This is a genomic window from Flavobacterium laiguense (assembly GCF_003097655.1).
Classification (GTDB): domain Bacteria; phylum Bacteroidota; class Bacteroidia; order Flavobacteriales; family Flavobacteriaceae; genus Flavobacterium; species Flavobacterium laiguense.
The window spans coordinates 57,672-173,014 of sequence record NZ_QCZH01000006.1; the positions used below are offsets into that span (position 1 = coordinate 57,672).

Here is a 115,343-nt window from a genome sequence, read left to right on the forward strand (position 1 = left end):
TGCGCCAGTAGTGATTTGGTTGTTGGTTCGAAAAAGGAGTTTTAAGTGATGTTGCAGGATTCAATTTTAACCACATAGAAACATAGAATTTATAATTGTTCGTTATAGTTAGATAGTCGTTTCACTTTTCACATAGATACATCCAAAAAAAGACTATCCTTTTTTATGATTTAGAATTTCATGGTCTAAGAGTTAGTAAAAATAATTTTGAATACAATCAATATGTATTATTAATAAAAACAGAATCAAATGATTACTCAAAAATATTTAGATGAATTGACATATGAAATCATTGGTTCAGCTATAGAAGTGCACAAAACAATGGGTATAGGATTATTAGAGAATATTTATCATCATTGTTTAATTGAAGAATTAACTGTTAGAAAAATAAATTTCTCAACAGAAATGAAAATTCCAGTGTTTTACAAAGAAAAAGAGCTTAAAATTGATTTTAAATGTGATTTATTTATCGAAAACTGTCTAGTCGTTGAATTAAAATCTGTGTCCGAAATCAATCCTGTTCACAAAGCACAGCTTTTGACTTATATGAAACTTTTAAAATCACCTAAAGGTATTTTAATTAATTTTAATTGTTATAATCTTTTTAAGGAAGGACAGTTAACTATTGTGAATGAATATTTTAATCAGCTACCTAAATTTTAAATAACATAGAAACATAGTTTTTTGATAAAAAAGAATAAATAGATATTTCACTTTTTTACATAGTATTTTCTATGTGTAAAAAAGGTCTTTTTCTTAGACTATCTTTGATTAAAAAAAAATCTATGTTTCTATTTGGTTAAAAAAAATAAAACTATAAATAAAAAAATTATGCCACATTTTGTAATTGATTGTTCTCAAAACATACTGAATCTAAAATCTCCCGAAGAAATTATGCAAGCCGTTTATGATACCGCAGAAGCCACCGCTCTTTTTGACGTTGGCGATATCAAAGTTCGCATCAATCCTTTTCAATATTATAACATTGGGAATACTAAGGATGATTTCATTCATATTTTTGCTAATATAATGGAAGGCCGAACAACGGCTCAAAAAAGTAATCTCTCCCACAAAATAATAGGTCAATTAAAAATACTATTTCCTGAGGTTCCAATTTTATCCATCAACATTAGGGATTTTGAAAAAGCAACGTATTGCAATAAATCCATGGTGTAATATTTCAACCTTACAGTCTTTAAATAAGAATTTTATACCCCCTCAAAATGAGTACTATCCTTACCACTTCTAATTTGAGTATTGGTTACACTTCCAAAAAAGAAACTATAACCATTGCCGAAAACCTCAACCTGAACTTACAGACAGGAAAACTGATTGCTTTGATTGGAGCAAATGGTATTGGAAAATCTACTTTATTACGCACCATTACCGGAATTCAAAAGCCTTTGCGGGGAACTGTTTTGTTGAACGACAAGAAAATAACCAGCTATGAACCTTTGGCACTGGCCCAAAATTTAAGTATGGTTTTGACCGAAAAATTGCCTCCCAGTAATTTAACCGTTTTTGAATTGGTGGCACTGGGTCGTCAGCCGTACACCAATTGGATTGGCTCTTTATCGGATGCGGACATTCAAATCGTTCAAGAGGCAATAGAACTTACACAAATTGGCCATTTGTCTCAAAAAAAACATTACGAAATAAGCGATGGACAGTTGCAAAAGGTTTTGATTGCAAGAGCATTGGCACAAGACACTCCTTTAATTATTCTAGACGAACCCACTACTCATTTGGATTTATTGCATAAAGTTTCTTTGCTCAAACTCTTAAAAAAACTGACACACAAAACTGGAAAATGCATTTTATTTTCGACTCACGACATCGATATGGCCATACAATTGAGTGACGAAATGATTATTATGACTCCAGAAAGTGTCGTGCAAGACGAACCTTGCCATTTGATTGCCAAAGGAAGTTTTAATACCTTATTCAAAGACGAACATATTGTTTTTGACAGTGAAAAAGGGAAGTTTGTGATTGTTTAATTGCTACATTTTTTGAGATCAAAGTTCTTTTATTTTACATTAATTCTAAAATTTTCAAAAACTAAATACCAAAAATTACAATCTTTATATAAAAAAATAATGTTGAATATCAATTTATTACGATTAATTATTGTGAATTCGCTCTCTATTTTTTTACTCCCCTGAATCTTTACTGATCTACATTATTAAAAACAATTTTAAACTTTTTAATTATGGAAAATTTGTTTAGAGTACCCCAAAAAATTATTGTTTTAGGTTTATTGTTTTTCTTTTTTTCTTGTAGTCAAGACGAAATGATTGATAATGATTCACTGAAAACCTCATCCGAATCTCTTTCCAATTCAGAGATAACGAGTAGAAAAGATCATATTGTATTTAAAGGCCCTGAAGTTGAAATTGGCAACGGTATTGTACGTTCCTGGTTTAAAGTGGGTAAAGACGAAATGCCGCTGGAAATTGGTATCGTAATGACTCCCGGGGCATTAACTGGACTTCCTGATACAGGAGGCTCTGGAGCAACAATCGTGCTTCCATTACACCTTAAAGCAACACAATTAACCCCTTTTAAGCACATAGGGCTTAACTGGAACCCTCATGGACACCCACCTCCAGGTATTTTTGACGCACAACATTTCGACATTCACTTTTACATGATTTCTAATGAAGAGCGACTAGCAATTCCAAATTATTCCCCAACCACTCATCCCCTATTTAACAATCTTCCTTCTACCGATTATAGGCCATTAGGCTATATATCTCCAAATGGACCTGGTGAAGGTCAAATGGGAAAACATTGGGTTCCGGTTTCTATTTTCCAACCTGGTTTTTTCTTTACAAAAATTATGATCTACGGTTCCTTCAATGGGAAATTTATTTTTGTTGAACCAATGGTAACGCTAGATTACTTATTATCAAATCCAGATTCTAGAGGCAATCCTTATTCCCAACCGCAATATTTCGAAAAAGCAGGGTATTATCCAACAGAATATAATGTTTATTATGACTCTAAGACTGGAAATACCAATATCACTTTAAGCAAATTTGCGCCTGGAGGACCACCAACTCAAGCATCCTTATAAATAGTAACTGTTAGAAATTAATATAAAATGAGGAGGTGGGTACTTCCTCATTTTAATTTCCTTACTTAATTATTATTGAACAGCATTCTCAATTCCCTTTCAACAAATTTATACTTACTGTAGCAATCTCTGAATCTGGAAATTTTTTAAAATAATTAAGGTCTAAAAATAATCCCGCTTCAGCGGCTATTTTATGTAGTACTTCAATCTCTACAATATATTGATCTGAAAAACCATGTGTAGCATCATAGGCCGTAGCGGCTGTTTTGCCCAAATTTGCTGCTGTTAAATGCGGTGCTATTGTGTGCAATTCAATAATAAGCAATCCAAATTTATGAACATAAGGCGACCATTTCTTAAAGTGTTCCAATAAATTATCTTCGACTAAATTATTGCTTATCCGGACACCTCTGTGCGCAAATGCAGCTGTTGAACTGCTTTTTCTGCCCTTGGTAATTTGTTTTGGCATTTCCCAAATGCGGTTGTGATCCAGAAAAGTTCTCACGTTCAGCAAATCTTTTAAATCGATATTATAATTTTCCAATAAATCTTCGGCCAGTAAATCGGGACGCCCAATATCTCCCCAAATCACTTTGGCCCAAATATCGGCTTTAATCAAATTGGCTCTTGTAACTTTAAGTGCTGCTTGATTATAATCAGCACCCACGAGAAATAAAGGTTGTTTGTCCAACATTTTTCCTCTCAAAGTTTGTCGTTCAATAACATCAAAAATGTGTTCTAGGAAAGCGCCGTTTCCGCAACCCATATCAAGTATACCTTTGGGCTGCTCTTCAATTGGCAAATTGAATAATTTGATGATAATTTCGTCTATTACTTTAAAATAAGTGTCGTGTGCGCCTCCACTTCCCCAAACATTCATTTCGCGATCGACATGAATTTCATCTTCACCATCACCAACTATCCTTAAAACAGAAGGATTCCCAAAAATCAAATCCTCCATTTTACTAAAAGTAGGCAAATACGAAACCGTAACGCCATAAGCAGAAGCTCTTTTGGCGAAAAACAAACCCATTTCAGTAAACTGATAATTACCTTTCTTTTGGGTAAACCAACCTAGATAAACCAAAAAATCAAGAATAATTTTGAAATGTTCGGGTGATTTATGAAACTCCTCCGGGCGAAAAGAGATCTCCATAAAATATTTATGAAACATCCCGCTCATACCGAGGCGCACTATTGTTGGACCAACCAAAAAACCTTCAATGTGCTTTAAGATTTGATGTTGAATGGTATTGGTCAAAGAATCCGCAGAGAATGCAATTCCGTAATTATCTTTGTACTTTTCAAAAATAAATTTTAAACGTTCAAAAGGCGCTTCTTCAAATAATCGGGGATGAAAATCCATCGAAAATTGCAATAAATCCACCACATCTTTATACAATGGAAACAGTGAAAAAGCAATTTCACTTTTCTCATTTATACTAATGGTAATTTCGTCAGTAACTGTATTAATGTGATAATCCAGAAAACCTTGGGAAGCCAATACCCGCAAACCTACATTGAGGTAGCCTTCATTTGCATTGAAGTGAGTAGTAAGTTCGGAAAGACTGATCTCTTTTTGATCTAAAATATAGGCTAGCACTCCCTTTTTATAAAGAGAAAAAGCTACAGGAGCAGTTACTAAACCGTCGAGATGTTTAAAAATGCTACTTCGTAAGGAAACGTTATCTATCATAAAATGAAATTTAAGACAAGATCATAATGTCTATCTCAAATATATGAAATTTCCTTTAAAAAACATATTGATTTAATAGCAAACAGACTTCAACAACCTCATTCTAAATCCCTAACCCAATTTGTCTCTTCGCCTCTCCAATAACAAAAGCAACCGAATTGGCAATATTAAAACTCCTGATTAATGGAGACATAGGAATGGTCAGGTGATTTTCGAATAATGCTAAAACTTCAGCACTCAACCCTACACTTTCTTTACCAAAAACCAACCAATCCTCATCTTGAAATTGATTCTCCAAATAGGACTTTTCGGCATGGGAACTCATCAGGAAAACTCTGGATTGATCTGGAATTTGAGACATCCATTCGGCAATATTTTGGTATTCGGTTACGTCAAGGTGTACCCAATAATCAAGTCCGGAGCGCTTTAGATTTTTATCGTTAATTACAAATCCAAAAGGATGAATTAAGTGCAAACGGCTTTCCGTGCCTACGCACAAACGGCCAATATTTCCGGTATTATTAGGTATTTCGGGTTCTACGAGAACAATGTTTAACATTTCTTAATAGTTAATCGGTTATTTGTTTATTCGTTTATTTGAAAATCTTCCACTTCCAAGACTTCTCCGGCTTGTAAATCCTTCAAATATACGTTTCCTATTCGGACTCTTACTAATCTCAGGGTAGGAAAACCAACAGCCGCAGTCATTTTACGAACTTGTCTAAACTTACCTTCATTGACCGTAATAGAAGCCCAAGAAGTAGGACCGTGACGCTCGTCCCGAATCTTTTTCCCTCTTGCTCCAAAATTAGGAATTTCATTTACGATAAAGGCTTCACAACGTTTGGTAACGTATTTTGTACCATTAAATCCAATTTCAACGCCGTTTTTCAATTCCTCTATAGCTTCTGGTGTTATAACCCCATCGACTTGTACGTAGTATTCTTTATCTACTTTTTTACTCCGAATGATTTCACTCATTTTACCATCGGTTGTCAATAAAAGCAAACCTTCAGAATCTTCATCAAGCCGACCAATGGCCATTGTCCCAGCAGGAAAATCATACAATTCTCCCAAGAGTTTTTTCTTGCGTTTCAATTCATATATAAATTGACTTAAGTAGCCGTAAGGTTTGTGAAGGATGAAGTGTTGGTGCATAAATATAAAAAAAACAATTATCGGGCTAAACTACAATTTTGAATTATCAATCATCGAACTCCAATAAAAAAACACAAAGAAAGTGAGATAAAACAATTTATAACAAATGATTTCCTCTTAAATATTATTTTTTTTATACTTAAAACAGCAGAAAACATTCCTTTAGAACTTAACTCTTTTATTTTTAAAAAACCAGAACCTATATACATAACACACTAAAAGAAATGATTAACCGCGAATACCACAAAAAACACACACTTTGTAACCACTTTATTGTCATATTTTCATAAAAACAACACAATAACTTTTTGATTTCATAATATTCACTTAATCTAAAAGCTAGTAGATTTGATTTCTAAAAACTCAATTATTTTTAACAAATGAAAAACGTTTACCCATCATGTCATTTAATGGCTTTTTTAACTCTGTTCTTTTGCTTTTCTTTTTCCCTTTTGGCACAAACACAGCCAACACCTCAAACTTTACCCTATACACAAGACTTTAGCGCACTAGCATCTACATATCCCGCAGGTATGCAAGGAGGAGTAATAGGCACAGCCCCGAGTAGCTCATATCCCACTACTGACAGTACTGCTGATAAGAGTTTCATTACTGGAACTTCTAACTCTGGCACCAGTGCTATTTATAATTATACCGAAAAAATCGGTTTTTTAAATGGAGGATCTTTTAATTTAGATATTTGCCTAGCTATCAATACTCAAGGGAAATATGGGATTGAAGTGAAATATGATGCTATGACTATTCGTAATCCCGGAACAAGATCAAATGAGATGGTTCTTCAATATAGGATTGGTACAACTACCGCGTTTACAACATTGCCAGAAACTGCTTATTTAAATAATCTCGTTGTTCAGACAACACCTGCAGTAATTACCCCGCAAAATTCAAAAAATATAAAAATAATATTACCTTCTGGTTGTAACGATCAAGCAGTTGTACAAATCAGATGGATTTCAAAAGATGTTTCAAGTAGTGGTTCCCGTCCTTCCTTTGCCATTGATAACATTAGTGTCCTAAATGACATTATCGCTCCTCTAAATGTATCGGGCTTTCCAAAAATAGATAATGTACTTTCTAATGGATTTGATTTTTCGACTCAAATAAACGAAATAGGAAAAACATATTATGTTCTTTTGGCAGGAGGAAGTGCCAAACCAAGTGTTGCGCAAATTAAAGCTGGTTTGGATGCTAACGGAAACTCCGCACTGCAAGCTGATGTGATTGCTATTACAGATGCATCTTTGGTTTATACAAAAAGCATTATTGGTCTTAACCTAAATACAAGTTATACTCTTTACTCCATTGCTGAAGACACTTATGGAAATAGTCAAGCAGATAGTAATCAACTTGATGTTACGACTGCCAATGTCCTTGTTCCATCAATAAACACAACAATCAGCTCGCTGGATTTAGGATTTTCTGAGCAAAATTTTGATTCAAACACCTTAAGTTATCAAGTTCAGGCATCCAATCTTACTGATGCTGTAACGCTAACTGCAACAGGAAATTTTACCATTTCGAAAGAAGCAAATGCTAATTTTCAAACTTCATTAACTTTTGCTTCAACAGATTTTGATGCTAATAATACTCCAACTGTTTATGTGCGATTTACACCTAATACTACTGGTGATTTTTCAGGTCAAATAACACATCAGACATCGGGAGCTTCAGACAAAACGGTTACGGTTACGGGCATTGGAATTAATCCTTACATTCAAAATTTTAATGATACAAATGTTCTGTCCAACAGTGGATGGACAGCTTATAGTGTAACTGGAAGCAATATAAAATGGGTAAGTACTACAAGCCGTTTTAATAGTTCACCAGCCGCCGTTCAAATAAATGGATATACAGAAGCAGGCGCTAGTAATGACTGGTTAATTTCTCCAAAATTACGTTTGGACAACTTTGCCAATTTCCCTATTGTGTCCTTTTATTCCCGTAATTTTTTTGCTGGTTCTACTTTAAAATTAATGGTTTCTGTAGATTACGATGGTGTAAGCAGCCCCGAAACCGCTACTTGGACAGCACTAGAAGGCGATTTTCCAACTACAACGGGTGTTTTCAAACAATCCAATTACATTAATCTGGAAGGGTATAAAACAAACCATACCTATTTGGCTTGGGTTTATCAAACGACTACAAATACAGGTAACAATGCAGCGGAATGGACCATTGACGACATAAGTATTGCCAATGAAACGACTTTTCTAGCTTCAAACCCAAATTTAAGTTTTGAAGATACTGATGTTAACACTGCATCTGTTAGTCAATCTTTTATATTTAAAGCTGGAGGATATGGCGATGTTACAATTACAGCTCCCACTGATTTTGAATTATCTGCAGACAATATTACTTTTCAATCTAATGTATTAGTTTCTGAAGCAGCCGCATTACTTGGCAAAACCATTTATGCTCGATTTGCTCCTTCGACAAAAGCCTTAAGCCTATCGGGTACTTTGACAGTTACTGCTACAGGGTTGAACCAACAAATAGGATCTTTTTCTGGTTCTTCTTGGCCAAAAGCAGAAACTTTTGACATAGTTAGTTATAATTTAGAGTTTTTTGGAAGTGATGTGAAAAACAAAAGTAATGTTGAATTTGGTCCAACAGACGATGTTTTACAAATTGAAAATGTTGCCAAAGTAATGAACAAATTAAATGCAGATGTTTACGTTGTTCAAGAAGTATCCGATGACCCTTCGATAGATCGATTAATCGAAAAATTGAATATCAATGGCAAGACTTTTGATAAAACCATTTCGCCTTCTTGGTCGTATTCATTCAATACACCAGACCCAAATTTTCCTCCACAAAAACTAGTGGTACTTTATAATACCCAAACAACTACGGTAAAAAAATCAAGAGTGATGTTTAAGGACTTATACGACAACATTCAATCTGGAAGTACAACTTTGGCCAATTACCCAGGTGGTAATAGTGCTAGTTTTTTCGCATCGGGTCGTTTGCCTTTTATGGTTGAAATTGAAACCAATATTGCGGGAGTTAAGAAAGACATTAAAATCATCGACATTCACGCCCGTGCCAACAGCGGAACCGACATCTCTAAATACAATATGCGAAAATATGATGCTGAATTCCTAAAAGACAGTTTGGATGCTCAGTATCCAAATGCCGATTTTATGATTTTGGGTGATTATAATGATGATGTTGACGTATCTGTTATTGCTGGCAATCCATCATCTTATCAAAAATTAGTCGAAGATACGGCTCGTTACAATGCATTAACATTAGATATTAGCAAAGCGGGGTCTTATAGTTTCTTAGGTTCTGGAGGTTTTCTAGATCATATTATTACTTCAAATGAACTAACGGATGAATACGTTCCCAATTCTATTGCCGTTTACGACCCTAGAACTGACATTTCAAATTATGTGAATACCACTTCGGATCACGGTCCCGTTATTGCCCGTTTTGAATTAAAGAAAACAGAACAAACTATTACATTTAATCCCATAGCTTCTAAAACTTATGGTAATGTTCCGTTTGATTTGACTTCAAATTCATCTTCCAATCTAGCTATTAGCTATAGCAGTTCAGACGAAAATATTGTTAAAATAATAGATGGAAAAATCAAAATCATTGGAGTAGGAACCGCTACAATAACAGCTTCCCAAGCTGGAAATGACTTTTATCTGGCGGCACAAAATGTAGCGCAGTCCATTACCGTAAACAAAGCCGAACTGACTATTAAGGCCGATGATAAAACAAAAAAATACAAAGAGGCAAATCCAGAATTGACAGCTGCGTATAGTGGTTTTGTATATGACGATACAGTTCAATCATTAACTACTTTACCAATAATAAGTACTTTGGCTGATGTAAATTCTATAGCAGGTGAATATGCAATAAGCGTTGCGAATGCAGTTGCAAAAAACTACACTATCAACTATGTTGATGGAAAAATGACTGTAGAAAAACTGGAACAAACTATTACGTTTAATCCCATAGCTTCTAAAACTTATGGAGATGTTCCGTTTGATTTGACTTCAAATTCATCTTCCAATCTAGCTATCAGCTATAGCAGTTCAGATGAAAATATTGCTAAAATAGTAGATGGGAAAATCAAAATCATAGGAGCTGGAACCGCTACAATAACAGCTTCCCAATCTGGAAATGACTTTTATCTGGCGGCACAAAATGTAGCGCAGTCCATTACCGTAAATAAAGCCGAACTGACTATTAAGGCCGATGATAAAACAAAAAAATATAAAGATGTAAATCCAGAGTTGACAGCTTCGTATAGTGGTTTTGTCTATGACGATACAGTTCAATCATTAACTACTTTACCAACAATAAGTACTTTGGCTGATGTAAATTCTATAGCAGGTGAATATGCAATAAGCGTTGCGAATGCAGTTGCAAAAAACTACACTATCAACTATGTTGATGGAAAAATGACTGTAGAGAAACTGGAACAAACTATTACATTTAATCCCATAGCTTCTAAAACTTATGGAGATGTTCCGTTTGATTTGACTTCAAATTCATCTTCCAATCTAGCTATCAGCTATAGCAGTTCAGATGAAAATATTGCTAAAATAGTAGATGGGAAAATTAAAATCATAGGAGCTGGAACCGCTACAATAACAACTTCCCAATCTGGAAATGACTTTTATCTGGCGGCACAAAATGTAGTGCAGTCCATTACCGTAAATAAAGCCGAACTGACTATTAAAGCCGATAATAAAACAAAAAAATATAAAGATGTAAATCCAGAGTTGACAGCTTTGTATAGTGGTTTTGTCTATGACGATACAGTTCAATCATTAACTACTTTACCAACAATAAGTACTTTGGCTGATGTAAATTCTATAGCAGGTGAATATGCAATAAGCGTTGCGAATGCAGTTGCAAAAAACTACACTATCAACTATGTTGATGGAAAAATGACTGTAGAGAAACTGGAACAAACTATTACGTTTAATCCCATAGCTTCTAAAACTTATGGTAATGTTCCGTTTGATTTGACTTCAAATTCATCTTCCAATCTAGCTATCAGCTATAGCAGTTCAGACGAAAACATCGTTAAAGTAATAGATGGCAAAATCAAAATCATCGGGGCAGGAACCGCTACAATAACAGCTTCCCAATCTGGAAATGACTTTTATCTGGCGGCACAAAATGTAGCGCAGTCCATTACCGTAAATAAAGCCGAACTGACTATTAAGGCCGATGATAAAACAAAAAAATATAAAGATGTAAATCCAGAGTTGACAGCTTCGTATAGTGGTTTTGTCTATGACGATACAGTTCAATCATTAACTACTTTACCAACAATAAGTACTTTGGCTGATGTAAATTCTATAGCAGGTGAATATGCAATAAGCGTTGCGAATGCAGTTGCAAAAAACTACACTATCAACTATGTTGATGGAAAAATGACTGTAGAAAAACTGGAACAAACAATTACATTTAGCCCTATAGCTTCTAAAACTTATGGTAATATTCCGTTTGATTTGACTTCAAATTCATCTTCCAATCTAGCTATCAGCTATAGCAGTTCAGACGAAAATATCGTTAAAGTAATAGATGGCAAAATCAAAATCATTGGAGTAGGAATCGCTACAATAACGGCTTCCCAATCTGGAAACGACTTTTATTTGGCAGCACAAAATGTAGCGCAGTCCATTACCGTAAACAAAGCCGAACTGACTATTAAAGCCGATAATAAAACAAAAAAATATAAAGATGTAAATCCAGAGTTGACAGCTTTGTATAGTGGTTTTGTCTATGACGATACAGTTCAATCATTAACTACTTTACCAATAATAAGTACTTTGGCTGATGTAAATTCTATAGCAGGTGAATATGCAATAAGCGTTGCGAATGCTTCTGCCAAAAATTACACCTTAACTTACGTTAATGGAAAAATGATCGTAGAAAAATTGAATAATTCCCCAATAGTTAAAAAAGAAGTTACAACACAATCGATTACCATTACTAATCAAAAAGACATTAATCTTCTGGATGTGTTTTCAGATGCTGATCTTAATGTATTGACCTATACGGCAGAAGTAGCAGATGGTACAATTGTAGAAGTCACCATTTCAGGATCAACCCTTACTCTTTTATCCAAAAAAGCAGGTACAACATTAATAACTATCACTGCCAATGATGGCTTAGGCGGAAAAATAAGCACTTCATTTACGGTAACTATTAGCTCCAATTTATCCACTATCGATTTTGGTTTATCGAAAAATTTATCGGCTAGGGCGTATCCAAATCCAGCCAAAGATGATGTTGTTACTATAGCTGTTCAATCAAACAATGAAAAGAACATTTTATTGAAACTTTATGACATAAATGGCCGATTAATTGGTTCTCCTATTGAAATAAAAGAAACTTCTGAGGAAAATACCGCTAAAATAGCGGTGGGGCATTTACAGTCTGGTTTTTATTTTTACACATTAAGTATTGATAATAATGTAGTCTTCAAAGACAAAATAATCATACAATAAATCTACCCTTTTTAAATACAAAATGCTAGATTCTCTCAGGAAAATCTAGCATTTTTTTTATGATTAAAGTTTTTAAAAAAATTAGAAAGAAACATTCAAACCAACATTAAACATCCACTGAAATTGATTGAAAGTTTGATTTTCTAATGGATTGATATAATAATTCATTCCTGGTTCTATGAAAAATTTGGTTTTTTTATAGAATTCATATTGCAACGTACTACTCAGTAAAGTTCCGTAAACATATTGATTTACATTCTTGTTTTCTCCTATCGAATTACCATTCAATAAAAGGTCATTCGAGATTAACATCCCTACAAAACCGCCCGTATTCATACTAATATTGGTTTTCTTTTTGTTCAATAGTGCATACGAAACCTCCAAAGGCATTTCGAAATATTTTAAATTTTGAGTTACATCACCTTTTTCAAAACCATTGTCAGCATTAGAATTTGATGCAAATAAATACCCTTCATTATTTGAAATAGACACTAAATCATAGTTTCCGCTTAACGTAATTAACTGATAATCATTACCAACAACTGGTAATTTATCCATTACAATTCCTGAATAACTTTGTTGTTCATAATAGGAAACCCCAGCTATTTCCTGTCCAAGTTCATTAATTTTCAAACCCGAACTAACACTCCATTTTTTGTTCAGTTTATAATTGGTCTTCACACCATAACCACTAGATTGCTTTGAAGCTACATCGTTTCCTAACGCTTTTTGATTATTATAATTTTGGGAACTCATAACCCCTGCAAACACCTGAATCGACCATTTGTCAATGTTTTCAGAATCTTTTTTCTTAACAGTCTTGTCTTTATCCAATTCTATCAAAACATTCTCCAATTGGGCAACCTCCATTTTTATTTTGTTTAGAGAATCTTTCGAACTTGTATTTGCGGCAATTCCTTTATTTTCATTCGATCCGAGAATTGCATTTTTATCCTTACTCCCAACTGATTTGCTGTTGGTATCAAAATTATTGACTTGAGTCTCTTTGACATTTATCAACTCCGATACGGAAATGTCAGAAGATGAATTTTGATTCGAAACTATCGCATTTGATTTGGATTCATCCTTAACCGTTTGATTTATCACATTATTTCTGTTTGATTTCAAATTCTTAAACCCTTTATAATCTTTGGTTTTAGAAGAAAGAGTTGGAAGAGCTCCTGTAGCTATTTGATTGCTGTTATTTAAATTAATACGATTGTCATTTAATTTGCCAGTATCATTGTTATCCCCTTTAGTATTGATATCGTTATAATCATTGCTATTGACATTGTTATTGACATTGCTATTGTTATTGTTTTCTAAATTCCTTTCAAAACCATTCTCCTGATTAGTGTTAAAATATAAAATAGTTGGAACAGATAGTCCAACTACTAAACTCGCAGCTATAGCCCACCAAATAATGGCGCGTTTCTTCTTTTTAGGTTGATCTAGTTGCGCTTCTATTTTATCCCATAACTCGGGAGGCGGAATACTGGAGAAGTTTTCCAATGAAGAAAAAATAGATTTTGCTTCTTTATTTTTCATGCGTTGTTATTATTTTCTTTTATGCTATTTTACAATTTAATACAACCAAAATTCTTTTTTTCAGAATACTCTTGGCTCTATTCAAATTAGATTTCGATGTGCCTTCTGTTATCTGAAGTAATTTTGCAATCTCTTTATGCTTCATTTTTTCGAAAATAAACAAATTAAAAACCATTCGATATTGATCAGGTAATTCCTGAATGTATTCTAATAATTTTTCATGTTCAATTGGAACCAATTCTAATTCTTCTTCCTCTATTACATCTGTATCAAAAACATCCAAAAACAAAACATCTTTTTTCTTTTTCTTTATCGTTTCCAATAACTTATTGATAAAAATTCGTTTGATCCAGCCTTCAAAACTTCCTTCAAATTTGTATTGCCCTATTTTTTGAAAAGCAATTACAAAAGCCTCCTGAAAAACATCTTTGGCATCATCTTCATTTCGCATGTATTTAAGACATAGCCCATATAAAACAGGAGAAAACAACTGATAAATTTTCAGTTGTGCTTCCCGGTCGTTTTCGACACACTCTTTAATATATAGTTCTATATTTTCTTTCAAGAAATAGGTTTAAACTCGTTATTTTTTTCTTTTAGTTAAATTAAAATTGGCATAAACAATTGGATTATTGAATACTTCTTTTTGATAATTTAAAAAGGAATCATCATTCCTATAAATTTCCAAAAAATCTTCAACAAAAATAGGATTTACTTTTGTAGTACTATCAAATTTATTTTTAGCTTTCTCAACTGGCGTGAATTCTCCTTCATCGGTAAAAATAAAAATTTTCCACGCCCAACTTTCCATTACTACTTTTTTCGAAATTTGCTTAAAACCTACCTCATCAGAAGCACATGAGTAAAATGTAAAAATTACAAAAAGAATAAAAATTAAATTTTTCATATGCTACTATTTATTTTTTTACAGGAATTAACGTTTTGGTTCCTGTTTATTATTTTAAAATTATGATAATAAAAAAAACTTACTAACTTCAACACTTTATGCTTTGGTTTTTAATTCCGCTATTTTATCTTGAATTACTTTCTTAAAGAGAATGATGTTTTGGGTTTGATCTGCTGAATTATCAATATCTAAATATACTTTAGTCATAACACCACCTTGACTCCATTCAAAATAAATACCACCCTGATCATGAGAATCAGGCGAACCAAATGTTTTTGTTTGCCCTTTTAAAGCTGCAATTTCAGTTGGAATTTTCGAGAGGAAAGCTGTAAAATCATCTTTAAAACCTAATGCTTTATAATTGTATTGATTAAAATCATAAGAACCGTAATTCACTTTTAGATAACGAAGTACTTTCTCTTTTTCTATTCTAAAAAATTGTTGACAGTCACTCCCTGAACACTCACCAACATAAGTCCCTATAGTTGCATAATTATTAATTTTATTAACTTTCTTAAAGAAAACAGGTTTGCTCGATTTTGGGAGTACCACATAATCTGTAGGGTAAGTAATCACCTGACTCAACGCACCATCACCACCAGTTGTTTCAAAATACTCCACTATGATTTGACAATCATCTTCAACCACCGATTGAATTTTTATAGAATATCCGCCTGTTGGTTTTGGTCCTGCCAAAAGTCCCAATATTCTTTTCTGAGTAAAATCAGGTAAGGCAACATCAAAAGTTGCGCATGCCGTAAACAACTTTTGCATTTCTTCATTTGAATTTACAATTATAAAAGAAGGCTGTTTTGGGTTTTCTTTCAAAACACCACAATAACTAAAACTCTCATAAACTACATTGGTAATACTACCGCAATTTTGCCCGTTATCATCAGTTATATCATTACACGAATAAAAGCTTAAAGCAACAAACAAGATTGAAATTAAATTCTTCATATCATATTTAAATTAGGTTATATAGTAAAGATGACTTTCTAATAAAAAGGTTGCGTTGAGATGTTAAAAAAAATAAAATTGTTCGTTTAGTATTAGATTTAGAATAATTCGCAAAATTTTATTTTTTAAAATTAAGCACTACGTATTAATCAGTACTTTTACTTTTAAAAAAAAGCAAAATTTATGTTAACTATTCTTCCTTTATTATTGGTCTTCATTATTGCTCTCACAATAGGTGTTTTTATTGGAAAACTCATATTTTCTGCCCGATTTCAGTCAGAAAAAGTAAGTCTCGAAGAAAAATTAATAGCATTGAATTCTCAATTCAATCAACAAAAAGAACAATTTTTACTGGATAAAAACACTTTCGAAAAGCAACTGGAAGTATCCAATTCTGAAAAAGAAAGCATCCGAAACGAAAAAGACAGTCTAGCCATTCAACTTTCTAAAAAAGAAGTCGATTTTGAAAATCTTTGGGAGCGCAACAAGGAACAAAAAGAGGAAGTCGAAAAACTTCAAGAAAAATTCACCAAAGAATTTGAGAACCTTGCCAATAAAATATTGGAAGAAAAATCGAATAAATTTACCGAGCAAAACAAGGAAAACATGAAAAACATCTTGTCTCCGCTGCAAGATAAAATTCAATTGTTCGAAAAGAAAGTCGAAGACACACACAAAGAAAGTATCGATTACCATGCTGCTTTACGTCAACAAATACTTGGTTTGAAAGAAATGAATATTCAAATGAGTAAGGAAACGATCAATCTCACCAAAGCATTAAAAGGCGATAGTAAAATGCAAGGAAACTGGGGCGAACTGGTTCTGGAACGCGTACTTGAAAAGTCGGGATTAGAGAAAGGTCGTGAATACGATGTGCAACAAAGCCATACTACCGAAGATGGTAATCGTGTTTTTCCTGACGTTGTCATCAACTTACCCGATGGCAAAAAGATGGTTGTCGATTCTAAAGTTTCTTTAACTGCTTATGAGAAATACATTAACGAAGACGATGATGTAATAAAAACAGGTTATTTAAAAGAACACGTCAATTCTATAAAACGCCACGTAGAACAATTGGGAGATAAAAACTATCAGGATTTATATCAAATAGAAAGTCCCGATTTTGTTTTACTTTTTATCCCAATGGAACCTGCATTTGCCATAGCGCTCAATGAAGACACTTCGTTATACAACAAAGCATTCGAAAAGAACATCGTTATTGTGACACCTTCTACTTTATTGGCAACTTTACGAACCATTGATAGTATGTGGGCTAATCAAAAACAACAGGAAAATGCATTTGAAATAGCACGTCAAGCGGGTGCATTGTATGATAAATTTGAAGGCTTTGTGGCCGATTTAATAAAAATTGGAAAAAAAATAGATGAGAGTAAAGTAGAGTACCAAGGTGCCATGAATAAACTGGTAGACGGAAAAGGAAATTTAATCATCAGCGTTGAAAAACTAAAAAAAATGGGAGCCAAAGCCAAAAAAGCACTTCCCGACAGCATTTTAAAAAGAGCCGAAACAGATGAAAATTTACTTTTAAAATAAAATTACCATTTTAACCCAAATTAAAACCAATGGATAAAACCTTCAAGACAGTTGCCTCATCACATATTAGCATATCCGAGTTAATGTTGCCTTCGCACACTAATTTTAGCGGAAAAATACATGGTGGCTATATCTTGTCACTTCTCGATCAAGTTGCTTTTGCCTGTGGTTCTAAATTTTCTGGCAATTATTGTGTAACGGCTTCGGTAGATACGGTCAATTTCTTAAAACCTATTGAAGTGGGCGAATTAGTAACGATGAAAGCCTCTGTAAACTATGTTGGAAAAAGTTCTATGATTATTGGTATTCGTGTAGAAGCCGAAAACATTCAAACTGGTACTATAAAACATTGTAATTCCTCCTATTTCACAATGGTTGCCAAGGATAATCAAGGCAAAAGCATGCCTGTTCCCGGTTTAATTCTTTCTAACCTTGATGACGTGCGACGATTTTGCAATTGCCTGAAACAAATAGCTTTAAAAAAAGAACGAGACCTACATGAAGAAATCTTTGATTACAGTTCTGAAGAAACGCTTTCGGCCCTCACAAAATACAATGTTCAACTTGAATTGGATTCCAATTAAATACTATTGACAAACCGGGAAAAGTTTTTCAATCCTTTCAACATTAAAAAAACAGCCTTTAATCAAGAATTATTTAACCCTTGATTAAAGGCAGTTTTTTGGCAGTTTTTTAAGATTAATGTTGCTAAAATTGTGTAACTTTAAGAGTGATTCTGATATATACCGAATATATAGCTCAATGCGTTGTGGAATTGTTTTGTTATATCAGGATTCTAACGGTCTCGAAACTTCGGGATTGTTAGACACAATAATAAATACAATTGGTATAACCCTTTAATAGAAAAATTATGAAAAAAATTACTCTATTATTTCTGCTATTGAACATCTATTTCATTGACGCCCAAGAAAAATTGACCTCTTCAAAATGTGTGATCCATTTTGAGGCTTCCGTTCCATTTTTTGAAGCAGTCGAGGCAAGAAATGATGCAGTTAGTTGTGTTCTAATCCCAGAAAAAAGTCAAATTACCTTTGTGGCCATTATCAAAAAATTTCAATTCAAAAGAGATTTAATGAGAGAGCATTTTAATGCCAACTATATGGAAAGTGATCGCTATTCTAAAGCTATTTTTAAAGGAATTATCGAGAAATTTGACATGAAAGATATTAATGAAATCGAAAAAGACTATCAAATAAAAGGCAGAATAGAAATTCATGGTGAATCAAAAGCAATTATGGTTTTGGCAAAAATAAAAAGGGTAAAAGATGGAATCCAAATCAATTCCCATTTTACACTGAATTCTGACGATTTTAAAATTGAAATCCCTTCTATTGTGATTGCTAAAGTTTCAAAATTGGTTAACACAGAAGTGGAATGTATATTACAATGAAGCATTTGATAAAAGTGATTAACTATACGTTCTAGCATGGCTAATCACTTTTCAATTATTTATTAAAAATCAATCACTTGACACAATCTACAAGTGCTCTTTTCAAGTTTTTAAACTTAAATCTAAAACCCAGACTTTTTATTTTATCCGATGAAACCCTCCTACCGGCCAATGCAATAGTGGCCATTTCTCCCATTAACAATCGCAATGCAAAAGCAGGCACATTGGGCAGCCAAATAAAATAGCCATACTCTTTTGCCAATAGTTTCGAAAAAGAAGAACTCGTAGTACTATCATTTACGGTTGCATTATACGCACCAGTCATGTTTTCGTTTTCAATTGCTTCCAGATAAATCGCACACAAATCAGATATGTGAATCCAGGGCATATATTGTTTACCAGATCCCAATGCCGATCCAAAACCAGCTTTAAAAATAGGTGCTAATTTTTTTAGAAACCCCTCGTTTTTCCCTAAAACCAAACCTGTTCGAATTTTAACCGTTCGAATGCCTAAATCGGCGAATAAATCGGCTGCTTTTTCCCATTTCTGGCAAGTAATTCCAACAAAATCATTCCCCGGAATCGTGTTTTCGGTACAAATTCCCTCTCCATTTAAAGCGCCATAAATCCCTATTCCTGAAGCAGACACAAAAGCCTCAATACTTTTATTATGCTTTTTCAAAACCGTATAAATCAGTTCAGCCGATTGTGTCCTGCTATCGATTATTTCAGCCTTCCTTTTGGCAGTCCATCTTTTTTCGGCAATATTCTCCCCTGCCAAATGAATAATATAATCCGCATGGAGTACCGCCGCTTCATCTATTTTTTGACTGGATACATCCCAAATATAATAGGAAATCGCGTCAGTATTTGGTTTGCTATTTCTAGATAAAATTGAAACTGAATAACCCCTTCCCAACAACATTTCGGTCAATTGCTTCCCAATAAAACCAGTCCCTCCCGTTATTAAAACATTCTTTTTCATCTTCAAATAAATTTGGGTGCTTCATTATAACATTACAAATATAAGTTACTATTAACCGTAGTTTTATTAATAATAAGTTAAACAACAATAATTTAAGACTCAAATCAAGAGATAATTATCAATAAAAATTATTTACTTCATCAGTTTCTCAAAGCTTATTTGGGCGCGTACACACTAACTTTAAGGAAAATGACATAATTCAGTTTTCATTAAAATGGTTTGCTATTAGTATTGAGTTTGTTTCTTCCCATGCAATATAATTGTATGTATAAATGATTGTGCCATAAATTGAAATCAACATTCGTTGCAAACAAAAACAACTGACATCAATTATAACTATACAAATATAAGTTAATATTTTGTTCAACATTATTAGTAATAAGTTAAACGTCATTATCTTTATACTCAACTTAATTTCACAAATAAATGGCAACTAAAAAACCCCCTTTATCCAAAGATCAAATTGTGTCTATGTATATGAACTATACTTTAGAACATAATGAAAAGCCTAAGTCTGTATTTCATTTTGCAAAAGTGAATGATTTTACAGAAGCCGAATTCTATACTTTTTTTGGTACTCTTGAAAGTATTGAAAAAGAAATATTCAATATCTTTTTTGACAAAACAATAGCGCTTTTGCAGAAAGACGTTAATTATGAAAGCTATGACATGAAAACTAAACTGTTAAGTTTCTATTTTACTTTCTTTGAATTAATTACTGCCAATAGAAGTTATGTAGTCATGACTTTGAAACAACATCAAAATCAACTGAAAAACCTAATGCTTTTAACTGAATTTAGAAATAAATTCAAAGATTACATATCTGAAATAATCACAGATGATTTCCGGATTAAAATTGAAAAATTACAACAATACCAAGAAAAGGTTTTAACGGAATCATTTTGGATTCAATTTTTATTAACGCTAAAATTTTGGATGGAAGATGCGTCCCCTTCGTTTGAGAAAACGGATATCTACATCGAAAAATCGGTAAAAGTTTCTTTCGAATTAATAGATATTACACCTCTTGAAAGCTTAATTGATTTTGGAAAATTCATTTTCAAAGAAAAAATAAACAACAAATAATGAAAACGATAGACTACATTCCAACTTCAAAAATCGAAAGAGCCTCAAAACTAGTGCAAACAGGTGCCAAAGTAGGTGTGAACTATTTGAAATATTATGGCGAAAAAATAGTCAATTCAGATTTAACGCGAGATAAACTCAACGAGGATAATGCAGAAGACATTTACGATGGTCTGAAAAAGTTAAAAGGAAGTGCTCTCAAAGTGGCTCAAATGTTGAGTATGGACAAGAGTTTCTTACCACAGGCCTATGTGGAGAAATTTTCGTTGTCACAGTTTTCCGTACCACCTCTTTCGGCTCCGTTAGTTTTAAAAACTTTTAAAACTAATTTAGGTAAAACACCTTATGAAATTTTTGACGAATTCAACGCCAATTCTGTAAATGCAGCGAGTATTGGCCAAGTACATATTGCTGTGAAAAACGGCAAAAAACTAGCTGTAAAAATTCAATATCCTGGCGTTGCCAATAGTATTTCATCAGATTTAGCTCTAGTAAAACCTATTGCTATACGAATGTTTAATCTGCAAGGAAAAGACTCCGATAAGTATTTTAAAGAAGTGGAGGACAAATTAATTGAAGAAACCAATTATATCCTGGAACTTCAACAAAGCCAGGAAGTCGTTGCTGCTTGCAAAAAAATAGAACATTTACTTTTCCCTGAATATTATCCCGAGTTCTCCTCCGAGAAAATCATCACTATGGACTGGATGACTGGAATCCATCTTTCTGAATTTACTGCCAAAAACGAAAACCATAAATTGGGAAACCAATTGGGGCAAGCGTTATGGAATTTTTATATGTATCAAATTCATATTTTAAGAAAAGTCCATGCCGATCCACATCCTGGTAATTTTTTGGTTAACGATAACCATCAATTGGTGGCTTTGGATTTTGGTTGTATGAAGAAAATCCCGAATAATTTTTATATTCCATATTTTGAATTGGTTGACCAAAAAATACTCAACAACCCACATTTGTTCAACGAAAAACTTTTTGAACTGGAAATCCTAAGAACAGACGATTCTGAAGAAGAGATTGTCTATTTCACCCAAATGTTTTATGATTTACTGTCCCTTTTTACCCAACCTTTTCAAGAAGAAACCTTTGATTTTTCGAATCCGGAATTTTTTGGAAATATTGCGCAACTCGGAGAACGCTTTTCTAAAGACACCAACTTAAAAAAAATGAATGGTAACAGAGGATCCAAACATTTTATCTACATGAACCGAACCTTTTTTGGACTGTACAATCTATTATTTGATTTGAAAGCCAAAATTGTGGTGAATCAGTATAAAAAATACGAATAATTGATTTGAGAGAAAACATGCGAAATATAGTAATCATTGGCGGAAGTAAAGGAATTGGGAATGCTATTCTATTGCAACAATTGAGAAACAATAACGTGTACAACATCAGTAGATCCACACCAGACATCACTCATCCTAACTTAATTCATTATCCCATTTCAATTCTTGAAGATGATTTACCCGAGATTGAAGCGGTAGATGTTCTTATCTATTGTCCTGGTTCGATTACACTAAAACCTATTCTGAGTTTGAATCTGGACGATTTTAGAAATGATTTTGAAATTAACGTAATTGGAGCTGTAAAAGCGATTCAGAAATATTTACCTGCCTTAAAAAAAGGAAGCAATCCGTCAATTGTATTGTTTAGCACCGTTGCAGCCAAACTGGGAATGCCTTTTCACGCCAGTATCGCTACCGCAAAAGCAGGAATCGAAGGATTGGTAAAATCACTCGGTGCCGAATTGGCTTCCGTGGTTCGCATAAATGCAATTGCTCCTACCATTACCGAGACTTCGCTTTCGGCTAATATCCTTCGAAACGACCGAATGAAAGAAAATATGGTAGAACGCCACCCTATGAAAAGTTATCTTAAACCCAATGAAGTGGCCGAAATGGCCAATTATTTAATTTCAGAAAATGCCAAATCCATTTCGGGACAAGTTTTTGAAATGGATTATGGCATCGTAAGTTTTAAAATGTAACGATATGAAAATTCTTTTAACAGGTGCAACAGGATATATCGGCAAACGGCTTTTACCAATTTTGGTAAACCAAGGTCATGAAGTTATTTGCTGTGTGAGAGACAAACAGCGTTTTTCTTGTCCTAAAGAATTTGAAAAAAACATAAAAGTCATTGAAGTTGATTTCTTAAAAAAAGAAACTTTAGAAAACATCCCTCAAGACATAGATGCCGCTTATTATTTAATGCACTCCATGTCGGGTTCGGCCAGTAATTATGATGAATTGGAAAGTATTTCGGCCCATAATTTTGTGGAACGAATCAATCAAACAAACGCAAAACAGGTTCTATATTTAAGTGGCATTGTAAACGACAAATCCCTTTCCAAACATTTATCTTCCCGAAAAGCAGTTGAAGAGGTTTTAAAAACCGGAACTTTTGCCACAACCACTTTAAGAGCCGGTATCATAGTAGGCTCCGGAAGTGCGTCCTTTGAAATTATTCGGGATTTAGTTCAAAAGTTGCCAATAATGATCACCCCAAAATGGCTCAATACTAAATGCCAACCTATAGCTATTGCTGATGTTTTGGCTTTCTTGACAAAATCACTTTTAAACCCATTAACTTATAATCAAAGTTTTGACATCGGTGGTCCAGATATTCTCACCTACAAAGAAATGCTTTTGGGCTTTGCCAAAGCGATTCACCTCAAAAGGTATATTTACACCATACCCGTAATGACACCCAAATTATCCTCCTATTGGTTGTATTTTGTAACCTCAACTTCCTATAAATTGGCATCGGCATTGGTGAGCAGTATGAAAGTCGAAGTCATTTGCCGGGACAACAGCATAAATTCGATTTTGAATATCAATCCTATGTCTTATGAAATGGCATTATCCAAAGCCTTGGTAAAAATCGATAATGATGATATCACTTCGAGTTGGAAAGATTCCATTATAAGCGGACAATTTAAAGGCAATGTGAAAGACTTCATCAAAGTACCCAAAAAAGACTGTTTTATCGACCGAAGAAAAATGGAAATCAAAGACCGAGCTTTTACCATCAACCAAATTTGGTCAATTGGCGGTGAAACAGGTTGGTATTATGGGGATTGGCTGTGGGGGCTACGCGGATTTATCGATAAACTCTTTGGTGGTGTGGGGACCAGAAGAGGCCGCACCAAAAAGCGCGAAATCCACGCCGGTGATGCATTAGACTTTTGGCGGGTTTTGTATGCCAATAAAAAAGAAGGTAAACTGGTTCTCTATGCCGAAATGAAACTACCCGGTCAAGCCTGGCTCGAATTCAAAATCATCAAGAACACATTATATCAATCTGCCACTTTTAGACCCAAAGGCATTTGGGGTAAATTATATTGGTATTCTGTCTTGCCTTTTCACGGATTTATTTTCAATGGAATGCTCAATAGGTTGATTCAGTAATTATCTTAAAATCCCTGCTTTATAAGTAGCAATCGCTCGGTCTCTGGCAAAGGCATGTTCTACCATAGGCTTGGCGTAACCCAAATCAAATTCAGGTATCCATTTGCGGATGTAGATTCCGTTTTTGTCAAACTTTTTGAGTTGGATATCAGGATTAAAAACCCTAAAATAAGGTGCTGCATCGCAACCTGTTCCTGCTGCCCATTGCCAGTTACCTACATTAGCAGACAAATCATAATCCAATAGTTTCTCGGCAAAATAGGCTTCGCCCCACTGCCAATTAATGAGTAAATGTTTGCATAAAAAACTCGCAACCACCATACGCACTCTATTGTGCATATAACCCGTCGCATTAAGCTGACGCATCCCCGCATCGACCATAGGATAGCCAGTAGTTCCTGCACACCATCGCTTAAAGTCTTCCTCATTGTTGCGCCACTGAATCCCATCATAGGCCGATTTGAAATTATGGCTGACAACTTTGGGGAAGCTAAACAGGATTTGCATAAAGAATTCTCTCCAGATCAATTCACTCAAAAAAACGTCATTTTTATGAACCGCCCAATTCACTAACTTTCGGATGCTTTCCGTTCCAAAACGCAAATGAGGTGACAAATAGGATGTGCTGTCTATTGCGGGAAAATCTCTAGTTTCATCGTAATTGGAAATCTGTGTGAGGTTATAAAGCTGTACTTTTATATTACTTTCCTCGAAACCTATTTGCTGTAAAGTGGGAAAATCAAAATTGCTTTTGTGAAAATTGGAGAAATAGCTTTCGGCATCGTATTCCAGAAGCGGCGCCATTGATTTGTATTTTTCCAACCATTTATTCTTGTAAGGCGTGTAAATAGTATAAGGCAATCCATCGGCTTTACTGATTTCTAACTCTTCAAAAATCACTTGGTCTTTGAAAGAAAAACATAGAGCGTTATTTTCTTTTGCCAATGCTGTAATGGCTAAATCTCTCTTAATAGCATAGGGTTCATAATCTTTATTGAAGAAAACTTCCGAAACGGCAAACTCTTCAAAAAGAGATTTCCAAACTTCAGTTGTTGTTCCTTTTTTAATTAAAATTGAACTCTCAATGGCATTCAATTTTGTGTTTAATTTACGGAGCGATTCATGTATAAAACCAACGCGTGCATCATTTTTTGGCAAACTATTCAAAATATCCGTGTCGAAAATAAACAAAGGAATCACAGGATATTTGGAATGCAAAGCATGATACAACGCTACATTATCGTCTAGACGCAAATCGCGTCGGAACCAAAAAATAGATACTTCCTGTTTTGTCATTTTTTTTAAAGTTTCTAAGAATCTAAGTAACTGAGATGCTAAGCTTCTGTAATCTTGTGATTAATTCTTGTTTCAAAATTATTATTTTCCTTTTCTAAAATCTTAGCAGCTCAGAATCTTAGTAACTTAGAACCTTCTTTATTAAAAATTTGATCGACTTTTACACAACGGTAATCAAAAATTTCTTTCAGTTGTTTTTTAACGATTAAAGCATTCACAATTCGCCCCAAAATCCCTAAAGGCAAAGCATAATGCACTATGTCAGTCATTTTCACACCGGTTGGAGTTGCTTCAAAAAAATGTTTGTGGTGCCAAAAACTATAAGGCCCAAAACGTTGTTCGTCTATAAAATAGGCTTTGTCTTTGACTTTGGTAATTTCGGTGACCCAATTCAATTTTAATCCCAAAAAAGGCGAAATTTTGTATTGAATGATTTGCCCCGCATACATCGATTGGTTGTCAAAATCGGTGATTTCGAAACCCATGGTTTTGGGTGTTATTTTCTGCAAATTTCCTGGACTGGAGAAAAAAGCCCAACATTCATCTAAAGTCGCATTGATGTGTTGAACTGTTTCTTTTTTATATACTTTCATTTTTTCTTTCCATTATTTTCATCAAAACTAAACTCATCAACAGCATTGTAAAAGCATAACCAACATCTTCGACAGGTATTGTTCCCAATCGAATGCCTAAATTCTCGTTATTATTATAAAAAACAACTGGCTCTTCTATAAAACTACCGGTGAGAATTCCATTTACGAGTAAAAACGGAATCAAAATGATTAAAAAAGTGAGGAAATAAGTTTTTAAAATCACAGGAAACTTAAAAACGGCTATCGTTAAAACTAAAATAAACATACTGAAATTGACAAAAGTGTACCATTTATCAAAATTCAATATAGTTACTGGAACAACGAGAATCATCAAAAACCAATAAATCCTTTTTACGACAGTACCACTCAAAGCCACATTCGGCAAGAAATACTGAAAAGAAAAATGAATAAATATACTGGCATAAGGGATGCAAATAAAGAAAAGCCACTCTTCTATTGGCAAACCAAAAAAATTTATTCCAGAATGATACCTTGGGTTAAAACTCCACACACCTATTTTTGTAAAAATAATATCCCAAACGATAAAAAATAGTGCCGTAATAATCAAAGAAGGAAAAACGATTTTCCAACGGTTACTAAATTTCATTCTTTTTTCGAAACTATACAAAAAAGGAATAATGAAAGAAGCAATGTTTAAAATAAGATATAGTGACATACTAAATTTTATAATATTTAAAAGGCACAAACAACATTCCGAAACACTCACCATGCTCTTTTCTCAAATGTTTATGATGCACTTTGTGGGCCTTACGCAAGCCAACTAAATATTTGTTTTTGGTGTTTTTGAACCATTTAAAACGTTGGTGAATCAATACGTCGTGAATCATAAAATAGCAAAAACCATAGGTTGTGATTCCTAGGGCGATGAAAAACAAATAATTCATTCCGTCTTGCACGCCAAAATAAAAAAGCACAATACTGGGTGTGGCAAAAATCAGAAAGAATATATCATTTCGTTCGAATGTATGCTCATATTTTGGCTGATGATGATCCGCATGAAAATACCACATGAGTCCATGCATAATGTATTTATGCGTAAGCCATGTGACACATTCCATGAATAAAAAAACACCTAAAAAAATCAAAAAGGAAACCATATTCTTTTTATTGAATTAAATTATTTGAGTGATTGGGAAGTAGCTTTTAGCCATTAGCCTTGAATCTCATTTATGTAGTAACTATTACAAAGTAAATTAAAGCGCATACCTAAAAAATAACATTGCACTAAACCAAGGTTTAGTTGTATTACTGAGTGCCTCTTTTACACCCAAACCGGGTATTGTATATGCCAGGTGTCCGTGCCAGTACCAATGTCTGGAGCGAAAATACTTTACGGTTATATTGAACTCACTACCATATTCCTTTTTAGGCAAATACCCCAAAGCAGGATTTCCTCCTATATTATTATTGGCAACTGCATACATATACATTGCCTGAGGAACTAATTCTATTCTTTGCCAAGGACGAATATTAGCTTGTAACTGATGAACATTCATATTACTATTTTGTACCACTTTGAAATGGTTGGCACCAATTACCCATTCTTCGCCATTGCCTCCCGTGAGTAATGGATCCCATCGTTCGTAGGTTTCAGTATCTGGGTCATCACCCGAGAAAAACGCATACCGATAGCGAAGAGCAGGAGCACCTTTGCTTTTGGCAAAACTCCAGCCTATTTCTGAGTAACCTGCAAAGGACTTCATATCAAAATTACTATTCCGTTCATAGGCAATTTCTCCTTTGTAGAATAGCCCTGGAACATCCGGGGGTTTATTGGTATAATATCGTAAATTAAAAAGTTGCAGCCCTTCTCGTCCCAATACCTCACCTGATGGAGTGTAATACTTGAAGGAGGATTGCGGAACGCCTAGCATCATAAAACCAATTTGATTGGAATAGCCATCACCCAATTCAGCGTTAAATCCGCGGATAACAGTTTTTGAATCTACAATGTCTAGCTCATCAGGATCAAGTTGAAAGACCTGCAACAGAAAGTTGTTATAACGTATTGATGCCAGTCCGAGATAATCCGCTGCCCATCGTGGATTGAGTTGTAAAGCTCCACGGTTGTCTCCATTTGCAGCAGTGTTTCTAATTATAAACCCTTTTCCCACCGAAAATTGTTGTCTGCCCATTGAAAGGTTGTAGGTAAACCTATTACCAGATGGATAACTGGTTGTTCCTACAAATCCAAGAAAGGCATCATCAAAAGCGCCGTATGCCCTTGATTCATCTGTAAAAAGTTCTCTTCCTGCTGAAGCACTCATAATGTAACTTGCACCACCATAGAGGTATACACTCCGTTTTGTCGAAAGGGTCGTGATTCCATAAAGTCCACCTGAAACCCAACCTTCTATCCAACCTGTGTAACCTTCTCCAGCGGGATTTTGTGCTAAAGGGTTGCCGTTAAGCATGGCATCTTCTCTTGCATACCATGAATTATTGTTGGAATACAACATTTGCGCCATGGCAAATTTAGTGGTGAGCAATGATTTATTGTCTTGATAAAGAATTGGAAAATCCTTTTCTCCTATTAACGCACCACTTTTCTCCTTTTTCCCTTTTGCCTTTTCACTTATAACTACCGTTAAAGTAATATTTATACCTCCCAATTGCGAAGGAAGCACTTCATATTGTGCCTCGGATACTTGCTCTAATTTGTATACTTTATTAGTATATCCATCAAGGAGTAGATTACGAACAGTCGTTTGTGGAAAAATGGGGAATGCTCGTTTCACTTCCTGTTCTAGATTTTTTTGTGCTATTGAGTCGGTTAATTTATTTTTAAAAACGTAAATTACATTGGTAATTCGTTCTCCTTCATAAAACGCACTGCTTACTTGAGCAAAAACGTTTTGGACAGTTAACATAAATAGCAAGAGAATAACTATTTTATTTATTTTCATCATCCTAGTTTTTGCTATTAATAAGCTGTCCATCCACCATCAGTAGGGTAAAGTGCTCCCGTCAAATTAGATGCTTCGTCAGAAAGAAGAAATAGTATTACTGATGCTTGTTCCCAGACCGTTGCCATACGATGCTTGGTATCATTCATCATCAGTAAGCTCTCCGTTTTAGCTCCACCCATACCTTTAATTCCTCGTTTTTTTACCTCTTTTACAAATTCGAATGCTTTATCCGTCATTGGCGTGGCTGTAGCTGCCATGTTCACTGAGTTTACGCGAATTCCGTAAGGAGCATAATCAATAGCTGCGCTTCGCGTTAATCCATTTACTGCGTGTTTACTTGCCACATAAGCAGGATTACCTGCTAATCCAGTTAGTCCTGCAATAGATCCTACTGTTACTATTGCACCTCCATTTCCTTGCTTAAGGAATTGTTTGGTTACTGCACGCATGGTCTTAAAGGTTCCTGTAGCGTTTACATCCATTACATAATCCCAATACTCATCAGAAGCTGCATCAACTGCTGTAGGAAGCAAATCTTTTTGCTTGTCGTAGTCGAAAGAATCACCAGAGAAAGTACCATCCATTACCCCTGCATTTAATAAAGCAATATCTATTTTTCCGTATTTGTTAATAGCTTGGATAATAAGATTATTACAATCCTCCGTACTTCGAATATCTGTTTTTACAAAAAGTGCTTTGCCACCTTCTTTACGAATATACTGAGCCGTTGCTTCACCTTGTGGTGCCAGCCAATCACCAATAACCACTATTGCTCCTTCACGAGAAGCTCGAATAGCGGCGGCTCTTCCTATTCCTCTTGCGCCTCCAGTTACTACGAAAACTCGCCCCTTGAGTCGGTCTTTTGAATAATAAGTTGAGTCGATAGGTGTAATGTCATTTTTTTTTAATTCCCTATTCTCTTGAGCAATAACTTTTTCGCTAATTTGAATCATAGCAACTAATAAAACAGCTATTAAGACTTTTTTTTTGGTCAATCGTGTTTTCATACGCTTTGTTATTTACATTAATTTTTTATTGTAACTCTTTTATACATAAAGTTATCAAAAAAACAATCTTAATCATTTTTTTACTGCTTTAAGCTATTGAATTCTTTGATTATCAAATACTTACTAATAACTTTTAATTAATCACTGTGTGTTATACCAATTTCAGCTTGTAAGATACGAACGATTGAGCCAATAATCCTGCTTTGGAATAATTGGAAACCCGAATTCTTGTATTTCCAATTTCGTTAGATGGTGTGTGCGCCAGTTTTTTGAGCAATTTTTTGTAATAAACATAAGCTGTGTAAACGCCAAATTTTGCTTCCAAAGGCAATCTTACGATTCCTTGATAGGCAATTCTAAAATCTTCCTCGATTTCCTCGATTATTGCTTTTTTTGATTTTTCATCAAAAGATTTTAAATCGACTCCTGGAAAATAATTACGGTTCAACAGTAAATTATCATCCTTTAAATCACGCAGAAAATTTACTTTTTGGAAAGCCGAACCCAATCGCATCGCTTGGTCTTTTAGTAAATAGAATTTTTCATCATCACCTTTTACAAATACTTTAAGACACATCAATCCAACTACATCGGCAGAACCGTAAATGTACTCGTTGTATTCCTCTTTGCTGTGATAATCGGACTTGATTAAATCGAGTTTCATACTTTTGAGAAACGACTGAATCATCTCATCGGTTATGTTGTATTCTTTAACCGTTTGTTGGAAGGAATTCAAAATTGGGTTCAAACTGATTCCCGATTTCATGGCTTTGTAATACTCGGATTCAAAGTCATTGATTAGATTTTCTTTGTCATAACCATGAAAAGAATCTACAATTTCATCGGCAAAACGCACAAATCCGTAGATGCTGTAAATGGCATCACGAATGCTGGGCGCCAACATGTAAACCGCCATAGAAAACGAAGTACTGTAATTCTTGGTGACCAATTTACTGCACTTAAAGGACACATCATCAAACAATTGCTTCATGACTATTGATTTAAAAGTTGTTTATCTATTAATTCCGAGACCAATTTTCCTGAAATTAATGCGGGAGGAACTCCTGGACCAGGAACGGTTAATTGTCCCGTAAAATATAAATTCTCCACCTTTTTACTTTTTAATTTTGGTCTCAAAAAGGCAGTCTGCAATAGTGTATTTGCCATTCCATAAGCATTCCCTTTGTATGAATTGTACTCAGAAACAAAATCGTTTTTACAAAAAGACTGTTTAAAAACAATACTGCTTTTAACTTCTTGCTGAGTTAAATTCTCAAAACGCTCTATTATTTTATCAAAATATTCATTCCTTACTTCCTCTGTGTCATTAATTCCAGGAGCCAATGGAACAAGGAAAAAACCAGATTCCATGCCATCAGGAGCGGCAGTTTTATCAGTCAACGATGGAAAATTAGCATAAAACAAAGGATCCTTTGGCCATTGTGGTTCGTCATAAATAGCTTTGGTATGCTGCTCAAAATCAACGTCAAAAAACAAAGCATGATGTGAAATGTTTTTTATTTTTTTATTGAAACCAATGTAAAACAATAAAGAGGAAGGAGCAAAAACTCTACTTTCCCAATATTTTTCAGAATAGGCTCGGTATGTTGTGTCTAATAATGTTTCTGTATGTTGATAATCGGCACCACTTAAAATGATATCGGATGGGATTGATTTCCCATTGACCATAATTGATCGGGCTGTTTTATTTTCAACATTAATTTTTTCAATATTGGCATTGGTTACAAAAGTTACACCTAGTTCTCTTGCCAAACTTTCTATAGCTCGTATCACATCAAACATTCCCGTTTTAGGATGCCAAGTACCTAGACCAAAATCAGCATAATTCATAAAACTATAAAAAGAAGGGGTATCAGATGGTTTTGCACCTAGAAACAAAACAGGGAATTCAAGTATATGAATTAACCGTTCGTTTTTGAATTTCTTTCTTATGTCTTTACTAATGTTGCTAAAAAACTGCTCTATTTTTTTTGCAGTATGTAAAGTTACCAATTCTAATGGAGAAACGCCCGGACGATAGACCAATTCTTTGATTGCTATGTCATAATTGGTTTTGGCTTCATACATAAATTCATTTAAGATTTTACCGCTTCCTTTCTCGATAGTTTCAAAATCAGCCACGATTTGCGGCAAATTATCTGCTATTGCAATAAAATCATCGACTCCATAATAGACTCTATAAGCAGGAGAAAGTTTTATAAGCTCGTAATAATCGGTTGTTTTTTTACCGAAATCAGCAAAAAAACGTTCAAAAACATCAGGCATCCAATACCAACTAGGCCCCATGTCAAAAGTAAAACCTTCGGCTTTCAATTGCCTAGCCCTTCCTCCTATTGATGCATTTTTTTCATAGATTGTTACTTCATGACCGTTTTTTGCCAAATAGCATGCTGCGGCCATTGCCGAAAATCCAGAACCTATTATTGAAATTGTTTTTTTCATTTGTTTAGCAAATATACAAAAAGATTGAACAAAAAATTAAATGTTTCCAACCAAATCTGAAATAGAACTAAAAACTTTAACATCACTCACAATTGCACCTTGATCAATATACTCAGTCATTCTACCAATAAGCCAGACTTCGGAACCATCCCCTGACAATTCAGAGCTCATAATCTGAACATATTCATTGATGCTATTCCTTTCGGGTTGTATAGTAAAATAAGACAAAAATACAATTGAATTAAAATGCTTTTTTAAATCTTTTAAATTTTCAACTGGCATGTTCTCGCCTAAATAAATGACTTTATACCCTTTTAATACAATTTCATAATGCAAATACATTAATCCTAATTCATGGATTTCATTAAGAGGCAAAGAAAGAACAAATACTTTATCCGTGTTTATAGGCTTTTCATTTGCAACTTCTTCAGTATTAAATAGTATCTTTTTTATTATCAAACAGCTAATAAAATGTTCATGAGCAGGAGATATCGTGTCGGTTTGCCACAACAAACCAATTTCCTCCATCAATGGGATAAACACTTGATGAAACACCTCCTTAAAAGTTCTATCTTCAAGCAACCAATTGTATGTATTGGTGAAAAGTTCTTGGTCAAAATTCATCATAGCCATCTTAAACGCATTCACAGCGTGATTTTTGGCATTTTTCTTTGAAATAATATCTCGAATCATTTCAACTAATTTTTCTTCAGAAAAGGTTGAAATTTTTGAAATTTTATATCCGTAATCATGTAATAAAGCAATATTCAAAAGCTTTTGAAGGCTTGACAACGAATACAAACGTATGTTCGTATCTGTACGCATAGGTTGTAAAACATTATATCTTTTTTCCCAAATTCTAATAGTATGTGCTTTTATCCCAGAAAGATTTTCAAGATCTTTAATGCTGAAAATATTTTTTACACTGTTCATATATATTGTAAATTTATTAAACAAATATACTTATATTTTAAATTGGTTCAAAAGAAATCGTCTCCTGTGTTTTCAAATCACTGAAAATCAATTATTCTTTTGTTTTATTCAATTTCTCCAATTACATTGAATAACCACCTTTTATATCACTAATTTCTTCGTCAAACCATATATTTCTGACCCTTAATCCCTAAATTCTCTTTATATTTGTGCCTTTCGAAAAAACAACAAAAAAATGACTACTTTAAACGAATTGAATGCTATATCTCCAATTGACGGACGATATAGAAATAAGACAATGTCTCTGGCTCCTTTTTTCTCTGAAGAAGCTTTAATCAAATACCGTGTATTAGTTGAAATTGAATATTTTATTGCTTTGTGCGAAGTTCCTTTGCCGCAATTAAAAAACGTCAACTCCGATTTATTTGAAAGTTTACGTGCGATTTATAAAAACTTCACTACCGAAGACGCCCTTTGGATCAAAGAAACCGAGAAAGTGACCAACCACGATGTAAAAGCGGTTGAGTACTTTATCAAGGATGCTTTTGAAAAATTGGGATTATCTGAATACAAAGAGTTCATTCACTTTGGTTTAACTTCTCAAGACATCAACAATACTGCGATTCCACTTTCTACAAAAGAAGCTTTCGAGAAAGTATACATGCCTTCCTTAATTACTTTGACCTCCAAATTAAAAGATTTGAGTCAAGAATGGAGGGACATTCCAATGCTTGCGCGTACACACGGACAACCAGCTTCTCCAACTCGTTTGGGCAAGGAAATAGGAGTTTTTGTAGAACGTCTAGAAGAACAAATGCGCTTGTTGTTTAACATTCCGTTTGCTGCAAAATTTGGTGGCGCTACCGGAAACTACAACGCACACCATGTAGCCTATCCTCAAATTGATTGGAAACAATTTGGAAGTAAATTTGTAGAAGACAACTTGGGATTGCACCACTCCTTCCCTACTACTCAAATAGAGCATTACGATCATTTTGCTGCATTCTTTGATGCTTTAAAAAGAATCAACACTATCATTATTGATTTGGACCGTGACATTTGGACGTATGTTTCAATGGAATATTTCAAACAAAAAATAAAAGCGGGAGAAATTGGTTCATCGGCTATGCCACACAAAGTAAACCCTATTGATTTTGAAAACTCTGAAGGAAACTTAGGAATAGCCAACGCTATTTTTGAACACCTTTCGGCTAAATTACCGTTATCAAGATTACAACGTGATTTGACGGACAGTACCGTTTTAAGGAATATTGGAGTTCCAATGGGACACACTTTAATTGCTTTTGAAGCTACATTGAAAGGATTGAACAAACTGTTATTGAACGAACCTAAATTTCACGAAGATTTAGAGAAAAACTGGGCGGTTGTAGCCGAGGCGATTCAAACGATTTTAAGACGTGAAGCGTATCCAAATCCTTATGAAGCCTTGAAAGGTTTAACCAGAACCAACGAAGCCATTGATAAAAATGCGATTCACGGTTTTATAGCAACCCTTGATGTTTCGGATGAAATCAAAGCCGAATTAATGCAGATTACTCCAAGTAATTTCTTGGGAATTTAAAAAGCGAAGTATTTCTTTAATGCCTTAAAATTAAATGTCAGAAATATTATTTTTTGACATTTAATTTTAAGGCTCTTTTTTACACAAAAATTAAATAATTAAATTTCGTAGTGTATATTTACAGTCATATTTAAAATTTATGGAAAATTCTAAACTTTTTTTAAAAGAAGTAACTCTTTCTGGTTATAAATCGATAAACAATATTACTATTCAATTCCAAAAAGGGCTGAATATAATTATTGGTAAGAATGCTGCTGGAAAAACTAATTTTTTGGAATTTCTCAACAAAACGTTGTCACTAGAATATAAAGGACTTAATAACTTTTCTTCTACTCTAAAATTTAAAAACGGAGCAGACATTACTATTGAATCTAATAATTTTATAAACATCAATAAATTGTTAGACCCCGCAAATTTTGGAAATGAGGTTGAATCCGTTTTAAAAATATCACATAAAACTATCAATATATCAAATGAAACCTCTTTTTTCGAAAAACTTAAAGAAAATAAAATAATATTTGACACTACTTTTTTATGTCACGGCATACCAAAAGAGTATTCGATTGTTGACAAGCCATTTTCATTCAAACTTAGTATTGACGGTGGGTTTTCTAATGAATTGATGAATGGTGTTATGGATATATCCAATCCCTATTTCACTAGATGTTTTTTATTCGACATCCTTTTTTCAGATTTTGCTTCCAGCTCCATAAACCCCTCCGGTTTATTTGATATTGATTTTATCAAAAAATCTTTTAATCCAATCCTAAAAAAAACAGAAGCAATAAAATACATTCTAAACAAATATTCTCCAATTGAAGATATTAGATTTAGTGATAATTACAATATTTTTATAACAGAAGACAAAGAAAATTATACAATAAATAATTTTTTCTTAGAATTTAAAGTAGATGGAAGTTGGCTACCATTTTCTAATCTTTCTGACGGAACAAAGAGATTGTTTTATATAATCTCCGAGGTATTTGAAAATAAAGAAAACACAAATAAAAGACCTGCTAACAAAGGATGGGCAAATGAATCCGAAATAAGTAGAATTATTCTAATAGAAGAACCTGAATTAGGTATTCATCCTCATCAATTTCATAAATTAATGGAGTTTTTAAAAGAAGAATCAGAACATAAACAAATAATAATAACTACCCATTCACCACAAGCCTTAGATTCAATTAATGAAAATGAACTTAATCGAATAATAATTGCGTATGCTACTAATTCAAAGGATGGCACAAAATTAAAACATTTAGATGAAACAGAAATCATTAAAGCAAAGGCATATATAAAAGAAGATTTCTTAAGTGACTATTGGCTTTATTCCGATTTAGAAAAATAATCTTTATGAAAATAGGTTTAGTAGGAGAAGCCCCAAACGATACACAATCGATAAAAAATTTATTAGAAAAAAGATATTCAAGAAACAAATATGAATTCGTATTTATGCTTGACAGAATTAATGGGTCCCAATTAGACAGCGGTAAAACCAAAAGGCTTTTAGAACTCGAGTACAAAGACAAAAAACCTAATCTTGTAATATTCATCAGAGATTTAGACTCCTCGGCTAAAAAAGACGAGAGAAAAAAATACTTTAAAGACTCAAATAATATCGTTGACAACAAAGGAATTCCTTTGTTGCATATATACGAAATCGAAGCATTAATATTAACCGATATAACAACTTTCAATACAAAATATGGTTCGAAATTAGAAGAAGTTGAAAACGTTATGAAAATTGAAAACCCAAAAGAATATTTAAAAAAAGCATCCAAAAAATACAGTGAATCTCATAATGCAGATATTTTTAAATTAATCGATTTTGAAAAAACCTTAAATTGTGAATATTTCAAGCGATTTATCAAAACTTTAGATAAAGCTTTAACATCATAAATCCTTCTAAAAGCTGTCTTAATCGACAGCTTTTTTTTTGTGGAATTTATTTCCGAACCTGTCATTCCTACCTAAAACCCAAATCATTTTCGTAAATTAGCCCAAACTGTCTCAAAGCTTCGGGAGAAAGCTTCTAGAAAAAAAAACTGACACGAGCGAAGCGAACTGACGAAGTAAATAGCTCCTAAAAATGAAAATATTATGAGTGCAATAACTGAAACAACACAACATCTAGAACCTTTAATAACCGATTTAGGATTAATTCTAATGACGGCTGGAATTGCGGTTTTGATTTTCAAAAAGTTAAAGCAACCATTAGTTTTAGGCTATTTAATCGCAGGATTTTTGGCTGGAAACCATTTTAATTTTTTTCCGTCTGTAACGGATATGAAAAGCGTTGAAGTTTGGGCTGAAATTGGGATTATCATTTTATTGTTTAGCCTTGGACTCGAATTCAGTTTCAAAAAATTAATGAAAGTGGGCGGAACAGCATCTGTCACCGCGATTACTCAAATTACAACTATGACCATTTTGGGATATATGGTGGGGCAATGGATGGAATGGTCTACTATGGACAGTATCTTTTTGGGAGTTATGCTCTCTATTTCATCGACCACCATTATACTCAAAACATTTGATGAGCTTGGGGTAAAAGCCCAAAAATTTGCCGGAAACGTTATTGGGTCCCTCATCGTACAGGATATTATTGCCATATTGATGATGGTTTTATTATCGACTATAGCCGTTAGCGATCAGTTTTCGGGTAGTGTCTTATTACAATCGATTTTTAAATTGTTTTTTTTTCTGGTGCTTTGGTTTTTGGCGGGAATATTTATTATCCCTACTGTTCTGAAAAAAACAAAACATTTACTCTCTGATGAGATGCTGCTTATCATCTCACTTGCTTTGTGTTTGATGATGGTAATGCTAGCATCAAATGTTGGGTTTTCGCCTGCGCTGGGTGCTTTTATCATGGGATCTATCATTGCCGAAACTACCCAAGCAGAACACATCGAACATTTAATAAAACCGGTCAAAGATTTATTTGGGGCCGTCTTCTTTGTATCGGTAGGGATGTTAATCGATCCAGACGCATTGTTTGAACATGCTATTCCGGTCTTAATTTTATCTTTTGTTACTATTTTTGGACAATCCATAAGTTCTACTACCGGCGCATTACTTTCTGGACAACCCCTAAAAGAATCCATACGAACCGGGATGAGTTTGTCTCAAATTGGGGAATTCTCTTTTATTATTGCCACATTAGGTATGACGCTAAATGTCACTAGTTCTTTTCTTTACCCAATTGTCGTGGCGGTTTCGGCGGTAACCACATTTACCACTCCTTTTATGATTACCCTTTCGGGGCCTTTTTCAGAGTATTTATCTAAAAAATTACCCCGAAAATGGACCAAACGAATCGAACGCTATAGTGCCAATACGCAAGCCATAAAAACCGTTAGCAATTGGCAAACTGTTCTTCACGCCTATTTAATACAAGTAACCGTACTATGCGTAATTATTATAGCCGTTATTCTACTGTCTTCAACTTATATTTTGCCTTTGGTAAAACAATATCATTTTGGGAATGCCATGGGAGCTTTGATCACAGTAGCCATTTTATCACCCTTTTTATGGGCACTCTCTCTGCGAAGAGTAGCGGTAAATGAAGTAACTATTTTACTAGAAGAACGAAAATCCCGTGGTCCGATGGCCATGTTGTTTTTGTTCCGAATTCTGCTCTCTGCTTTCTTTATTGGTTTTTTACTGAATATCTTTTTTTCTCCACGTATTGCATTTATCGCTTTCATAATTGCAACGGTTCTTTATTTTGTTTTTCAAAAGAAACTCAATGCGCAATACCATAAAATCGAGAATCATTTCTTGTCCAATTTAAACGAAAGAGAAATTACTAAAGCCCGAAGAAGCAGAAGTGATTTATCTCCTTGGGACGGGCACATGGCTTACTTTGATGTTGCAGCTGAATCGAACATTGCTGGAAAAACATTGCAAAAACTACAAATTAGAGAACAAATGGGTATCAATATCGCTTCGATCAAAAGAGGCGACATTACGATTCATATTCCAACTGCCAGGGAGCGTCTTTTTCCAGGAGACGAGATCTGCGTTATTGGTACAGATGCCCAAGTGCAAGAATTCAAAAAATATTTAGACCAACATGAAACGGATATTTCCCCAGAAATTATAGAACCTGATATTGTTTTACGTCAAATCGAATTAAAAAATCACACCTTTTTAGGAAAAAGCATTAAAGAATCTAAATTAAGGGAAAGAACAAAAGGATTGATTGTCGGTATCGAAAAAAGAGGAAACCGTATCTTAAATCCAGAGTCATATGTTATTTTAGAAAAAGATGATATCTTATGGATTGTAGGTGACCGAAAATTATTAGGAGAATTGGTTCATGATTAAACAAACCTCACCCCCCAGCCCCTCTCCAAAGGAGAGGGGAGCTAAGAGCGAGTAATTTTGAATGATTTACTACAAAAAAAGGTGTAAGAAATGAATCTTACACCTTTTTTATTTTTTATTTTCTATTTTCTTTTTTCTGTTTTCTAAAATCTATTTTCTAAATTCTAATTTTTTATCTCGAATAATTCGGAGCTTCTTTTGTGATGGTCACATTATGAGGATGACTTTCGTTGATACCACTTGCAGTAATACGAACAAAACGTCCTGTTTCTTGCAAAGTAGCAATGTCTTTAGAACCACAGTATCCCATACCTGCACGAAGACCACCTATGAATTGTTGCATACTTTCGTTCAACTCTCCTTTATACGGTACACGACCCACAATTCCTTCTGGAACTAGTTTCTTAACATCGTCTTCCACATCTTGGAAGTAACGGTCTTTCGACCCTTCTTGCATGGCTTCAACAGAACCCATTCCTCTGTATGATTTGAATTTTCTTCCTTCAAAAATAATAGTTTCTCCTGGAGATTCCATTGTTCCGGCTAATAATGAACCTAACATCACACAATCAGCACCTGCAGCGATAGCTTTAGGAATATCTCCTGTGTAACGAATTCCACCATCGGCAATTACAGGAACTCCTGATCCTTTTAATGCAGCAGCTACTTCTAATACCGCAGAAAATTGTGGAAAACCAACACCCGCTACTACACGAGTGGTACAAATAGAACCAGGTCCTATTCCTACTTTTACACCATCAGCACCGTTTTCAACCAAATACAAAGCAGCTTCTGGAGTGGCGATATTACCAACGATTACATCTAATTCCGGGAATTTAGCTTTCACAGCTTTCAACACATCAACCACACCTTTTGTATGTCCGTGAGCGGTATCAATAATTACAGCATCTACTCCTGCTTTTACTAATGCAGTTGCTCTTTCAACAGCATCGGCAGTAACACCCAAAGCGGCTGCTACTCTCAAACGACCAAATTTATCTTTATTGGCATTTGGTTTTTGAGTTAATTTGGTAATATCTCTAAAAGTGATCAAACCAACTAACTCTTTTTTATCATTTACTACAGGTAATTTTTCAATTTTATGTCCTTGTAATACTACCTCAGCTTGTTCCAATGAAGTTCCTTCGGCAACGGTTACTAGATTCTCACTTGTCATTACCTCAACAATAGGTCTTGCTCCATTTTTTTCAAAACGTAAATCTCTATTGGTAACAATTCCTTTTAAAATTTTATTCTCATCCACAATTGGGATACCTCCAATACCATATTCTCTCATGGCATTTTTAGCATCGGCAACAGTAGCGGTCATTAATAAAGTAACAGGATCGATAATCATACCAGACTCAGCACGTTTTACTTTACGCACTTTGGCTGCTTGTTGCTCGATCGTCATATTTTTATGCAAAACACCTATCCCTCCTTCTTGTGCCATAGCTATTGCCATTGCACTTTCGGTTACAGTATCCATAGCTGCGGATACAATAGGAACATTTAATGTAATATTTCTTGAAAATTTGGATTGGATACTCACTTCGCGAGGAAGAACATTTGAGTAATTGGGAACTAATAATACATCATCGTAGGTTAAACCTTCACCGATAATCTTAGAGTTATGTGCTTTCATGTTGCAATTTGTAGTTGAATTGCGTGCAAATATAGACAATCTTAAGCAAAAAAGTATCTTACTCCCCGAATTTATTTTTAAATTGCAGTACAAACCAAACTCTTTTTCAATAGTTTCCCTTGCTTTTCATTAAAACTAAAGAAAAAAATCCGCTATTTATTATGACTTCAAAAAACCACTCCATAATAGGCCTAACGAATATTGAAGTTGAACAGTCCCGAATCCAAAACGGAGTTAATTCAATCGAACATCAAGACAGAAACAATCTACTTTCTTCCATCATTGAAATGGTAAAAGAACCTATGTTTCTGCTACTATTAACCGCTACCGCTATCTACTTTATAACTGCTGATTATGGCAACGGAATATTTATGGGAGTGGCTATAGTATTGGTCTCCACTATTTCACTCTATCAAGAATCCAAAAGCCGAAATGCTATTGAAGCCCTACATAAATTAACGCAACCCAAGAGCAAAGTCATTCGAGAGGACGAACTTATAGAAATACCGTCTGAGGAAATTGTTTTGGGTGATTGCATACAATGCGAAGAAGGAACTTTTGTTCCTGCCGACGGCATCATCATTCAGTCGAACGATTTTTCGGTAAACGAATCTATAATCACAGGGGAATCCTTAGCTGTTTTTAAAAGTGAAAAAAGCAAAAACAATCAAATATTCCAAGGTACAATTGTCGCTTCTGGCTTGGCCATTTGCAAAGTAAACGCAATAGGAAATCAAACACAATTGGGAAAAATTGGAAAAAGTCTGGATGATATCGTGGAAGAAAAAACACCTCTACAAATTCAGATTAGAAATTTTGTAACCAAAATGTCTCTTATTGGTTTAGTCGTATTTATTCTGGTTTGGGGAATCAATTTTTATAATTCCAGAATTCTTTTGGATAGTCTATTAAAAGCATTAACCTTGGCAATGAGTATTATCCCAGAAGAAATCCCGGTAGCTTTTGCTACATTCATGGCATTGGGGGCATGGCGATTAATGAAAACAGGAATCATTGTCAAACAAACCAAAACGGTAGAAACATTGGGAAGCGCTACTGTAATTTGTACCGACAAAACAGGAACCATTACCGAAAACAGAATGAGTTTGGCTCAATGGTATCTTTTAACAACAGATTCTTTCAATGACAATGACAATGGCAACTTATCTTTAAACGAAGAAGAATTATTAAGTCTTTCTATGTGGTCCAGTGAACCCATTCCTTTTGATGCTATGGAGATTGCTTTGCACGATGCTTACGCAAAAATAGGAATCAAAGACGAACGTCCCAATTACAAGATGATTCATGAATATCCTTTAAGCGGAAAACCACCCATGATGACCCATATTTTTGAAAACAAAAAAGGGGATCGCATTATTGCTGCCAAAGGAGCTCCCGAAGCCTTAATTGCCTGTTCCACTTTATCCGAAAAACAAACCAATCAAATCCTAAGCGCCATACAATCGATGTCCGAAAAAGGATATCGCGTTTTAGGAGTTGGAGTTGCTCATTTCTCAGGTAACGATTACCCAAAAACACAGCAAGAATTCATATTCGATTTTAAAGGGCTCATTGCCTTTTATGATCCACCAAAAGCAAATATCAAAGAAGTATTTGAAACTTTTTACAAGGCTGGAATTCAAGTGAAAATTGTTACTGGAGATAATGCTTTAACAACAGCAACTATTGCCAATCAAATTGGTTTTAGAAACTCTGGAAAAATCTTAAATGGAGACGAGCTTATGGCTATGGATGATGCAGCTTTGAGAGAAAAAGTTATGGAAACTAATATTTTCACAAGAATGTTTCCCGAAGCCAAACTTAAAATAATAAAAGCTTTAAAAGAAAACAACCAAATTGTAGCCATGACTGGCGACGGAGTAAATGATGGCCCAGCCCTAAAATCGGCTCATATTGGAATCGCTATGGGCAAAAAAGGAACCGAAATTGCCAAACAAGCTGCCAACCTAATTCTGATAGACGATGATTTTTCCAAAATGACCGAAGCCATTGCAATGGGTCGAAAAATTTACATCAATCTAAAAAAAGCAATTCAGTACATCATATCCATTCATATCCCAATTATACTTATTGTTTTTATACCGTTAGTTTTGGGATGGATCTACCCTAATATATTCTCCCCGGTGCATATCATTTTTCTGGAGATTATCATGGGACCGACTTGCTCCATAATTTACGAAAACGAACCCATGGAGAGTCATCTAATGTCGCAAAAACCGCGTCCTTTTACCAATACCTTTTTCAGCCTAAAAGAAATCACGATTAGCATTATTCAAGGAATTGTAATTACTGTTGGGCTTTTGTTTATATACCAATATGGGGTACAAAACACTCTTTCTGAAAATAGCACCCGAACCATGGTTTTCCTAACACTGATAGCCTCCAATATCTTTCTGACACTTGCCAATCGTTCTTTTTACTATTCGATATTTACCACTTTAAAGTACAAAAATAATTTGGTGTTATTTATTATTGGAATAACTATAGCGGTCACAAGTTCTATACTGTTTGTCCCTGTTTTCAGAACGTTCTTTATGTTTGACAACATCACTTTCCAAAAAACAGGTTTAAGTATTGTCGTTGGTTTTGTTTCGGTATTTTGGATAGAATTTTTTAAATTTTTCAGAAGAAAAAAGGAAAGCGAACTAACAAAGTCACTAGAGATTCAAGCGGATTGAACGATTGAAAGTTTATTATGTAAATTAAGACATGGTCTTATTCGCATTTCTACTACAACTCACTCCCGATAATTATCTGGATCAACCGTGGGTAACGTATCGCCGAACATGTTTTTAGACATTGGCTGCCCTCATATTGTCTCCAACGGCTGAAACCGTTGGCTATGATGTAATCAAAACAAGCTTATCGATTACTCCCTCCCGAAATTATATTAAATCCAATTTGAAAGGAGAGTGCATTTGCCTTGGCGAGATCCGTATACCCTAAAAGATTATCGGCGAGAACATAAAAATTCGCAATTCCAATTTTAGTGTACAATCCTAAACCAATATTTTTATAGGAATATGAATCTAATGTATATGTTGCTTTCATTTGCAACCCTTTAAAAAACCTTCTTCTATAATAAGCTGTCAAAGCAACCATAGGCGCTCTTGGTGTAGACATGGCAAAAAACTGGGCTCCAACGGCGCTTCTATACCAAGAATCTTCATCTGTATCACAATTGCATTCTGTCTGTCTTTCTTCCTCGAATGAATATTGAAAAGAAGAATAAAACTTCAATGGTCGTTGAGTTGTATAAGGGGTATATAATGTGTCTAACTGAATGGCATCTTTAAAATCTTGATAGGCGTTGTCTGGCGTACCATCTGCATTAAAATCAGTAATAACCCCTTTAAAATTATAACTCCCTTTCAAAGTATAACTTTCAACTTCCTGCGTGTGTTTTATATATCCAATATCCACTAAACTAGCAGTAATCTGAATGTCTTTTTGAGGATAATAGGTTAAACCGACATCAAAACCCAATCCTAAATTTCCACCTAAAAGTGCTTTCTGTTTTGTATCCTCAATAAGGTCACTTCCAAGATCACCATCATAATTTTCATCTAAATACTTGGCAGCACCCGATGTATTGAGTGTTAAATTGGATCGTATCGATTGATCATAGATCAAGTCTTTCCCTTGTACCGTGTAAAAAGACCCGGAATTGTGAGTGGATGTAGCATTAAAAAAACTGGAATAAATTTTCCCCCGTACTCCAATAGTGAATTTTTCGTTGATTGGTTTATTGAATCCAACATGAAAAACAGACAACAATTCGGCTTTTACACTTAAATCGCCCAAATTAAATGATTTCCCAATATAATCTTTGTTTCCATAGACACTCAATATAGCAAGATCGGTTGGAATGTAAATAAAAGTATCTAATTCTTGATACATCCCAAAAGAGACATACGATTTATTCTCTGGCTCTCCGATTCCAAAACCTGCGCTAAACAATTCCAATTGTTGGTTTGCCGTGACATAATCCTTTCTATTCGTTGTTGCAATAACCTCTTTGATCTTAGTATTGAAATCTACTCCATTATTGGCAAATAAATCATAGGCATTAATCCCTGTTGAACCAACATTAGCCGAAATACCGGATAATAATGGCACACCAAAAAACCATTTGTATTTTACATCTGCTCCTGGATTTGTTAATAATGATTGAGGTAATGGGGTAAAATTATATAAAATTTCTTTGTTTTGAGAAAAACAGACAACCGTTGCCAATAGGCATATAAAGACCTTTAATTTTATCATTTCACATCAAAATAAGCAGTTATACTTGAGCTTAACTCTATTCTACCCGGACTCGCAGCGGTTAAGGGTGGTCCTGGAAACATTAAGATGGAAAATATTATTTGATTGGTATTATTTAATATATCGATATTTGAACTATCAAATATTTCGGTTTTTTCTACTACTATTTCGGTTCCATTATAGGCAGGTATGTTCATATTTATATTGTAAATGGGAGCCTTATTTACATCCAGAAAAGTAATATTATAGGTATAGACCCTATTGATCGTATTTTTTACCCTGAAATACAATTCAGCTTTAACTAAATCCTCCTTAACAATCCCCTTGTCAAAAAAATTAACGTTTGCAATGTATGAAAATGCACTTTGTTCCACTCCATTAACCACAAATTGATTTGCCTCTAATGGGAAATACGCCAAATTTGTTGTAAAAACAGGCTTTACATTTAATTGATTCGCTTGCTCAAAGTCTAAATCACTACTACACGAAAAAGAGAGCATTAGCAACAGAATGCCTATTATTTTTTTAAAAAAAGAGTAATTCATAATCCTTGGTATTTGGTATAAAATAGAATTTTATACAGTCTTGAAAATAAAAAAACGACAAATATTCTATTTTATTTAATTTTAGCCTATTTTTTTAGAACAATTTGCACGCTTTTTTTCTTAATGAAACTCTCCAAATAATTTAGAAGCTTCATTATAAGCACTTTCAAAACTCATTGGACTACAATTTGTATTTCCCTTTTGTACAGTAAAATAGGACAGTAATTTTTCGGTAGGCATATTACCCGTCAAATTATCCGTAGCCATAGGACAGCCTCCGAAACCTTGAATAGCCCCATCAAAACGATGACACCCTCCTTTATAGGCAGCATCAATTTTTTCAAACCACTTATCGGGTGTGGTATGCAAATGGGCTCCAAACTCAATTTGAGGATATTGTGGAATCAGATTGGAGAATAAATATTGAATAACATCTGGTGTTGAACTACCGACCGTATCCGAAAGCGATAAAATTTTGACACCCATCGCGGCTAATTTTTCCGTCCATTGTGCTACAATCTCAACATTCCAAGGATCTCCATACGGATTTCCAAAACCCATAGAAAGATAGGCTACCACCTCTTTATTGGTCTTATCGGCAATATTTAATATTTCCTGTAAAGTTACCAAAGACTCTGCAATGGTTTTATGCGTATTTCGCATTTGAAAATTCTCTGAAATCGAAAAAGGGAATCCTAAATACTGAATTGCATTATGTTGAGAAGCCAAAGTAGCTCCTTGTGTATTGGCTATAATGGCTAATAATTTACTTTTAGTTTGGGACAAATCAAGTTGCCCTAATACCTCAGCGGTATCTTGCATTTGAGGAATGGCTTTTGCCGAAACAAAACTGCCAAAATCAATTGAATCAAAACCTACACGCAATAAAGACTGAATATAGGCAACCTTTCTTTCGGTAGGAATAAATGATTTTATGCCTTGCATGGCATCACGTGGACATTCGATAATTTTTATTGCCTTCATAGCGTCCAAATATAAGAAAGAATTATAGTATACGAAATCGTTTTCGTCTAATAATTCAAATAGCAAAACAAAAAAAAATAGTTCGCAATTTTTGAATACTATAAAATATTGCAGATCATAGTATTCAAAATTCACAATCTAATTTCTAATTTCTTAAATCTAAAATCTTTTTGTTAATCGCCTTTACTAGAGCTGGGCCTTCATAAATAAAACCGGTATACAACTGTATTAAACTGGCTCCTGCTTCTAGTTTTTCTAAGGCATCCTCGGCAGAATGTATTCCTCCCACTCCAATAATAGGGAATGATTTATTGCTCTTTTGAGAAAGAAAACGAATTACCTCGGTAGAACGTTTCGTCAATGGTTTTCCGGACAATCCCCCTGTTTCTATTTTTGCTTCCGATTGCAATCCTTCACGAGAAATAGTCGTATTGGTTGCTATTACACCCGCAATTTTAGTTTCATTTACAATATCGATAATATCCAACAATTGGTCATCGGTAAGATCCGGAGCAATTTTCAGTAACACTGGTTTTTGTTTTGGCCTAGCCATATTCTTATTTTGCAGTGTTTGCAATAATTGGGTAAGTGGTTCTTTGTCCTGCAATGCTCTCAAATTTGGAGTATTGGGAGAACTCACGTTTACCACAAAATAGTCTACATAATCGTATAAAGCATCAAAGCAAATCTCATAGTCTGAGGTTGCCTCTTCATTTGGCGTCAATTTATTTTTACCAATATTCCCTCCAATAAGAACACCTTTGTTTTTCTTTAATCGTTCTACCGCTTCTTGAACACCTCCATTATTGAATCCCATTCTATTAATGATAGCCGAATCCGCTTTAAGTCGAAACAAACGTTTTTTGGGATTTCCTTCCTGTCCTTTTGGTGTAAGCGTTCCTATTTCTATAAATCCAAAACCAAAATTAGAAAGCTCTTGATACAAAGACGCATCTTTATCAAACCCAGCTGCTAATCCAACCGGATTTTTAAATTTCAAACCAAAAACCTCAGTTTCCAATCTTTTGTCATTGACTTCATATAGTGATTTAAAAAGAGTTGGGAATCCCGGTATTTTAGATACCATTCTTATCAAAGAGAAAGTAAAATAGTGTACTTTTTCAGGATCAAAACAAAAAAGTATAGGACGAATAAAAAGCTTGTACATGGTTCTAATATTGATTTGCACAAAAGTAAAGAATAGTTTTTAGTTTTTAGGTATGGATCGAACTTAAAGCTTTTCAATTTTAAGAAATAGCATTATTAATTCAGTCAATCCAACAATATAGTTTCAGAAAGGAGATCTGTAAAAATAAAAAAACGACACCCAAAAGCATCGTTTTTCACTAACTAACAATTCAATACTTAAACTCTACTTCGGGAGTGCAGCTTGTATAGCCGCTTTATCGACATATTGAATTACCCTATCGATTTTATCATTGTTGTCAAAATGATAATCCGTATGTATCCATTGGGTCATTTCTTTTCCTTTTTTATATTTGGCAGTTGTTTTGTACCAAGCAAGTAGCCAAACCCCTTTAGCTTCTACACTCTGTGGTTTATTGACCATAATTGGCAACCATATTGCATCTTTGAAAGTAATGGACTCAATAACATTCATTCTTCTATTTTTCCAATACGATGCAATAGCGGCTTTTCCTACCAAACTATCGCCACTATTCCAAACATAAACGGCGCTATCAGCATACATATTCATCCAACCGTCTATATCGCCTTTTTCTAAATCAGCCAAACCTTTTTTTCCTATTTCACTATATTTAGGATCGGCAAACTCGGCAGGCTTAGTTACTGTATCTACCAAAGCAGATTCTGCTCTCTTTTCGGCAATTTCTTTTTTCTTACAACTTACAAATACCGAAGCACACAAAACAAATAAAAAAATCTTTCTCATAGTTTTAAATATTTAATTATTAATAGTGAAAATTTGTTTACTTTTTGACTAAGTTTTATTCTGAAAAGGAGTATAAATTTAACAAAAAAACAAATACGTTTCCTGAAAAAAGAAACAAAAACAAACTGACTATCAGTATTTTAAAATATAATTCTCAAAGCCATCAGAAAACAGAACACTTTCAACAGCTCCATGGAATAAAAAAAATACTTTTTAAAGCTTTTTAATTCTACAAATTAACATTAATGGCAGACCCAAATACACCATTAACTGCTTTATATTCCGATTGCACTTTTAAATTAAAAAAAATGACCCACATACTAAAATCTGACACCAAAAAATAATCTTAATAAACTATATATCAGTAACTTTATACTTTAATTTCATTGCATTTTAAATTATCTAGAAATGTATCATGGCAGACTTATAAACAGAAAAGAAGCAGGTATTTTACTTTCGGAAAAATTAAAAAAATACCAAGATAGTAACACAATAGTTCTCGCTGTCCCTAGAGGTGGAGTTCCTGTAGCTTATGAAATTGCCCAAAAACTACATCTTCCTTTAGACATTATTCTTTCAAAAAAAATAGGCCATCCTATGAATAAAGAATTTGCCATAGGAGCCATGACCATGGATGCAACAATAATAGATGAGCATCCAGAAGTTCCTAAGCAGTATATAACGGATGAAACTATTCGGCTAAAAAAATTATTACAAGAAAAATACAAACTTTACATGGGCTATCGAGAGCCACTAGAAGTAAAAGGAAAAAATGTGATTCTGGTCGATGACGGTATTGCTACAGGCAATACCTTATTGGCAAGTATAAGCATGTTGAGAAAAAGAAAACCCGCAAAACTAATTATTGCAGTACCCGTTTTGCCCTTAGATGTCCTAGAAATTTTCGAAGAACAAACGGATGAATTTGTCTACCTCATTACCTCAAGCAATTTCAGATCTGTTGGAGCATTCTACGACCAATTTCATCAAGTTGAAGATGACGAAGTGATTCAAATGTTACGAATCACAAATTCAAATACTTAAAACCTTTATTACAACATCGATTCTTTTAAAACTTATGAATCATGAAGAAATTAGACATAGACATCCCTTTATCAGCCGTGACACTGAAGGGAGATTTGGTTCTTCCGGAAAATGCATTTGGAATAGTTGTGTTCTCCCATGGAAGCGGCAGCAGTAGATTTAGTCCTAGAAACAAAATGGTTGCAGAATTGATTCAACAACAAAACATAGGGACTTTTCTCTTTGACCTGTTAACCGAAGAAGAAGATCAGATTTACGAAAACCGATTTAATATCGATTTATTGACAAACCGATTGATCGAAACAACGGAATGGCTAATGGCTAATGAAATCTCAAAAGACATGCCAATAGGGTACTTCGGGGCAAGTACAGGAGCAGCATCTGCCCTGAAGGCAGCAGCTTATTTTAAAAATTCAATTAAAGCCGTTGTTTCTCGAGGTGGTCGTCCAGATATGGTCATGGATGAATTATCCTTGGTAACAGCTCCTACCTTACTCATAGTGGGAGGGCTTGACATCGCAGTCATTAGGATGAACAAAATGGCATTTGCACAATTAGAGTCCGTAAAAGAAATGAAAATAATACCAGATGCTACACACCTCTTCGAAGAACCTGAAAAATTATCCGAAGTAGCCGATTTAGCCATTACATGGTATAAAACTTTTTTAAGAACTCCAGAAAGGTAAAACATTATAAATAGATTCAGTTTGAAAGAATAAAAAATTCCGAGCTTTAAATAATTTAAACCTAAATCTTTAGCATCACATTTTTAGCAACTAAAACCTAAATAGTAATTAACCCCTTTTCATCTCTATTTACCAATACCAAAACAGGAAAGCCGAAAACTGTATTTTGAAAGAGTAGGCGTTAAAATTTGATCCTATGAAAAAAACTTTTATTTTTCTAATCCTTCTACTTTTTATAATTAAAGGATTTAGTCAGACAACTCCAAGCACACCATTTTCTAAAGAAGATTACTTGGAAAAAAGTAAAACCCAAAAAACTACTGGCTGGATATTTCTTTCGGCTGGGTTAGCCATAACTACGGTCGGAATCATTGGCTTTGCCAATACTGACGACATTTATGACAACTCTACAGACACTTATGGTGCTTTAATTCTTACTGGCCCTCTCATTGCTTTGGGAAGCATTCCTTTTTTTATAAGTTCCGGAAGTAATGCCCGAAAAGCAGCAACCCTCTCTTTAAACTACCAACCTATTCATATTCCCAATCAAGGCTCTTTAGTTCAAAGTTCGCAACCTTCATTATCCGTAACAATCACTTTTTAATTTAATAAGTGTAGATTTATTTCAAGAGAAAGCAACAAAAAAGCCCCAAACGGGGCTTTTAAATATTCTAAATCTAAGTTTTTTATTTGCTTAAATACATTTTTCTTCTAGAGTACAACTCATAGAACTGATCGTCTTTTAAGTCATCAATAAACAAGATGCTTTCTCCTGTCGATTTCATTTCTGGTCCTAACGCTTTATTTACATTATGGAATTTACTGAAAGAGAAAACTGGCTGCTTGATGGCAAATCCTTTTAACTGTGGGTTAAAATCAAAATCAGTTACTTTATTATGACCCAACATTACTTTTGTGGCATAATTTACATACGGCTCGCCATACGCTTTTGCAATAAATGGCACTGTTCTAGAAGCCCTAGGATTAGCCTCAATGATATAAACAGTATCGTCTTTTATCGCAAACTGAATATTGATTAAACCAACTGTTTTTAAAGCTCTAGCAATATTATGAGTATGATCTTTTATTTGTTGCATCACAAACTCTCCTAAGTTAAAGGGTGGCAAAGTCGCATTACTATCACCAGAATGCACTCCGCAAGGTTCGATGTGCTCCATAATCCCTATGATATAAACATTACCATCAGCATCACAAATCGCATCAGCTTCCGCCTCTATCGCTCCGTCAAGGTAATGATCCAAAAGTAATTTGTTCCCTGGAATAGTTTTCAACAAATTGACCACATGCTCCTCTAATTCCTGCTTGTTGATTACGATTTTCATTCCTTGACCACCCAATACATAAGAAGGACGAATCAATAATGGAAAGTCTAAAGTATCAGCAAGTGCAGATGCTTCGTCAGCTGTTTCTGCGATTCCAAATTGTGGAAAAGGAATTTTTAATTCGGTCAACAAATCAGAGAAACGTCCTCTATCTTCGGCTAAATCTAATGCATCAAAACTTGTTCCTATAATTTTAATACCGTATTTAGATAATTTCTCAGCTAATTTAAGAGCTGTCTGACCTCCTAATTGTACAATTACCCCTTCTGGTTTTTCATGTTGAATGATGTCATAAATATGTTCCCAGAAAACCGGTTCAAAATACAATTTATCGGCTGTGTCAAAATCAGTCGAAACCGTTTCTGGATTACAGTTGATCATGATGGTTTCATAACCGCACTCTTTGGCGGCAAGCACTCCATGCACACAAGAATAATCAAACTCGATTCCTTGTCCAATTCTGTTTGGTCCCGAACCAAGAACTATTATTTTCTTTTTATCAGTTACAATACTTTCGTTGTCTACATAACGTTCTCCGTTTGCTTTCTCAATTTCGGCTTCAAAAGTAGAGTAGTAATAAGGTGTTTTAGCTTTAAACTCCGCGGCACACGTATCAACCAATTTAAACACACGGTTGATATTCATTGTCGAACGCAAAGTATGCACTTGACTTTCAAGACAACCCACCATGTGAGCAATTTGTCTGTCAGCAAATCCTTTTTGTTTAGCTTCAAGCAATAATTCTCTTGGCAAAGTTTCTACTTTATAATTCGAAATTTCTTTTTCTAAAGTATAAAGTTCCTCGTATTGTTTTAAGAACCACATATCAATTTTTGTGATTTCATGAATGCGACTCAACGGGATTCCCATTGCAATGGCATCATAAATTACAAAAACACGATCCCAACTCGCAAAAGTTAGTTTCTCGATAATTTGCTCATAATTTGTATATCCTTTTCCATCGGCACCAAGACCGTTTCTTTTTATTTCTAATGATTGAGTCGCTTTGTGTAATGCTTCTTGGAACGAACGTCCAATTCCCATCACTTCCCCTACCGATTTCATTTGAAGTCCCAAAGTTCTGTCGGCACCTTCAAATTTATCAAAGTTCCAACGTGGAATTTTCACAATCACATAATCCAAAGTTGGTTCAAAAAGAGCCGAAGTAGATTTGGTAATTTGGTTTTGCAATTCATCCAAATTGTATCCAAGAGCTAGTTTAGAAGCAATTTTCGCAATAGGATACCCTGTTGCTTTAGATGCCAATGCTGACGAACGTGACACACGAGGATTGATTTCGATAGCTACGATATCTTCTTTTTCGTCTGGAGAAACGGCAAACTGTACATTACATCCTCCAGCAAAGTTTCCGATACTTCGCATCATTAATATAGCATAATCACGTAATTTTTGGAAAGTTTTATCAGACAGCGTCATTGCTGGCGCAACAGTGATTGAATCTCCGGTATGAATTCCCATTGGGTCCATGTTTTCGATAGAACAGATAATAACCACATTATCGTTCTTGTCTCTCAACAATTCCAATTCGTATTCTTTCCAACCCATTAAAGCTTTATCAATTAAAACTTCGTGAATTGGCGACGCTTCTAAACCTCTAGTTAAAAGCTCATCAAAATCTTCTTTTTTATAAACAATTGCAGCTCCAGTTCCACCCAAGGTAAAAGAAGGACGGATAACCAGTGGAAAACCAAATTCTTGTGCAATTTCTTTTCCCCTTAAATAAGAGTTGCAAATTTCAGCAGGTGCAGTAGGTACATTAATTTTCTTTAAAAGTTGTTTGAATTGCTCCCTATCTTCAGTAATATTGATTGCATTAACATCAACCCCAATCAATTTCACTCCAAAATCTTGCCAAATTCCTTTTTCTTCAGCTTCCAGACACAAATTCAGCGCCGTTTGCCCCCCCATGGTTGGAAGTACAGCATCAATTTGTGGATGCTCTTTTAGGATTTGGATGATTGATTTAGTAGTTAAAGGCAACAAATAAACATGATCCGCCATAGAAGGGTCTGTCATAATTGTGGCAGGATTCGAATTGATTAAGATCACTTCGATTCCCTCTTCACGAATAGAACGTGCAGATTGTGAACCCGCATAATCAAATTCACACGCTTGACCAATTACAATTGGACCAGAACCTATTATTAAAACCGATTTTATAGATGTATCTTTTGGCATTTTATTTTATATTGTAGTTATTATTTTTATCACTTAAAGTTTGAAGTTTGTTACATCCTTCAAATCTTAACTTTAAAACTTCATTACCGCTTGGGTATAAAAAAAGGCGATACTAAAAAAAAGTAACGCCTTATTTATGTTTATACAAACATTATTTTTTGTGTCTTGGTTCACAAGAAACAGTCAATTTATGTCTTCCTTTAGCTCTTCTACGCGCAAGAACTTTTCTTCCATTAGCAGAAGCCATTCTGTCCATAAATCCGTGCTTATTTCTTCTTTTTCTTTTCGATGGTTGAAATGTTCTTTTACTCATTGCTTTGTATGTTTAAAAATCTTAATTAAGTGTCTATTTATTTTTGAATAACCATTATTCTAAAACCGAGTGCAAATATACAAAGACTTTTTTTTCTGGCAAGTAGTTTTTAAAAAATATTTTTAATTCCTTTTACTATCTTTGCAACCTTAAAACTTTATACATTATGTTTCATAAAAATATTAAACTTATTATTGCCGGACTTATTATAGTTACTGGCATTTGGCAATTTACTGAAAGTAATATTGGTAACGGAATATTCCTTATTTTATTATCTGGAATACCGGTTTTTTTATATTTCAAAAACGAGTTTATCTTACTTGCGTTCCTAAAATTGAGAAAACAAGACTTTGAGGGAGCCAAAAAATGGTTGGCTTACATTAAAAACCCGGAAACAGCTTTAGTAAGAAAACAACAAGGATATTTCAATTACTTACACGGAATAATGCTTTCGCAAACCAATATCAATCAAGCCGAGAAATATTTCAAAAAAGCGATCGAATTAGGTTTATCTATGGATATGGATTTGGCTGTAGCCAAATTAAACCTAGCTGGAGTTGCCATGACACGCAGAAGAAAACTAGAAGCAACATCATTATTGAATGAAGCTAAAAAATTAGACAAGCAAAACATGCTAAAAGATCAAATTGTGATGATGAAAGAACAAATGAAGAAAATATAACGATCACAACATTAAAATTTACTTTTTTAAACACTTCATAAACAAGCCATTCACTTTAGAATGGCTTTTTTTATGAATTTAACTCACTTAATCGGATTTATAAGTATTGTGTCGACAATTTAGCATACTTAAACACAAAGCGGATATTTTTGCTAAACGTTTTATAATTAGCCCATTATGCGCAGATTTTTACTCACAATGCTGTTTACTTTATCGATTTCATTTTCTTACAGCCAAGATACGATTAACTATTTTTCTGACGCTATACGAAAAAACACTAAGTCATACACTAAAGCATCCAATAAAGCATACGAAAGAAACAACATAAAGGAAGGTAAAGATCTTTTTGATTCCTTAGTAAAAAACAAACTTGTAGGAACCAAATTTGACGATTTTAATCTTAAAGTTTACAAGGAAAAAAATGTAAAAATAAATCGAATCAACAAACCTATTTTTATAATTACTTATGCTTCTTGGTGTGTAATTACAAAAGGAGAGATTCCCGCTTTAAATATATTGGCTAAAGAACACCGTAATGACATGCAAATTATCGTAATTTTTTGGGATAAGAAAAGTGACATTAAAAATATAGCCTATAAATTCAGTGATGATATTAAAGTTTGTTATGCAAATGAAAATTATACAAAAGACGCTCACCTTGTAGCAACCATTAAACACACATTAGGTTTTCCAACTTCTATATTTATAGATGAAAATAAAAATGTAGTTAACATCAAACATTTTGAAAACACCATTAAATTAAAAACCCCGATCAAACAAGCCATCATTACTAGTTATAACTACTTTAGCAAAGACATTAATGAAAACCTTGTACATGCCGTATCCAACAACAAAGGATTTACCACTAACTAAGTATTTTATATTTTCGCAATACTTAGCAAAAACGCTTCTTCATCGCTAATTCATCTAAATTAGGAGTACCCATAATTATTGAAGGCAAGTTGGCATTTAGCCATTTATACTTATTAAGAATCATAATATGAGTTCCTCCCGTTACGATGATACATTTTTTAATATATCGAATTGGAAAAATATCGTCTAAATCCCCGTGTATATGAATCACATTTTGATCAGCGATGGTTCGATCCCACAAGATAACCTGTTCAATCGCCCAATCCAGATAACGCTTATCCCGAACTGAAAGAAATTTTTCGTACAATTTAAGTCTTTGATTTATTTTATTACCAAAAGAAAACTTGGCCAAACTTTCTATATTTTGAACCAAACTTAATGGAATCAACTTGTAAGCCTTCGTTGTTTTTGCAACAATCATTCTCCTTGGAAATTCAAGATTGGTTTTTACACTAGAAATAATAATTACTTTCCTAGCAGCTATAAAACCTGCCATTTCCTGAACCAGAATCCCTCCAAAAGAGACACCAATTAACACTGGGTTTTCGTGCTTTATTTTTGTTGTCATCCGTTTGGCATACTCGGTCAAAGTTTCTTTTTCAAGAGGAATCTCCCACTCCAAAAAAAACATCTCAAATTGATCCTCAGGAAGTTTAATCCTCTCAAAAATAGCAACACTTGCCGCCAAACCCGGCATAAAATACACTGGAATTTTACTCATAATAATTTAAATCATTTATTGCTTTTTCTATGCGTAAATTACTGCAATTTATCAAAAAGAGCTCCGAAATACTAATCAAAGATTTTATTTTAACCCAGAATCCGCATTAGACTTCGTAGCGAAGCTGAATTATTCAATAAAAGCAAGTGCTCACGGACTATTTTTAAATGAGGAATACTTTTGTATTTTGATTTTAAAAATGGGAGTAAGTGCTTGATTTTGCAGAAGAATTCAGATGCAGTAGATTTCTAATGCGGATTCTAGGTTTAAACTCCATAAAAAAAGGCTGCTCAAATTTAGGCAGCCTTTCGTGTTATTTTAAGATTTCTTTCAGTTCCTCTAAGCTTACTTTTTTCTGTTCTCCAGAAACTAAATCTTTCAAACTATACTGATTATCTTTTATTTCTTCCTCGCCAACGATTACCGCAAAAGGAATGAAGCGTTTATCGGCATGTTGAAATTGTTTGGCTACTTTGGTATTATCCGGATACAGTTCTACTTTTATTCCGTCAGCACGCAATTCCTTAATCGCTTTCATCGAATAAAAAGCTTCTTTATCTCCGTAGTTAATGAACAACGCTTTTGAGGTAGACGTTACCGTTTCTGGAAACAAACCTAACTCTTCGATAACCAAACAGATTCGGTCTAGCCCAAAAGAGATTCCTACTCCACTCATATTTTTTAATCCAAAAATCCCAGTAAGATCGTCGTAACGACCTCCTCCGCCAATGGATCCCATGGCAACAGTTTTGGGCGCAGCCACTTCAAAAATAGCGCCTGTATAATAATTCAATCCTCTGGCCAATGTCACATCCAAATCTAAACTTGCCGTTGACAATCCCAAATTGATAACATTATCGCAAATAAAACGAAGTTCTTCCACTCCTTTCATTCCTTCGGCTGACGAAGACAATAAAACAGAAAGCTTCTCGATTTTCTCCGATATCGTTCCAGTGAAATTGAATAACGGCTGTACTTTTGTGATCGCTTCTTCAGAAATTCCTTTTTCAATCATTTCCTTTTTCACACCGTCCTCGCCTATTTTATCGAGTTTGTCTAAAGCTACCGTAAAGTCAATCAACTTATCTGATGCACCAATAACTTCGGCAATTCCAGAAAGTATTTTTCTATTGTTGATTTTTATCGTAACCCCTTCTAGACCCAAAGTGGTAAAAACAGAATCATACAATTGTACCAACTCTACTTCTTGCCAAAGGGATTTTGACCCTACCACATCGGCATCACATTGGGAAAATTCTCTGAAACGCCCTTTTTGTGGACGGTCGGCACGCCAAACGGGTTGGATTTGGTATCTTTTAAAAGGGAATTCAATTTCGTTTTGGTGTTGAACCACGTAACGTGCAAACGGAACAGTCAAATCATAACGAAGTGCTTTTTCCGAAATGCTGGAAATCAATTTCGTACTGTCTTTGGCTTCTAAATGAGTAGCATTGGCTTTTGCCAAAAAATCTCCCGAATTCAATATTTTAAATATCAATCGGTCGCCTTCTTCTCCGTATTTCCCCATTAGGGTTTCGGAGTTTTCGAATGAAGGAGTTTCTATAGGTTGGAATCCAAATTTCTCGAAATTGCTTTTTATAATTTGGATAATGTATTGTCTTTTTGCCACCTCAGCAGGTGAAAAATCTCTGGTTCCTTTTGGAATACTTGGTTTTGATGCCATTGTTAATTGTAGATTTTAGATTGCAGATTTTAGATTTTAGATTCAAGCAAAGATTACTTAATCCAAAAACATTCTTTTTAAATCATTTTGCAAATATCTTACTTTTAAAATAATTAAGTTTGAAAATTTTGTGATTTAATTTCATGGTTCTTTAGTAACGGAATGCCCTAGCCCAGATAGAAGCGGTATCCTTTTCTAGTTCCCTCTCGTCTTTTTTGACGAGACGGAACTAGAAAAGATACGAGCGGATAGCTGGAAATAGCTCCTGAAAAACATTTAAAGGAATTTCTAAAATCATAATTGTAACAAAATTTGTACTTTCGAGTCAAACAACTATGATGATAAAACTTTTTAAAGAAAATATCCGAATTGCGTTTGGTTCTATCCGAACTCAATTACTACGAACGATACTTACAGTAATGATTATCGCTATTGGCATAACGGCTTTGGTTGGAATTTTAACCGTTGTATCTGCACTAGAAAACACGTTATCTTCTGATTTTGCTTCTATGGGAGCCAATACTTTTAATATCAATCAATACGAAAACAACTCTCGAAGACGTGGTGGTGGGGAACGCGAAATTATAAATCCTGTTATTTCCTACCCCGAAGCGGTCGCTTTCAAGAACAAATACAATTATCCGCTGACCGAAACATCGCTTTCATTTACTGCAACCACTACTGCCGAAGTAAAATATGAAGCCGAAAAAACAGATCCCCAAATAAGTGTTTTGGGTGTAGATGAACATTTTTTGGTCAATTCGGGTCTTGAAACCAGTTCAGGTAGAAATTTCACCAATTTTGACATTAGCAACAATACATTCTCCTGTATTGTAGGTTCCGATTTTGAAAAAGGAATCCTAAAAGACGTAAATCCTATTGGAAAAACCATTTCGATTCGTGGTGCCAAGTTTAAAGTCATAGGTGTCCTAAAAGAAAAAGGGTCTACTTTTGGAAAAAGCCAAGATTTAAGGGTTTTTATTCCGATACAAGTAGCTCGTTCCTTGTTTACAACTCCCAACATTAACTACACCTTGAGCATCATGGTCGCAAAAAAAGAATTGCTGGATCAAGCCATTGACAATGCCAATAGCGTCATGCGCAGAGTTCGAAAATTAAGTCCGGTAAAAGACAATAATTTTGCCATAGTGAGAAGCGATGATTTGATTAATCGAATCCTTGGTATCACAAAATATTTAGGATTCGCCTCTTGGCTTATTGGCATTATCACTATTTTGGGTTCTTCTATTGCCTTGATGAATATCATGATTGTTTCGGTAACCGAACGCACTCGAGAAATTGGGGTTCGCAAAGCGTTGGGAGCCAAAAAAAGGACTATCGCTTTTCAGTTTTTTATAGAAACACTATTAATTGGACAACTAGGAGGTTTAGTCGGGATTATTTTCGGAATCTTAATTGGCTACGGAATATCAACTGCTATGGATTTTGTTTTTGTCATTCCGTGGCAAGCCATTATGGCGGCTTTTGTAACCAGTTTTATCGTAGCTCTTGTTTCTGGCTTGTATCCTGCCGTAAAATCCGCAAATCTGGATCCTATTGAAGCTTTGCGCTACGAGTAGATTTCAGTTTTCAACGTCATTGCGAGGAACAAAGCAATCACACTAAGTATTTACCAAAACAATTTGGGCGTGACCACATTAAGAAAATGGGCTACTAACCACACGTGCTAGTTGCCCATTTCCTTAATGCGGTCGGGTCATCCGCGTTACAAGGTAACTTGCTTCTACCCCTCACGCGCATTACGTAAAACGAAAACTGAATATTACAAATGAAGACCTTTCATCATCCTATCATTCCCATAAATATCTTTCCTAAGTTCTATATTCTTAAAATCCATTTTTTGAAGTAATTCAACCATTTCTTTTCCTAAATACTGATTGATTTCAAAATACAATTGTCCTGAATTAGAAAGGTTTTTTTGAGCCAATTCGGCTATTTTTCTATAAAAAATCAAGGCATCATGATCCTCCACAAAAAGAGCCAAATGAGGCTCATTATCCAGAACATTTTTCTTGATTTCCTCTTTTTCGAGATTCCGAACATAGGGCGGATTTGAAACAATAATATCGAAATCTTTTCCTAAATCTAGAGTTTCAAGAATATTTTGTTCAATAAACGTAACGGTTACTTCATTGTGAACCGCATTTTTTTTGGCGGTTGCCAAAGCTTTTTCAGAAACATCAATCGCAAAAACATGCGTATTCGGAAGGTTCTTTGCCAACGAAATAGCGATGCATCCACTTCCTGTCCCGATGTCTAAAATTTTTAAATTTTTAGAAGGTTCGCTTTTTTGATTGTTAGATATAATCCAATCTACCAACTCCTCAGTTTCGGGTCTTGGAATCAAAACATTTTCATTGACCTCAAAATCCAGTCCATAAAAACTCGTTTTCCCTAACAAATACTGAATCGGAATTTCCAATTTTAATTGTTCCAAAATCGAATTCCAAACCTTGATTGCTGATGCCGACAAAACCAAATCAGGCTGCAAAGCCAAATCAATTCTTTTCAATTGCTGCTTTTCTTCCAATATCAAATAGAAAAAACTCTCCGCTTCGCCTTCGCCATACATCGAAGTAAGTTCTTGAATGAATTGAGTTCTGTATTCTTTTATTTTCATGTTTTATTCTAAATTGGAGTAGTTTTTATTTTTTTTAGCTTTCGTTCATAAATCTGAAATCAAATATCGTTAATCAAAAATCTAAAATCATAGCACTTTAAGCATCCAAACTGGACAACTCGTATGCCCTGTACTTCCCATTGGAGCACAAATGTATTCGAAACCTACTTTTTTATACAGCTTTTGAGCATCGAGCATAAAAGGCATCGTTTCAAGATAACATTTTTCGAAACCAAAATCCCTCGCACTTTGCAAACATTGCTCCATCATTTGACTTCCAATTCCCTTTCCACGGGTTTCTGGAAGAAAATACATTTTTTGCAATTCGCAATACATTTCGGCTTCGTTTGCCAGTGGCGCCACTCCTGCCCCGCCAATAATACGACCTTCACTTTCCACTACAAAATAAGCCGATCGTGGTTTATTGTATTCCTCAAACATCAAATCAAGATAAGGATCTTCATAAGCCGTTCCAACTTTCGGAATATTCAATTCATCAAAAACGGATCGTATCAATTGAGCAACCGACTGATTGTCTTCTTCCTGTATTTTTCTAATAATCCAATTATCCATGACGTATTTTATTATTAATTCTGAAAACAAAAATAGAGATTGTAAATGGTAAAACATCCTAAGTTTCAAAACTAATCCCGAAGCTTCGGGACTAAATTCAAAATTACTACTTTTGCATAGTGAAAATACATGAAAAATACATGAGCCGTTGCATAGCCTTAGCCAAAAACGGACTAGGAACCACCTACCCCAATCCCATGGTTGGGAGCGTTATTGTTTATGATGGCAAAATCATAGGTGAAGGTTGGCATAAAAAAGCGGGAGAACCCCATGCCGAGGTCAATGCTGTAAATTCGGTACAAGATAAATCGTTACTGAAAAAAGCGACTATTTATGTGAGCCTGGAACCGTGTAGCCATTTTGGAAAAACACCTCCTTGCTGCGATTTGATTATAAAAAATAAAATTCCGAATGTCGTTATTGGCACTGTTGATCCCAACGTAAAAGTGGCGGGAAATGGCATTAAAAAACTAATCGAAGCAGGAATTCATGTTACTATTGGTGTTCTTGAAGACGAATGCAACGAACTCAACAGACGTTTTTTTATTTTTCATCAAAAGAAAAGACCTTATATTATATTAAAATGGGCTCAAAGCCCAGACGGATTTATTGCCCCTCTTGAAAAATCTGAAAAAAAACCCGTTTGGATTACCAATGCCTATTCCAGACAATTGGTTCACAAATGGCGAACCGAGGAACAAGCCATTCTCGTGGGAACGCAAACTGTTATTGAAGACAACCCAAAACTGAATGCGAGAGATTGGCACGGTAACAACCCCGTCCGATTAGTATTAGATCAAAACAATCGCATCCCGGAAGAAAATGCTGTTTTTGATAATCAAATTAAAACTATTGTATTTACCAAATCAACAAATGCAGTCAACAAAGAAAACACTATCTTTGAAGTAATTGATTTTAAACAAAATATAGCGACCCAAATCGCACAAGTCTTATTCCAACATCAAATTCAATCGGTTATTATTGAAGGTGGCCTTCAAACGCTGCAGACCTTTATCGATGCCAATCTTTGGGATGAAGCTCGCATATTTATTGGGAAATTGACGTTTGGCAATGGAACAAAAGCCCCTCAAATTTCAAAATCAATCTACGAAAAAAACGCAATCGGCGACGATGAACTTATAATAGCTAGAAACCATGATTAACACTATTATTTTTGACTTTGGAGATGTATTCATCAACTTAGACAAGCAAGCCACTATGGATGGCTTAAAAAATCTTGGGATATCCCATTGGAATGAAGACTTAGACCAACTGAATTTATACTATGAAGTAGGGGCTATTTCTGGAGAAGATTTTTTATCCGGAATTCAAAAACATACCGCTAATGCATCCATCGAAGACATTTCGAAAGCTTGGAATGCCATACTACTAGACTTCCCATTGTATCGATTGGAGTTTCTTCAAATGCTTTCCAAAAAATACCGATTGTTTTTATTAAGCAATACCGATGCTATTCACATTGAAACTTTCGAACAAAAATTCGGAATTTCTTTTTATAGCTCTTTTTATCAATGCTTTGAAAAAATTTATTTCTCTTATGAAATTGGAATGAGAAAACCCAATCCTGAAACGTACAACTTTGTACTCGATCAAAACGGACTTCAAGCCAAGCAAACCTTATTTGTAGATGATAAAAAAGAAAATACCGATGCTGCATCAGTGCTTGGTTTTCAAGTATGGAATCTACAAGTAGGAAAAGAAGACGTCGTTGATTTGTTTGATAAAAAAATAATACAATAACAATGGCAAAATTCAATTTCAATGGCAATAAAAACAAATACAACTACAACGCTTTAAAAAATTAAAACAAATTAAATTGAATCTTGAAATTGATTTTTGAAATTGCCATTGAGATTGAGATTGATTTTTTGCCATTGAAAAATGAAAGACACTTACAATACCATTGCACTTCCCTCTGAAGAAACCCTTTTCAAAGAAAAAAACAGTAAATTCTTCGGTTATGCTTTTCCAATTGAATCGGAGGAAGAAGTAAAACCCATTATCGAGACCTTAAAAAAGCAACACCCTAACGCTGGTCATTTCTGCTATGCCTATCAAATAGGTACCGAAACCATTCAATACAGAGCTAATGATGACGGAGAACCTAGCAATACAGCAGGAGCTCCAATTTATGGTCAAATACAATCCTTTGGACTTACCAATGTTCTTGCTGTGGTTGTTCGAATATTTGGTGGCGTAAAGCTAGGAGTTGGCGGACTAATTTCGGCGTACAAAACATCTGCACAAATTACTTTGGAATCGTGTGAGATTATCGAAAAAACAATTGACGTTCATTTCCAAATTTCGTTTGACTATAAAAACATGAACAAAGTCATGAGGGTGATCAAAGAAAAAAAATTGGATATTGTTTCCCAAGAAATGGAAATAAATGAAGACACCGATTTACCTATTGGCAAAATTGCAATAAAAACCAGGAAAAAAAATGCCGAAATAGTGTTCGACATTTTTAAATCTTTGTTTGAAATTGACATAATAAAACTATAAATTCTCATTAAAAAGAACTCCTTTTGACAATTATTCAAAAGTTTTTAGTAGTTCCAAAATGTAATCTGGAGGTGCTGTTGGTCTGCCAGTTTTTAAGGATACAAAAACCAACATAAATTGGGCAGTTGTTAATAACTCCTTTGCTTCGTTGTAAATTGCACAATCAAATTCAATCTTCACGGACGTCTGACTTTTAAAAACCGTGTGTACCGTCAACAACTCATCATACACCGCCGATTTTTTATAATTGATATTCATATTCACAATCGGCAAAGCAATACCGCTCTCTTCCATCTTTTTATATGAAATCCCTTTGTTTCTGAGCCATTCAACCCTTCCTATCTCGAAATAGGGTATGTAATTTCCATGATAAACAACCCCCATTTGGTCTGTTTCTGAGTAACGAACACGAACTTGAATTTGATGATCTTTCATTAATTATGTCTTAAAATTTAAAATTTAAAAAAGCGCCTTACAACAATATTTCCAAAAATTATAACCTAAATTATTTTTTTTTACAGATAATTGTTCACATATTTGTTATCCCGAAAAAAGAATAATATTTAGATTCTTTTAATAAGATAATAAGTACCCAAATAAGAAATAATTTAACTAGATATATGAACAAAACTGCACAATCAGTATGGGAAAACTGTCTGTCCTTCATAAAGGACAACATTCAAGATCAGGCTTACAAAACTTGGTTCGAGCCTATCAAATCAGTTGAACTTACCGATAATGCATTATACATTCAAGTACCTAGTAAATTTTTCTACGAATGGTTAGAAGAACACTATGTAAAATTACTAAAAGTGGCCTTAACTAAAGAACTTGGCAAAAACGCAAAGTTACTCTATAAAATCAAAATGGAAAACACTTATGGCAATAAACAACCGTTTACGGAACAATTGCCAAGTGCCAATAGAGCTCCAATGAAAGCTCAAGAGGTAGATGCTCCTTTTAAAAACCTAAATCCAGAATTAAAAAACCCATTTATCATTCCTGGGATTCGTAATTTAAAAATCGAATCACAATTGAATGCAAACTATAGTTTTGATAATTTTCTTGAAGGAGACTCTAACAGATTAGCCCGATCTGCTGGTATGGCTGTTGCCAACAAACCAGGAGGTACATCTTTTAATCCGTTATTGATTTTCGGAGGTGTTGGATTGGGAAAAACACACTTAGCCCACGCTATTGGTGTTGAAATCAAAGATAAATATCCAGAAAAAACCGTTCTATATATTTCGGCCGAAATTTTTACCCAACAATATATTGACTCGGTTAAGAAAAATAACAGAAACGACTTTATTCATTTCTACCAATTAATAGATGTTTTAATCATTGATGATGTTCAATTCCTATCTGGAAAATCAGGAACGCAAGATGTGTTTTTTCACATTTTCAATTACTTGCACCAAAACGGAAAACAGGTAATCTTGACTTCAGACAAGGCTCCAGTTGACATGCAAGATATTGAGCAACGTTTATTATCTCGTTTCAAATGGGGATTGTCTGCCGAGTTGCACCAACCCGATTATGAAACTAGAATTTCTATCTTAAAGAATATCCTATATCGTGATGGAGTTGAAATTCCAAACGAAATCATAGAATACGTAGCTCGTAACATCAAATCGAATGTTCGTGAACTTGAAGGCGCAATTATTTCTTTGATCGCACAATCTTCTTTCAACAAAAAAGAAGTGACTATTGAACTGGCCAAAAGTGTCGTAGAGAAATTTGTGAAAAATGTAAAAAGAGAAATCTCTATCGATTACATTCAAAAAATTGTTTCCGATTATTTCCAATTGGATTTAGAAACGCTACAATCCAAAACAAGAAAAAGACACGTTGTACAAGCTAGACAACTGGCTATGTTTTTTGCTAAGAAATTCACTAAAGCCTCTTTGGCTAATATTGGTTCACAAATAGGAGACCGTGATCACGCAACCGTTTTACACGCCTGCAAAACAGTAGACAATTTAGTAGCAACCGACAAACAATTTAAAAAATACGTCGAGGATATTAATTCTAAATTAACGCTATAAACGCAGTATGCCTGTCAAAATTTTAATGGTCTGTTTGGGTAATATTTGTCGTTCGCCTTTGGCCGAAGGCATATTAGCCTCTAAACTTCCAAAAGAAAAATTTCTTGTAGATTCAGCAGGAACCGGTTCTTGGCACATTGGTCGCGCTCCGGACAGTCGTTCTATTGCCACCGCCAAAAAAAATGGTTTAAACATTGCCAATCAAAAAGGACGACAATTTGCAACATCAGATTTTGATGCTTTCGATTACATCTTTGTAATGGACAACAATAATTATAGCAATGTAATTGATCTGGCCAAAAACGAAATGCAAAAAAACAAAGTGCAACTCATTTTGAACGAAATCTTCCCAAACGAAAATGTAGACGTCCCAGATCCTTACTACGGTATGGAAAATGGTTTTAACATAGTCTACAAAATGCTCGACGAAGCTTGCGAAGTCATTGCCCACAAGTTGATTGCCAAACATTCCTAAGAAAACTAAATAAGTTTTTTATCTTTGCCCGCAACGGTAAATACACTAGCCAGAAACCATTATTTAGAAGGCTAGAAAATATCTTATTTCTAAAAATCAAAAGTCACAACTATGAAACCAGCACCTCTTTTTGGAAAACTATATTTAATCCCAACCACCATGGGTGATTGCGACCCAATGGATGTTTTACCACAAACCATTAAAAGATGCGTTGAGCTGATTGATTATTATGTGGTCGAGAATGACAAAACGGCTCGAAAATCCATCAAACTGACCAATCCAGAGAAAAAACAATCCGAATTAAAGCTTTTTGTTCTCAATAAATACACCGAACCCAAAGACCACCAAGAGTTTATCAAACCTCTTTTGGAAGGCAAAAGCATGGGACTCATGAGCGAAGCCGGATGTCCGGGAGTAGCCGATCCAGGTGCTGCAATTGTAAAACTAGCCCATGACAAAGGCATCCAAGTGATACCACTTGTTGGACCTTCCTCTATATTATTGGCTATGATGGCCTCAGGAATGAACGGTCAAAGTTTCACTTTCAATGGGTACTTACCTATAGATAAAGGAGAAAAGAAAACCGCTCTTAAAAACCTAGAAAAATTATCTTTAGACAAAAATCAATCCCAGATTTTTATAGAAACACCTTATAGAAACAACAAAATGTTGGAAGATATTCTACAAGCCATCAATCCAGAAACCTACCTCTGCATTGCCACAGACATCACACTTCCAACAGAATACATAAAAACAAAAAGAGCCTCAGCCTGGAAAAAAGAAACCGTCGATCTACACAATCGTCCTACTATTTTTATCATTCATAAAATGTAAGTTCGTTATTTTTTTCTCAAATAAAACAACTCGTCAATTAGGATAAAACTGTACTTTTATATTCTAATTGACGATTTTTCTTTATGAGTAAATTACCAAATGTAACGACCAGCATCTTTACGGTTATGTCTAAAATGGCTGCCGAATACAACGCAATCAATCTTTCGCAAGGATTTCCAAACTTTCCTGTAGACGAAAGACTTTCCAAAATTGTTTCCCAACTGGCATATGAAGACGTACATCAATATACTCCCATGTCAGGTTACCCTCCTTTGCTAGCCAAAATTGCAACATTGGTAAAATCATCTTACAACCGTACCATCCTTCCCGATACCGAAATACTTGTTACTGCCGGTGCCACTCAGGCCATCTTTACAACATTGCTCGCTTTATTAAAACCAGATGATGAAGTCATTATTCTGGATCCAAGCTATGATTGTTATGAAGCGCCTATTCTATTGAGTCAAGCGAAACCCATACGTATAGCCCTCAACGATGATTACACTCCCAATTGGAATACTATTGCAAATGCATTTTCGGATAAAACCAAAATGATCATCATCAATAATCCGCATAATCCTACGGGGAAAATTTTAAACGAATCCGATTTTGAGAATCTGGAAACGCTTTTAGAAAAACATCCAAATGTCTTATTACTTTCTGACGAAGTGTACGAATATATCACTTTCGAACAAAAACACATTTCTACTCATACTCGAAAAAAACTGTTCGATCGCTGCATCATGGTTTCCTCCTTTGGAAAATCATTTCATATTACGGGTTGGAAAATAGGTTATCTTGTAGCGCCAGAATACTTGATGAAAGAAATCAAAAAAGTGCATCAATTTCTAGTCTTTAGTGTCAACAGCATTTGCCAAGTGGCTGTTTCCAAATACATAGATCTAGTTGATGTGAACGAAATCGGCTCATTCTATCAGGAAAAGCGAGATTATTTTAGATCATTATTACAAAACAGCAGGTTCGAACTAATGCCTTGCGAGGGAACTTATTTTCAAGTAGTATCCTATGCCAAAATCTCCAACGAAAGCGATGTTGATTTTTGCAAGCGATTAATAACGGATTATGGAGTTGCCGCTATCCCCATATCTACTTTTTATGCAGATGGAAAAGATTTAAAATTAATCCGTTTTTGCTTTGCCAAAGACAATCAAACTTTAGAAGAAGCCGCGAGAAGATTGTGCAAAATTTAGTTTTCAGTCTCAGTCTCAGTTATCAGATCAAAATAAGGGCGTTAATTTTTTTTAAAAAAATCTAAAATAAAACCCCTTTATTAAAACATTATATGAGAAACCAAAATACAATATCAACAAACAATTCTGAAAACTGAGACTGAGACTGAAAAGTAACCTTTACTGTTATTATTATGCATGCATACTATTTTTGTACTATATTTACAATCCAAAAAAATATATAAATTATGAGTTATACCGATAAAATGTTGAGAGACGATGCCTTAAAAGGCAAAGTAATAGTAGTTACAGGAGGCGGAAGCGGCTTAGGAAAAGCGATGACTAAATACTTCCTAGAATTAGGCGCAAAAGTAGCCATAACTTCCAGAGATTTAGAAAAGCTAAAAAATACCGCCCAAGAATTAGAAGCCGAAACAGGTGGTACTTGCTTACCGCTTCAATGCGATGTTCGCCATTATGAAGAAGTAGAAAACATGCTACAGGAAGTATTGAAAGCTTTTGGCAAAGTAGATGTTTTACTGAATAATGCCGCGGGAAATTTCATTTCGCCAACCGAACGTTTATCGGCCAATGCCTTTGATACCGTAATTGATATTGTTTTAAAAGGATCCAAAAACTGCACCCTTGCCTTTGGAAAACATTGGATAGACACCAAACAAACTTCAGCAACCGTTTTGAATATTGTCACTACTTATGCTTGGACAGGTTCGGCTTATGTTGTTCCGAGTGCCACTGCAAAAGCAGGAGTTCTTGCCATGACCAGAAGTCTTGCGGTAGAATGGGCAAAATACGGAATCCGTACCAATGCAATTGCACCAGGGCCATTCCCTACCAAAGGAGCTTGGGATCGATTATTGCCGGGAGATCTAGCCGAAAAATTTGACATGGCAAAGAAAGTACCTTTGAAACGCGTTGGAGATCATCAAGAACTAGCCAATTTAGCGGCTTATTTAGTTTCGGACTTTTCTGCCTATGTAAATGGAGAAGTAATTGTCATTGATGGAGGCGAATGGTTAAAAGGCGCAGGACAATTCAATTTACTCGAAGCCATACCCGAAGAACTTTGGGATCAATTAGAAATGATGATTAAAGCAAAGAAAAAAAGTTAGCAGCATTCTGTGATCAGTCTCAACAACCGTTGAAAATATTCAGAAATAAAGTCTAAATAACAAATCTAAAAAGAGAACTATCCATACGGTTCTCTTTTTTTAGTTATAATAGTTACTAAAAAACAAAGAATAAACAGTATTGTTGTGATTAATTGGCGCGTATAAAAACTATTTGTTTTTGTTAACAAAATAGATTTTCTAAACCCATAAATAATTGTATTTTTACCGTTCAAAATTTAGAAAATAAATGGGCAAAATCATAGCGATTGCGAATCAGAAAGGTGGAGTTGGAAAGACTACTACTTCTATTAACTTAGCGGCTTCGTTAGGTGTTTTAGAAAAAAAAGTATTACTAATAGATGCTGATCCTCAGGCAAATGCCACATCAGGTTTAGGGATTGATGTAGAAACTGTTGAAATCGGAACTTATCAAATTCTTGAACATAGCCACACACCATCGGAGGCCATTATAAAATGTTCCTCACCAAATGTAGATGTAATTCCAGCACATATTGATCTAGTTGCGATTGAAATAGAATTAGTCGACAAAGAAAATAGGGAATATATGCTTAAAAAAGCATTGGATAGCGTAAAAGATAAATATGATTATATCATCATTGATTGCGCTCCCTCTCTTGGACTATTAACTTTGAATGCCTTGACGGCAGCTGACTCGGTGGTTATTCCAATTCAATGCGAATATTTTGCCTTAGAAGGTTTAGGTAAATTATTGAATACGATTAAAAGTATTCAAAAAATTCACAATCCAGATTTAGATATCGAAGGTTTATTATTGACGATGTTTGACTCTAGACTGCGTTTATCGAATCAGGTTGTAGAAGAAGTTCAAAAACACTTTAACGATATGGTCTTTGAAACAGTGATTCAAAGAAATGTAAAATTGAGTGAAGCACCTAGTTTTGGCGAAAGCATTATAAACTATGACGCTACAAGCAAAGGAGCTATAAATTATTTACACCTAGCTCAAGAAATCATAAAGAAAAACAGTAAATAGTTCTATGTCAAAAGCAATAAAAAAACAAGCCTTAGGAAGGGGTTTATCTGCATTATTAAAAGATCCTGAAAACGATATTAAATCTGTAGATGATAAAAATGCCGATAAAGTTGTTGGGAATATTATAGAGCTTGAAATTGATGCTATAGAAATAAATCCATTTCAGCCCAGAAGTAATTTCAATGAAGAGTCACTGAGAGAATTGGCGACTTCTATTAAGGAATTAGGTGTTATTCAACCAATTACTGTTCGTAAATTAGACTTTAATAAGTACCAATTAATCTCGGGTGAGCGTCGTTTGCGCGCATCAACTTTGATTGGTTTAACAACAGTTCCTGCTTATATTCGTATTGCAAACGATAATGAATCGCTTGTTATGGCCTTGGTTGAAAACATCCAACGTCATGATTTAGATCCAATAGAAATTGCACTTTCTTACCAACGATTAATTGACGAAATTCAATTGACACAAGAGCAAATGAGTGAAAGAGTGGGTAAAAAACGTTCTACTATTGCCAATTATTTAAGACTTTTAAAACTAGATCCAATAATCCAAACTGGAATTCGTGACGGTTTTATTAGCATGGGGCACGGTCGAGCGATCATCAATATTGAAGATCACGATGTTCAAACGGATATTTATCAAAAAATTGTAAGCCAAAATCTTTCGGTTAGAGAAACGGAGGCTTTGGTAAAAAACTACCATGAAAGTTTAAAACCAAAACCTGTTAACGCGACAAAACCGGCTTCATTTGTAATCGAAGACGAACACAAAGACACGTTTAATCAGTATTTTGGAACAAAAATTGATGTAAAAGTGGCAGGAAACGGAAAAGGTAAAATCACCATTCCATTTCATTCTGAAGAAGACTTCAATAGAATTATAAAATTAATAAAAGGGTAGTGAATAAAATCATTTCCATAGGCCTACTTCTTTTTCTTTTTGGAAGCGCATCCCTTTTTGCGCAAGCAAAAACAGATGATGCTGTTCTAAAACCAAAAGACACAATAAAATCCGACAAATACGACCCCTTAACACCCGCAAAAGCTGCTTTTTACTCGGCAATTTTACCAGGTTTAGGTCAAGCCTATAATAAAAAATACTGGAAAATTCCAATCGTATACGGTGCGATTGGAACCAGTGTTTATTTATACATTGACAATACAAAACTCTACAACCAATACAGAGATGCTTACAAAAGTAGGTTAGCAGGTAATCCAGATCCTGCTTACGACTACCTTTCAAACGAGCAGCTTATTAACGCTCAAGATATTTACAAAAGAAATGCCTCTCTATCCGCATTATTTGCATTGGGTTTTTACGTATTAAACATCATAGATGCCAATGTTGATGCTGCCTTGATACAGTTTAATGTCAATGAAAATTTATCGTTACGACCAGAATTTAATCCCGATGCTGTAACATTAAAATCAAATTTGGGACTAACCCTTAATTATCGTTTTTAGATTCGAAATACCATTCGTTTCTTTTTAAAAATCAAAAACAGAACACAAATGAAAATTGCGCTTTTAGGATACGGAAAAATGGGAAAAGTAATCGAAAGAATTGCTTTAGAAAGAGGACATGAAATCGTTTTAAAGAAAGACGAGTTCAATACATATGACGGACTTTCTACTGCAGATGTCGCTATTGATTTCAGCGTACCTTCAGCTGCTGTTAATAATATTTCCAATTGTTTCAACGCCAATGTCCCTGTAGTTTCTGGAACAACAGGTTGGTTGGAACATTATGACGAGATGATTGCACTTTGTGCAGCAAAAAACGGCGGTTTTATCTCCAGTTCAAACTTTAGTTTAGGCGTAAATCTATTCTTTGAATTCAACGAATATTTAGCCAAAATCATGTCAAAATTTGACCATTACAAAGTGGATATGGAAGAAATTCATCACGATCAAAAACTGGACGCTCCAAGTGGAACAGCAATTTCATTAGCCAAAGGCGTTATTGAAAACAGTAATTATACCAATTGGACATTGAATAATCCTAAAGAAAACGAGATTCATATCGAAGCAGTAAGAGTAGGAACAGTTCCTGGAACTCATACCGTAACCTACAATTCTGAAGTGGATGCTATTGAAATAAAACACACGGCCCATAATCGTGAAGGTTTTGCCTTGGGTGCGGTAATAGCTGCCGAATGGCTTGTTGGAAAACACGGTGTTTTTACCATGAAAGATGTATTAGACTTAAATTCTAAATAGGAAAAGTCAAATTCCAAATTTTAATCCCGTCCCGATAATTATCGGGAGTTATCGGGACCAAATTCCAAATCAAAAAATAGATTTTAAATTTCAAGAGAAATCTAAAATCTATCCCGTCCCGATAATTATCGGGAGCTATCGGGACTAAAATCTAAAATTATGACACTATCTCTTTGGTTTGTATTTTTCTTAGCCGTTCAGGTTATTCATTTCTTAGGAACTTGGAAATTATACCAAAATGCCGGAAGAAAAGCTTGGGAAGCAGCAATTCCTGTTTATAATGTAATAGTTTTAATGAAAATAATAGGCAGACCAACTTGGTGGACTATTTTGTTTTTTATTCCAATTATCAACCTTATTATGTTTCCCGTTATTTGGGTAGAGACGATTCGTAGTTTTGGTAAAAAATCCTCAATAGACACTTTGCTTGTGATTGGAACTTTGGGGTTTTATATCTTTTACCTCAATTACACCCAAACTTTAACTTACGAACCAGATAGAAATTTAAGCCCTGATCACAAAGCTGCAGATACTATTAGTTCTTTACTTTTTGCAGTTATTGTAGCCACTATTGTTCATACCTATTTGATTCAACCGTTTACCATTCCAACCTCGTCATTAGAGAAATCATTATTGGTAGGAGATTTTTTATTTGTTAGCAAAATGAATTATGGAGCAAGAGTTCCTATGACAACTGTAGCAATGCCAATGGTACACGATACCATTCCAATGACCAAACAAAAATCGTATTTGAATTGGCCTCAATTGCCTTATTTAAGATTCCCAGGATTTCAAACGATAAGTCGTACCGATATTGTTGTTTTTAACTGGCCAGCAGATACGGTATATAAATTCAGAGACCGATCCGGACTTCGAGTGGACAAACCTATCGATAAAAAATCAAATTATGTAAAACGTTGTGTTGGGGTACCGGGCGATAGTTTATCCATAAAAGACGGATTAGTGTACATTAACGGAAAAGAATTGGCTTTGCCAGAGCGTGCAAAACCTCAATTTTCTTACAATGTCGCTATAGATGGCAAAACACCTATTGATTTTGAATACCTATTCAAAGATATGGATGTTACAGATGGAGCAGGATTCATCAATGAAGCTAGAGACACTCTTTTTGTAAGTGCCTTGACAGCTGCCGGAGCCGAAAGATTGCAGCATGTTCCCGGAATCACTTCAGTAAACAGAATTATTTCTAAAGATGTGGAAGACGGTATTTTTCCTCATATTAATAAATGGAACCGTGATAATTTTGGTCCAATTTATATCCCACAGAAAGGAAAAACCGTGGCTTTAACAACCGAAACTTTACCGTTCTACAAAACCATCATTACCGATTACGAGAAAAAAGATCTGAAAGTGAATGGAAATGAGATTAGAATTGACGGTAAAGTTACCACTACCTACACCTTCGATCAAAACTATTATTGGATGATGGGAGACAATCGTCACAACTCTGAAGACAGCCGTTATTGGGGCTATGTTCCAGAAAATCATATCGTAGGCAAACCAATATTCATCTGGATGAGTTGGGATACCAATGGTAAAGGTTTAGGGAAAATTCGTTGGGATAGAGTATTTACAACCGTTAGCGGAGAAGGACAACCACAATCGTACTTTAAATTTTTCTTGATTGCTCTTGCAGCCTTTTTTGTTGGTGAATATTTTTGGAAAAAAAGAAAAGAGAAAAAAGAATTATAAAAGAAGCCTATTATGTCAATATACCAATGGTTTGTTTTTTTCCTATTCCTCCAGGTAATCCATTTTTTGGGAACATGGAAATTATACCAAAATGCTGGGAGAAAAGCTTGGGAAGCGGCAATTCCTGTTTATAATGCCATTGTTTTAATGAAAATCATTGGTAGACCAACTTGGTGGACTATACTGCTTTTTATTCCTATCATCAATCTTATAATGTTTCCTGTTATTTGGGTTGAAACATTAAGAAGTTTTGAAAAAAATTCAAATTTAGATGCTTTTTTAGTCATTATTACTTTAGGGCTTTATATCTATTACATCAATTATACACAAAAATTAAATTACAAAGCAGAAAGAAACTTAACCCCAGAGAATAAAACTTCCGATACCATTAGCTCCTTACTTTTTGCTGTCATTGTTGCCACTTTGGTTCACACCTATATTATACAGCCCTTTACGATTCCGTCTTCTTCATTAGAAAAAACATTATACGTTGGCGATTTTTTATTTGTGAGTAAATTAAATTTTGGAGCAAGAACTCCTATGACTGCTATTGCGCTGCCTATGATGCATGATTCAATCCCGTTTTTAGGAGTTAAATCATACCTATTCAATGATGATATTACAAAAAAGGAAACTTCTCTTTTAAACAAGTTTCAATTACCCTATTTTAGATTCCCTTCGATTGAAACGATTAAACGCAATCAAATTGTAGTGTTTAATCAACCCGCGGATACTTTATTGGATATGGATAATTTTAAACCAACAAGAAATTATTACAAACCGATTGACAAAAAAACAAATTTAGTAAAACGCTGTGTTGCTATACCCGGAGATTCTTTGGAGATTCGTGAAGGGAACATTTACATCAATGGAAAACCAAGTAAATTACCCGAAAGTGCTAAACTCCAATATAACTTTTTTGTAAATACTCAAGGCACGAGTATGGATCAAAGTTCCCTAGCAAACAGGTATGGCGCCAGAGATGGTTTGAAGGATGGGAATGGAGATTTTGCATTGACCAATAATGGAGAATATGTATTGACATTAACCGATAGCGAAGCAAGCAGAATAGCGAACAATCCTGTGGTTAAAGGTGTCAAAAAGTATTTACTTCCAAAGGGAGAAGATGGAGATGTATTTCCTCATATTCATTCATTAGGATGGAACATAGACAATTTTGGGCCAATTTATATTCCAAAAAAAGGAGAGACGATTAAATTAGACAAAAAAACACTACCCTTTTATAAACGCATCATACAGGAATACGAAAAAAATACATTACTCGTTAACGGTGACAAAATTGTAATAAACGGAAAACCAGTTAGGAGCTATACTTTTAAACAAGATTATTATTGGATGATGGGAGACAATCGTCAAAACTCTTTAGACGCAAGATTTTGGGGATATGTTCCTTTTGATCATGTAGTTGGCAAGCCTGTATTCATTTGGTTTAGTTGGGATAAAGATGGTAAAGGAATTCAAAAAATAAGATGGAATCGAGTTTTCTCTTTCGTAAATGGAAATGGAGAGCCTAAATCTTATTTAATTCATTTCTTAATTGCTCTTGCAGCCTTTTTTGTTGGAGAGTATTTTTGGAAAAAAAGAAAAGAGAAAAAAGTTAATTAAAAAAAGTTCAAAGTTCAAGGTTTAAAGTTAATCCCAACAACCTTAAACTTTTAAACCTTAAACAAATCAATAAATGAACATCTTAATTCATCCCTCCTATTTCCCTTCTATAAGTCATTTTGTAGCCATGGCTCAATCTGACAATATTACGTTTGAAATGGAAGATAATTTTCAGAAGCAAACCAATCGCAACAGAACCTACATTTATAGTCCAAACGGGATTCAATTATTGAATATCCCTATAAAGCATTCCAATTTAAATCATCAGAAGACCAAAGACATTAAAATAGAATCCGAGTTTGATTGGCAGAAACAGCATTTCAAATCGCTGGAAGCCGCTTATAGAAGTTCTCCTTTCTTCGAGTTTTTTGAAGATGATTTACTGCCTATTTTTCAAAAAAAATATACTTTTTTGATGGATCTCAATTTTGAAACTTTAGAGGTGCTTTCAAAATGTTTGCGAATGAAAATAGAGTTTAGCACCACAACCGAATATTTTCATGAAATAGATCCTGAAATAGTTACCGACTTTCGGTATTTAATAAACGGAAAAAAAGACACTTCTGTTTTTGAAAACTACACCCAAGTTTTTGATGATAAACATGGATTTATAAATAATCTAAGTGTCTTAGATTTATTATTCAATGAAGGAAAGTATGCTATGGATTATTTGAAAAGTCAAGTGCTGATTTAATAAAACTATCGAATTACTTAGAAGAAGATACAAATTTAAAAATTAAACCATTAAGGAATTAAGATTCATTTATAATTGAACTTAATTCCTTAATGGTTATTTTTTTTTTAATAAGTGACTAGTACCATTTCACAGAATAAATTAGTTGTTGAATGTTTTTCACAAACTTTATCCTTTCTGTTCTTTGCGTCTCTGCGACTTTGCGAGCCCAATTTCACGCAAAGGCGCAGAGACGCAAAGTCAATTTTCAATATTTAGACTCTTGGTATGAGTTAAGGACAGTCATATAAAACAATAACACAAAAAACTACTTCATCGATAACTTCGCCATAATGGGATAATGATCCGAGTTTTGAAATTCTGAAAAACTTTCAAATTGCTTGACTTCCATGGTTTCATCGGCAAAAATATAGTCAATTCTGGCGGGATAGTACCTAAACTTATAGGTAGCTCCAAAGCCTTTCCCTGCTTCTTCAAAACTGTCTTTTAGTTTTCCTTTTATATTTCGATATACGTACGAAAAAGCACTGTTATTCATATCCCCACAGATGATAATCGGGTATTTACACTCCTTTTCATGTTCTTTAAAAATAGAAGCTTGCTCTTGTTGTTGCTTAAACGCTTTGCTGATTCGAATAAAAAGGGACTTTGACTTTTGTTGGTCAATGACATCAATGTTCTCCGATATTTCATTTACGTCCGGAGAAATTTTTATGGACTGCAAATGCATATTATACACCCTTACAATATCTTTTCCTTTTTTAATATCAGCAAAAACAACGTTATTATTCGAGTTGGGAAATACAATATTTCCCTGATCGATAATTGGGAATTTAGAGAATATGGCTTGACCCGTTTTTATTTGCTTTCCTTCCATCAAAACATATTTATAACGGTAGACTTTCAAATCGATATTAGCCGAATTCGAAAACTCTTGAATACACAATATATCTGGGTTTTTCTCATTTATAAATTCCAAAATCACATCCGGAATATCATCACGATCCAACCATTTAAATACATTAAATAATCTTACGTTATAACTCATAACCGTAAAATCTTTATCACTTTCTGGAAATTCCTTGGCTGAGAACTTATAAAACTTATTAAAAAAGGTAATCCCTATCAAGAGTACTAAACCGGACAAAACCATGCGTTTCTTAAACTGAATAGCCCAGTACAAAAAGAACAGACCATTCGACAAAAAAAACAAAGGCATAAACAATGTAAATACCGACAATAACGGGAAGATTTTTGGCGCTAAAAACGGAAGCAAATAAGCACTGAATGTTAGCACTATAAGCACCAAATTCAAAACAAACATTCCTTTATTAAACCATGAAAGGTTCTTCATCATCAATAAATTTTATACTTTAATATTACAAAGCTTACGTTAACCAATTAAATTATTCAAATAAAAATACATTATTTTCCGGCTTGAAACAAAAATTCTTTTTCTTCTTTATTCAAGCTATCGTATCCGGATTGACTAATTTTATCTAAAATTTCATCAATTTGTTGTTGTTTTTTGTCTTTTACCACAATTCTTGAAGTTGATTTTTCGACAGGTTTTTTGTAATTTTTATGTACTTTCTTAAAAGGAGTCGATGGCTTTTTAAATCTATTAGCAAAGAAATCTAAAACAGCACTTACTATCTTGCTCAAATCAATTCCGTTTTGAAGTAATTTAATGAAAACAAAACCGAAAAAAGCACCCGCTAAATGAGAAATATGTCCTCCTGAGTTTTCTACTCGAAATTGCATTAAATCCAGAATAAGGATCACAGCGGTAATATGCCATAATTTCACATTCCCAATAAGTAACAATCTGACATTCATCAGAGGGCTATAGGTTGTGACTGCTACTAAAATAGCCATTATCGCGGCCGAAGCACCCACGACTGCACCACTTAAATGCATTAGATTAAAACCTAAAGCAAAAATTAATCCTGCAAAAATCGCACTTAAAATATACAAGCCTAAATATTGCTTTGGACTAAAAAAAGTCAAAAACAGGGAGCTTGCAAAATTCAACACCATCATGTTAAAAAACAAATGAAAAAATCCATCATGAAAAAAAGCATACGATAGAAATGTCCAAGGTTTTAAAAGAAATACAGCTGGTTCTGATGACAATGCAATCCAATTGGGAAAATCAAAAGCACCAACCTTAAATTGATAGAAAAACACCAGGGAAATCAAGAAACAGCCTATATTCCAATAGATCATTTTTTGGGCAATTCCACCTAATTTATATTGTACTTTTAAATCGTCTATGATGTTCATTTTCTAATTTATGAATTATAAAGTTATGAATTATAGAATTACCGCTCAAGGGGTTATGGAATTTAATTCCAACGATTACTATTAAATTGGGTTTTCTTCCAATACCACATCATCAAAAATCCAACCAACGCTCCTCCAAGATGGGCAAAATGAGCTATTCCACTCGAACCACCAAAAAGAGAACCTCCAGAAACACCCAAATATAAATCAATTAATAATAATACAGGTACAAAATACTTTGCTTTCACTGGTATCGGAATAAACATCAAAGCCAATTCGGCATTTGGAAACATGAAAGCAAAAGCAACTAGCAAGCCATAAATAGCTCCAGAAGCCCCTACTACATTCCCCAAATAGGCTCCCATAAAAGACTGAAAATCTGAAGCTGTTAAAACTTCTTGCCATCTCGTGTCAAATTTACCCTCACTTAATACTTTTAAAATTTCAACCTTTTGGTATCCATTGGCTACTAAGGTATTGATTCCATTTTCAAAAAAATAATAATTCACACCTGTATGCAATAAAGCAGCTCCCAATCCGCAGGATATATAAAAGAATACAAACTTTTTACCTCCCCAAAAATGTTCCAATGCCGATCCAAAAGAATACAAAGCAAACATATTGAAAGCAATATGCATAATATTAGGCAATGGCGCATGCATAAACATATGCGTAAAAATTTGCCAAAAATGAAAATCCGGACTTTCGAAAAAATACATCGAAAGCAATTTATAGGCAGGCTCTCCAACGATCATAGAGCCAACATAAAACAGCACATTCATTATTAATAACTGCTTTACTGTAGGTGTAATATTCATCATAATGCAAACTTTTTATCTAAATCTTCCACACGCATGGTGATGAAAGTGGGTTTTTGAAATGGGGAAACATTGGGATCTTTACAGGCAAAAAGACCATTCACTACATTTTCCTGTTCTTTTTCGGTCAAATAAGCACCTGTTTTCACTGCCAAACTTCGGGCCATTGATTTGGCAATAGTATCGTTCTGACTGAAACTGTTTTCTGGAATTCCGTTATGTAAGTCACTCAGTAATTGATCCAAAACTGCAGCCACTTCGCTCTCGGTAATATTTACAGGAATGCCCGAAATCACGATATGATCTGGATTGGACTCCTCAAAAACAAAGCCTGTATTAATCAATGATTGTTGTAACTCTGCAATAAGTTCCATTTCACTTGCCGAATAAAACAAATTGATTGGAAATAACAATTGCTGACTCGATGCATGTTGCACGGTCATATTCACTAGAAATTGCTCGTACAAAACACGCTGATGCGCTCTGTTTTGATCTACAATTACCATTCCCGATTTTATGGGAGAAACAATATATTTTTTATGAATTTGATAGGTTTTATGAACCGCTTGCTCTACTTCATGATCATTAAACAAAGACGATGTAACCTCTTCATTTTCAAAAGCAAACTCATTATTCTCGAAAGTATATTCGTTATTGCTTGAAGCAAATTCATTGCCCCCGGAAACAATACTTGTGTCGTGCTTTACATCAACATACAAACTTTCCCAACTTGCGGTTGGCTCGGCTCTTTTATACGTCGGGAAAAGCTTATTGGGTTTGTCTTCTGCAAAAGGATTGTAATTTCCATCGACTTGAATCGTTGGTATTTCTCCTTCCAAATTTTTATAATGATAAGGCGTATCTAAATTGGCATCACGTTCAAAATCCAAAACGGGCGCTACGTTAAACTGTCCCAAACTGTGTTTTATGGAAGCTCTCAAAATGGCATACATCGCACTTTCGTTATCAAACTTGATTTCGGTTTTCGTAGGATGTATGTTGATATCGATAGTATTGGGAGGTACGGTCAAATACAAGTAATAGCTGGGTTGGGCACCATCTTTCAAAATCCCGTCATAGGCAGCCATAACAGCGTGATGCAAATACGGACTTTTTATAAATCGGTCATTGACAAAGAAAAACTGTTCTCCCCTACTTTTTTTGGCAAACTCAGGTTTGCTTACAAAACCCTGAATATTCATCATTTCCGTATCTTCAATAACGGGTACTAATTTCTCATTGGTTTTTCCACCAAAAAAATTAACAACACGCTGTCTCAAACTCGATGGTGGCAAATTGTACATATCGCTACCATTATGATAAAACGTAAAATGAATTTTGGGGTGTGCCAAAGCCACGCGTTGAAACTCATCAATCACGTGACGGTATTCCACCGTATCCGATTTTAAGAAATTACGGCGAGCGGGTATATTAAAAAATAAATTTTTGACTGCAAATGAAGTTCCTTTTGGTAAAACGGCCACATCTTGAGACACAAATTTACTACCTTCTATAATGATGTGAGTTCCCAACTCTTCCAGCTCCAATTTGGTTTTCATTTCCATGTGGGCAATCGCCGCAATAGATGCCAGTGCTTCACCACGGAAACCTTTGGTATGCAACGAAAATAAATCCTCGGCTTGACGAATCTTAGATGTTGCATGACGTTCAAAACACATACGCGCATCGGTGACATTCATTCCTGAACCATTATCAATTACCTGAATCAATGATTTTCCGGCATCTTTTATGATTAATTTAATATCGGTTGCCTTGGCATCAACAGCATTTTCTAGTAGTTCTTTAACCACAGAAGCTGGTCTTTGCACCACTTCTCCAGCGGCAATTTGATTGGCAACATGATCTGGAAGCAATTGAATTATACTCGACATTAAGATAATTTTAGATTTAGGATTTTAGATTTCAAATAAGGATTAAAACCAAAGAGCACAAATTTAAGGAATTTCCATTGGGTTTTATAGCTTTCCCACTCATAAAAAAAAACCAAAAACACCTCAACAATTCTAAATAACTTTTCATCAATGCAATACCACGAACACACTCTGCCAAAAAACAAAAAAACCTATACCATTTCAGTGAACAGTATAGGCTCTTTTTATAGTAATTTGTGAATCGTGCTTAGTAATTAGCTTTTTACCAATCACTAATAGCGAATCACTTGAAATAATTATTCCTCTATTTGCAAAGGTAAATTTTCGATACGCAAAGCTCCAGCAGACAACAAATGTTGATTGTCAATTTGGTGGGACAAAGAAGCTTGTTGACGAATGTATGCCATTTTTATGGCCGCAATAGCCGCTTCTGTTCCTTTGTTTCCGTGAATTCCTCCACTCCTGTCTATTGATTGCTGCATGTTATCATCTGTAAGCACACAAAAGATAACCGGAACATCTGTTTGCACATTCAAGTCTTTAATCCCTTGGGTTACTCCTTCGCATACAAAATCAAAATGCTTGGTTTGCCCTTGAATCACACATCCAATGGCAATTACCGCATCTACATTTTGGGTTTGCAACATCTTTTTAGAACCATAAATCAGCTCAAAACTCCCAGGAACATTCCAACGGATAATATGATGAGAAGGAACTTCGTTTTCCAACAAAGCAGTAATTGCCCCTTTGAAAAGACCTTCTGTGATGGTATCATTCCATTCTGAAACAACAATCCCAAAGCGAAAGTCTTTCGCGTTTGGGACTGTGTTTTTATCGTAATCAGATAAATTTTTATTTACGGTAGCCATTTTATTTTAGAATTTAGATTTTAGAATTCAGATTTTAGATAATAAAGGTAGAACTTTGAAATCCATAAACCAACAATCCTAAATCATTTTTTACTCTTGTGACAAACCAATCAAACCATCCACTGTAGCAGCTTCTGGAGCGTTTTCAAAATTCTCTTTAATATCTGTAAAATATTTCAATGCATCCGCTTTATTTCCTAAAGCCAATGCTACTTTACCCGCTTTCATTAAGAAACGTGGAGTCGTAAAATCATTTTTGCTAGCTTCAACCGCTTTCAAATAAAAATCCAAAGCTTCTTTTGGTTCATTTTTTTGAGAATACGCATCTCCAATAGCTCCTTTTGCCAAAGCACTTAATATAATATCTTTTGAAGAGAATTTCCCTAAATAAGTAATCGCTTCATCATATTTACCGGTGTTCAAGTAAGCGATACCAGCGTAATAGTTAGCTAAATTTCCTGCAGCTGTTCCAGAATATTCATCAGCGATTTTTACAAATCCGAATTTACCTTCAGAACCATTCAATGCTAATTTATATAATGAATCGCTAGCCACACCGTTTGTCGCTTGTTCAAAATTAGATTGCGCTACAAACATTTCGCTAGCAGCATCTTCTTCTTTAGGGTTAGCAATAAATCTTTGATAAGCAAAATATCCAACAGTAACTAGTGTAATAGCACCAACAACTCCAATTATAATTTTTTGATTTTTAGCAACCCAGTCTTCTGTTTTAGAAGCTGTTTCGTCTAATTTCGAAAAAACTTCAGCCGTAGCACTGTCCTTTTCGTCAATCATTACATTCTCAACTGCATCGTCTTTTACTTCTTTTTCTTTTGGTGCTTTATATCCTCTTTTACTGTAAGTAGCCATTTAAAATTTAATTTAGTGAACGGCAAAAATAAAATTTTTATTCTAATGCACGTAAAAAAAGTTGATTTTATATTAAAAATTAAAAAAATATTTTCTAGAAGCGATTTTATCTACAAAAACCATTCCCAATATTTCAATAATTAGGGCGTGCCACCAGCTAGAAAACAGGGTTATTCCGTTTGTCGTCAAGGCCCTATTTTCTAGCTGCTGTCGGGCTATCCGCCTACAAGGTAGCTTACTCCTATCCCTCACACGAGCCCACGAACGTAGTAAAAAAAACGAAAACACAAATTCCCATCTTTTATATCGATATTTTTCAATAATTTGCACCCTCTTTAAAATAGCCCATAAAAAGGCTTCAAAGCCAACAATTCCAGCAAGACCTTCAGATGTATCTAAAAAAAATATCCCTATTCAATTACAAAAACTTTTCTGAAGCCAATTTTGAATTTGACAGCAAAATCAATTGTTTTGTGGGCAAAAACGGAATCGGAAAAACCAATGTGTTGGATGCCATCTACCATTTGTCGTATGGAAAAAGTTATTTCAATCCGCTTGCTGTTCAAAACATCAAACACGGAGAGGAGTTTTTTGTCATTGACGCCGAATTTGAAAAGAACGAAAGAACGGAACAAATTGTTTGCAGCCTCAAAAAAGGACAAAAAAAAATACTGAAACGCAACGGAAAAGCCTACGATAAATTCTCAGACCACATCGGATTCATTCCACTTGTTATCATATCGCCTGCCGACAGAGATTTAATTGTAGAAGGAAGCGAAACCCGAAGAAAATTTATGGATAGCGTGATTTCTCAACTAGACTCACATTATCTACAACAACTCATACATTATCAAAAAGTAATGAATCAGCGCAATGCTTTATTGAAGTATTTCGCCCTGAATCACACCTATGACAACGACACCTTATCTATATATAATGAGCAACTGACCGAATTTGGCCAATCCATTTTCGAAAAAAGAAAAAATTTCATTGCCGAGTTCATTCCTATTTTCAACTCTCATCATCATAATATAACAGGTTCGCAAGAATCGGTTCAATTGATTTATGAGAGCCATTTATTCGAAAACGATTTGCTGACGCTCTTACAACAAAACATCAACAAAGACAGAATCCTGCAATACACCAGTGTAGGGATTCATAAAGACGACCTCTCTTTTGAAATTGATAGTTATCCGATCAAAAAATTTGGCTCACAAGGTCAGCAAAAATCATTCTTAATCGCTCTCAAACTCGCACAGTTTGAATTCCTGAAAAAACAAAGTGGCGTAAAACCCATTCTGCTTTTTGACGACATCTTCGATAAATTAGACGAAAGCCGTGTGTCCAAAATCATAGAAATGGTCAACAACGACACCTTTGGCCAACTTTTCATATCAGATACCCATCCCGAACGCACGGAAACAATTGTAAAATCAACACACCAGAGTTATACTATTTTTAATTTGTAACTCATATTTAAGATTACTTAAAGATTCAAAAAAGCAAAAATTGCTTAATTTTACACCATATATATAATTCAAAATCACATGAACTTTAAACACCTTTATTTATTCGTTATATCCTTCATTCTGTTTTCTTGCAACGGACAAACATCCCCTGCGATTAAAACCATTGATGTTAAAGCATATTCAGAAAAAATAAACGCCACGCCAAAAGCCCAAATTCTGGATGTTCGCACACCTGAGGAATATGCAACGGGACATATCGAAAACTCCGATAATGTAAACTGGCTTAGCGATAGTTTTGTTTTAAGAACAGACAAGTACGACAAAACAAAGCCCGTTTTTGTGTACTGCAAAATTGGCGGAAGAAGCATCAAAGCAGCCAATAAACTAGCCGAATTGGGTTTTACCACCATTTATAATCTTGACGGCGGAATGCTCAAATGGGAGGCTGCCGGATTAGCGAAACCCGATGACAAAATCATAGGTATTTGCAGTCAGGAATATGCCGAATTATTGAATACCGACAAGGAAGTATTGATTAGTTTTTATGCCCCTTGGTGTGCCCCTTGCAAAAAAATGGAGCCGTATATCCTAAAAATGCAAAAAGAAATGGGAGACAAAGTAGTCATCATCCGATTGAATGCGGACGAAAACAAAACCATCATGCAGGATTTAAAGATCAGTGAACTTCCTACTTTAGTATTGTATAAAAACAAAGCAATAAAATGGCAGAATTCCGGATTTATTAGCGAGGAAGATTTAAAAAAACAATTACTATAATCGGCCTATGCTCTCCAAAGACACCTTACAATTTCTGGAAGACTTAAAAGCCAATAACAATCGTGATTGGTTTCTTGAAAATAAAAAACGCTACGAAGCCGTAAAAAAAGACTACCATCAACTGGTAGCCGATTTTCTTGACGCCATGAAACCGCTCGACCCGTCACTGGAAATACTTGAAGTGAAAAATTGCATGTTCCGAATCAATCGCGATGTTCGATTTTCCAAAGACAAATCTCCTTATAAAACAAATCTTGGAATATGGATTTCTAGCGGCACCAAAGGATGGAGTCGTTCGGGATACTATATTCAGATCGAAAAAGGAGCTAGTTTTGTAGCTGGTGGATTTTATTCGCCAGAAATGCCTGATTTGAAGAAAATCAGAAAAGAAATCGCTTACTTCCACGAGGATTTAGTAGCAATTTTGAAAAACAAAACCTTTCAGGAAGAATACAACGGTTTGGACATTACCGAGACCAACTGCCTTAAAAATGCACCAAAGGATTACCCAAAAGATCATCAGGCAATTGAATTCCTGAAATTAAAAAGCTTTACCGCAAGCCATCAATTCGATTCGAAATTGGCTTTACAAAAAGACTTTGTCTCCGTTATGGCAGCTAAGATGATTACTTTAAAACCATTAAATGACTTTATAAATAGAGCCTTAACTTCCGAATAAACTCAAAGTCAAACCTCTATTTTTATTTATAAAAAAAAATCCGAATGGAAATATTACATCATTTTTCTTTAAAAAGCTACAACACATTTGGCATTGAAGCCAAAGCCCAACAATTTGTCGCCGTTCACACTGTACCCGAATTGAAAAGCATTTTAGAACACAACAAATCAAATAAAAAATTCATTCTTGGTGGCGGAAGCAATATGCTTTTGACAAAAGACATCGAAGCTATGGTAATTCATATCGATTTAAAAGGAAAAAAAATCCTAAAAGAAGACGATGATTTTGTTTGGGTAGAAAGCCAAGCAGGCGAAAACTGGCATGAGTTTGTGCTTTGGACAATAGAACAAAATTTTGGTGGATTAGAAAACATGTCGCTTATTCCCGGAAACGTAGGTACCACACCGGTACAAAACATTGGGGCTTACGGCACCGAAATGAAAGACACTTTTGTTTCCTGTGAAGCGGTGAATATCGAAAACCAAGAAACAAGACTCTTCACCAAAGAAGAATGTAACTTTGGTTACCGAGAAAGCGTTTTCAAAAACGAGGTAAAAGATCAATACGTGATAACCTCAGTTGTTTTCAAACTAACGAAACGCAATCATAAAATCAATACATCCTACGGAGATATTGCCGCTGAGTTAGTCAAAAACAACATTACAAATCCTGCTTTAAAAGACGTCAGTAATGCCGTAATTGCCATTCGAAAAAGCAAATTGCCTGACCCAGCCGAATTAGGAAACAGTGGTAGTTTTTTCAAAAATCCAATACTTTTAAAAACTGATTTTGAAAAAATCCACCAGAAATTTCCTGAAATGAGATTCTTTGACATTTCAGAAACCGAAGTCAAAGTGCCTGCAGGCTGGTTGATTGAACAAGCCGGATTGAAAGGAAAACGTTTTGGAGATGCCGGAATTCACAAAAATCAAGCGCTCGTTCTCGTAAATTATGGAAATGCTACCGGACAAGAAATTTTGAATGTTTCTAAAATTGTACAGGATACAGTTTTTAACACATTTGGCATTCACATTGAAGCTGAAGTAAATATAATCTAGATTCAAAATAATTCAATTCAAAAAAAATGCTGGTAATAAAAATTTCAAATCCAAATGACCCTAGCGCTTATTCTATAATAGAGGAATTATCGCAAAATCTTTATGAAAGATTTGGAAGCGACGGCAAAAACTCTTTTACAGATTGGGAAAACAACAATCCTAAATACCTATTTGTGATAGCCGAATGGAATACTGAAATTGTAGGATGCGGAGCAATTAGACCTCTTTCTGAAAAAACAGGAGAAGTAAAACGAATGTTTGCTAAATACCCCAGAAAAAGCATTGGGCAATCTATTTTATCTTTTTTGGAAACAAAAGCAAAAGAGCTGAATTATGAAGAACTAGTTTTGGAAACAAGAGCAAAAAACGAAGAAGCATGTTCATTTTACTTAAATTCAAATTATATAAAAACACCAAACTATGGCAAATACGCAGACCGCTTAGACGCTGTTTGTTTTCAAAAAAACCTTTAAAAAGCTATAAAGATGTTCATTCCTGATATATACAAAAACGAAGACAAAGACTCCGTCAATAAATTTTTGAAAGAAAATGCTTTCGGCCTTCTGATCAATCAAACCAATGGAAAGTTATGGGCAACCCATATTCCATTAGAATTAGAAATCAATAAAGAAGGTTCAGCAGTTTTGATGGGACATATCTCAAAAGAGAACCCACAATGGACCGCTTTTGAATCGAATGATCAAATTCTGGCCGTTTTTACGGGGCCACATTCCTATATTTCCCCTTCTTGGTACGATCACGAGAATGTTCCCACTTGGAATTACACCGCAGTACATATTTATGGAAAGATTAAAATCATAGAAGGAGATGCCGTAATCGACTCCTTAACCAAATTGGTCGACAAATACGAGCAAAATTCCAAATGCCCTGTTCATGTAGCCGATTTGTCAAAAAAAACAATGATGCAAACCCGTGGCATTGTAGCTTTTGAAATAAAAATCGAAGAAATACAAGCCCAAAATAAAATGTCACAAAACAGGGACGATAAAAATTATACAAACATTATTTCCGAACTTGAAAAGACAAAAAACCCTCAATCTATGGCAGTAGCAAAAGAAATGACAAACTATAGAAAGTAATTATCGATTTTACATTGATAATTCACAATTGGTAATTACATTTGCAGTCGTTTTTAAAAGCCAAAAAATAAAAGATGCTTACAATTATTTTATACCTTTTTATTGCTATAGTTGTTATTCAACTTTTTTATTACCTATTTGTTTTTGCAAAATTCTCTTTTGCCAAAGCACAAGAAATAAATGCTAAAAACATTCCGATTTCTGTAATTGTTTGCGCCAAAAACGAAGAAGAGAATGTCATCAAATACATTCCATTACTTGCTGAGCAAAATTATCCCAACTTCGAAATCGTATTGATTGACGATGCCTCTAGCGATAGTACTTTAGATATTTTTGAAGAATTTGAAAAAACATACCCTAATATTCGCTTAGTAAAAGTAAAAAATAACGAAGCTTTTTGGGGAAACAAAAAATACGCCTTAACATTAGGAATAAAAGCGGCTACAAAAGAATATTTACTCTTTACCGATGCCGATTGCTATCCCACTTCAAAAGATTGGATAACAGCGATGAGTGCTCAATTTTCGGCTGAAAAAACAATCGCATTAGGATATAGTGGTTATGAAAAAATTTCCAACTCATTTTTGAATAAACTAATCCGTTTCGAAACTTTACTCACTGCCGTTCAATACCTTTCATGGGCAAAAATAGGCAACCCCTATATGGGAGTAGGTCGAAATTTAGCCTATAAAAAAGAGGAGTTTTTTAATGTGAATGGTTTTATAGACCACATACAAATTCGTTCTGGTGATGATGATTTATTCATTAATCAAGCGGCACATTCGGACAATGCCACTATCTGCTATGCTCCCGAAAGCTTTACCTACTCAGCTCCTAAAACCACTTTTAAAGATTGGTTTATTCAAAAAAGAAGACATGTTACCACCGCTAAACATTACAAAGCATTTGACAAAGCACAATTAGCCCTTTTCTTTAGTTCACAATTGTTATTCCTCATATTGCCTATTATTTTGCTAGCCTTCCAATTTCAATGGATATTGGTATTGAGTCTAATTGGTTTTAGATATTTATTTACTTGGATCGTTCTTGGATTTGCCGCTGGAAAATTAAAAGAAAAAGATGTGATGTATTGGTTCCCCGTTATAGAATTTATACTTATATTCACACAAATAAATGTCTTTATAACCAACATATTCTCAAAACCTGCGCATTGGAAATAAACAAACATATAGAAAAAGCCAAAAAAGGAGATCAAGTTGCCTTTACTTTTCTATTGGATTATTATTGGAATGAAGTTTATGGTTTTATGCTTAAACGCACCGAAAACGAAACTACTGCAGAAGATATTACCATAGAAACCTTCTCTAAAGCTTTTGACAAAATAGCTTCTTACAATTCAGAATACCAATTTAATACTTGGTTGATTTCTATTGCGAAAAATGTCCATATCGATTTGATACGCAAGAACAAATCGAGCCTTTTTATAGAAATCACGGATGAACAAGACCAACAAGCTTATAATATTGCCGATACCACTCCCTCAGCGGAAGACGTATTAATCACAGAACAAAATCTTTCACAACTATTACAATTCATCAAAGAATTAAAACCCCATTACCAAGAAGTGATTCAGTTGCGCTATTTTCAGGAAATGAGTTATCAGGAAATCGCCAATAAAATTGACGAACCTTTGAGTAACGTAAAGATCAAACTACTTCGCGCCAAAAAACTACTTTCTGAAATTATTCAAAATAGACGGTAATAGTATTCATTCAATATTTTTATTTAAAGTGTTTTCTAAAGGCGATTGTAATGTCTTTATGATTAGATTCATTTATCTCGCAAAGGCGCTAAGACGCAAAGGAAACAGTTTTAAACTTTGCGACTCTGCGGCTTTGCGAGAGACAGATTCAGCAAAATCCTTGTATGAATCCTTATCTTTATGTTGAAATCGAGACAGTATATTAAGTCTCGACCGCATTCGACTTGACAATAATAGTAATTTAAAAAACAACTTTTATTGTTAATTCTACAAACATTAATCATCTACAAACCAATAATTTACTTGATAAATTCAACTATTTAACAAAATAATTAATAAATATTCATCTTTCTGTATACTAAAATTCCTGTTATTGGCGTTAAAAGTTGAAACTTCTTTAGCTTATGATTTAATCTCTACCTAACCATTAAATCCATAAATTATGTCTAAACTAAGCATTTACGAAACCAACTGGATTGACCTTGTTTTCGAAAACAGAAACAGAGCCTATGGCGCCTATTCTTTACGCCAAGAAAACACCAAAACATCCCTATTCGCACTCTTTATAGGAGCATTACTTTTGACAGCAGCCATTAGCATCCCTATGATTTATAATTACCTGAATCCCGAGCATCGAATAGCATCCATAGTACCAGACATACCAGTTGTTCTCGTGGATCTTACGACCTATGTTCCGCCTCAAACAAAAGAAGAAAGAACGGTTATGCCAGAAATTAAAAAACCAATTACGGAGAGCATTAACACCAATGATCAGCTTATAAATCCAGAAATAGTACAATCATCATTGGCTACTCCTGACATTGCAACCAATATCGAGCTCAAAAACATCACTAATTCCAATACGGCCGGTGCAGCTAGTACAGGACTAGGCGTAACGACTCCAACAGGTACAAACTCTGGAACAAGTACCCCCGGCATTACAGACAACACCGTTGTCTCTAGTGCAGCATTAGACAAAATGCCCGAATTCCCAGGAGGAATCAAAAAGTTCTACAGTTATGTTGGAACTAATTTTGAAAATCCAGAAATAGATAGCGAAAGTGCTATTCGGGTGAATGTTTCATTTGTCATTGAAAAAGACGGAAGCATGACCGATATTAAAGTAATCAAAGATCCCGGTTATGGATTAGGAACAGAAGCAATCCGTGTTTTAAAATCTTTAAAAACCAAATGGGCTCCAGGAATGATTGAGGGTAAAGCGGTTCGAACCGCCTACAATTTGCCAATTACCATTCAGCCCAATTAGATTGAAATTAAAAAAGCGAAGACTGAACTTTAGGAGTTCAGCCTTCGCTTTTAAATTAACTGCAATACAAAAAATAAAAATCTATTATTTCTTTTTAGTAGTAGTCTTTTTAGTCGTGGTTGTTTTCTTTACTACAGGAACAGTATTCACAATTTTTTGTTGCACATATGGCTTGTATAAACCATCTTTCTCGGCTCTTGCTTTGGCATCATCTGCCCTTTGCTTAGAATCGGGATGAGAACTCATCATTTGATCTATAATAGAACTTTGAGCCCCTTCGCTCATTTTTGCCAATATTCTAAATGCGGACTCCTCGGCATTTACATTATAACCATTTTTCTTCATAAAATCATAAGCAAACAAATCAGCTTCCGATTCCTGTTTACGACTGTGTTTGCTATCAATCAAGGCACTACCAATTTTAGCCAACTGACTATCGGTTATTGCCGCCACTTTATTACTTTGTGAAGCCGCTGCATCAATCAAAGCTTCTTTTTGATACAACGCTTTCATAGCATCTCTTGAATCATGATTATTAACATGTCCTATTTCATGACCAATAACAGCTAACAACTCATTATCATCCATTACATCCATCAAACCCGAAAAAACACGTACACTTCCATCTGCAGTAGCAAAAGCATTAATATCTTTGGTAAGATACACTTTGTAATTCAAGGTATAAAACTCTCCTTTAGTATATTTCCCAAAAATTCTGTCCAAACGAATCGCATAAGGATCTGTTGGTCCTGCCACTTTATTTTCGGCATCCATTTTATCAACGGCTGGTTTAGATAAAGCCGCCGCATCTGCATCGCTAAAAGTTAATCCGGTCATCCCTTTTTGAACAGCACCCAACGCTCTTTCACCAAAATTAATTTGCGCTTGAGATGTAAAAACTCCAAACAATATTAAAGAAACTCCTAATAGTAATGATTTTGTATTCATCTTTTATTTTATTTATTTTAAAAGCACAAATATACTACAAGTTTAAAAATAACGGAATTTAGAACAGCATTAAAATTAAATCTTAATATTTTATTAAAATAAGCAATACAAATTAGACAAACATATATTTTAAGAATATTTTTACATTTCAAACAAAAATAACTAGCTTTTTTCTTGCGTGTGTTATTTTTTTTTTTGATTTGCAAACGGTTAACCAAAGTATTTTATTACTAATTTTAAACTTTTAAACATGAAAAAAACATTTTTTATCGCAGTAGCATTTGTATGCTTTTCCAATTTTGCTTTTGCAAATGACGGTTCATTAAAAACAGATCCAACTAAGCAGGCATTGGAAAATCATCCTGTCGAATTAATTACAAAAGTAAACGAGGAAACAAATGAGGTTTCTAAAACTAAGTCAGAAGAGGAAAGTTTTACATTTTGTTATGAAGTAGGAAGCAGCTCTTCAACTGCTCACGGCTTAACTGTTGTAACTCATTATATGCATTGCACTACATATCAGCTATAAAACTATGACTAATAATAAGAGGTGTTTAAAAAAGACACCTCTTCATTTTTTATAATTTAATTAAAATCATGAAAAAAACACTCTTTATTCTATTGTTTGCAACAACAATCATTTATAGTCAAAATATTAAAGCAGTATATATAATTAACCATCTAAAAGGTTTAGGGGCTAATGACGATGACACTAATGCTATTAAGCCACAAACTTTCACCTTTTATTACAGCAATAAAAAATCAATTTACACTTTGGTATCTTTTCAAAAATCATCTATTGATACTTCATTTATAGAACACGACGGTATCAAATTCCCAACTTATAACGAAGTAACGGTTCCTTCTGTAGATATTACTTACAAAAACATCAAAGACAATATTCTGATAAAAGAACATACAATTAAAAATAAAGATTTTAGTGCAAAAGACAAACTCACTGATTACCAATGGACAATAACGAATGAAACTGCTGTAGTAAATGGATTTAAATGCATAAAAGCCACAACAACAAAAGAAATAGTTCCTGTAACAGCCTGGTTTTGCGAAGAAATCCCTATTAACGATGGCCCATTAGAATTTTGGGGGTTACCCGGTCTTATTATCAAAATAGAACTTAGTGTATATAGCACAATCACATTGGATAGAATTAAAATTACAAAAGAAGATTTTCCAATAAACGAACCTGAAAACAAAAGCAAACAACTATCTCTAAACGATTTTAATAATAGTATTGACTCTCATCTAAATTCAACTTCTATTTTTTCATCATTCAAATAACCTTCATTTTTTTTGAAAATAAAATATTTCACACTTGCCTTTTTATTGTTTTTATTTAGTGGTACCATTTCTTCACAAACCATAATTCGTGGTATTGTCAAAGACGTAAACAATACAATTATTTCTTCGGCTAATATTCAAATTGCGAACTCGGAATCAAACAAAACTGTTGCTTTTGGTGTTTCTGATGATTTTGGTTTATTTGCTATCTCCGTCAAGGAAGTAGGTTTTTATACCCTAAAAATTACTTATTTAGGGTTCAATACTTTGTGCAAAAAAATTGAAATTAACGACAAGACAAATACTGTTTTTGAATTTGTGCTAATTGAAAATAAAAATCAGTTAGATGAATTAATCATAAAAGCACAATCAACAGGGATGAAACAAAAAGGAGATACGTTAACCTATAGTGTTGAAAACTTTATGAATGGCACAGAAGAGTCGTTAAAAGATATTATAAAAAAACTACCCGGATTAGACATTAACACCAATGGAAAAATAACATCAAACGGAAAAGAAGTTGACAAACTCTTGATTGATGGAGAGGAATTTTTCAGGAATCAACATCAGTTGGCTACCGAAAACATTTCGTCTGAAATGGTAAAAGATGTTGAGTTAATAAAAAACTACAAAGATTTTGGCAAAGTCACTACAGACCAAAAAAGTGGGTTAACTGCCGTAAACATTAATATTAAAGATGACTTTAAGAATAAAATATCTGGTAGTATTGAAGCTTCAGCAGGATATGACAGCAAATACAACCTTCACTCCAATCTTTTTTCTTTTAGAAAAAAACTAAAAACTTCTTTAATATTAGAAAACAACAATACGGGAAAGCAAGCGATTACTCTTCAGGACTATTTTAGCTTGACTGAAGACAAAGATAACTATGGAATAGAAAACAACAGTAAAGTAGTATTTAGCAAAGTCGAAGATTTCCCAAAGTTTCTAACTTCTCAGAACAATGTAAAAGAACGCAAAACAAATTTTGCTGCATTCAATTTAGTTTACTCACCAAGTCCAAAAATAAAGATCAACTTGAGTTCCATTTTAAACAAAGCAAATCAGTTTGAAGAACAACTTATAAGACAAGACTATTTTACAGCTACAACTCCTATTCAAAACAATGAATTGCTTAAGAGTAAAGAAATCAGTTTATTTAATGCTACACAAATCGAATCTTATTACAAACCAAATGACAAAACTATTTTTAAATACTTAATAAATATAAATTTAAACAACTTAAATACGAATCAATACACAGAAAGCTTCACAACAGGTTACACAAATACGGCAAACGATAAAGACATAAATGAAACTGTTTTTATAAAAAACAATTTAGCCTTTACCAAAGTGATTAATTCTAAAATGCTTTTCAATATAAATGCGTTTTACAATAACAACACTAATGGCAATGAAAAAAATATTTATGCCACTAACCCTTTTTTGAATTTAAATTTCGAAAACAACAATTATGAAATCAATCAAAATAGAAATGTAAAAAATAGTAATTTGGGATATAGCGCCTTATTTAGTTTAAAATTAAAAGAGAGTACACTCAACATATTATCTGGATCCACATTTGAAAATGGTACATATTTAAACAATGTGAAAAATCAGGATTCTTTTTATAACAATCTTAAATTAGAAACTAACGATTCTTATTTTGGCTTTGACTTTACCTATATTCCGAAAAAAACATTCAGCTATAGTATTGGTTTATCACATCATTATATAATGAAAAAATATAATGAAATCTCGAATTTTAATCATCACTATTTTTTTCCAAAAGCCAATGTAAAAGCCATTTTTGACCCTAATCACATCCTAGATTTCTCCTATCAATTATCGACTAAATTTCCAGTAATAGAAACATTACTTCAAAACAGCACTATTATTGATTACCGAAATTTTAATTCTAATGAGAATATTACATATAATTCAGAGATACCACTTCATCAATTCAATTTGAGTTATTTCATTTATAAATCAAAAACCTCTCTAATTATTAATGGAAATTACACTAAACAAGAGAAATCAGTTAGCACAAACAATATAAATACAGATAATAGTAGCCTAACACTATTCAAATTGAGCCCATATGAAGAATCCATTTCTGGAATGTATTTCTTAGAAAAAAACATTGCAAAATCGTATTCATTTACCAATAGTTTATCCATTTCTCAAACTAATAAAATAGTGTTTACAGAAAATATTGGAAGTCAATACTGGACAAACTCTACATCCTTTTTAGCACAATTATCATCCAAATACAAGTCATTCCCTGTTAATTTTGAAACTGGCTTTATTGGTTCAAATAACAAATACAACTATGAAAAATCGAATTCATTTTTAAAAGAAAAACGACTATTTGTTAACTTTAATGGGAAAGCATTAAAAAACATGTTTTGGAATTTCAAATTAATTTATGATGAACAAAGTACTGCGACTTCAGATACTAAAATCTATTCTTTAAACCCTAGAATTAGATACAATAAATTAAAAAGCAAATGGGATTTTAGCATATCTGGAAATAATATTCTAAAAATTGATAATCCTACTCGAATACAAAACAATAGTACCCCAAATTATTTCGAAGTAATCAAATTTAGTTCACTTGCTGGGTATGTTTTATTTGAGATAAAATATAAACTATAGTTTTTTAATTATTTATCAAACAAAATCTCATTTCATTAGCCTAATTCATCAATCAACATTCCTTATCTTTGCAATCTGAAAATTAAAATATGGAAACTGTTTTAGACAATACATTACCTGTTGAAACCCGAGGCGTAGCCGAATCGAGCGTAGCTAAACCAAAATGGCTGAAGGTAAAACTTCCGATAGGGCAAAAATACACTGAGCTTCGTGGTTTGGTGGATAAATATAGCTTGAATACTATTTGTACTTCAGGAAGTTGCCCGAATATGGGGGAATGCTGGGGTGAAGGAACTGCAACTTTTATGATTTTAGGAAATGTTTGCACCCGTTCTTGTGGTTTTTGTGGTGTAAAAACCGGAAGACCAGAAACCGTAGATTGGGATGAACCTGAGAAAGTGGCCCGTTCCATCAAAATCATGAATATCAAACACGCTGTAATTACGAGTGTTGATAGAGATGATTTGAAAGATGGCGGTTCTATTATATGGATTGAAACCGTAAAAGCCATCCGAAGAATGAACCCAAACACTACCCTGGAGACTTTGATTCCCGATTTTCAAGGTATCGAAAGAAATATAGACCGTATAGTTGAAGCCAATCCAGAAGTGGTTTCACATAATGTAGAAACCGTTCGCAGATTGACTCGCGAAGTTCGCATACAAGCCAAATACGACCGAAGCTTAGAAGTTTTGAGATACCTAAAAGAGAAAGGCATCAACAGAACTAAATCTGGAATTATGTTGGGACTTGGCGAACAAGAAGACGAAGTTTTTCAAACCATGCGTGACTTACGAGCTGCCAACGTTGACATTGTAACAATTGGTCAATATTTACAGCCTAGTAAAAAACACCTTCCTGTGAAAGAATTCATAACCCCCGACCAATTCGCGATTTATGAAAAATTTGGTTTAGAGTTAGGGTTTCGTCATGTTGAAAGTGGTCCATTGGTACGATCTTCTTATAAAGCACAAAAGCATATACTTTAGCCCCTAAAGGGGAATAATGACTAGTTTAAAATGACAAAAACAAGAATCGCTATAAATGGATTTGGAAGAATTGGCCGAAATTTATTTCGCTTACTTTTAAACCATCCCTCTATTGAAGTAGTCGCCATCAATGACATTGCCGATAAGAAAACAATGGCGCATTTAGCAAAATACGACAGTATTCATGGCGTTTTGCCTTTTACGGTAAGCGCTGATGAAACTGGGATTTTTGTAGACGGCAAACATTTTTTATTTTTCCACGAAAAAAACATTTCAAATCTAGACTGGAAAAGTATAGACATTGATTTGGTTGTAGAATCTACCGGAAAATTCAAAACTTTTGAAGAGATAAACGCGCATATTCTCGTGGGTGCCAAAAAAGTAATTCTTTCGGCCCCATCAGAAGTGGAGACTATAAAAACAGTTGTTTTGGGCGTTAATGAATCTATTCTCGATGGGACAGAAGTCATTATCTCTAATGCAAGCTGCACCACCAATAATGCTGCACCAATGATTAAAGTCATTGATGAACTTTGCGGTATTGAGCAAGCATATATTACCACCATTCACTCCTATACTACTGATCAAAGTTTACACGACCAACCCCATAAAGATTTACGCAGGGCTAGAGGCGCAAGCCAATCCATAGTTCCAACTACAACCGGAGCCGCTAAAGCATTGACCAAAATTTTCACAGCACTCGATGGAAAAATGGGTGGTTGCGGAATTCGAGTACCCGTTCCTGATGGTTCACTAACGGATATCACATTCAATGTAAAACGTGCGGTTACCATAAAAGAAATAAACGATGCTTTTAAATTGGCTTCTCAGACCTCATTAAAAGGGTTTTTAGAATATACAGAAGACCCAATTGTATCTGTAGATGTTATAGGCAATAAAAATTCATGTATATTTGACTCACAACTTACTTCGGTAATCGATAAAATGGTAAAAGTAGTAGGCTGGTATGACAATGAAATTGGGTACTCTTCCCGAATCATTGATTTAATCCTATTAATAAAATAATAGTAAAAACACACTCAAACAGAAAATAGACAGAACCTAAATTGGTCGCAATTGAGAATACTTCGTCAGTTCGCCTATCGGCTCGGGTCATCGAATGCCAAAATAAAATAGCAACCGATGAGATAAACAATGATGATGCTTTGCGACTCGAACGATAGCGAACAGGCGAAGCAATTACTTACCAGAGAGTTCTAAAGATTAATAAATAGCAAAATATGAAATACGTTTTATTATTATTTATTTTTTCTCACTCCCTACTCTATTCCCAAAAGAGAACTAAAGTAGACAGTGTCGCTTATTACTCAAATTTGGTAGCAGAAAATATAAATAACAATAAATATAAAGAGGTTTTATTCTACACTCAAAAATCAATTGATTTTTGTAAAAAAAACAACAAACCGGAAGGCGAAGCTACTCAAACTTATCAGCTCGGAAAAATTTATTTCGACCTAAAACTTCACACTGATGCTATTGAAATTTTAAACAAGAGCATTCTATTATTCAATACTATTTCCAACAAACCAAACAAAAAAGTAGCAGATGCCTATTATTTTATAGGCTTGTCCTATATGGCGAAAAAAAAATATACGCTTGCAGAAACTTCTATTTCTAAGTCGGAAGAAATTCGAAAAAAACTAGGCATCAGAGATAAAGCGAATTTAATCAACCTTCAAAAAGGAATACTTTCAAAAAAAAGGGGAAATACCGCTTTGGCTTCAACTATATTCAACGCCATCATTGTCCAACCAGAAAATAAAGTTGCTACAAACACCAGAGCCGAAACACTGTATCAAATAGGTACAATTGAAGCTTCGGCTAAAAGATACAATTTGGCTTTAAATTATTTCAACAGAGCCTTAGAATTAAATAAAAAAACCAAAAACCTAGATCAAAAATCGAATCTCCTATTGGCAATCAGTTCTGTTTACGATAAAATGTTAGACAAAACGACTGCTTACACCTACCTAAAACAGCATTTGAATTTAAAAGAAAGTATTACACTTGCCAATGATGAAAAATTAGGCATCAATGATTATGAAAATTTCAAAGAAACCCAACGATTACAAGAAAACATACGTCTTGAAAAAGAAAACAAAGAAAAAGAAAAATCAAATAAATTCTCTAAACTCATAAGCATTCTCGCTATTGCCATTATTTCTATTTTGTCCCTGTTAAGTTTATCTCTTTATAAAAACAATATCATTCGCAATCAAACGAACTTATTATTGAAAGAAAAAAACAATGAATTAATTATTGCAAAAAACAAAGCCGAAGAAGCTTCGAAAGCAAGATCTGAGTTCTTATCGACTGTAAGTCACGAACTACGAACTCCCTTGAATGCAATCAATGGGATTACTCATTTATTATTGGAAGAAAATCCAAAAAAATCTCAAATGCATTATTTAACTTCTTTGAAATTTTCAGGAAACTATCTGACTACATTCATCAATGACATTTTAGAAATCAATAAAATAGAGTCCAATAAACTGGAAATAGAATACATCAATTTTAATCTAAAACAATTATTAGGAGACATTCAAAACTCGCTAAAAGAAATAGCCACAATAAACAATAATAAATTTATTCTCAAAATTGACTCAGCAGTTCCCGAAAATTTGATTGGAGATCCAACAAAGTTATCCCAAATTTTCATGAACTTAATAAACAATGCACTAAAATTTACCAATAACGGAACCGTCAGTGTAATTGCCAAATTAAGATCCTATCAAAATGACAATGCCATTGTTTATTTTCAAATCATTGATACTGGGATTGGAATTCCCGAAGATAAATTAAAAACCGTATTTGAAAGCTTCTCCCAAGGTTCTGTAGAAATCAACAGAAAGTTTGGAGGTACTGGATTAGGATTAACCATTGTTAAAAAATTAGTCAAAATATTAGGTGGACAGATAAAACTAAAAAGTGTGGTTGGGAAAGGATCTACTTTTTCTTTTGAATTAAAATTTAAAGTAGACCCAAAACCCATTCAAATTAAATCTAAAATAAAAAATTACGATCCGGAAATATTCAAAAACAAAAAAATATTGGTAGTTGAAGACAACAAAATCAACCAAATGATTACCAAAAAAATGTTGGAAAATAAAGATATTGAATGTGCCATTTTAGACAATGGCGAAGACGCCATTCAAATCTTGAAAGACAATGTTTTCGATTTGGTTTTAATGGATGTTCATTTACTTGGCATCAATGGGACTATTGCCACACAACAAATCAGAGAATTTGACACTAAAACTCCAATCATTGCACTAACTGCCATTTCATTAGATGAAAATAGAGAAATGCTACTTTCTTTTGGCATGACCGATGTAATTACAAAACCATTTGTTCCTGAAGATTTTTACACTATCATTGCCCAAAACATAACCAATTCTTAACCCCTTATTATCAACTCTTTGATAAGATTCCGCAAATTGGGCTCCGCTTTTTTGGCAGCCTCCAAAACCTCTTGATGAGAAACTGTTAGAATACTATCCTCATCGCCCATATCAGTTATAATGGAAACCCCAAAAGTCTCTAACTCCATGTGCCGAGCCACAATTACCTCAGGAACGGTAGACATTCCCACACAATCAGCCCCCAAAATCTTAACCATTCTATATTCGGACAAGGTTTCAAAAGTAGGACCTTGCAAACCTAAATAAACCCCATCGTGAACCTCAATACTTAATTCTTGGGCTATTTGTTTGGCTTTTGCAATCATTTCTACCGAATAGGGCTGGCTCATGTTGACGAATCTTGGACCAAAACGTTCGTCGTTTTTTCCTCTTAAAGGATGCTCTGGCATAAAATTGATATGATCTTTGATAATCACAATCGAACCCACTTTATAATTCGAATTTACACCGCCAGAGGCATTAGAAACTATTAATTTTTGAACACCTAAATACTTCATCACCCGAACAGGAAAAGTCACTTCTTTCATGGAATATCCTTCATAAAAATGGAAGCGACCTTGCATCGCAACCACTTTTTTGGCACCAATTGTACCAAAAACCAATGCGCCTTTATGCCCTTCAACGGTTGAAACGGGAAAATTTGGTATTTCCTCATACGGCAAGGTAAATTTCACATCAATATCATCAGTAAATCCCCCCAATCCAGATCCTAAAATAACTCCATATTCAGGAATAAAATTTATTTTCCCTTGAATAAAGCTAACTGTTTCTTGTACTTTGTCCCACATAATTCAAAATATTTTTGTCAAAATTATCTGCATCGGAAAGGAACGAACTTTTTATAGGCAAAAAATAAAGCTGTTCACTTAACACACTTCCTTTCAATCGTACATAATCTTTTTCGGTTGTTACAATAATCTTATCCTTTGCTTTCTTCTTAATTTCCAGCAATTCGCTTTCGCTAAAATGGTGATGATCGGGAAAAGTCAAACATTCGTCATTTTCTTGTTTCAAATAGGCAAAAAACGATTCGGGCTTTGCTATTCCAGCCAAAAGTATCTTTTCAACACTTTTAATCTCGGCTACTTTTAGCGTTTCCTTTTCAGAATAAACAACCTCATCATACTCTATAAAGGTAAAGAACAAACTTTGATTGAAAGAAAGATTCAGTTGTTTTTTTATCGCATTTTGTGTATTCAACGAAAGATCCGAAGGGCATTTGGTAACAATTACAATATTTGCTCTTTGCACTCCACTCCTGCTCTCTCTTAAATCTCCTGTGGGTAATATAAAATCATCACAGTACAAATCTCCAAAGGAAGTAAGCATAATGTAAAACCCCGCTTTTACCTTTCGATGTTGAAAAGCGTCGTCCAATAAAATGACTTCTGGAGGATTCGAATGGGAAAGCAGTTGCTCGATTCCGTTCTTTCGATTGGCATCAACGGCCACTTGAATAGTCGCGAATTTTTGATAAAACTGAAACGGTTCATCGCCTAATTGCAGTGCATCCGAACTATCATTCGCCAAAACAAATCCTTCTGACTGTCTCTTGTAGCCTCTGCTCAAAGTGGCAACTTTATATTTATCGGATAGCAAACGAATCAAATATTCAATTTGAGGCGTTTTTCCGGTTCCTCCCACACTAAGATTACCAACTGCAATAACGGGCAAATCAAAAGAATAGGATTTTAAAATCCCTTTATCGAAAAGAAAATTCCGAATACCCGTAATGAAGCCATACAAAACGGCAAATGGGAACAATATTTTTCGCAGTAAATTCATATATTATTTATCGGAATAATGACCCATTGCAGAAACAATATAAATAGTTACAGTCTCATTTTCAAAATAATATACCATTCTGTCTTTCTGATTTATTCGCTTATACCAAAAACCCTTAAGTTCGTATTTTAAAGGTTCGGGATTCCCAATTCCCTCAAAAGGCGTTTCGGAGAGTTCCAAAAGAATACGTTCGATATTTTTAATACTTTTTTTATCGTCCGATTTATAATGTTGTATAATATGTTTTTCAGCAATTTCTTTTATTTCAATCCTAAACTTCCCCATATGTCATTTGGATTAATTTCTTTACTTTTATTGCTTTTTGCTGATTTTAGAACTATATCTACAAACTCAGGATTATACTTATTTTTTCCTTTTTTTAATTTTTTAGAATCTGTTTCAATAATCTCAATACCTTCAACGTTTTTAAAAAAAGTCTCAGACATTGCCATAAATGCCTTTCCTGCTTTGGTACGCTCGTTAATTTTTAGGATTATTGTAGTCATGACTATTGATTTTAAATACAAATATACAAAATCGCACTGTTTTTATTTGTTAAAAAACCAAGCGCTTTAGAAACAATATATTTTTGCAGTATATTCATTTTACGAAAGCATAATATTTTATCTTTGAACGGAAATTATTAAAAACAAACTAATGTTAACTTTACAAATTAACACCAAATAGTTTTTACGTTGTTAATTTCATAGAGTACAGATTGATAAATACCTCCAAAAAGATTAAAAAAATGAGTACAATAAAAGAAATCCTTTCTATACTTGAAGAAATGGCTCCATTGGCTTATGCCGAAGATTTTGACAATGTTGGTTTAATAATAGGAAACGAAGACTCTGAGGCCACGGGCGTTTTAGTTTGCCACGATGCTTTAGAAAATGTAATTGATGAAGCCATTGCTAAAAAATGCAATTTGATAGTTTGTTTCCACCCTATTTTATTTTCTGGAATAAAGAAAATAACGGGAAAAAACTATGTAGAACGCTCTCTGCTTAAAGCCATAAAAAACGACATAGCCATTTATGCTGTTCATACCGCACTTGACAATCACCCAGAAGGGGTAAATAAAATATTTTGTGATACTTTGGGACTTATAAATACCCAGATTTTAATTCCAAAACAAAATCACATTCGAAAATTAGTTACCTATACCATTAGAGACAATGCCGAAAAAGTTAGAAATGCCTTGTTTGAGGCAGGAGCAGGAAGCATTGGCAATTATGACAAATGCAGTTTCAACTCCGAGGGGACTTTTACCTATCAAGGGAATGAAAAAAGCGAACCAACCATTGGTCAAAGAGGTGTGCTATCTACTGGTACCGAGACCAAAATCGAAGTCGTTTATGCCAAGCATTTAGAAGCAAAAATCATAAAGGCGCTAAAAGAAAACCATATTTACGAAGAAGTGGCTGTCGAAATTTACAATATGAAAAACACCTTTAATCATATTGGTCTAGGAATGATTGGCGAACTGGAAGAACCAATGGATGAAAAGGATTTTCTGCTGTATGCCAAAGACAAAATGAAAGCCAACGGAATTCGTCATTCTGCTTTTATAGGAAAAAAAATAAAGAAAGTGGCCGTCTTGGGAGGTTCAGGTAGTTTTGCGATAAAAAATGCAATTCAAGCCGGTGCCGATGCTTTTTTGACTGCCGATTTGAAATATCATCAGTATTACGAAGCCGAAAATCAACTTTTATTGGCCGATATTGGACATTTTGAAAGCGAACGCTATACAAAAGAGTATATTGTTGATTATCTTAGAAAAAAAATCCTTAATTTTGCAATCATTTTATCGGAAGAAAATACAAATCCAGTTAAGTACTTATAGAATATGGCGAATACGAAAGAATTAAGTGTTGAGGACAAGTTAAGAGCAATTTACGATTTACAGCTAATTGACTCTAGAATTGACGAAATCAGAAACGTTAGAGGTGAACTTCCTTTAGAGGTTGAGGATTTAGAAGATGAAGTTGCAGGTTTAAGCACTCGTTCAGAGAAATTGAAAAGCGAACTCGAAGTAGTCGAAAACCTGATCAAAGAAAAAAAGAATGCAATTGACGAGCACAAAGAAGCTGTCAAAAAATACACAAAACAACAAGAAAGCGTTCGCAACAACCGCGAATTCAACTCTTTGACTAAAGAAGTAGAATTTCAAGAATTAGAAATTCAACTTGCCGAAAAGCAAATCAAAGAAATGAAAGCTTCTATTGAGCATAAAAAAGAAGTAATTGCTTCTTCAAAAGAGAGATTAGAGTCTAAATCATCTCACTTGAAACATAAAAAATCAGAATTGGATGCTATCATGTCTGAAACTCAAAAAGAAGAAATCTTCTTATCTGAGAAATCAGCAGAATACGAAGCATTAATCGAAGATCGTTTATTGGTAGCTTACAAAAGAATCAGAAGCAGTGTTCGTAACGGACTAGCAGTTGTTTCTATCGAAAGAGGAGCATCAGCAGGATCATTCTTCACGATTCCACCACAAACGCAAGTAGAAATTGCTTCTAGAAAGAAAATCTTAATTGATGAGCACTCTGGAAGAATTTTAGTCGACAGTGTTTTGGCTGAAGAAGAAAGAGAGAAAATGGAACAATTGTTTTCTAAATTCTAAAAATAACTAAGCCTCGAATTTCGAGGCTTTTTTTATACCCTATTATTTTGAGCCTTAAAAAAAGCATTCGTTTTCTAGTTGTCAAATCCGTTGGTCAATACATCAACCTGCTCAGTTTGGTACATCCAAAAAAAGCCTTACATGTATCTTACTCTCTTTTTAGTCAACCCAGAATAGGGCGTCTTTCCAAAGAAGACCTACCAACAATTCTACAAAATACCATTAAAGAGACTTTCCAGCATAACGAACACCATTTTCAAACCTATACTTGGGAAGGGAATGAAACCAAAATCCTTTTGGTTCACGGCTGGGAAAGCAATTCGGCTCGTTGGGAGAAAACCCTACCGTATCTACAAAAATCCGGAAGCACCATCATTGCCATAGATGCACCCGCACACGGACAAAGTAGCGGTAAGGAATTCAATGTACCTCGTTATGCTGAGTTCATCAACAAAGCAGTCGAAAAATACAATCCTAGTATTATCATAGGCCATTCTATTGGAGGGGCCGCATGTGTCTTTCATCAATATTTATTTCCAGAATCCAGCATTAAGAAAATGGTGATTTTGGGCGCTCCATCTGATTTAAAAACGCTTATTGACAATTATATCAAAATGCTGAGTTTAAATCCTAAAATATTTTCACTAATGGAGAACCGTTATTTAGAGAATTTCAATTTTAAAATAGACGCTTTTTCAGGTGCAAAATTCGCATCTCATATCACAATAGAAGGTATCGTTGTTCATGACAAAAAAGATAAAGTTGTTTCTTTTGAAGAAGGAAAAAAAATAGCTTCTAATTGGAAAAGTGCCCGTTTTATAGAAACATCTGGTTTAGGTCATGCCCTACATGACGATGATTTATATCAAGAAATTTATAGTTTTTTATTTGGAGCCAAAAAATAGGCATTCTTGTTACTATGGATTCCCGCTATCCACTATATTTTTTTTCTATTTACCCTGTCAGGGTTCAGAACCCTGACAGGGTAAATAGAAAAAAGGATGCCGTTACTATCGGGGCTAAAAGGTTTTATTTTTTTAGTTCCAGGAAACATTCAAACATTTTCTAATAATCTAAAAATCCAAGAAGTCTAAAAAAACACTACTTTTGCAGTATGGAAGAAAATCTAAAACGCCTCAATAAATTCATAGGAGAAACGGGCTATTGTTCCCGTCGCGAAGCCGATAAAATCATCGAAGAAGGCCGAGTAACCATCAATGGTGTTGTACCAGAACTTGGGACTAAAGTTTCGCCAGATGACGAAGTGCGCATAGACGGAAAACTAATTCGGGAGAAAAACGAAAAACCCGTTTATCTTGCTTTCTACAAACCCGTAGGAATAGAATGCACTACTAATCTTGAAGTTCGCAATAACATTGTAGATTACATCAATTACCCCAAACGTATTTTCCCTATTGGCCGATTGGACAAAGCCAGTGAAGGTTTGATTTTTATGACCAATGACGGTGATATTGTCAACAAAATATTGCGTGCCAGAAACAATCACGAAAAAGAATATACCGTAACGGTAAATAAACCCATAACGGATCGTTTTATAGAGCGAATGGGTAATGGCGTGCCTATTTTAGACACTGTTACCCGTAAATGCAAAGTAGAACAAATCAGCAAATACATCTTCAAAATCATCTTAACACAGGGATTGAATCGTCAAATCCGTAGAATGTGTGAGTATTTAGGTTATGAAGTTACGGCTTTGAAACGCATCCGAATTATCAATATTTCTCTAGATGTTCCTGTAGGTCGCTATAGAGATTTAACCGATGCCGAAATAAAAGAACTGAACGAATTGATTGAACCTTCCAGCAAAACAGAAGAAGCAAGTTTACCTAAAGCAGAACCCGCAAAAAGAAGAACAGAATTCATCAAAAGAGACGATCCAAGGTTTAAGAAGAGAGGGGATTATTAAATACAAAAGCCGTTTCATGTTATTGAAACGGCTTTTGTATTTAATATCAAAACCATCGCTTTCTTTTAAATAAAAACACTCCTAAAGCAGATAATACAATAGATACCGAAATAACAATCCAGATACCGTAATCATTATCTTCTAAGTCATTAGGCACATTCATCCCGTATAAACTTGCGATCAATGTGGGAATCATCAAAATAATGGAAACAGAAGTCAACTGTTTCATAATGGCATTCATATTATTGGAAATTACAGAAGCATACGCATCCATCGTTCCTGTCAAGATATCACTATAAATACTTGTAGTTTCTTGTGCTTGACGCAATTCAATTTCTACATCTTCTAACAAATCCGAGTCATACGACTCCCGTTGTGACTTTATATTCTTGATTCTATGAAGCAGTATATCATTGCCTTTCAAGGAAGTCATAAAGAACACCAAACATTTCTCGATTTGAAGCAACGCTTGTAATTCTTCATTCTTGATGGATTGCTCTAGATTTTCTTCCGCTAATTTTATCTTTTGGTTGACTTGTTTTAAGTACTTCAAATACCATACACTCGATGACAAGAGCAATTTCAAGACCAAATCAAAATTACCATGAATGTCTTTATTTTTGCGTTGGGTATAGATTACAAAATCGGTTAACATTTCAGTTTTATGAAAGCTGATGGTAACACAAACCTCATCTTTAAAAACAACCCCAACCGGAATCGTATTAAATGGCAGTTTAACATTATCTGTATTCACTGGAATCCTAATGATAATAAGCGTCCAACCGTTTTCAACCTCTATACGGGGTCTTTCGTCAATATCTTCAATATCATTGTAAAATTCTTCGGGAACTTGTAATTCTTCTAGGAGGTATTTTTTTTCTTCTACTGTTGGACATTCAATATTGATCCAGCAGTTTGGAGTCCACTCTTTAGACTCGATTAATCCGTTATTGTTTTTGTAAAAAGCTTTCATTTCAAAATTCTATAGGTGAGTTTATAGCATCCTGAAAGTTTTTCAAGTGCTTTATTCTTTCAATTTTCCCGAATAATAATCGTCCATTTGGTGGTTATTTTTAAGTTTTGCAAAAGTATCCTTTTATCTTTCTTAAAAAAACAGATTCAACTTATTTTAAGAAAGGATTAAGAAAAAGAAATGCCTTAAACTTTCGTTTAAGGCATTTCTATAAATTTTTATGTACTTCTATTCGTTTCTGGCAATTCTCATTTCCCTTGCCAACAATGTGTTTTTCAACAACATCGCGATAGTCATTGGTCCTACTCCACCTGGTACTGGAGTTATGAATGAACATTTTTTGCTTACATTTTCAAAATCTACGTCACCAGTAATCACGTATCCTTTAGGATTTATATCATCTGCAACACGAGTAATACCAACATCAATAACTACAGCTCCGTCTTTTACCATTTCTGCTTTCAAGTAGTTTGGAACTCCCAAAGCAGTAATAATAATATCAGCTTGTGTTGTGATTTGAGCAATATTTTTGGTATAACTATGCGTTAATGTTACCGTTGAGTTTCCAGGAAAACCTTTTCTTCCCATTAGGATACTCATCGGTCTTCCTACAATATGACTTCTCCCTATTACTACAGTGTGTTTTCCTTGAGTTTCTACACCATATCTTTCTAGCAATTCCAAGATTCCAAAAGGAGTAGCAGGAATAAAAGTAGTCATATCCAAAGCCATTTTTCCGAAATTCTCAGGATGAAACCCATCGACATCTTTTCTTGGATCAACAGCCATCAAAACTTTTTGCTCATCAATTTGCTCCGGAAGAGGTAACTGAACAATAAAACCATCGATTTCACTATTCTCATTCAACTCCTTAATCTTTTTTAGCAATTCAGTCTCTGAAGTTGTACTTGGCATTTTTATCAAAGTAGACTCAAAACCTACACGCTCACACGCTTTTACCTTGCTTCCTACATAAGTTAAACTGGCTCCATCATTACCAACAATCAAAGCTGCTAGATGAGGCACTTTACCTCCTTGAGCTTTAATCTTTTCTACTTCGGCAGCGATTTCGCATTTAATATCTTCCGCAGTTTTTTTTCCGTCTAATAGTTGCATTTTAATTTAGTTTTAGTTTTTCAGATTTCAAGCTCACGTTTCAAGCTCACGTTTCAACAACTTGAAACCTGAAACTTGAAACAAAAAATTATCTCATTCCAGGCATTCCTTTCATTCCGCCCATCATTTTCATTAGGTTTTTTCCACCTGGGCCTTGCATCATCTTCATCATTTTGCTCATTTGGTCAAACTGTTTCATCAATTGATTCACTTGCTCAATTTTTGTACCGGAACCTTTGGAAATTCTAGCTTTCCTTTTTACATCAATTATGGCAGGCTTACTTCTTTCTTCTGGAGTCATAGAATGGATAATTGCTTCAATATGTTTGAAAGCATCATCTTCTATTTCTATATCTTTCATTGCTTTTGAAGCACCTGGTATCATTCCTACCAAGTCTTTCATATTACCCATTTTCTTTACTTGCTGAATTTGCGACAAGAAATCATCAAAACCAAATTCATTTTTAGCAATTTTCTTTTGGATTTTTCTAGCTTCATCTTCGTCATATTGCTCTTGCGCTCTTTCCACCAAAGACACAACATCCCCCATACCGAGGATACGTTCTGCCATACGAATAGGATAGAATACATCAATAGCATCCATTTTCTCACCAGTACCCACAAACTTAATTGGCTTGTTCACTACCGATTTGATAGAAATCGCAGCTCCACCACGAGTATCTCCATCTAATTTGGTTAAAATAACCCCATCAAAATTCAAGATATCGTTGAAAGCTTTTGCTGTATTTACTGCATCCTGGCCTGTCATGGCATCCACAACAAATAAAGTTTCTTGTGGTTGAATGGCTTTATGCACTTTGGCAATTTCATCCATCATTTCTTTATCGACCGCTAGACGACCCGCAGTATCGACAATCACTACATTAAACCCATTGGCTTTGGCATGCTTAATTGCATTTTGTGCAATTTCGACTGGATTTTTGTTTTCTGGTTCAGAGTATACTTCAACTCCAATAGAATCTCCAACAACATACAATTGTTGAATTGCCGCTGGACGATAAATATCACAAGCTACCAAAAGTGGTTTTTTATTCTTTTTGGTTTGAAGATAATTGGCCAATTTACCGGAAAAAGTAGTTTTTCCAGATCCTTGCAACCCCGACATTAATATTACTGATGGAGTTCCGGAAAGATTGATTCCTGCAACATCTCCACCCATCAATTCAGTAAGCTCATCTTTGACTAACTTTACCAATAATTGTCCCGGTTGTAATGTAGTTAATACATCTTGACCTATTGCTTTCTCTTTTACTTTGGTAGTAAAATCTTTGGCAATTTTAAAATTGACATCGGCATCAAGTAAGGCACGACGCACTTCTTTCAAAGTTTCGGCTACGTTTACTTCAGTGATTTTTCCGTGTCCTTTTAATATATGAAAGGCTTTGTCTAGTTTATCGCTTAAATTATCGAACATAATTGTATTTCTCTTTAATTAAGCCGCAAATTTAATGATTTGATATTGAAGTTTAAATAGTATTAGAAATAAAAAAGCAATTGTTTTAAAATAAAGTTCAAAACAACAAAAAGAGGCTAGATAAATCCAACCTCCTTTTCCCAAAAATAAAAAAACTAACTAATTATAATTAAAAAGTTGCAGAACTGCTACCTTGGTAAACAAACTTAAAAGTAAAATTTCTTGCTACCGAATTGGCACCCGGTGTTGCTGGAGCATCTTTGTAATAACTTAGGATTTCAAATTTCGCATATTTTCCATTGTGCGTTTTTACCACAAATACTTTTCCAGCTTTTGCAGAAATAATATGTGTGGTAGAATTGTAGTCATACCAAGCATTATCTCCCGAAGTCGGAAACGCGTATGTCTTTGCTGCGTCTTGTGCAAATGTACCCACTGCAGGAATTGTAGTGACAACACCTAATGTACCGGAAACAATACTTACTGCACCAGTTCCTGTTCTAACTGGCTCATCTGCAAGACCGATTAGCGTTCCGCCATTTACAATAATAGTTGTCCCTCTGAAAGCAATATCCCAATTATCATTTGTAACTATAGCATTTTCTGAAAAACTAAATTTTGTAAATGCCCCACCATCTGGTTGCCCTTGCCCCCCTGTTTGAGGAGCGGCTAAATTGGAAACCGTTTTTGTTTCTAATACTACCGCAGCAGGAGTATCATGATCGTTATTGCAAGATGCTGTAAATAGCACTACTGCTAAAAGAGAAAGTTTTAAAAAACTTGTTGTAAATCTGTTTTTCATAATAAAAGTGTTTAAAATAATTAATAATTGAATTGTAATCTTCCGAAAATCTGTCTTCCTGAAACGGTGCTAATTTCTTCTGGATTTGTAAAATCAAAAAGATTGTTTACACCCATTTGGATAGAGAATTTTTCTTTAATTTGTTTTGAGATTAAAAAATTGGCTGTTGCATAACCATCGACAAAATCATCATACGTATCTAAAATTTGATTGCTATTGGTATCCCATAAACCATATTTACTTCTATAAAAAACTTGTAAATTAAAATCGGTTCTTAACTTTGGAATCGTATAATACATTTTCACATTTGCCGTATTTTTCGAGCGATTCAGCAACCCAAAATAATCGAATTTTTTAATTTGAAAAGATTCTAATGTGGCTGGATTTCTGGCAAAAACAGTTCCGTTTTCTATAGCCTCAACAACCGATTGATCTTTTGCAATTAGATATTGATATCCCACAGAAACATTAAATTGATTAGAAAAATTATAAGTCGAATTCAATTCTAACCCATAAGTGAAAATTTGATCAATATTAAAGTAGCTAAACGCATTTTGCCCATTTGTTTTTTGAGCTACAACCCGAGTATCAATTAAATTTGAAATAGAATTATAAAACAAATTAGCTTCAATTTTTAATCTCTCTTTTTGATAAAAACTTCCAAAATTGAAGTTTACAGAGCTTTCTGGTTTCAATGGGTTTTCAAAACTAATTCCAGGAATTCGGGACAACAATTGCCCTTGACTTTCTAATACATTTAATTTTGACTCTGCAACATTGTACCCCAAAACGGTATATCCTACAGATGAATTGGTAAAATCAAAGTACAATTGTCTAAAATCTGGTGATTTAAAGCCATAACCTACGGATGATTTGAGTGATAAATGAGTGTTTATTTTAAAGTTTATGGCTAGTTTTGGGCTGAGCTGCGATTGATATTGATTGTTATTATCGTATCTCAAACCCGCCAGAATATTCCATTTATCGGTTGGATTATAATCGTATTGAAGAAAAGCGAATTGCGAATTGAATATTGCCTTTTCGGCAAAATAAGTTCTATTGAGCGTTTCATAATTTAGACCAACTCCTGCAGTTAATTTGTGTTTATTGATCGAAAAAGTGGTTCTAATTTCGGGACGAAAAAGCCATTGGTCATAAAAACTTTCTTCAAAACTCACATTGTTTGGATTATTCAAGAAAGACTCGTTTTTATAATTGGTTGTATATAATTCGTAATCCGTATTTATTTTTGAATTCCATTTTTGTTCCAATTTTGTATTAATATCCCATTCTTTTATAGTCTCATCTCCATTATAATTTAGTTCCTGAATAATCGTTTTGTAATCTTGTTTCTGATGGTAATATCTAGTCCCTAAAGTCAATTTGAGTTCCTCCGAAAAATCAAAATAGAATCTAGGCTGAATCGTTATATTCGCATAAGGTTCAACTGTTTTGAGTGCAGTCGTTTTATCCAAATCATAACCATCAGATTTAAAATAATCTGCAAAGACAGTTCCAGAAAATTTTTTCTTTTTCCAATTCAAACTAGCATTAGTGTCCATCGTATTAAAGGTTGCATAGCGATACAAAAAACTCCCTGAAAGCAAATCTGTTTTTGGTTTTTTGGTAATAATATTAATCACTCCTGCCAAAGCTTCCGATCCATACAAAGAGGATGAAGCTCCTTTTACAATTTCTATCCGTTCTATATTACCAACACTAACTCTTGATAGGTCTAAAGTTCCAGCACTTCTCCCCACTAGCGGCACTCCATCCATTAGAATCAAAGTATAAGCAGCATCCAAACCTTGAATCTGAATCCCTTCGACACCCCCAAAATCGGCAGTTGTGATGAGTCCTGTTTGTTGTGCCAAAATCTCGTTTAGTCTTGTCACTCCTGCTCTTTCAATAGCGGTTGCAGTAATTACATAAGTAGGCAATGGCAAAGTCGAAAGCTGTCTTTCGGTACGTGTTGCTGTCACGATGACTTCGTTTAATTGTTCTGTTTGTAAACTACTATCTTCTTTATCTACTTGAGAAAACACAAGTGTTGGCAACAAAATCAAACCTATGAACTTCAATTTGTTTAGAAACATTCTTATTAATTTTTGACAAATGTATCTCTTATTTTTATTTATTCTAAATAAATATAGTATTTTTGACGAAAATTATTATTCATTAAAAACTAACCTTATGAGAATCAAAGCATTCCTTGTTTCAATTGTATTATTAACAAGTCTAACTGGTAATAGTCAAGATTTGCAGCAGCAACAAGACATTAATTCCATCAAAGCAATGTGTGGCTGTTATGAAGTGAAGTTCAATTTCACAGAAACTTTTAAATATTCAAAAGACAGTATCAATTACAAACCATCAGCAACCAAACACGAAAGTGCACTCGAATGGGTTGAGTTACTAGAAGACCAACCCAACAAAATTGTTTTGCAACATTTATTGATTGTTGGAACTGGAGAAAATGACATTGTAAAACACTGGAGACAAGATTGGCTGTATGAAAACACCGATTTGTATTCTTTTTTCAAAGATCAAACTTGGAAATTCAACAAATTGCCAGCCAAAAATGCAAAAGGTCAATGGACACAAAAAGTATATCAAGTAGATGACAGTCCTAGATACGAAGGAACTGCAAGTTGGGTTCATGTTGACGGAACAGATTATTGGAAAAATACAACTGATGCTCCCCTACCAAGAAGAGAGCACACCAAAAGAAATGATTATAATGTTCTGAAAAGAAGAAACATTCAAGAAATAACATCGTTTGGCTGGATTCACGAACAAGACAATGACAAACTGGTAAGAGATGCTGACGGAAAAGATGTCTTATTGGCACAAGAGAAAGGAATGGACATTTATACCAAAGTAGCCGACAGTAAATGTAAATTGGCTCAAAATTGGTGGAAAAACAATACTGAAGTTTGGAAAAAAGTAAGAAGCAAATGGGAGAAAGTTTATGCTACTAACAAAGATTTATCATTACAAAATAAAGTAGATAAGAAATCGCTTTTCGCTGTTTTATTTGCTTTAAAACCTACCGCAACTCAAGCAGAAGTTGATACTATAATTGATGCTTTTGTAATCAAATAATTAAGAATTACGCTTATGTGCAATCTAAAAATATTAAACCGTACCTCGAATGGAATTCTACTGCATTGCCATCATAGGGATATGTATCAATTGCTGTTTAACAATTTAACCTTTGATTTGAGTAGTGTCGAAATGACGAGTTTCGCCAATTATTTGGATCAAATAGACATTGATTATTGGGAAACAGAATATAAATATTCCATTTATGAAAAGAAGATTCCTATTCCAACTTTGCAGTCTAATTTTATTATTTTGCTTAACAGAAAAGAACTGGAGGAATTACGGTATTTGGTAGATTGCATCAATGAATACAAAATTCTAAAACCATTTGAAATCAATTATCTGATGGTTTCAAATTGATAG

General features: G+C 34.3%; 106 protein-coding genes (1 of these 106 only partly in view). 60 read left to right on the top strand and 46 right to left on the bottom strand.

The window, feature by feature from the left end; genetic code table 11:
• The 5 genes from DB891_RS07700 to DB891_RS07720 all read left to right on the top strand — a co-directional run.
• Positions 1-49 carry the 3' end of an iron ABC transporter permease gene (locus DB891_RS07700; protein ID WP_116762227.1) on the top strand. The gene continues 980 nt to the left of window position 1, outside the view, so only the last 49 of its 1,029 coding nucleotides appear in the window; the start codon falls outside the window, past its left edge; it ends in the stop codon at positions 47-49.
• Between the two features lie 200 nt (positions 50-249).
• Positions 250-663: a GxxExxY protein gene (locus DB891_RS07705; protein ID WP_116762229.1), complete on the top strand. Its 414-nt coding sequence runs from the start codon at positions 250-252 to the stop codon at positions 661-663.
• 168 nt (positions 664-831) lie between these two features.
• Complete coding sequence (locus DB891_RS07710; protein ID WP_116762407.1) at positions 832-1,176, top strand: 5-carboxymethyl-2-hydroxymuconate Delta-isomerase; 345 nt, start codon at positions 832-834, stop codon at positions 1,174-1,176.
• A gap of 47 nt (positions 1,177-1,223) precedes the next feature.
• The gene (locus DB891_RS07715; RefSeq protein WP_116762230.1) at positions 1,224-2,000 is read left to right on the top strand and encodes an ABC transporter ATP-binding protein; all 777 of its coding nucleotides are present in this window, start codon (positions 1,224-1,226) and stop codon (positions 1,998-2,000) included.
• A gap of 212 nt (positions 2,001-2,212) precedes the next feature.
• Positions 2,213-3,079: a DUF5602 domain-containing protein gene (locus DB891_RS07720; protein ID WP_116762232.1), complete on the top strand. Its 867-nt coding sequence runs from the start codon at positions 2,213-2,215 to the stop codon at positions 3,077-3,079.
• A gap of 88 nt (positions 3,080-3,167) precedes the next feature.
• On the opposite strand, the gene DB891_RS07725 is transcribed toward DB891_RS07720, so the two are convergent.
• From DB891_RS07725 to DB891_RS07735, 3 genes are all read right to left on the bottom strand, one after another.
• Positions 3,168-4,775: a class I SAM-dependent methyltransferase gene (locus tag DB891_RS07725; protein ID WP_116762234.1), complete on the bottom strand. Its 1,608-nt coding sequence runs from the start codon at positions 4,773-4,775 to the stop codon at positions 3,168-3,170.
• A 103-nt stretch (positions 4,776-4,878) separates the two neighbouring features.
• Complete coding sequence (locus DB891_RS07730; RefSeq protein ID WP_116762236.1) at positions 4,879-5,334, bottom strand: tRNA (cytidine(34)-2'-O)-methyltransferase; 456 nt, start codon at positions 5,332-5,334, stop codon at positions 4,879-4,881.
• Positions 5,335-5,360: 26 nt separating this feature from the next.
• Entirely contained in the window at positions 5,361-5,933 is a 573-nt protein-coding gene (locus tag DB891_RS07735) for a pseudouridine synthase (protein WP_189337124.1), read from the bottom strand.
• A gap of 380 nt (positions 5,934-6,313) precedes the next feature.
• Here DB891_RS07735 and DB891_RS07740 point away from each other — a divergent pair, with 380 nt between their 5' ends.
• Complete coding sequence (locus DB891_RS07740) at positions 6,314-12,436, top strand: MBG domain-containing protein (RefSeq protein ID WP_124019502.1); 6,123 nt, start codon at positions 6,314-6,316, stop codon at positions 12,434-12,436.
• An 81-nt stretch (positions 12,437-12,517) separates the two neighbouring features.
• On the opposite strand, the gene DB891_RS07745 is transcribed toward DB891_RS07740, so the two are convergent.
• From DB891_RS07745 to DB891_RS07760, 4 genes are all read right to left on the bottom strand, one after another.
• Positions 12,518-13,984 (bottom strand): hypothetical protein, encoded by a 1,467-nt coding sequence (locus tag DB891_RS07745; protein WP_116762242.1) that lies wholly within the window; start codon positions 13,982-13,984, stop codon positions 12,518-12,520.
• Positions 13,985-14,003: 19 nt separating this feature from the next.
• Complete coding sequence (locus DB891_RS07750; protein ID WP_116762244.1) at positions 14,004-14,549, bottom strand: RNA polymerase sigma factor; 546 nt, start codon at positions 14,547-14,549, stop codon at positions 14,004-14,006.
• Positions 14,550-14,567: 18 nt separating this feature from the next.
• The gene (locus DB891_RS07755) at positions 14,568-14,891 is read right to left on the bottom strand and encodes a hypothetical protein (protein ID WP_116762246.1); all 324 of its coding nucleotides are present in this window, start codon (positions 14,889-14,891) and stop codon (positions 14,568-14,570) included.
• A gap of 96 nt (positions 14,892-14,987) precedes the next feature.
• Complete coding sequence (locus tag DB891_RS07760) at positions 14,988-15,851, bottom strand: protease complex subunit PrcB family protein (RefSeq protein WP_116762248.1); 864 nt, start codon at positions 15,849-15,851, stop codon at positions 14,988-14,990.
• Between the two features lie 183 nt (positions 15,852-16,034).
• On the opposite strand from DB891_RS07760, the gene rmuC reads away from it, so the two are divergent.
• From rmuC to DB891_RS07775, 3 genes are all read left to right on the top strand, one after another.
• Positions 16,035-17,405, top strand: a complete 1,371-nt coding sequence (gene rmuC, locus DB891_RS07765; RefSeq protein ID WP_116762250.1) for a DNA recombination protein RmuC — start codon at positions 16,035-16,037, stop codon at positions 17,403-17,405.
• A gap of 29 nt (positions 17,406-17,434) precedes the next feature.
• Entirely contained in the window at positions 17,435-17,989 is a 555-nt protein-coding gene (locus DB891_RS07770; RefSeq protein WP_116762252.1) for an acyl-CoA thioesterase, read from the top strand.
• Positions 17,990-18,276: 287 nt separating this feature from the next.
• Positions 18,277-18,816, top strand: a complete 540-nt coding sequence (locus DB891_RS07775; RefSeq protein WP_116762254.1) for a YceI family protein — start codon at positions 18,277-18,279, stop codon at positions 18,814-18,816.
• Between the two features lie 73 nt (positions 18,817-18,889).
• Here DB891_RS07775 and DB891_RS07780 read toward each other — a convergent pair whose 3' ends face one another.
• Positions 18,890-19,801: a TIGR01777 family oxidoreductase gene (locus tag DB891_RS07780; protein ID WP_116762256.1), complete on the bottom strand. Its 912-nt coding sequence runs from the start codon at positions 19,799-19,801 to the stop codon at positions 18,890-18,892.
• Positions 19,802-20,227: 426 nt separating this feature from the next.
• Here DB891_RS07780 and DB891_RS07785 point away from each other — a divergent pair, with 426 nt between their 5' ends.
• From DB891_RS07785 to DB891_RS07800, 4 genes are read left to right on the top strand one after another with little or no spacing between them, the layout of a single operon-like run.
• Entirely contained in the window at positions 20,228-20,887 is a 660-nt protein-coding gene (locus DB891_RS07785; protein WP_116762258.1) for a TetR family transcriptional regulator C-terminal domain-containing protein, read from the top strand.
• A complete protein-coding gene (locus DB891_RS07790; protein ID WP_116762260.1) occupies positions 20,887-22,194 on the top strand; it encodes an ABC1 kinase family protein in 1,308 nt (435 codons plus the stop codon). Before DB891_RS07785 ends, DB891_RS07790 begins: the two co-directional genes overlap by 1 nt.
• A 17-nt stretch (positions 22,195-22,211) precedes the next feature.
• Entirely contained in the window at positions 22,212-22,895 is a 684-nt protein-coding gene (locus DB891_RS07795; protein ID WP_116762262.1) for an SDR family NAD(P)-dependent oxidoreductase, read from the top strand.
• 4 nt (positions 22,896-22,899) lie between these two features.
• Entirely contained in the window at positions 22,900-24,318 is a 1,419-nt protein-coding gene (locus DB891_RS07800) for an SDR family oxidoreductase (RefSeq protein WP_116762264.1), read from the top strand.
• Here DB891_RS07800 and DB891_RS07805 read toward each other — a convergent pair whose 3' ends face one another.
• The 9 genes from DB891_RS07805 to DB891_RS07845 all read right to left on the bottom strand — a co-directional run bounded on the left by DB891_RS07805 (position 24,319) and on the right by DB891_RS07845 (position 33,540).
• The gene (locus DB891_RS07805; RefSeq protein WP_116762266.1) at positions 24,319-25,614 is read right to left on the bottom strand and encodes a cryptochrome/photolyase family protein; all 1,296 of its coding nucleotides are present in this window, start codon (positions 25,612-25,614) and stop codon (positions 24,319-24,321) included.
• A gap of 110 nt (positions 25,615-25,724) precedes the next feature.
• Positions 25,725-26,207, bottom strand: a complete 483-nt coding sequence (locus DB891_RS07810; RefSeq protein ID WP_116762268.1) for an SRPBCC family protein — start codon at positions 26,205-26,207, stop codon at positions 25,725-25,727.
• A complete protein-coding gene (locus tag DB891_RS07815; protein WP_317045994.1) occupies positions 26,194-26,937 on the bottom strand; it encodes a lycopene cyclase domain-containing protein in 744 nt (247 codons plus the stop codon). The genes DB891_RS07810 and DB891_RS07815 overlap by 14 nt, the downstream gene beginning before the upstream one ends.
• Positions 26,885-27,325 (bottom strand): sterol desaturase family protein, encoded by a 441-nt coding sequence (locus DB891_RS07820; RefSeq protein ID WP_116762272.1) that lies wholly within the window; start codon positions 27,323-27,325, stop codon positions 26,885-26,887. The genes DB891_RS07815 and DB891_RS07820 overlap by 53 nt, the downstream gene beginning before the upstream one ends.
• A 96-nt stretch (positions 27,326-27,421) precedes the next feature.
• Positions 27,422-29,134, bottom strand: a complete 1,713-nt coding sequence (locus DB891_RS07825; RefSeq protein WP_124019503.1) for an alginate export family protein — start codon at positions 29,132-29,134, stop codon at positions 27,422-27,424.
• Between the two features lie 17 nt (positions 29,135-29,151).
• Positions 29,152-30,144 carry an SDR family NAD(P)-dependent oxidoreductase gene (locus tag DB891_RS07830; RefSeq protein WP_223256072.1) on the bottom strand — a complete coding sequence of 331 codons (993 nt, stop codon included), beginning with the start codon at positions 30,142-30,144 and terminating at the stop codon, positions 29,152-29,154.
• A 151-nt stretch (positions 30,145-30,295) separates the two neighbouring features.
• Positions 30,296-31,135, bottom strand: coding sequence for a phytoene/squalene synthase family protein (locus DB891_RS07835; RefSeq protein ID WP_116762276.1), 840 nt, complete (start codon positions 31,133-31,135; stop codon positions 30,296-30,298).
• A gap of 2 nt (positions 31,136-31,137) precedes the next feature.
• The gene (locus DB891_RS07840) at positions 31,138-32,607 is read right to left on the bottom strand and encodes a phytoene desaturase family protein (protein ID WP_116762278.1); all 1,470 of its coding nucleotides are present in this window, start codon (positions 32,605-32,607) and stop codon (positions 31,138-31,140) included.
• Between the two features lie 36 nt (positions 32,608-32,643).
• On the bottom strand, positions 32,644-33,540 hold the full coding sequence (locus tag DB891_RS07845; RefSeq protein ID WP_116762280.1) for a MerR family transcriptional regulator: 897 nt from the start codon (positions 33,538-33,540) through the stop codon (positions 32,644-32,646).
• Between the two features lie 235 nt (positions 33,541-33,775).
• Here DB891_RS07845 and purB point away from each other — a divergent pair, with 235 nt between their 5' ends.
• The 4 genes from purB to DB891_RS07865 all read left to right on the top strand — a co-directional run bounded on the left by purB (position 33,776) and on the right by DB891_RS07865 (position 39,457).
• A complete protein-coding gene (gene purB / locus DB891_RS07850; protein WP_116762282.1) occupies positions 33,776-35,122 on the top strand; it encodes an adenylosuccinate lyase in 1,347 nt (448 codons plus the stop codon).
• Between the two features lie 139 nt (positions 35,123-35,261).
• Positions 35,262-36,473, top strand: coding sequence for an AAA family ATPase (locus DB891_RS07855; RefSeq protein ID WP_116762284.1), 1,212 nt, complete (start codon positions 35,262-35,264; stop codon positions 36,471-36,473).
• Positions 36,474-36,478: 5 nt separating this feature from the next.
• Entirely contained in the window at positions 36,479-37,024 is a 546-nt protein-coding gene (locus tag DB891_RS07860; protein ID WP_116762285.1) for a DUF4276 family protein, read from the top strand.
• A gap of 201 nt (positions 37,025-37,225) precedes the next feature.
• Positions 37,226-39,457 (top strand): cation:proton antiporter domain-containing protein, encoded by a 2,232-nt coding sequence (locus DB891_RS07865; RefSeq protein ID WP_116762287.1) that lies wholly within the window; start codon positions 37,226-37,228, stop codon positions 39,455-39,457.
• 172 nt (positions 39,458-39,629) lie between these two features.
• Here DB891_RS07865 and guaB read toward each other — a convergent pair whose 3' ends face one another.
• The gene (gene guaB, locus DB891_RS07870) at positions 39,630-41,102 is read right to left on the bottom strand and encodes an IMP dehydrogenase (RefSeq protein WP_116762288.1); all 1,473 of its coding nucleotides are present in this window, start codon (positions 41,100-41,102) and stop codon (positions 39,630-39,632) included.
• A gap of 161 nt (positions 41,103-41,263) precedes the next feature.
• Between guaB and DB891_RS07875 the strand changes: the two genes are divergently transcribed.
• The gene (locus DB891_RS07875) at positions 41,264-43,801 is read left to right on the top strand and encodes a cation-translocating P-type ATPase (protein WP_116762411.1); all 2,538 of its coding nucleotides are present in this window, start codon (positions 41,264-41,266) and stop codon (positions 43,799-43,801) included.
• A gap of 184 nt (positions 43,802-43,985) precedes the next feature.
• Here DB891_RS07875 and DB891_RS07880 read toward each other — a convergent pair whose 3' ends face one another.
• The 5 genes from DB891_RS07880 to DB891_RS07900 all read right to left on the bottom strand — a co-directional run bounded on the left by DB891_RS07880 (position 43,986) and on the right by DB891_RS07900 (position 48,830).
• Positions 43,986-45,389 (bottom strand): DUF5723 family protein, encoded by a 1,404-nt coding sequence (locus DB891_RS07880; protein ID WP_116762289.1) that lies wholly within the window; start codon positions 45,387-45,389, stop codon positions 43,986-43,988.
• Positions 45,386-45,934: a S1 domain-containing protein gene (locus DB891_RS07885; protein ID WP_116762290.1), complete on the bottom strand. Its 549-nt coding sequence runs from the start codon at positions 45,932-45,934 to the stop codon at positions 45,386-45,388. The genes DB891_RS07880 and DB891_RS07885 overlap by 4 nt, the downstream gene beginning before the upstream one ends.
• A 120-nt stretch (positions 45,935-46,054) precedes the next feature.
• Positions 46,055-46,918, bottom strand: coding sequence for a beta/alpha barrel domain-containing protein (locus DB891_RS07890; RefSeq protein WP_116762413.1), 864 nt, complete (start codon positions 46,916-46,918; stop codon positions 46,055-46,057).
• A gap of 145 nt (positions 46,919-47,063) precedes the next feature.
• Positions 47,064-48,086: a quinone-dependent dihydroorotate dehydrogenase gene (locus DB891_RS07895; RefSeq protein WP_116762291.1), complete on the bottom strand. Its 1,023-nt coding sequence runs from the start codon at positions 48,084-48,086 to the stop codon at positions 47,064-47,066.
• A gap of 204 nt (positions 48,087-48,290) precedes the next feature.
• Positions 48,291-48,830, bottom strand: a complete 540-nt coding sequence (locus DB891_RS07900; RefSeq protein WP_116762292.1) for a nuclear transport factor 2 family protein — start codon at positions 48,828-48,830, stop codon at positions 48,291-48,293.
• 408 nt (positions 48,831-49,238) lie between these two features.
• Here DB891_RS07900 and DB891_RS07910 point away from each other — a divergent pair, with 408 nt between their 5' ends.
• The 3 genes from DB891_RS07910 to DB891_RS07920 all read left to right on the top strand — a co-directional run bounded on the left by DB891_RS07910 (position 49,239) and on the right by DB891_RS07920 (position 51,164).
• A complete protein-coding gene (locus DB891_RS07910; RefSeq protein ID WP_116762294.1) occupies positions 49,239-49,874 on the top strand; it encodes a phosphoribosyltransferase in 636 nt (211 codons plus the stop codon).
• A gap of 41 nt (positions 49,875-49,915) precedes the next feature.
• On the top strand, positions 49,916-50,560 hold the full coding sequence (locus DB891_RS07915; RefSeq protein WP_116762295.1) for a dienelactone hydrolase family protein: 645 nt from the start codon (positions 49,916-49,918) through the stop codon (positions 50,558-50,560).
• A gap of 196 nt (positions 50,561-50,756) precedes the next feature.
• Positions 50,757-51,164: a tetraspanin family protein gene (locus DB891_RS07920; protein ID WP_116762296.1), complete on the top strand. Its 408-nt coding sequence runs from the start codon at positions 50,757-50,759 to the stop codon at positions 51,162-51,164.
• 82 nt (positions 51,165-51,246) lie between these two features.
• Here the strand turns inward: DB891_RS07920 and carB are convergent, their stop codons facing one another.
• Positions 51,247-54,102 carry a carbamoyl-phosphate synthase large subunit gene (gene carB / locus DB891_RS07925; protein ID WP_116762297.1) on the bottom strand — a complete coding sequence of 952 codons (2,856 nt, stop codon included), beginning with the start codon at positions 54,100-54,102 and terminating at the stop codon, positions 51,247-51,249.
• Between the two features lie 151 nt (positions 54,103-54,253).
• A complete protein-coding gene (rpmH, locus tag DB891_RS07930) occupies positions 54,254-54,415 on the bottom strand; it encodes a 50S ribosomal protein L34 (RefSeq protein WP_007136275.1) in 162 nt (53 codons plus the stop codon).
• Between the two features lie 166 nt (positions 54,416-54,581).
• On the opposite strand from rpmH, the gene DB891_RS07935 reads away from it, so the two are divergent.
• Both DB891_RS07935 and DB891_RS07940 read left to right on the top strand, forming a co-directional pair.
• On the top strand, positions 54,582-55,097 hold the full coding sequence (locus tag DB891_RS07935; RefSeq protein WP_116762298.1) for a DUF2892 domain-containing protein: 516 nt from the start codon (positions 54,582-54,584) through the stop codon (positions 55,095-55,097).
• Between the two features lie 177 nt (positions 55,098-55,274).
• The gene (locus DB891_RS07940; RefSeq protein WP_116762299.1) at positions 55,275-55,970 is read left to right on the top strand and encodes a TlpA family protein disulfide reductase; all 696 of its coding nucleotides are present in this window, start codon (positions 55,275-55,277) and stop codon (positions 55,968-55,970) included.
• Between the two features lie 22 nt (positions 55,971-55,992).
• Here DB891_RS07940 and DB891_RS07945 read toward each other — a convergent pair whose 3' ends face one another.
• Both DB891_RS07945 and hisS read right to left on the bottom strand, forming a co-directional pair.
• A complete protein-coding gene (locus DB891_RS07945) occupies positions 55,993-56,691 on the bottom strand; it encodes an alpha/beta hydrolase (RefSeq protein ID WP_116762300.1) in 699 nt (232 codons plus the stop codon).
• A gap of 313 nt (positions 56,692-57,004) precedes the next feature.
• Positions 57,005-58,375: a histidine--tRNA ligase gene (hisS, locus tag DB891_RS07950; protein WP_116762302.1), complete on the bottom strand. Its 1,371-nt coding sequence runs from the start codon at positions 58,373-58,375 to the stop codon at positions 57,005-57,007.
• Positions 58,376-58,710: 335 nt separating this feature from the next.
• Between hisS and DB891_RS07955 the strand changes: the two genes are divergently transcribed.
• Positions 58,711-59,955, top strand: a complete 1,245-nt coding sequence (locus DB891_RS07955) for an ABC transporter permease (protein ID WP_189337125.1) — start codon at positions 58,711-58,713, stop codon at positions 59,953-59,955.
• Positions 59,956-60,158: 203 nt separating this feature from the next.
• Here the strand turns inward: DB891_RS07955 and prmC are convergent, their stop codons facing one another.
• The gene (gene prmC, locus DB891_RS07960; RefSeq protein ID WP_116762304.1) at positions 60,159-61,016 is read right to left on the bottom strand and encodes a peptide chain release factor N(5)-glutamine methyltransferase; all 858 of its coding nucleotides are present in this window, start codon (positions 61,014-61,016) and stop codon (positions 60,159-60,161) included.
• Positions 61,017-61,103: 87 nt separating this feature from the next.
• Complete coding sequence (locus tag DB891_RS07965; RefSeq protein ID WP_116762305.1) at positions 61,104-61,589, bottom strand: GNAT family N-acetyltransferase; 486 nt, start codon at positions 61,587-61,589, stop codon at positions 61,104-61,106.
• 119 nt (positions 61,590-61,708) lie between these two features.
• Between DB891_RS07965 and ribD the strand changes: the two genes are divergently transcribed.
• The 3 genes from ribD to DB891_RS07980 all read left to right on the top strand — a co-directional run bounded on the left by ribD (position 61,709) and on the right by DB891_RS07980 (position 64,115).
• Positions 61,709-62,752: a bifunctional diaminohydroxyphosphoribosylaminopyrimidine deaminase/5-amino-6-(5-phosphoribosylamino)uracil reductase RibD gene (ribD, locus tag DB891_RS07970; protein ID WP_116762307.1), complete on the top strand. Its 1,044-nt coding sequence runs from the start codon at positions 61,709-61,711 to the stop codon at positions 62,750-62,752.
• Positions 62,745-63,350 (top strand): HAD family hydrolase, encoded by a 606-nt coding sequence (locus DB891_RS07975; RefSeq protein ID WP_116762309.1) that lies wholly within the window; start codon positions 62,745-62,747, stop codon positions 63,348-63,350. The genes ribD and DB891_RS07975 overlap by 8 nt, the downstream gene beginning before the upstream one ends.
• A gap of 141 nt (positions 63,351-63,491) precedes the next feature.
• Positions 63,492-64,115 (top strand): IMPACT family protein, encoded by a 624-nt coding sequence (locus DB891_RS07980; RefSeq protein ID WP_116762311.1) that lies wholly within the window; start codon positions 63,492-63,494, stop codon positions 64,113-64,115.
• Positions 64,116-64,145: 30 nt separating this feature from the next.
• Here DB891_RS07980 and DB891_RS07985 read toward each other — a convergent pair whose 3' ends face one another.
• Positions 64,146-64,550, bottom strand: coding sequence for an acyl-CoA thioesterase (locus DB891_RS07985; RefSeq protein WP_116762312.1), 405 nt, complete (start codon positions 64,548-64,550; stop codon positions 64,146-64,148).
• Positions 64,551-64,735: 185 nt separating this feature from the next.
• Here DB891_RS07985 and dnaA point away from each other — a divergent pair, with 185 nt between their 5' ends.
• The 12 genes from dnaA (at position 64,736) to DB891_RS08045 (ending at position 77,063) form a co-directional block, all read left to right on the top strand.
• Positions 64,736-66,163, top strand: a complete 1,428-nt coding sequence (gene dnaA / locus DB891_RS07990; protein WP_116762314.1) for a chromosomal replication initiator protein DnaA — start codon at positions 64,736-64,738, stop codon at positions 66,161-66,163.
• 7 nt (positions 66,164-66,170) lie between these two features.
• The gene (locus DB891_RS07995) at positions 66,171-66,638 is read left to right on the top strand and encodes a low molecular weight protein-tyrosine-phosphatase (protein WP_116762316.1); all 468 of its coding nucleotides are present in this window, start codon (positions 66,171-66,173) and stop codon (positions 66,636-66,638) included.
• A gap of 111 nt (positions 66,639-66,749) precedes the next feature.
• Positions 66,750-67,472, top strand: coding sequence for an SAM-dependent methyltransferase (locus DB891_RS08000; protein WP_116762318.1), 723 nt, complete (start codon positions 66,750-66,752; stop codon positions 67,470-67,472).
• An 83-nt stretch (positions 67,473-67,555) separates the two neighbouring features.
• Complete coding sequence (locus tag DB891_RS08005) at positions 67,556-68,683, top strand: methionine aminotransferase (RefSeq protein WP_116762320.1); 1,128 nt, start codon at positions 67,556-67,558, stop codon at positions 68,681-68,683.
• Positions 68,684-68,910: 227 nt separating this feature from the next.
• Positions 68,911-69,792 carry an SDR family oxidoreductase gene (locus tag DB891_RS08010; RefSeq protein ID WP_189337126.1) on the top strand — a complete coding sequence of 294 codons (882 nt, stop codon included), beginning with the start codon at positions 68,911-68,913 and terminating at the stop codon, positions 69,790-69,792.
• Positions 69,793-70,039: 247 nt separating this feature from the next.
• Positions 70,040-70,807 (top strand): ParA family protein, encoded by a 768-nt coding sequence (locus DB891_RS08015; RefSeq protein ID WP_116762322.1) that lies wholly within the window; start codon positions 70,040-70,042, stop codon positions 70,805-70,807.
• Between the two features lie 4 nt (positions 70,808-70,811).
• Positions 70,812-71,711, top strand: coding sequence for a ParB/RepB/Spo0J family partition protein (locus DB891_RS08020; RefSeq protein WP_116762324.1), 900 nt, complete (start codon positions 70,812-70,814; stop codon positions 71,709-71,711).
• On the top strand, positions 71,711-72,274 hold the full coding sequence (locus DB891_RS08025; RefSeq protein WP_116762326.1) for a DUF5683 domain-containing protein: 564 nt from the start codon (positions 71,711-71,713) through the stop codon (positions 72,272-72,274). Before DB891_RS08020 ends, DB891_RS08025 begins: the two co-directional genes overlap by 1 nt.
• A 48-nt stretch (positions 72,275-72,322) precedes the next feature.
• A complete protein-coding gene (gene dapB, locus DB891_RS08030; RefSeq protein WP_116762328.1) occupies positions 72,323-73,030 on the top strand; it encodes a 4-hydroxy-tetrahydrodipicolinate reductase in 708 nt (235 codons plus the stop codon).
• A 159-nt stretch (positions 73,031-73,189) separates the two neighbouring features.
• Positions 73,190-74,743 carry a signal peptidase I gene (gene lepB, locus DB891_RS08035; RefSeq protein WP_116762329.1) on the top strand — a complete coding sequence of 518 codons (1,554 nt, stop codon included), beginning with the start codon at positions 73,190-73,192 and terminating at the stop codon, positions 74,741-74,743.
• 12 nt (positions 74,744-74,755) lie between these two features.
• The gene (lepB, locus tag DB891_RS08040) at positions 74,756-76,369 is read left to right on the top strand and encodes a signal peptidase I (RefSeq protein ID WP_116762331.1); all 1,614 of its coding nucleotides are present in this window, start codon (positions 74,756-74,758) and stop codon (positions 76,367-76,369) included.
• Positions 76,370-76,442: 73 nt separating this feature from the next.
• Entirely contained in the window at positions 76,443-77,063 is a 621-nt protein-coding gene (locus tag DB891_RS08045) for a WbqC family protein (protein ID WP_116762333.1), read from the top strand.
• A 307-nt stretch (positions 77,064-77,370) separates the two neighbouring features.
• Here DB891_RS08045 and DB891_RS08050 read toward each other — a convergent pair whose 3' ends face one another.
• From DB891_RS08050 to DB891_RS08075, 6 genes are all read right to left on the bottom strand, one after another.
• Positions 77,371-78,417, bottom strand: a complete 1,047-nt coding sequence (locus DB891_RS08050; protein ID WP_116762419.1) for an endonuclease/exonuclease/phosphatase family protein — start codon at positions 78,415-78,417, stop codon at positions 77,371-77,373.
• 71 nt (positions 78,418-78,488) lie between these two features.
• Positions 78,489-79,349, bottom strand: a complete 861-nt coding sequence (locus DB891_RS08055; RefSeq protein WP_116762335.1) for a rhomboid family intramembrane serine protease — start codon at positions 79,347-79,349, stop codon at positions 78,489-78,491.
• A 62-nt stretch (positions 79,350-79,411) separates the two neighbouring features.
• A complete protein-coding gene (locus DB891_RS08060) occupies positions 79,412-80,167 on the bottom strand; it encodes a rhomboid family intramembrane serine protease (RefSeq protein ID WP_394335991.1) in 756 nt (251 codons plus the stop codon).
• Entirely contained in the window at positions 80,167-82,059 is a 1,893-nt protein-coding gene (mutL, locus tag DB891_RS08065; protein ID WP_116762339.1) for a DNA mismatch repair endonuclease MutL, read from the bottom strand. Before mutL ends, DB891_RS08060 begins: the two co-directional genes overlap by 1 nt.
• 296 nt (positions 82,060-82,355) lie before the next feature.
• Complete coding sequence (gene ribH / locus DB891_RS08070) at positions 82,356-82,928, bottom strand: 6,7-dimethyl-8-ribityllumazine synthase (RefSeq protein WP_116762341.1); 573 nt, start codon at positions 82,926-82,928, stop codon at positions 82,356-82,358.
• Positions 82,929-83,018: 90 nt separating this feature from the next.
• Positions 83,019-83,798, bottom strand: coding sequence for a tetratricopeptide repeat protein (locus DB891_RS08075; RefSeq protein WP_116762343.1), 780 nt, complete (start codon positions 83,796-83,798; stop codon positions 83,019-83,021).
• A 389-nt stretch (positions 83,799-84,187) separates the two neighbouring features.
• On the opposite strand from DB891_RS08075, the gene recF reads away from it, so the two are divergent.
• The 9 genes from recF (at position 84,188) to DB891_RS08120 (ending at position 91,871) form a co-directional block, all read left to right on the top strand.
• Positions 84,188-85,267: a DNA replication/repair protein RecF gene (gene recF, locus DB891_RS08080; protein WP_116762345.1), complete on the top strand. Its 1,080-nt coding sequence runs from the start codon at positions 84,188-84,190 to the stop codon at positions 85,265-85,267.
• Positions 85,268-85,345: 78 nt separating this feature from the next.
• Entirely contained in the window at positions 85,346-86,044 is a 699-nt protein-coding gene (locus DB891_RS08085; RefSeq protein WP_116762347.1) for a thioredoxin domain-containing protein, read from the top strand.
• A gap of 7 nt (positions 86,045-86,051) precedes the next feature.
• The gene (locus tag DB891_RS08090; RefSeq protein WP_116762349.1) at positions 86,052-86,723 is read left to right on the top strand and encodes a DUF2461 domain-containing protein; all 672 of its coding nucleotides are present in this window, start codon (positions 86,052-86,054) and stop codon (positions 86,721-86,723) included.
• Between the two features lie 44 nt (positions 86,724-86,767).
• Positions 86,768-87,781, top strand: coding sequence for a UDP-N-acetylmuramate dehydrogenase (gene murB, locus DB891_RS08095; protein WP_116762351.1), 1,014 nt, complete (start codon positions 86,768-86,770; stop codon positions 87,779-87,781).
• 26 nt (positions 87,782-87,807) lie between these two features.
• The gene (locus tag DB891_RS08100; protein WP_116762353.1) at positions 87,808-88,254 is read left to right on the top strand and encodes a GNAT family N-acetyltransferase; all 447 of its coding nucleotides are present in this window, start codon (positions 87,808-87,810) and stop codon (positions 88,252-88,254) included.
• Positions 88,255-88,266: 12 nt separating this feature from the next.
• Positions 88,267-88,881 carry an FMN-binding negative transcriptional regulator gene (locus DB891_RS08105; protein WP_116762355.1) on the top strand — a complete coding sequence of 205 codons (615 nt, stop codon included), beginning with the start codon at positions 88,267-88,269 and terminating at the stop codon, positions 88,879-88,881.
• Between the two features lie 74 nt (positions 88,882-88,955).
• Positions 88,956-90,062, top strand: a complete 1,107-nt coding sequence (locus DB891_RS08110) for a glycosyltransferase (protein WP_116762357.1) — start codon at positions 88,956-88,958, stop codon at positions 90,060-90,062.
• Positions 90,053-90,604, top strand: coding sequence for an RNA polymerase sigma factor (locus DB891_RS08115; protein ID WP_116762359.1), 552 nt, complete (start codon positions 90,053-90,055; stop codon positions 90,602-90,604). The genes DB891_RS08110 and DB891_RS08115 overlap by 10 nt, the downstream gene beginning before the upstream one ends.
• 442 nt (positions 90,605-91,046) lie before the next feature.
• Entirely contained in the window at positions 91,047-91,871 is an 825-nt protein-coding gene (locus DB891_RS08120) for an energy transducer TonB (RefSeq protein WP_116762361.1), read from the top strand.
• Positions 91,872-91,955: 84 nt separating this feature from the next.
• Here the strand turns inward: DB891_RS08120 and DB891_RS08125 are convergent, their stop codons facing one another.
• A complete protein-coding gene (locus DB891_RS08125) occupies positions 91,956-92,819 on the bottom strand; it encodes a M48 family metalloprotease (protein ID WP_116762363.1) in 864 nt (287 codons plus the stop codon).
• A gap of 250 nt (positions 92,820-93,069) precedes the next feature.
• Here DB891_RS08125 and DB891_RS08130 point away from each other — a divergent pair, with 250 nt between their 5' ends.
• The 6 genes from DB891_RS08130 to DB891_RS08155 all read left to right on the top strand — a co-directional run bounded on the left by DB891_RS08130 (position 93,070) and on the right by DB891_RS08155 (position 101,187).
• Complete coding sequence (locus tag DB891_RS08130; protein WP_116762365.1) at positions 93,070-93,348, top strand: hypothetical protein; 279 nt, start codon at positions 93,070-93,072, stop codon at positions 93,346-93,348.
• Positions 93,349-93,416: 68 nt separating this feature from the next.
• Complete coding sequence (locus tag DB891_RS08135; RefSeq protein WP_116762367.1) at positions 93,417-94,118, top strand: GLPGLI family protein; 702 nt, start codon at positions 93,417-93,419, stop codon at positions 94,116-94,118.
• Between the two features lie 12 nt (positions 94,119-94,130).
• A complete protein-coding gene (locus DB891_RS08140; protein ID WP_116762368.1) occupies positions 94,131-96,776 on the top strand; it encodes a carboxypeptidase-like regulatory domain-containing protein in 2,646 nt (881 codons plus the stop codon).
• 89 nt (positions 96,777-96,865) lie between these two features.
• Positions 96,866-97,765, top strand: coding sequence for a lipoyl synthase (gene lipA / locus DB891_RS08145; protein ID WP_116762370.1), 900 nt, complete (start codon positions 96,866-96,868; stop codon positions 97,763-97,765).
• 30 nt (positions 97,766-97,795) lie between these two features.
• Entirely contained in the window at positions 97,796-98,791 is a 996-nt protein-coding gene (gene gap, locus DB891_RS08150; protein ID WP_116762372.1) for a type I glyceraldehyde-3-phosphate dehydrogenase, read from the top strand.
• 215 nt (positions 98,792-99,006) lie between these two features.
• The gene (locus DB891_RS08155) at positions 99,007-101,187 is read left to right on the top strand and encodes a tetratricopeptide repeat-containing hybrid sensor histidine kinase/response regulator (protein WP_116762374.1); all 2,181 of its coding nucleotides are present in this window, start codon (positions 99,007-99,009) and stop codon (positions 101,185-101,187) included.
• Here DB891_RS08155 and DB891_RS08160 read toward each other — a convergent pair.
• The 4 genes from DB891_RS08160 to DB891_RS08175 are packed head-to-tail and all read right to left on the bottom strand — an operon-like array spanning position 101,184 to position 103,499.
• A complete protein-coding gene (locus DB891_RS08160) occupies positions 101,184-101,996 on the bottom strand; it encodes a purine-nucleoside phosphorylase (protein ID WP_116762376.1) in 813 nt (270 codons plus the stop codon). The genes DB891_RS08155 and DB891_RS08160 overlap by 4 nt on opposite strands.
• Positions 101,968-102,993, bottom strand: coding sequence for a tetraacyldisaccharide 4'-kinase (gene lpxK, locus DB891_RS08165; protein ID WP_116762378.1), 1,026 nt, complete (start codon positions 102,991-102,993; stop codon positions 101,968-101,970). The genes DB891_RS08160 and lpxK overlap by 29 nt, the downstream gene beginning before the upstream one ends.
• Positions 102,994-102,996: 3 nt before the next feature.
• Positions 102,997-103,278, bottom strand: coding sequence for a Txe/YoeB family addiction module toxin (locus DB891_RS08170; RefSeq protein WP_116762380.1), 282 nt, complete (start codon positions 103,276-103,278; stop codon positions 102,997-102,999).
• Positions 103,254-103,499: a DUF2683 family protein gene (locus DB891_RS08175; protein WP_116762382.1), complete on the bottom strand. Its 246-nt coding sequence runs from the start codon at positions 103,497-103,499 to the stop codon at positions 103,254-103,256. The genes DB891_RS08170 and DB891_RS08175 overlap by 25 nt, the downstream gene beginning before the upstream one ends.
• A gap of 242 nt (positions 103,500-103,741) precedes the next feature.
• Here DB891_RS08175 and DB891_RS08180 point away from each other — a divergent pair, with 242 nt between their 5' ends.
• The 4 genes from DB891_RS08180 (at position 103,742) to rluF (ending at position 107,549) form a co-directional block, all read left to right on the top strand.
• Positions 103,742-104,839: a Nif3-like dinuclear metal center hexameric protein gene (locus tag DB891_RS08180; RefSeq protein WP_116762421.1), complete on the top strand. Its 1,098-nt coding sequence runs from the start codon at positions 103,742-103,744 to the stop codon at positions 104,837-104,839.
• Positions 104,840-104,842: 3 nt separating this feature from the next.
• On the top strand, positions 104,843-105,622 hold the full coding sequence (locus DB891_RS08185; protein WP_116762384.1) for a zinc ribbon domain-containing protein: 780 nt from the start codon (positions 104,843-104,845) through the stop codon (positions 105,620-105,622).
• Between the two features lie 47 nt (positions 105,623-105,669).
• Entirely contained in the window at positions 105,670-106,527 is an 858-nt protein-coding gene (locus tag DB891_RS08190) for an alpha/beta fold hydrolase (RefSeq protein WP_116762386.1), read from the top strand.
• 209 nt (positions 106,528-106,736) lie between these two features.
• The gene (gene rluF, locus DB891_RS08195) at positions 106,737-107,549 is read left to right on the top strand and encodes a 23S rRNA pseudouridine(2604) synthase RluF (RefSeq protein ID WP_116762387.1); all 813 of its coding nucleotides are present in this window, start codon (positions 106,737-106,739) and stop codon (positions 107,547-107,549) included.
• Positions 107,550-107,595: 46 nt separating this feature from the next.
• On the opposite strand, the gene DB891_RS08200 is transcribed toward rluF, so the two are convergent.
• The 5 genes from DB891_RS08200 to DB891_RS08220 form a co-directional block, all read right to left on the bottom strand.
• Complete coding sequence (locus tag DB891_RS08200; RefSeq protein WP_116762389.1) at positions 107,596-108,522, bottom strand: magnesium transporter CorA family protein; 927 nt, start codon at positions 108,520-108,522, stop codon at positions 107,596-107,598.
• Between the two features lie 228 nt (positions 108,523-108,750).
• On the bottom strand, positions 108,751-109,638 hold the full coding sequence (locus DB891_RS08205) for a bifunctional 5,10-methylenetetrahydrofolate dehydrogenase/5,10-methenyltetrahydrofolate cyclohydrolase (RefSeq protein ID WP_116762391.1): 888 nt from the start codon (positions 109,636-109,638) through the stop codon (positions 108,751-108,753).
• A gap of 88 nt (positions 109,639-109,726) precedes the next feature.
• The gene (ffh, locus tag DB891_RS08210) at positions 109,727-111,073 is read right to left on the bottom strand and encodes a signal recognition particle protein (protein ID WP_116762393.1); all 1,347 of its coding nucleotides are present in this window, start codon (positions 111,071-111,073) and stop codon (positions 109,727-109,729) included.
• A 169-nt stretch (positions 111,074-111,242) separates the two neighbouring features.
• Positions 111,243-111,875, bottom strand: a complete 633-nt coding sequence (locus DB891_RS08215; RefSeq protein ID WP_116762395.1) for an HmuY family protein — start codon at positions 111,873-111,875, stop codon at positions 111,243-111,245.
• Positions 111,876-111,895: 20 nt separating this feature from the next.
• Positions 111,896-113,971 (bottom strand): TonB-dependent receptor plug domain-containing protein, encoded by a 2,076-nt coding sequence (locus DB891_RS08220; RefSeq protein WP_116762397.1) that lies wholly within the window; start codon positions 113,969-113,971, stop codon positions 111,896-111,898.
• A gap of 97 nt (positions 113,972-114,068) precedes the next feature.
• On the opposite strand from DB891_RS08220, the gene DB891_RS08225 reads away from it, so the two are divergent.
• Both DB891_RS08225 and DB891_RS08230 read left to right on the top strand, forming a co-directional pair.
• Complete coding sequence (locus tag DB891_RS08225) at positions 114,069-114,980, top strand: DUF6607 family protein (protein WP_116762423.1); 912 nt, start codon at positions 114,069-114,071, stop codon at positions 114,978-114,980.
• 15 nt (positions 114,981-114,995) lie between these two features.
• The gene (locus DB891_RS08230) at positions 114,996-115,340 is read left to right on the top strand and encodes a DUF6686 family protein (RefSeq protein ID WP_124019504.1); all 345 of its coding nucleotides are present in this window, start codon (positions 114,996-114,998) and stop codon (positions 115,338-115,340) included.
• Positions 115,341-115,343 lie beyond the last annotated feature (3 nt).

Bases quoted from the DNA above. Each gene is read 5' to 3' on its own strand.
- DB891_RS07705 (WP_116762229.1), top strand. From the start codon at position 250: ATGATTACTCAAAAATATTTAGATGAATTGACATATGAAATCATTGGT.
- DB891_RS07710 (WP_116762407.1), top strand. From the start codon at position 832: ATGCCACATTTTGTAATTGATTGTTCTCAAAACATACTGAATCTAAAA.
- DB891_RS07715 (WP_116762230.1), top strand. From the start codon at position 1,224: ATGAGTACTATCCTTACCACTTCTAATTTGAGTATTGGTTACACTTCC.
- DB891_RS07720 (WP_116762232.1), top strand. From the start codon at position 2,213: ATGGAAAATTTGTTTAGAGTACCCCAAAAAATTATTGTTTTAGGTTTA.
- DB891_RS07725 (WP_116762234.1), bottom strand. From the start codon at position 4,775: ATGATAGATAACGTTTCCTTACGAAGTAGCATTTTTAAACATCTCGAC.
- DB891_RS07730 (WP_116762236.1), bottom strand. From the start codon at position 5,334: ATGTTAAACATTGTTCTCGTAGAACCCGAAATACCTAATAATACCGGA.
- DB891_RS07735 (WP_189337124.1), bottom strand. From the start codon at position 5,933: ATGCACCAACACTTCATCCTTCACAAACCTTACGGCTACTTAAGTCAA.
- DB891_RS07740 (WP_124019502.1), top strand. From the start codon at position 6,314: ATGAAAAACGTTTACCCATCATGTCATTTAATGGCTTTTTTAACTCTG.
- DB891_RS07745 (WP_116762242.1), bottom strand. From the start codon at position 13,984: ATGAAAAATAAAGAAGCAAAATCTATTTTTTCTTCATTGGAAAACTTC.
- DB891_RS07755 (WP_116762246.1), bottom strand. From the start codon at position 14,891: ATGAAAAATTTAATTTTTATTCTTTTTGTAATTTTTACATTTTACTCA.
- DB891_RS07760 (WP_116762248.1), bottom strand. From the start codon at position 15,851: ATGAAGAATTTAATTTCAATCTTGTTTGTTGCTTTAAGCTTTTATTCG.
- rmuC (WP_116762250.1), top strand. From the start codon at position 16,035: ATGTTAACTATTCTTCCTTTATTATTGGTCTTCATTATTGCTCTCACA.
- DB891_RS07770 (WP_116762252.1), top strand. From the start codon at position 17,435: ATGGATAAAACCTTCAAGACAGTTGCCTCATCACATATTAGCATATCC.
- DB891_RS07775 (WP_116762254.1), top strand. From the start codon at position 18,277: ATGAAAAAAATTACTCTATTATTTCTGCTATTGAACATCTATTTCATT.
- DB891_RS07780 (WP_116762256.1), bottom strand. From the start codon at position 19,801: ATGAAAAAGAATGTTTTAATAACGGGAGGGACTGGTTTTATTGGGAAG.
- DB891_RS07785 (WP_116762258.1), top strand. From the start codon at position 20,228: ATGGCAACTAAAAAACCCCCTTTATCCAAAGATCAAATTGTGTCTATG.
- DB891_RS07790 (WP_116762260.1), top strand. From the start codon at position 20,887: ATGAAAACGATAGACTACATTCCAACTTCAAAAATCGAAAGAGCCTCA.
- DB891_RS07795 (WP_116762262.1), top strand. From the start codon at position 22,212: ATGCGAAATATAGTAATCATTGGCGGAAGTAAAGGAATTGGGAATGCT.
- DB891_RS07800 (WP_116762264.1), top strand. From the start codon at position 22,900: ATGAAAATTCTTTTAACAGGTGCAACAGGATATATCGGCAAACGGCTT.
- DB891_RS07805 (WP_116762266.1), bottom strand. From the start codon at position 25,614: ATGACAAAACAGGAAGTATCTATTTTTTGGTTCCGACGCGATTTGCGT.
- DB891_RS07810 (WP_116762268.1), bottom strand. From the start codon at position 26,207: ATGAAAGTATATAAAAAAGAAACAGTTCAACACATCAATGCGACTTTA.
- DB891_RS07815 (WP_317045994.1), bottom strand. From the start codon at position 26,937: ATGGTGAGTGTTTCGGAATGTTGTTTGTGCCTTTTAAATATTATAAAA.
- DB891_RS07820 (WP_116762272.1), bottom strand. From the start codon at position 27,325: ATGGTTTCCTTTTTGATTTTTTTAGGTGTTTTTTTATTCATGGAATGT.
- DB891_RS07825 (WP_124019503.1), bottom strand. From the start codon at position 29,134: ATGAAAATAAATAAAATAGTTATTCTCTTGCTATTTATGTTAACTGTC.
- DB891_RS07830 (WP_223256072.1), bottom strand. From the start codon at position 30,144: ATGAAAACACGATTGACCAAAAAAAAAGTCTTAATAGCTGTTTTATTA.
- DB891_RS07835 (WP_116762276.1), bottom strand. From the start codon at position 31,135: ATGAAGCAATTGTTTGATGATGTGTCCTTTAAGTGCAGTAAATTGGTC.
- DB891_RS07840 (WP_116762278.1), bottom strand. From the start codon at position 32,607: ATGAAAAAAACAATTTCAATAATAGGTTCTGGATTTTCGGCAATGGCC.
- DB891_RS07845 (WP_116762280.1), bottom strand. From the start codon at position 33,540: ATGAACAGTGTAAAAAATATTTTCAGCATTAAAGATCTTGAAAATCTT.
- purB (WP_116762282.1), top strand. From the start codon at position 33,776: ATGACTACTTTAAACGAATTGAATGCTATATCTCCAATTGACGGACGA.
- DB891_RS07855 (WP_116762284.1), top strand. From the start codon at position 35,262: ATGGAAAATTCTAAACTTTTTTTAAAAGAAGTAACTCTTTCTGGTTAT.
- DB891_RS07860 (WP_116762285.1), top strand. From the start codon at position 36,479: ATGAAAATAGGTTTAGTAGGAGAAGCCCCAAACGATACACAATCGATA.
- DB891_RS07865 (WP_116762287.1), top strand. From the start codon at position 37,226: ATGAGTGCAATAACTGAAACAACACAACATCTAGAACCTTTAATAACC.
- guaB (WP_116762288.1), bottom strand. From the start codon at position 41,102: ATGAAAGCACATAACTCTAAGATTATCGGTGAAGGTTTAACCTACGAT.
- DB891_RS07875 (WP_116762411.1), top strand. From the start codon at position 41,264: ATGACTTCAAAAAACCACTCCATAATAGGCCTAACGAATATTGAAGTT.
- DB891_RS07880 (WP_116762289.1), bottom strand. From the start codon at position 45,389: ATGATAAAATTAAAGGTCTTTATATGCCTATTGGCAACGGTTGTCTGT.
- DB891_RS07885 (WP_116762290.1), bottom strand. From the start codon at position 45,934: ATGAATTACTCTTTTTTTAAAAAAATAATAGGCATTCTGTTGCTAATG.
- DB891_RS07890 (WP_116762413.1), bottom strand. From the start codon at position 46,918: ATGAAGGCAATAAAAATTATCGAATGTCCACGTGATGCCATGCAAGGC.
- DB891_RS07895 (WP_116762291.1), bottom strand. From the start codon at position 48,086: ATGTACAAGCTTTTTATTCGTCCTATACTTTTTTGTTTTGATCCTGAA.
- DB891_RS07900 (WP_116762292.1), bottom strand. From the start codon at position 48,830: ATGAGAAAGATTTTTTTATTTGTTTTGTGTGCTTCGGTATTTGTAAGT.
- DB891_RS07910 (WP_116762294.1), top strand. From the start codon at position 49,239: ATGTATCATGGCAGACTTATAAACAGAAAAGAAGCAGGTATTTTACTT.
- DB891_RS07915 (WP_116762295.1), top strand. From the start codon at position 49,916: ATGAAGAAATTAGACATAGACATCCCTTTATCAGCCGTGACACTGAAG.
- DB891_RS07920 (WP_116762296.1), top strand. From the start codon at position 50,757: ATGAAAAAAACTTTTATTTTTCTAATCCTTCTACTTTTTATAATTAAA.
- carB (WP_116762297.1), bottom strand. From the start codon at position 54,102: ATGCCAAAAGATACATCTATAAAATCGGTTTTAATAATAGGTTCTGGT.
- rpmH (WP_007136275.1), bottom strand. From the start codon at position 54,415: ATGAGTAAAAGAACATTTCAACCATCGAAAAGAAAAAGAAGAAATAAG.
- DB891_RS07935 (WP_116762298.1), top strand. From the start codon at position 54,582: ATGTTTCATAAAAATATTAAACTTATTATTGCCGGACTTATTATAGTT.
- DB891_RS07940 (WP_116762299.1), top strand. From the start codon at position 55,275: ATGCGCAGATTTTTACTCACAATGCTGTTTACTTTATCGATTTCATTT.
- DB891_RS07945 (WP_116762300.1), bottom strand. From the start codon at position 56,691: ATGAGTAAAATTCCAGTGTATTTTATGCCGGGTTTGGCGGCAAGTGTT.
- hisS (WP_116762302.1), bottom strand. From the start codon at position 58,375: ATGGCATCAAAACCAAGTATTCCAAAAGGAACCAGAGATTTTTCACCT.
- DB891_RS07955 (WP_189337125.1), top strand. From the start codon at position 58,711: ATGATGATAAAACTTTTTAAAGAAAATATCCGAATTGCGTTTGGTTCT.
- prmC (WP_116762304.1), bottom strand. From the start codon at position 61,016: ATGAAAATAAAAGAATACAGAACTCAATTCATTCAAGAACTTACTTCG.
- DB891_RS07965 (WP_116762305.1), bottom strand. From the start codon at position 61,589: ATGGATAATTGGATTATTAGAAAAATACAGGAAGAAGACAATCAGTCG.
- DB891_RS07975 (WP_116762309.1), top strand. From the start codon at position 62,745: ATGATTAACACTATTATTTTTGACTTTGGAGATGTATTCATCAACTTA.
- DB891_RS07980 (WP_116762311.1), top strand. From the start codon at position 63,492: ATGAAAGACACTTACAATACCATTGCACTTCCCTCTGAAGAAACCCTT.
- DB891_RS07985 (WP_116762312.1), bottom strand. From the start codon at position 64,550: ATGAAAGATCATCAAATTCAAGTTCGTGTTCGTTACTCAGAAACAGAC.
- dnaA (WP_116762314.1), top strand. From the start codon at position 64,736: ATGAACAAAACTGCACAATCAGTATGGGAAAACTGTCTGTCCTTCATA.
- DB891_RS07995 (WP_116762316.1), top strand. From the start codon at position 66,171: ATGCCTGTCAAAATTTTAATGGTCTGTTTGGGTAATATTTGTCGTTCG.
- DB891_RS08000 (WP_116762318.1), top strand. From the start codon at position 66,750: ATGAAACCAGCACCTCTTTTTGGAAAACTATATTTAATCCCAACCACC.
- DB891_RS08005 (WP_116762320.1), top strand. From the start codon at position 67,556: ATGAGTAAATTACCAAATGTAACGACCAGCATCTTTACGGTTATGTCT.
- DB891_RS08010 (WP_189337126.1), top strand. From the start codon at position 68,911: ATGAGTTATACCGATAAAATGTTGAGAGACGATGCCTTAAAAGGCAAA.
- DB891_RS08015 (WP_116762322.1), top strand. From the start codon at position 70,040: ATGGGCAAAATCATAGCGATTGCGAATCAGAAAGGTGGAGTTGGAAAG.
- DB891_RS08020 (WP_116762324.1), top strand. From the start codon at position 70,812: ATGTCAAAAGCAATAAAAAAACAAGCCTTAGGAAGGGGTTTATCTGCA.
- dapB (WP_116762328.1), top strand. From the start codon at position 72,323: ATGAAAATTGCGCTTTTAGGATACGGAAAAATGGGAAAAGTAATCGAA.
- lepB (WP_116762329.1), top strand. From the start codon at position 73,190: ATGACACTATCTCTTTGGTTTGTATTTTTCTTAGCCGTTCAGGTTATT.
- lepB (WP_116762331.1), top strand. From the start codon at position 74,756: ATGTCAATATACCAATGGTTTGTTTTTTTCCTATTCCTCCAGGTAATC.
- DB891_RS08045 (WP_116762333.1), top strand. From the start codon at position 76,443: ATGAACATCTTAATTCATCCCTCCTATTTCCCTTCTATAAGTCATTTT.
- DB891_RS08050 (WP_116762419.1), bottom strand. From the start codon at position 78,417: ATGAAGAACCTTTCATGGTTTAATAAAGGAATGTTTGTTTTGAATTTG.
- DB891_RS08055 (WP_116762335.1), bottom strand. From the start codon at position 79,349: ATGAACATCATAGACGATTTAAAAGTACAATATAAATTAGGTGGAATT.
- DB891_RS08060 (WP_394335991.1), bottom strand. From the start codon at position 80,167: ATGAATATTACACCTACAGTAAAGCAGTTATTAATAATGAATGTGCTG.
- mutL (WP_116762339.1), bottom strand. From the start codon at position 82,059: ATGTCGAGTATAATTCAATTGCTTCCAGATCATGTTGCCAATCAAATT.
- ribH (WP_116762341.1), bottom strand. From the start codon at position 82,928: ATGGCTACCGTAAATAAAAATTTATCTGATTACGATAAAAACACAGTC.
- DB891_RS08075 (WP_116762343.1), bottom strand. From the start codon at position 83,798: ATGGCTACTTACAGTAAAAGAGGATATAAAGCACCAAAAGAAAAAGAA.
- recF (WP_116762345.1), top strand. From the start codon at position 84,188: ATGTATCTAAAAAAAATATCCCTATTCAATTACAAAAACTTTTCTGAA.
- DB891_RS08085 (WP_116762347.1), top strand. From the start codon at position 85,346: ATGAACTTTAAACACCTTTATTTATTCGTTATATCCTTCATTCTGTTT.
- DB891_RS08090 (WP_116762349.1), top strand. From the start codon at position 86,052: ATGCTCTCCAAAGACACCTTACAATTTCTGGAAGACTTAAAAGCCAAT.
- murB (WP_116762351.1), top strand. From the start codon at position 86,768: ATGGAAATATTACATCATTTTTCTTTAAAAAGCTACAACACATTTGGC.
- DB891_RS08100 (WP_116762353.1), top strand. From the start codon at position 87,808: ATGCTGGTAATAAAAATTTCAAATCCAAATGACCCTAGCGCTTATTCT.
- DB891_RS08105 (WP_116762355.1), top strand. From the start codon at position 88,267: ATGTTCATTCCTGATATATACAAAAACGAAGACAAAGACTCCGTCAAT.
- DB891_RS08110 (WP_116762357.1), top strand. From the start codon at position 88,956: ATGCTTACAATTATTTTATACCTTTTTATTGCTATAGTTGTTATTCAA.
- DB891_RS08120 (WP_116762361.1), top strand. From the start codon at position 91,047: ATGTCTAAACTAAGCATTTACGAAACCAACTGGATTGACCTTGTTTTC.
- DB891_RS08125 (WP_116762363.1), bottom strand. From the start codon at position 92,819: ATGAATACAAAATCATTACTATTAGGAGTTTCTTTAATATTGTTTGGA.
- DB891_RS08130 (WP_116762365.1), top strand. From the start codon at position 93,070: ATGAAAAAAACATTTTTTATCGCAGTAGCATTTGTATGCTTTTCCAAT.
- DB891_RS08135 (WP_116762367.1), top strand. From the start codon at position 93,417: ATGAAAAAAACACTCTTTATTCTATTGTTTGCAACAACAATCATTTAT.
- lipA (WP_116762370.1), top strand. From the start codon at position 96,866: ATGGAAACTGTTTTAGACAATACATTACCTGTTGAAACCCGAGGCGTA.
- gap (WP_116762372.1), top strand. From the start codon at position 97,796: ATGACAAAAACAAGAATCGCTATAAATGGATTTGGAAGAATTGGCCGA.
- DB891_RS08155 (WP_116762374.1), top strand. From the start codon at position 99,007: ATGAAATACGTTTTATTATTATTTATTTTTTCTCACTCCCTACTCTAT.
- DB891_RS08160 (WP_116762376.1), bottom strand. From the start codon at position 101,996: ATGTGGGACAAAGTACAAGAAACAGTTAGCTTTATTCAAGGGAAAATA.
- lpxK (WP_116762378.1), bottom strand. From the start codon at position 102,993: ATGAATTTACTGCGAAAAATATTGTTCCCATTTGCCGTTTTGTATGGC.
- DB891_RS08170 (WP_116762380.1), bottom strand. From the start codon at position 103,278: ATGGGGAAGTTTAGGATTGAAATAAAAGAAATTGCTGAAAAACATATT.
- DB891_RS08175 (WP_116762382.1), bottom strand. From the start codon at position 103,499: ATGACTACAATAATCCTAAAAATTAACGAGCGTACCAAAGCAGGAAAG.
- DB891_RS08180 (WP_116762421.1), top strand. From the start codon at position 103,742: ATGAGTACAATAAAAGAAATCCTTTCTATACTTGAAGAAATGGCTCCA.
- DB891_RS08185 (WP_116762384.1), top strand. From the start codon at position 104,843: ATGGCGAATACGAAAGAATTAAGTGTTGAGGACAAGTTAAGAGCAATT.
- rluF (WP_116762387.1), top strand. From the start codon at position 106,737: ATGGAAGAAAATCTAAAACGCCTCAATAAATTCATAGGAGAAACGGGC.
- DB891_RS08200 (WP_116762389.1), bottom strand. From the start codon at position 108,522: ATGAAAGCTTTTTACAAAAACAATAACGGATTAATCGAGTCTAAAGAG.
- DB891_RS08205 (WP_116762391.1), bottom strand. From the start codon at position 109,638: ATGCAACTATTAGACGGAAAAAAAACTGCGGAAGATATTAAATGCGAA.
- ffh (WP_116762393.1), bottom strand. From the start codon at position 111,073: ATGTTCGATAATTTAAGCGATAAACTAGACAAAGCCTTTCATATATTA.
- DB891_RS08215 (WP_116762395.1), bottom strand. From the start codon at position 111,875: ATGAAAAACAGATTTACAACAAGTTTTTTAAAACTTTCTCTTTTAGCA.
- DB891_RS08220 (WP_116762397.1), bottom strand. From the start codon at position 113,971: ATGTTTCTAAACAAATTGAAGTTCATAGGTTTGATTTTGTTGCCAACA.
- DB891_RS08225 (WP_116762423.1), top strand. From the start codon at position 114,069: ATGAGAATCAAAGCATTCCTTGTTTCAATTGTATTATTAACAAGTCTA.
- DB891_RS08230 (WP_124019504.1), top strand. From the start codon at position 114,996: ATGTGCAATCTAAAAATATTAAACCGTACCTCGAATGGAATTCTACTG.